The organism is Pseudochelatococcus lubricantis, assembly GCF_011762225.1.
Lineage (GTDB): Bacteria > Pseudomonadota > Alphaproteobacteria > Rhizobiales > Beijerinckiaceae > Pseudochelatococcus > Pseudochelatococcus lubricantis.
This window is the reverse complement of the sequence record NZ_JAASQI010000001.1, coordinates 403,229-518,571: the sequence shown is the minus strand read 5'-3', so window position 1 is coordinate 518,571 and position 115,343 is coordinate 403,229. Positions and strand designations below refer to the sequence as shown.

Annotated in this window: 100 protein-coding genes, 1 tRNA gene and 1 pseudogene (1 of these 102 cut by a window edge); 69 read left to right on the top strand and 33 right to left on the bottom strand. The window is 66.0% G+C overall.

Annotation, left to right across the window (positions count from 1 at the left end):
• Positions 1-297: 297 nt before the first annotated feature.
• From FHS82_RS02255 to FHS82_RS21520, 11 genes and pseudogenes are all read left to right on the top strand, one after another.
• On the top strand, positions 298-1,290 hold the full coding sequence (locus tag FHS82_RS02255; RefSeq protein ID WP_166948248.1) for an oxidoreductase: 993 nt from the start codon (positions 298-300) through the stop codon (positions 1,288-1,290).
• 42 nt (positions 1,291-1,332) lie between these two features.
• On the top strand, positions 1,333-2,148 hold the full coding sequence (gene thiM / locus FHS82_RS02250) for a hydroxyethylthiazole kinase (RefSeq protein ID WP_166948246.1): 816 nt from the start codon (positions 1,333-1,335) through the stop codon (positions 2,146-2,148).
• Positions 2,135-3,025 (top strand): methyltransferase domain-containing protein, encoded by an 891-nt coding sequence (locus FHS82_RS02240; protein WP_208394038.1) that lies wholly within the window; start codon positions 2,135-2,137, stop codon positions 3,023-3,025. The genes thiM and FHS82_RS02240 overlap by 14 nt, the downstream gene beginning before the upstream one ends.
• Positions 3,022-4,872 carry a TRAP transporter large permease gene (locus tag FHS82_RS02235; RefSeq protein WP_343042482.1) on the top strand — a complete coding sequence of 617 codons (1,851 nt, stop codon included), beginning with the start codon at positions 3,022-3,024 and terminating at the stop codon, positions 4,870-4,872. Before FHS82_RS02240 ends, FHS82_RS02235 begins: the two co-directional genes overlap by 4 nt.
• 35 nt (positions 4,873-4,907) lie before the next feature.
• Positions 4,908-5,903 (top strand): TRAP transporter substrate-binding protein, encoded by a 996-nt coding sequence (locus FHS82_RS02230; protein WP_166948244.1) that lies wholly within the window; start codon positions 4,908-4,910, stop codon positions 5,901-5,903.
• Between the two features lie 504 nt (positions 5,904-6,407).
• Positions 6,408-7,217, top strand: coding sequence for an ABC transporter permease (locus tag FHS82_RS02225; RefSeq protein ID WP_166948242.1), 810 nt, complete (start codon positions 6,408-6,410; stop codon positions 7,215-7,217).
• Complete coding sequence (locus tag FHS82_RS02220; RefSeq protein WP_166948240.1) at positions 7,214-7,990, top strand: ABC transporter ATP-binding protein; 777 nt, start codon at positions 7,214-7,216, stop codon at positions 7,988-7,990. The genes FHS82_RS02225 and FHS82_RS02220 overlap by 4 nt, the downstream gene beginning before the upstream one ends.
• Positions 7,991-8,006: 16 nt before the next feature.
• Complete coding sequence (locus tag FHS82_RS02215) at positions 8,007-8,948, top strand: ABC transporter substrate-binding protein (protein ID WP_166948238.1); 942 nt, start codon at positions 8,007-8,009, stop codon at positions 8,946-8,948.
• Between the two features lie 57 nt (positions 8,949-9,005).
• Positions 9,006-9,863 (top strand): rhodanese-like domain-containing protein, encoded by an 858-nt coding sequence (locus tag FHS82_RS02210; protein ID WP_166948236.1) that lies wholly within the window; start codon positions 9,006-9,008, stop codon positions 9,861-9,863.
• A gap of 1 nt (position 9,864) precedes the next feature.
• Positions 9,865-10,869, top strand: a pseudogene (locus tag FHS82_RS21525) (FAD-dependent monooxygenase); the annotation flags it as partial.
• Positions 10,870-10,881: 12 nt separating this feature from the next.
• On the top strand, positions 10,882-11,460 hold the full coding sequence (locus FHS82_RS21520) for a hypothetical protein (protein WP_487379755.1): 579 nt from the start codon (positions 10,882-10,884) through the stop codon (positions 11,458-11,460).
• 168 nt (positions 11,461-11,628) lie between these two features.
• On the opposite strand, the gene FHS82_RS02200 is transcribed toward FHS82_RS21520, so the two are convergent.
• Positions 11,629-12,555: a LysR family transcriptional regulator gene (locus tag FHS82_RS02200; RefSeq protein ID WP_166948232.1), complete on the bottom strand. Its 927-nt coding sequence runs from the start codon at positions 12,553-12,555 to the stop codon at positions 11,629-11,631.
• Positions 12,556-12,699: 144 nt separating this feature from the next.
• Here FHS82_RS02200 and FHS82_RS02195 point away from each other — a divergent pair, with 144 nt between their 5' ends.
• The 5 genes from FHS82_RS02195 (at position 12,700) to FHS82_RS02175 (ending at position 18,997) form a co-directional block, all read left to right on the top strand.
• Entirely contained in the window at positions 12,700-14,298 is a 1,599-nt protein-coding gene (locus FHS82_RS02195; protein WP_166948230.1) for a phytoene desaturase family protein, read from the top strand.
• Positions 14,295-15,059: an SDR family NAD(P)-dependent oxidoreductase gene (locus FHS82_RS02190; RefSeq protein ID WP_166948228.1), complete on the top strand. Its 765-nt coding sequence runs from the start codon at positions 14,295-14,297 to the stop codon at positions 15,057-15,059. The genes FHS82_RS02195 and FHS82_RS02190 overlap by 4 nt, the downstream gene beginning before the upstream one ends.
• A 14-nt stretch (positions 15,060-15,073) precedes the next feature.
• A complete protein-coding gene (locus FHS82_RS02185) occupies positions 15,074-16,054 on the top strand; it encodes a substrate-binding domain-containing protein (RefSeq protein ID WP_166948226.1) in 981 nt (326 codons plus the stop codon).
• Positions 16,055-16,161: 107 nt separating this feature from the next.
• Positions 16,162-17,355, top strand: a complete 1,194-nt coding sequence (locus FHS82_RS02180; RefSeq protein ID WP_208394037.1) for an ABC transporter substrate-binding protein — start codon at positions 16,162-16,164, stop codon at positions 17,353-17,355.
• A gap of 160 nt (positions 17,356-17,515) precedes the next feature.
• Positions 17,516-18,997, top strand: a complete 1,482-nt coding sequence (locus tag FHS82_RS02175; RefSeq protein WP_166948222.1) for an aldehyde dehydrogenase family protein — start codon at positions 17,516-17,518, stop codon at positions 18,995-18,997.
• A 188-nt stretch (positions 18,998-19,185) separates the two neighbouring features.
• Here the strand turns inward: FHS82_RS02175 and FHS82_RS02170 are convergent, their stop codons facing one another.
• Positions 19,186-19,656 (bottom strand): MarR family winged helix-turn-helix transcriptional regulator, encoded by a 471-nt coding sequence (locus tag FHS82_RS02170; RefSeq protein WP_166948220.1) that lies wholly within the window; start codon positions 19,654-19,656, stop codon positions 19,186-19,188.
• Positions 19,657-19,786: 130 nt separating this feature from the next.
• Between FHS82_RS02170 and FHS82_RS02165 the strand changes: the two genes are divergently transcribed.
• The 12 genes from FHS82_RS02165 to FHS82_RS02110 all read left to right on the top strand — a co-directional run bounded on the left by FHS82_RS02165 (position 19,787) and on the right by FHS82_RS02110 (position 30,384).
• Entirely contained in the window at positions 19,787-20,878 is a 1,092-nt protein-coding gene (locus tag FHS82_RS02165; protein ID WP_166948218.1) for a cupin domain-containing protein, read from the top strand.
• A 41-nt stretch (positions 20,879-20,919) separates the two neighbouring features.
• Complete coding sequence (locus FHS82_RS02160; protein WP_246224972.1) at positions 20,920-21,498, top strand: maleylpyruvate isomerase N-terminal domain-containing protein; 579 nt, start codon at positions 20,920-20,922, stop codon at positions 21,496-21,498.
• A gap of 3 nt (positions 21,499-21,501) precedes the next feature.
• Entirely contained in the window at positions 21,502-22,200 is a 699-nt protein-coding gene (locus FHS82_RS02155) for a fumarylacetoacetate hydrolase family protein (RefSeq protein ID WP_166948214.1), read from the top strand.
• Complete coding sequence (gene maiA, locus FHS82_RS02150) at positions 22,200-22,835, top strand: maleylacetoacetate isomerase (protein ID WP_166948915.1); 636 nt, start codon at positions 22,200-22,202, stop codon at positions 22,833-22,835. The genes FHS82_RS02155 and maiA overlap by 1 nt, the downstream gene beginning before the upstream one ends.
• A 49-nt stretch (positions 22,836-22,884) precedes the next feature.
• Positions 22,885-23,574 carry a fumarylacetoacetate hydrolase family protein gene (locus FHS82_RS02145; protein WP_166948212.1) on the top strand — a complete coding sequence of 230 codons (690 nt, stop codon included), beginning with the start codon at positions 22,885-22,887 and terminating at the stop codon, positions 23,572-23,574.
• A gap of 233 nt (positions 23,575-23,807) precedes the next feature.
• On the top strand, positions 23,808-25,034 hold the full coding sequence (locus FHS82_RS02140) for a 3-hydroxybenzoate 6-monooxygenase (RefSeq protein WP_166948210.1): 1,227 nt from the start codon (positions 23,808-23,810) through the stop codon (positions 25,032-25,034).
• Between the two features lie 82 nt (positions 25,035-25,116).
• On the top strand, positions 25,117-26,283 hold the full coding sequence (locus tag FHS82_RS02135; RefSeq protein WP_166948208.1) for an ABC transporter substrate-binding protein: 1,167 nt from the start codon (positions 25,117-25,119) through the stop codon (positions 26,281-26,283).
• Positions 26,284-26,404: 121 nt separating this feature from the next.
• Entirely contained in the window at positions 26,405-27,277 is an 873-nt protein-coding gene (locus tag FHS82_RS02130) for a branched-chain amino acid ABC transporter permease (RefSeq protein ID WP_166948206.1), read from the top strand.
• Positions 27,270-28,325: a branched-chain amino acid ABC transporter permease gene (locus FHS82_RS02125; protein WP_166948204.1), complete on the top strand. Its 1,056-nt coding sequence runs from the start codon at positions 27,270-27,272 to the stop codon at positions 28,323-28,325. Before FHS82_RS02130 ends, FHS82_RS02125 begins: the two co-directional genes overlap by 8 nt.
• Entirely contained in the window at positions 28,322-29,074 is a 753-nt protein-coding gene (locus tag FHS82_RS02120; protein ID WP_166948201.1) for an ABC transporter ATP-binding protein, read from the top strand. Before FHS82_RS02125 ends, FHS82_RS02120 begins: the two co-directional genes overlap by 4 nt.
• A gap of 20 nt (positions 29,075-29,094) precedes the next feature.
• A complete protein-coding gene (locus tag FHS82_RS02115) occupies positions 29,095-29,796 on the top strand; it encodes an ABC transporter ATP-binding protein (protein ID WP_166948199.1) in 702 nt (233 codons plus the stop codon).
• A gap of 429 nt (positions 29,797-30,225) precedes the next feature.
• Positions 30,226-30,384, top strand: coding sequence for a hypothetical protein (locus FHS82_RS02110; RefSeq protein WP_166948197.1), 159 nt, complete (start codon positions 30,226-30,228; stop codon positions 30,382-30,384).
• Positions 30,385-30,463: 79 nt separating this feature from the next.
• Here the strand turns inward: FHS82_RS02110 and FHS82_RS02105 are convergent.
• A tRNA-Ala gene (locus tag FHS82_RS02105) sits at positions 30,464-30,539 on the bottom strand.
• Between the two features lie 220 nt (positions 30,540-30,759).
• Between FHS82_RS02105 and FHS82_RS02100 the strand changes: the two genes are divergently transcribed.
• The 7 genes from FHS82_RS02100 (at position 30,760) to FHS82_RS02070 (ending at position 36,205) form a co-directional block, all read left to right on the top strand.
• Positions 30,760-31,050 (top strand): YggT family protein, encoded by a 291-nt coding sequence (locus FHS82_RS02100; RefSeq protein ID WP_166948195.1) that lies wholly within the window; start codon positions 30,760-30,762, stop codon positions 31,048-31,050.
• A gap of 13 nt (positions 31,051-31,063) precedes the next feature.
• The gene (locus FHS82_RS02095; RefSeq protein WP_166948193.1) at positions 31,064-31,429 is read left to right on the top strand and encodes a DUF167 family protein; all 366 of its coding nucleotides are present in this window, start codon (positions 31,064-31,066) and stop codon (positions 31,427-31,429) included.
• A gap of 242 nt (positions 31,430-31,671) precedes the next feature.
• On the top strand, positions 31,672-32,085 hold the full coding sequence (gene sdhC, locus FHS82_RS02090; protein WP_166948191.1) for a succinate dehydrogenase, cytochrome b556 subunit: 414 nt from the start codon (positions 31,672-31,674) through the stop codon (positions 32,083-32,085).
• A 24-nt stretch (positions 32,086-32,109) separates the two neighbouring features.
• Complete coding sequence (gene sdhD, locus FHS82_RS02085) at positions 32,110-32,505, top strand: succinate dehydrogenase, hydrophobic membrane anchor protein (RefSeq protein ID WP_166948189.1); 396 nt, start codon at positions 32,110-32,112, stop codon at positions 32,503-32,505.
• Positions 32,506-32,507: 2 nt separating this feature from the next.
• On the top strand, positions 32,508-34,328 hold the full coding sequence (sdhA, locus tag FHS82_RS02080; RefSeq protein WP_166948187.1) for a succinate dehydrogenase flavoprotein subunit: 1,821 nt from the start codon (positions 32,508-32,510) through the stop codon (positions 34,326-34,328).
• A gap of 38 nt (positions 34,329-34,366) precedes the next feature.
• Positions 34,367-35,152, top strand: coding sequence for a succinate dehydrogenase iron-sulfur subunit (locus FHS82_RS02075; RefSeq protein ID WP_166948185.1), 786 nt, complete (start codon positions 34,367-34,369; stop codon positions 35,150-35,152).
• 297 nt (positions 35,153-35,449) lie between these two features.
• Positions 35,450-36,205: an AprI/Inh family metalloprotease inhibitor gene (locus tag FHS82_RS02070; RefSeq protein WP_208394035.1), complete on the top strand. Its 756-nt coding sequence runs from the start codon at positions 35,450-35,452 to the stop codon at positions 36,203-36,205.
• 138 nt (positions 36,206-36,343) lie between these two features.
• Here FHS82_RS02070 and folD read toward each other — a convergent pair whose 3' ends face one another.
• Positions 36,344-37,222: a bifunctional methylenetetrahydrofolate dehydrogenase/methenyltetrahydrofolate cyclohydrolase FolD gene (folD, locus tag FHS82_RS02065; protein WP_166948181.1), complete on the bottom strand. Its 879-nt coding sequence runs from the start codon at positions 37,220-37,222 to the stop codon at positions 36,344-36,346.
• Positions 37,223-37,225: 3 nt separating this feature from the next.
• Entirely contained in the window at positions 37,226-38,086 is an 861-nt protein-coding gene (gene purU / locus FHS82_RS02060) for a formyltetrahydrofolate deformylase (protein WP_166948179.1), read from the bottom strand.
• A 321-nt stretch (positions 38,087-38,407) separates the two neighbouring features.
• Between purU and chrA the strand changes: the two genes are divergently transcribed.
• Together chrA and FHS82_RS02050 are read left to right on the top strand one after the other, a co-directional pair.
• Complete coding sequence (chrA, locus tag FHS82_RS02055; RefSeq protein WP_166948177.1) at positions 38,408-39,664, top strand: chromate efflux transporter; 1,257 nt, start codon at positions 38,408-38,410, stop codon at positions 39,662-39,664.
• Positions 39,665-39,800: 136 nt separating this feature from the next.
• Complete coding sequence (locus FHS82_RS02050; protein WP_166948175.1) at positions 39,801-40,607, top strand: MetQ/NlpA family ABC transporter substrate-binding protein; 807 nt, start codon at positions 39,801-39,803, stop codon at positions 40,605-40,607.
• A 221-nt stretch (positions 40,608-40,828) separates the two neighbouring features.
• Here FHS82_RS02050 and rpmE read toward each other — a convergent pair whose 3' ends face one another.
• Positions 40,829-41,062: a 50S ribosomal protein L31 gene (rpmE, locus tag FHS82_RS02045; RefSeq protein ID WP_166948173.1), complete on the bottom strand. Its 234-nt coding sequence runs from the start codon at positions 41,060-41,062 to the stop codon at positions 40,829-40,831.
• A 287-nt stretch (positions 41,063-41,349) separates the two neighbouring features.
• On the opposite strand from rpmE, the gene FHS82_RS02040 reads away from it, so the two are divergent.
• From FHS82_RS02040 to recQ, 9 genes are all read left to right on the top strand, one after another.
• The gene (locus tag FHS82_RS02040; RefSeq protein ID WP_343042481.1) at positions 41,350-43,170 is read left to right on the top strand and encodes an ABC transporter transmembrane domain-containing protein; all 1,821 of its coding nucleotides are present in this window, start codon (positions 41,350-41,352) and stop codon (positions 43,168-43,170) included.
• A 188-nt stretch (positions 43,171-43,358) separates the two neighbouring features.
• Positions 43,359-44,369, top strand: a complete 1,011-nt coding sequence (locus tag FHS82_RS02035) for a polyprenyl synthetase family protein (protein ID WP_166948911.1) — start codon at positions 43,359-43,361, stop codon at positions 44,367-44,369.
• Between the two features lie 95 nt (positions 44,370-44,464).
• Positions 44,465-45,262 (top strand): TSUP family transporter, encoded by a 798-nt coding sequence (locus FHS82_RS02030; protein WP_166948171.1) that lies wholly within the window; start codon positions 44,465-44,467, stop codon positions 45,260-45,262.
• 230 nt (positions 45,263-45,492) lie between these two features.
• Entirely contained in the window at positions 45,493-45,759 is a 267-nt protein-coding gene (rpsT, locus tag FHS82_RS02025) for a 30S ribosomal protein S20 (protein ID WP_166948169.1), read from the top strand.
• Between the two features lie 1,414 nt (positions 45,760-47,173).
• A complete protein-coding gene (gene dnaA / locus FHS82_RS02020) occupies positions 47,174-48,712 on the top strand; it encodes a chromosomal replication initiator protein DnaA (protein WP_166948909.1) in 1,539 nt (512 codons plus the stop codon).
• A gap of 162 nt (positions 48,713-48,874) precedes the next feature.
• On the top strand, positions 48,875-49,993 hold the full coding sequence (dnaN, locus tag FHS82_RS02015; protein ID WP_166948167.1) for a DNA polymerase III subunit beta: 1,119 nt from the start codon (positions 48,875-48,877) through the stop codon (positions 49,991-49,993).
• Positions 49,986-51,131 (top strand): DNA replication/repair protein RecF, encoded by a 1,146-nt coding sequence (gene recF, locus FHS82_RS02010; RefSeq protein ID WP_166948165.1) that lies wholly within the window; start codon positions 49,986-49,988, stop codon positions 51,129-51,131. Before dnaN ends, recF begins: the two co-directional genes overlap by 8 nt.
• A gap of 56 nt (positions 51,132-51,187) precedes the next feature.
• Complete coding sequence (locus FHS82_RS02005; protein WP_343042480.1) at positions 51,188-51,814, top strand: LysE family translocator; 627 nt, start codon at positions 51,188-51,190, stop codon at positions 51,812-51,814.
• On the top strand, positions 51,811-53,673 hold the full coding sequence (gene recQ / locus FHS82_RS02000; RefSeq protein WP_166948163.1) for a DNA helicase RecQ: 1,863 nt from the start codon (positions 51,811-51,813) through the stop codon (positions 53,671-53,673). Before FHS82_RS02005 ends, recQ begins: the two co-directional genes overlap by 4 nt.
• Positions 53,674-53,768: 95 nt before the next feature.
• Here recQ and rdgB read toward each other — a convergent pair whose 3' ends face one another.
• Both rdgB and rph read right to left on the bottom strand, forming a co-directional pair.
• Entirely contained in the window at positions 53,769-54,395 is a 627-nt protein-coding gene (gene rdgB, locus FHS82_RS01995; RefSeq protein WP_166948161.1) for an RdgB/HAM1 family non-canonical purine NTP pyrophosphatase, read from the bottom strand.
• Positions 54,395-55,108: a ribonuclease PH gene (gene rph, locus FHS82_RS01990; RefSeq protein ID WP_166948906.1), complete on the bottom strand. Its 714-nt coding sequence runs from the start codon at positions 55,106-55,108 to the stop codon at positions 54,395-54,397. The genes rdgB and rph overlap by 1 nt, the downstream gene beginning before the upstream one ends.
• Positions 55,109-55,296: 188 nt before the next feature.
• Here rph and hrcA point away from each other — a divergent pair, with 188 nt between their 5' ends.
• Positions 55,297-56,391, top strand: coding sequence for a heat-inducible transcriptional repressor HrcA (hrcA, locus tag FHS82_RS01985; protein ID WP_166948159.1), 1,095 nt, complete (start codon positions 55,297-55,299; stop codon positions 56,389-56,391).
• A gap of 34 nt (positions 56,392-56,425) precedes the next feature.
• Here the strand turns inward: hrcA and olsB are convergent, their stop codons facing one another.
• Complete coding sequence (gene olsB / locus FHS82_RS01980; protein WP_166948157.1) at positions 56,426-57,445, bottom strand: l-ornithine N(alpha)-acyltransferase; 1,020 nt, start codon at positions 57,443-57,445, stop codon at positions 56,426-56,428.
• A gap of 201 nt (positions 57,446-57,646) precedes the next feature.
• On the opposite strand from olsB, the gene hrpB reads away from it, so the two are divergent.
• Positions 57,647-60,145 (top strand): ATP-dependent helicase HrpB, encoded by a 2,499-nt coding sequence (gene hrpB / locus FHS82_RS01975; RefSeq protein ID WP_166948904.1) that lies wholly within the window; start codon positions 57,647-57,649, stop codon positions 60,143-60,145.
• A 118-nt stretch (positions 60,146-60,263) separates the two neighbouring features.
• Here hrpB and rpoC read toward each other — a convergent pair whose 3' ends face one another.
• The 8 genes from rpoC to secE form a co-directional block, all read right to left on the bottom strand.
• Positions 60,264-64,490, bottom strand: coding sequence for a DNA-directed RNA polymerase subunit beta' (rpoC, locus tag FHS82_RS01970; RefSeq protein WP_166948155.1), 4,227 nt, complete (start codon positions 64,488-64,490; stop codon positions 60,264-60,266).
• A gap of 180 nt (positions 64,491-64,670) precedes the next feature.
• Positions 64,671-68,792, bottom strand: a complete 4,122-nt coding sequence (gene rpoB / locus FHS82_RS01965; protein ID WP_166948153.1) for a DNA-directed RNA polymerase subunit beta — start codon at positions 68,790-68,792, stop codon at positions 64,671-64,673.
• A gap of 355 nt (positions 68,793-69,147) precedes the next feature.
• Positions 69,148-69,528 carry a 50S ribosomal protein L7/L12 gene (gene rplL, locus FHS82_RS01960; protein WP_166948151.1) on the bottom strand — a complete coding sequence of 127 codons (381 nt, stop codon included), beginning with the start codon at positions 69,526-69,528 and terminating at the stop codon, positions 69,148-69,150.
• A gap of 45 nt (positions 69,529-69,573) precedes the next feature.
• On the bottom strand, positions 69,574-70,089 hold the full coding sequence (gene rplJ, locus FHS82_RS01955; protein ID WP_166948902.1) for a 50S ribosomal protein L10: 516 nt from the start codon (positions 70,087-70,089) through the stop codon (positions 69,574-69,576).
• A 482-nt stretch (positions 70,090-70,571) separates the two neighbouring features.
• Positions 70,572-71,282, bottom strand: coding sequence for a 50S ribosomal protein L1 (gene rplA, locus FHS82_RS01950; RefSeq protein WP_166948149.1), 711 nt, complete (start codon positions 71,280-71,282; stop codon positions 70,572-70,574).
• Positions 71,283-71,293: 11 nt separating this feature from the next.
• Complete coding sequence (rplK, locus tag FHS82_RS01945) at positions 71,294-71,725, bottom strand: 50S ribosomal protein L11 (protein WP_166948147.1); 432 nt, start codon at positions 71,723-71,725, stop codon at positions 71,294-71,296.
• A 239-nt stretch (positions 71,726-71,964) separates the two neighbouring features.
• Positions 71,965-72,498, bottom strand: coding sequence for a transcription termination/antitermination protein NusG (gene nusG / locus FHS82_RS01940; protein ID WP_166948145.1), 534 nt, complete (start codon positions 72,496-72,498; stop codon positions 71,965-71,967).
• A gap of 97 nt (positions 72,499-72,595) precedes the next feature.
• Complete coding sequence (gene secE / locus FHS82_RS01935; RefSeq protein WP_166948143.1) at positions 72,596-72,790, bottom strand: preprotein translocase subunit SecE; 195 nt, start codon at positions 72,788-72,790, stop codon at positions 72,596-72,598.
• Positions 72,791-73,110: 320 nt separating this feature from the next.
• Here secE and FHS82_RS01930 point away from each other — a divergent pair, with 320 nt between their 5' ends.
• On the top strand, positions 73,111-75,060 hold the full coding sequence (locus FHS82_RS01930) for an AsmA family protein (RefSeq protein ID WP_166948141.1): 1,950 nt from the start codon (positions 73,111-73,113) through the stop codon (positions 75,058-75,060).
• 115 nt (positions 75,061-75,175) lie between these two features.
• Here the strand turns inward: FHS82_RS01930 and FHS82_RS01925 are convergent, their stop codons facing one another.
• Positions 75,176-75,907 carry an invasion associated locus B family protein gene (locus FHS82_RS01925; protein ID WP_166948139.1) on the bottom strand — a complete coding sequence of 244 codons (732 nt, stop codon included), beginning with the start codon at positions 75,905-75,907 and terminating at the stop codon, positions 75,176-75,178.
• Between the two features lie 529 nt (positions 75,908-76,436).
• Between FHS82_RS01925 and FHS82_RS01920 the strand changes: the two genes are divergently transcribed.
• The 3 genes from FHS82_RS01920 to FHS82_RS01910 are packed head-to-tail and all read left to right on the top strand — an operon-like array spanning position 76,437 to position 80,173.
• Positions 76,437-78,299: an extracellular solute-binding protein gene (locus FHS82_RS01920; RefSeq protein ID WP_246224968.1), complete on the top strand. Its 1,863-nt coding sequence runs from the start codon at positions 76,437-76,439 to the stop codon at positions 78,297-78,299.
• Between the two features lie 42 nt (positions 78,300-78,341).
• Positions 78,342-79,064 (top strand): DsbA family oxidoreductase, encoded by a 723-nt coding sequence (locus FHS82_RS01915; protein WP_166948135.1) that lies wholly within the window; start codon positions 78,342-78,344, stop codon positions 79,062-79,064.
• A gap of 5 nt (positions 79,065-79,069) precedes the next feature.
• Positions 79,070-80,173, top strand: coding sequence for a hypothetical protein (locus FHS82_RS01910; protein ID WP_208394033.1), 1,104 nt, complete (start codon positions 79,070-79,072; stop codon positions 80,171-80,173).
• Here the strand turns inward: FHS82_RS01910 and tgt are convergent.
• From tgt to FHS82_RS01880, 6 genes are all read right to left on the bottom strand, one after another.
• Entirely contained in the window at positions 80,130-81,263 is a 1,134-nt protein-coding gene (gene tgt / locus FHS82_RS01905; protein WP_208394032.1) for a tRNA guanosine(34) transglycosylase Tgt, read from the bottom strand. The two genes, FHS82_RS01910 and tgt, sit on opposite strands and share 44 nt — an antisense overlap.
• On the bottom strand, positions 81,263-82,363 hold the full coding sequence (queA, locus tag FHS82_RS01900) for a tRNA preQ1(34) S-adenosylmethionine ribosyltransferase-isomerase QueA (RefSeq protein ID WP_166948131.1): 1,101 nt from the start codon (positions 82,361-82,363) through the stop codon (positions 81,263-81,265). Before queA ends, tgt begins: the two co-directional genes overlap by 1 nt.
• A 12-nt stretch (positions 82,364-82,375) precedes the next feature.
• A complete protein-coding gene (locus tag FHS82_RS01895) occupies positions 82,376-82,855 on the bottom strand; it encodes a peptidylprolyl isomerase (RefSeq protein WP_166948129.1) in 480 nt (159 codons plus the stop codon).
• A gap of 125 nt (positions 82,856-82,980) precedes the next feature.
• Complete coding sequence (locus FHS82_RS01890) at positions 82,981-83,577, bottom strand: peptidylprolyl isomerase (protein WP_246224966.1); 597 nt, start codon at positions 83,575-83,577, stop codon at positions 82,981-82,983.
• 187 nt (positions 83,578-83,764) lie between these two features.
• Complete coding sequence (locus tag FHS82_RS01885) at positions 83,765-84,409, bottom strand: glutathione S-transferase family protein (RefSeq protein WP_166948127.1); 645 nt, start codon at positions 84,407-84,409, stop codon at positions 83,765-83,767.
• A 4-nt stretch (positions 84,410-84,413) separates the two neighbouring features.
• A complete protein-coding gene (locus tag FHS82_RS01880; RefSeq protein ID WP_166948124.1) occupies positions 84,414-85,718 on the bottom strand; it encodes a peptide ABC transporter permease in 1,305 nt (434 codons plus the stop codon).
• A gap of 290 nt (positions 85,719-86,008) precedes the next feature.
• Here FHS82_RS01880 and FHS82_RS01875 point away from each other — a divergent pair, with 290 nt between their 5' ends.
• Positions 86,009-87,076: an ABC transporter ATP-binding protein gene (locus FHS82_RS01875; protein ID WP_166948122.1), complete on the top strand. Its 1,068-nt coding sequence runs from the start codon at positions 86,009-86,011 to the stop codon at positions 87,074-87,076.
• Here the strand turns inward: FHS82_RS01875 and FHS82_RS01870 are convergent.
• Together FHS82_RS01870 and FHS82_RS01865 are read right to left on the bottom strand one after the other, a co-directional pair.
• Positions 87,030-88,766 (bottom strand): ABC transporter permease, encoded by a 1,737-nt coding sequence (locus tag FHS82_RS01870; RefSeq protein WP_166948120.1) that lies wholly within the window; start codon positions 88,764-88,766, stop codon positions 87,030-87,032. The two genes, FHS82_RS01875 and FHS82_RS01870, sit on opposite strands and share 47 nt — an antisense overlap.
• Before the next feature lie 12 nt (positions 88,767-88,778).
• Entirely contained in the window at positions 88,779-89,759 is a 981-nt protein-coding gene (locus FHS82_RS01865; RefSeq protein WP_166948118.1) for an ABC transporter substrate-binding protein, read from the bottom strand.
• Positions 89,760-90,078: 319 nt separating this feature from the next.
• Between FHS82_RS01865 and tal the strand changes: the two genes are divergently transcribed.
• The 4 genes from tal to FHS82_RS01845 are packed head-to-tail and all read left to right on the top strand — an operon-like array spanning position 90,079 to position 94,605.
• A complete protein-coding gene (tal, locus tag FHS82_RS01860) occupies positions 90,079-91,050 on the top strand; it encodes a transaldolase (RefSeq protein ID WP_166948116.1) in 972 nt (323 codons plus the stop codon).
• Positions 91,047-92,339, top strand: a complete 1,293-nt coding sequence (gene pncB, locus FHS82_RS01855; RefSeq protein WP_166948114.1) for a nicotinate phosphoribosyltransferase — start codon at positions 91,047-91,049, stop codon at positions 92,337-92,339. Before tal ends, pncB begins: the two co-directional genes overlap by 4 nt.
• Positions 92,339-93,742, top strand: a complete 1,404-nt coding sequence (gene argH / locus FHS82_RS01850; protein WP_166948112.1) for an argininosuccinate lyase — start codon at positions 92,339-92,341, stop codon at positions 93,740-93,742. Before pncB ends, argH begins: the two co-directional genes overlap by 1 nt.
• On the top strand, positions 93,739-94,605 hold the full coding sequence (locus tag FHS82_RS01845; protein ID WP_166948110.1) for a DMT family transporter: 867 nt from the start codon (positions 93,739-93,741) through the stop codon (positions 94,603-94,605). Before argH ends, FHS82_RS01845 begins: the two co-directional genes overlap by 4 nt.
• Before the next feature lie 118 nt (positions 94,606-94,723).
• Here the strand turns inward: FHS82_RS01845 and FHS82_RS01840 are convergent, their stop codons facing one another.
• On the bottom strand, positions 94,724-95,170 hold the full coding sequence (locus FHS82_RS01840) for an outer membrane protein assembly factor BamE (protein ID WP_166948897.1): 447 nt from the start codon (positions 95,168-95,170) through the stop codon (positions 94,724-94,726).
• A gap of 321 nt (positions 95,171-95,491) precedes the next feature.
• Between FHS82_RS01840 and FHS82_RS01835 the strand changes: the two genes are divergently transcribed.
• The 9 genes from FHS82_RS01835 to FHS82_RS01795 all read left to right on the top strand — a co-directional run bounded on the left by FHS82_RS01835 (position 95,492) and on the right by FHS82_RS01795 (position 102,703).
• Positions 95,492-96,037: a ubiquinol-cytochrome C chaperone family protein gene (locus tag FHS82_RS01835; RefSeq protein WP_246224965.1), complete on the top strand. Its 546-nt coding sequence runs from the start codon at positions 95,492-95,494 to the stop codon at positions 96,035-96,037.
• Between the two features lie 69 nt (positions 96,038-96,106).
• The gene (locus FHS82_RS01830) at positions 96,107-96,646 is read left to right on the top strand and encodes a YceD family protein (protein WP_166948108.1); all 540 of its coding nucleotides are present in this window, start codon (positions 96,107-96,109) and stop codon (positions 96,644-96,646) included.
• A gap of 126 nt (positions 96,647-96,772) precedes the next feature.
• Entirely contained in the window at positions 96,773-97,834 is a 1,062-nt protein-coding gene (plsX, locus tag FHS82_RS01825) for a phosphate acyltransferase PlsX (RefSeq protein WP_166948106.1), read from the top strand.
• Positions 97,835-97,951: 117 nt separating this feature from the next.
• Positions 97,952-98,935, top strand: a complete 984-nt coding sequence (locus FHS82_RS01820; RefSeq protein WP_377700229.1) for a beta-ketoacyl-ACP synthase III — start codon at positions 97,952-97,954, stop codon at positions 98,933-98,935.
• A gap of 351 nt (positions 98,936-99,286) precedes the next feature.
• On the top strand, positions 99,287-99,604 hold the full coding sequence (locus FHS82_RS01815) for an integration host factor subunit alpha (protein WP_166948102.1): 318 nt from the start codon (positions 99,287-99,289) through the stop codon (positions 99,602-99,604).
• Between the two features lie 184 nt (positions 99,605-99,788).
• Positions 99,789-100,589 (top strand): MerR family transcriptional regulator, encoded by an 801-nt coding sequence (locus FHS82_RS21395; protein WP_343042479.1) that lies wholly within the window; start codon positions 99,789-99,791, stop codon positions 100,587-100,589.
• A 211-nt stretch (positions 100,590-100,800) separates the two neighbouring features.
• Positions 100,801-101,247, top strand: a complete 447-nt coding sequence (locus FHS82_RS01805) for an RDD family protein (protein ID WP_166948100.1) — start codon at positions 100,801-100,803, stop codon at positions 101,245-101,247.
• 152 nt (positions 101,248-101,399) lie between these two features.
• The gene (locus tag FHS82_RS01800; protein WP_166948098.1) at positions 101,400-102,122 is read left to right on the top strand and encodes an arginyltransferase; all 723 of its coding nucleotides are present in this window, start codon (positions 101,400-101,402) and stop codon (positions 102,120-102,122) included.
• 140 nt (positions 102,123-102,262) lie between these two features.
• Positions 102,263-102,703 carry a DUF2852 domain-containing protein gene (locus FHS82_RS01795; protein WP_166948096.1) on the top strand — a complete coding sequence of 147 codons (441 nt, stop codon included), beginning with the start codon at positions 102,263-102,265 and terminating at the stop codon, positions 102,701-102,703.
• A gap of 114 nt (positions 102,704-102,817) precedes the next feature.
• On the opposite strand, the gene FHS82_RS01790 is transcribed toward FHS82_RS01795, so the two are convergent.
• Positions 102,818-103,315 (bottom strand): DUF192 domain-containing protein, encoded by a 498-nt coding sequence (locus tag FHS82_RS01790; protein WP_166948094.1) that lies wholly within the window; start codon positions 103,313-103,315, stop codon positions 102,818-102,820.
• 130 nt (positions 103,316-103,445) lie between these two features.
• The gene (locus FHS82_RS01785; RefSeq protein WP_166948092.1) at positions 103,446-104,027 is read right to left on the bottom strand and encodes a cold-shock protein; all 582 of its coding nucleotides are present in this window, start codon (positions 104,025-104,027) and stop codon (positions 103,446-103,448) included.
• Between the two features lie 328 nt (positions 104,028-104,355).
• On the opposite strand from FHS82_RS01785, the gene FHS82_RS01780 reads away from it, so the two are divergent.
• Complete coding sequence (locus FHS82_RS01780; protein WP_166948090.1) at positions 104,356-105,126, top strand: heparan-alpha-glucosaminide N-acetyltransferase; 771 nt, start codon at positions 104,356-104,358, stop codon at positions 105,124-105,126.
• Here FHS82_RS01780 and mfd read toward each other — a convergent pair.
• On the bottom strand, positions 105,113-108,643 hold the full coding sequence (mfd, locus tag FHS82_RS01775; RefSeq protein WP_166948088.1) for a transcription-repair coupling factor: 3,531 nt from the start codon (positions 108,641-108,643) through the stop codon (positions 105,113-105,115). The genes FHS82_RS01780 and mfd overlap by 14 nt on opposite strands.
• Before the next feature lie 19 nt (positions 108,644-108,662).
• A complete protein-coding gene (locus tag FHS82_RS01770) occupies positions 108,663-108,989 on the bottom strand; it encodes an FAD assembly factor SdhE (protein ID WP_166948086.1) in 327 nt (108 codons plus the stop codon).
• 116 nt (positions 108,990-109,105) lie between these two features.
• Between FHS82_RS01770 and recG the strand changes: the two genes are divergently transcribed.
• Both recG and xth read left to right on the top strand, forming a co-directional pair.
• Positions 109,106-111,211, top strand: coding sequence for an ATP-dependent DNA helicase RecG (recG, locus tag FHS82_RS01765; RefSeq protein WP_166948893.1), 2,106 nt, complete (start codon positions 109,106-109,108; stop codon positions 111,209-111,211).
• A 26-nt stretch (positions 111,212-111,237) separates the two neighbouring features.
• Positions 111,238-112,020, top strand: coding sequence for an exodeoxyribonuclease III (gene xth / locus FHS82_RS01760; protein ID WP_166948891.1), 783 nt, complete (start codon positions 111,238-111,240; stop codon positions 112,018-112,020).
• Between the two features lie 81 nt (positions 112,021-112,101).
• On the opposite strand, the gene FHS82_RS01755 is transcribed toward xth, so the two are convergent.
• On the bottom strand, positions 112,102-112,875 hold the full coding sequence (locus tag FHS82_RS01755; RefSeq protein WP_377591155.1) for a tetratricopeptide repeat protein: 774 nt from the start codon (positions 112,873-112,875) through the stop codon (positions 112,102-112,104).
• 385 nt (positions 112,876-113,260) lie between these two features.
• On the bottom strand, positions 113,261-115,343 hold the 3' portion of the coding sequence (locus FHS82_RS01750) for a valine--tRNA ligase (RefSeq protein ID WP_166948889.1). 632 nt of this gene lie beyond the right edge of the window; 2,083 of the gene's 2,715 nt are visible here — the last part of the coding sequence; its start codon lies beyond the right edge, outside the window; its stop codon occupies positions 113,261-113,263.

The following is a 115,343-nucleotide window of genomic DNA, read 5'->3' as shown; positions in this document are numbered from 1 at the left end:
CGGATATAACCCGGCAGAGACGGAGAACCTAGAGAAGACATAAACAGGATAGAATAGCCCCGCCAAGGCCATCCTGACGGAGACTGCCCCCCGCCGGGAGGGCATCACCGCCTCTTCCCTCGTCCAGCAGGACGGCACTCTGATAAATATTTTTATTCAATATGATAGCCGCCTGTGACACGAGCAGCACCGCCGTCGTCGACGGCGCCGGGAGAGGCCTTATTCGTTTGACATCACACAATTCTCTAGTAAGTTCATCGACAAAATCATCAATGACTCAGGTCGAGTATCGTCGGAATGGTCGCCCATCCCAGTTTCGCAGTGCCGTTGTTCAACTCATTCAGGTTTGGCGGACGCATTCTCCGGAATCGTTTTGTCATGCCGGCGATGACTCGGCGCTTCTCCACGAGAGGTGTGCCGGGGAGTGATGTCGGCGCCTACTACAAGCGGCGCGCGGAGGGAGGCACCGGCCTCATCATCACCGAGGGCGGATACATCGACACCGAGGGGCCGCTGTCACAGCCGGATGTTCCCGTCTTCTTCGGCGAGGCGGCGCTGGCCGCGTGGCGTGAAATCGTCCATGCGGTGCATGACGCCGGCGCGGGGATCGCGCCCCAGATCTGGCATGCCCACCTGAAGCCGGATCCGGACACGGGGTCGATCCCGCCGGAAAGCGTTGCGCAACTTCTACACACATATGTAGCGGCCGGCGCGGAAATCGCCCGCGCCGGCTTCGATGGCGTGGAGATTCAGGGCGGAGGCAAGCATACCGCCGACCTGTTCACCACGACGGGTGACGGAGAGCCGTTGGTGACAGCAGTCGTCCGCAGTGTCCGCAGGGAGGTGGGGGATGATTTTCCGATCATCCTGCGCGTGAGCGAGTGGCGCCGTTCCGACGGCAGGACGCCGCTCGCGCAAAGCGACGCGGAACTCTCGGCCCTGCTGCGCCCCTGCGCCGATGCCGGTGTGTCCATCTTCCACCTCGATACGGCGGCGTTCGACGTCTTGCCCTACGGTGGCGCATTCGCCGGCGATCGTCCGCTTGCCTCCCGTGTGCGGGAACTGACGGGCCGGCCCGTCATCGCGGTCGGAGGCATTGCCGTGGCGGATCCCGCCGTGACGCTCGGGAATCTGGAAACGCTGGCGCGCGCCGTGGAACGTGAGGAGATCGACATGCTGGCTCTGGGACGGGCCCACCTGGCCGATCCCGCATGGGTGGAAAAATTCCGGACGGGCCGTCTCGCAGAAGCGCGGCCATACGACGAGAGCCTCCGCGGGACACTGCACTAGAGGCCGTCAGTGACGATGGATCGAGGCCTGGATGAGGTCATCATGAACGCGACAAGCGACACCTCGTGCGCCTGGAAAGCCTGGCCAGACCCGGACATTGTGGCGAATTTGCGCCGCATGCGGGAGGCCGCGCCGCTCGTCCACGGCCTGACGAACTCCATCGCCGCCATGTTCATGGCCAATGCCGCCCTCGCGACGGGCGCATCCCCGGCGATGATCGCCGCCGGACAGGAGGTGACGCAGTTCGCCGCGATCGCGGATGCGATCGTGATCGACCTGGCCTCCATCACGGAGCAGAAGGCCGCGACGATGCTGGATTCGGCGACAGCCGCGCACAGGACCGGCAAACCATGGCTGCTCGATCCCGCCGCCATCGGCCGCCTCACCTTCAGGACGCAATTCGCGCGCCGGCTGCTCGATCTCCAGCCCACTGTCATCAAGGCCAATGCGTCGGAAACACTGACGCTGGCCGGCATCGACGGCGGCGGCAAGGGGGCGGACACGACGGTCGACTCCGCCGCGGCCGTCGATGCCGCACGCGCTCTCGCCCGCCGGACGGGCGGGGTCGTCGCCGTCACGGGGGCGACGGATTTCATCACCGACGGGCACGTCCTCCGCGCGGTCGGCGGCGGACATCCGCTCATGGCCCGAGTCACGGGAACGGGCTGCGCGCTCGGGATCATCATCGGCGCCTTCCTCGGCGCCGGTATCGCACCGCTGGAAGCCGCCACCTCCGCCGTTGCCGTCTTCGCCGCCGCCGGAGAGCGGGCCGGTCGCGAGGCCGGCGGTCCCGGCACCTTCGCTCCCCTGCTGCTCGATCATCTTTTCCGACTGGATACACACGATGGCGCTCGATAACAGACTTCTGTCCCTCTTGGCCGACCCGCAGGATCACGAGCCGCTCGTGCTGTCCGATGCCGCCGACGCGCTCGAGAATCGCGGGGCGCTACGCAGCTATCCGGTCCGGGACGGCATCCCCCTGCTCCTCGCCGCGGAGGCGACGCCCCTTTCCCCAACGGCGCCGCAGCCGACGCAGCTACGCCCGGTTTCCCAGTTCGAGGGCCTGTCCGGGTGGTATGATGACGCCATGAGCGCGCCCGGCGAGCGTGGCGCGCTGGCGACCGCCGGCTACGGCATACTTGCCGACCTGCTCGGAAAGGGTGACGGGATCGCTATCGATATCGGCTGTGGCACCGGGCAATCGGCGGGTGTCGTTCGGGAACTCGGCTACGAGCCGGTCGGCGTCGACCTGTCGATCGACCAGCTTCGCATCGCCGCGCGTCGGCTTGCCGTGGCGCAGGCAACGGCGCACGCCCTCCCCCTGCGCTCGGGCTCGGTCGCAACGGCCTATACGACCTTCACCACCGCGTCCTGGGGCGACCTCGACCGCTCCCTGAGCGAGATATACCGCGTGCTGGCCCCCGGCGGGCGCATCGTCAACATCGGCGTCCATCCCTGCTTCAACGGCGGCTATTCGCTGGCGGAGGAGGACGGCTCGGTGCGCCTGAAGCCGGGATACCGCAAGGGCGGCTGGCTCGAACCCTCGCATTTCCCGCAGACGCGCATCCGCAGCCGCACCGGAGGCTGGCACTGGCCGCTGGCGGACCTGCTCAACGCCTTCGCCCGCGCCGGCCTTTTGATCGCGCAAGTCGTCGAGGGCGGGCCGGGAGACGGCGACGCCGTGCCGATCATTCTGGCCCTCGCCGCAGTCAAGCCCGTCGAACTGCGGCTGTGAGCGCCGACGCGGCGTCTCCCGGCGCCATCTCCCGTTCCTCTATGCGCGCGGCCGCCGTCCTGGGCATCCTGGAGCAGTCTCTGGCGGCCGTCGGCGGTGTCCTGCTGGCCATACTGCTGGCGATGGTGCTGGTCGCGGTCGCCCTGCGCTATTCGGGAACGGGCGGCATCAGCGGCTCGGACGAGCTGGCGACCTGGCTCTACATCGCGCTGATCTTCGTCGGTTATCCGCTGGTGGCGGGCAGCGCGCTCGCCATGCGCTTCGATCTCATCTCATCCCGCCTGCAAGGATATCCGCGCGACGTGTGCGAGATGGTCAGCCACGGCATCGTGATCCATGCCTCGCTGCTGCTTGTCGCGAGCGGTCTCGCGCTCATCGGCGAGACCGGCGGCGTTTCCCCGGTGCTGGGCTGGCCCGAATGGTGGCGCTACGGGCTGGCGCCCGCGGCGGGGCTCCTAGGCGGCGCGGTCGTCCTGCTACGCCTTGTCGCCGAAGGTCGCCACCCGCGGCTCATTGCCGGCAGCCTGGCGGTCGGCATCGCGCTGTTCCTTTTCAGCGAGCAGCGTGAGGTCGCCTCTTTCGCCATGCCGAGCCTCGTCGCGGGGCTTGCGGGCTTCCTGGGGCTGCTGCTCGGCGCTCCCCTGCCCCATGCCCTGCTGTCGGCGTTGTCGCTCGTGGTGCCGCTGGGCAGCCTCCTGCCGCAGACGGGAGTTCTCCAGACTGCGGTATCGGGCGTCAGCTCCTTTCTGCTCCTTGCAATTCCCTTCTTCCTGCTCGCCGGGACGCTCATGCTCGTGGGCGGGCTCGCAGGCAGGCTCGTCGCGCTGGCGGATGCTCTCGTCGGTCACAGGCGCGGCGGATTGGCGCAAACCACGTTGCTCACCAACGTCTTTTTCTCGGGCATCTCGGGCTCCTCCCTGGCGGACGCGGCCTTCGGCGCGAAGGTTCTCGCCCCCGGCCTCGTGGCGCGCGGCTATCGGCCGGAACTCGCCGCGGCGATCGTCGCCACCACGGCGGTCCTCCCGAACATCCTGCCGCCATCGGTCGCGTTCCTGATGCTTGCCGTGGCGACGAATCTTTCCATCGGCTCGCTTTTCGTCGGCGGCCTTGTGGGAGGGCTCTTCATCGCGCTCGTGCTTGCGCTGACACTGCGCCTCGTCGCGCCGGAGACGGCAAGCGGCGTTGCCGCCTCAGGGCAGCAGCGCTGGAGTGCGCTCGCAAGCGCGTCGCCGGTGCTGGGCCTCGGCGTCATCATCCTGCTCGGCATTCGCCTCGGCGTCGTCACGACGACGGAGGCGAGCGCGCTTGCGGCCGGCTACGCCCTGCTTCTGGCTTCGTTCTACATCCACCGCTCCAAGGGTGTCGCGGCGGCGCTGGCGGGCGCCTTCACGCAGGCAGCAAGGGAAGCCGCTGCCGTTGGCCTGCTCATCGCCTCAACGGCGCCCTTCACTTTCCTGCTGGCGGTGGATCAGATACCGGCGGCACTGGATGCCACGCTGCAGAGCGTGAGCGGCGATCCTTTTACCTTCCTGCTCGCCGCCAATATCCTCCTTCTGATCGTGGGATGCCCGCTGGAGATCGGCGTGGCGATCCTGCTGTTCGGGCCACTCCTGCTTCCGGCGGCGGTGTCCGCCGGCATCGATCCCATCCACTTCGGCGTGATCATCGTCGTCAATCTCATGATCGGGAGCCTGACGCCGCCGGTGGGGTCGCTGGTGTTCATCGCCGCGGGTATCGCCGGCCTGCCCGCCGGCAAGGTCTTCCGCGCGGTCCTGCCGCTTGTCGGTGCGCTCATACTTGGCTTGCTGGTCATGTCGATCGCGGCCGGCTTATGGGCAATCGTCTAGTTCCATCAGATATTTGCTCCAGAAAGGACCATTACATGAGTTCCATTACGAGACGTCAGGCAACGGCCTTCATCGGCACCGGCGTGGCGGCGGCGTTCGGACTGCCCCGCGGCGCGCAGGCGGCCGGGCGCACGGTGACGATTGCCTCCCTGCTCGGCAACGACAAGCCTGAGACGCTGGTTTGGCATCGCATTCGCGACATCGTGGAGAACAAGCTTCCCGGTCGCTTCCAGTTCCGTATCGTGCCGAACGGGGCGCTGGGCGGCGGCGAGAAGGAAGTCGCCGAAGGCATCCGGCTGGGCTCGATCCAGGGCAGCGTGTCAACGACCTCGGTTTTCGCCGGCTGGGTGCCGCAGGCGCAGATCCTGGACCTGCCCTTCCTGTTCCGGGATCGCGAACACCTGCAACGCGTCCTCGATGGACAGGTGGGGCAGGACCTCAAGTCCGCCATCGCCGAGCAGGGGTTCGTCGCCCTCGGCTACATCAACTACGGCGCCCGCCACCTGCTGGCGAAGGAAGCCATTCTCACGCCGGAGGGCCTCGCCGGCAAGCGCGTGCGGGCGGTTCCGAACCCCGTCCACACGGAACTCTGGAAGGCGCTCAAGGCGCAGCCGATCGCCCTGCCCATCGCGGAGACCTACAACGCTCTAAAAACGGGTGTCGCCGACGCGATGGACCTGACGAAATCGGCATATGCCGGATTGAAGCTGTATGAGGTCGTGCCCTTCCTCATCGAGACGGCGCACATCTGGGCGAGCGGAACGGTATATCTCTCGGCGAAGTTCTGGAACTCCCTCAACGACGAGGAAAAGCAGGCGTTTTCGGAAGCCGCCGCCGAAGGCGCCACCTATTTCAACGAACTCATCATCAAGGACGAGGACGTCTCCGTCGCGCAGTCGAAGAGTGCGGGCGGCCAGATTCTGGCGGTGACGGACAGGACTGCCTGGGAGAATGCCGCGCAGCAAGTCTGGACGCTCTTCGCGCCGAAGCTCGGTGGCATCGAATTCGTCAACGCGGTCCACGCCTCCTGACGCGATATCCACGCCGGACGTCCCGGTTCAGGCGGGAATTCCGGATCTGCTACGCTTGTCCCAGCGCGACTGCCTGTTCATCCGCCACGATCTTGCCGTTGTGCCAGCTTTCGACTGTCTGTCCCAGTCCTCCGGCCCGGCAAAGCCGTGGAGGCTGGCCGCGCGGTCCAAGAGCTATCAGCGTCCACGCATTGCGTAGCCAATACCTGTCGTATTGGCTACGCAATTCTCCTTGTATCCGATCAGGTTTATCTCGGCCATATCCTATCTATGTCCAATAACAGCCGCTAGAAACAGCATAAACCGCAATCGTAAAAATAACCAATACTACTCCGCTGCAGCAGAGAGCTAAATGGCTGGATAGCGACAGGCGCGCCCTTTTTGTTGACAAAAACTATTGATTATGTGATTATATCGACGATTCGCAGATATCGAATGAACTGAACCTGATAGCTCTACGTTCCTGCGTCTCTGTTGGAAACTCACTTACGGCCCTTATCTGCGATGTCGTTCAAGAACAGGCTTGCCGGCGCGGTATCGGACACAACCGTCATCTGGCGATCGATACCGCTGATCCTCCTTCTCGGCCTTTGGCAATATCTCGTTCAGGTATATCGGTTCGGCGACGGGTTCATCCCCTCTCCGGTCGAGGTCGTGCAAGCGATGACCGAGTGGGTGTTCGGCGGCGGCGGACGCTATTCCGGCACTTGGGCTGCTTCGTTGCGCGACAGTGCCGGAAGGGTCATCTGTGGTTTTCTGGTAGCGTTGGCCATCGGCGCTCCCTTGGGCATCCTGATGGGATCCTACAGGGTCGCGGCCAATCTGGTGGACCCCGTCCTGCAATTGATCCGGCCGATTCCGACCGTAGCGTGGATCCCCTTCTGCCTGATCTTTTTCGGCATCGGCAACTCGGCAGCCATTGCGTTGGTGGCGGTCGGCGCGTTTTTCCCCATCGTCCTGAATGCCATGGCGGGCGCGCGGCAGGTTTCTCCCCTGCACCTGCGCAGCGCGCTCATGCTTGGCGCGACTCGCTTCCAGATACTCAGCCGTGTCGTCGTTCCTTCAGCGTTGCCATCGCTGCTGGTGGGAGCGCGGGTTGCCATCGGGCTGGCGTGGATGCTGGTCGTGATCTCCGAGATGGTGGCCGTGAAATCGGGACTGGGCTACGAATTGTGGGACGCCTATTACTACAACCGGATGGACGTCGTCGTCGCGGCGATGGCGACGGTCGGCCTGTTCGGCTTCCTGTCCGACCTCATCGTGCAGCGCGTGGTCAGGCGCTATCTGTTCTGGCATCAGGGGACGTTCCGATGAACGCTCCTTTCGGGCACGCTCCGTCCGCGGCACGGATTGACGTCCACGGCCTCGCCAAAACCTACCCGGGTCCGGGTGGCGGCGTCCTCGCCATCAAGAACGTGGATCTCTTCGTCGAGGCCGGGGAGTTCGTCACGATTCTCGGCCCGTCCGGCTGTGGGAAAAGCTCACTGCTGAACATTCTGGCCGGTTTTGAACAGGCTACGGGCGGCACCGCACTGATCGGCGGAAGAGAGATCCACGGCCCCCGGCACGGTCAGGGCGTCGTGTTTCAGGATACAGCCGCCCTGTTTCCCTGGCTGTCGGTGCACGATAACGTCGCCTTCGGGCTGATGAACACGCGGCTTACGCGACGCGAGCGCGACGCGAAGGTGCGCGCGGCGCTGGCCACGGTGGGGCTTGAGCAGTTCAGCGGCAGCTGGCCGCACCAGCTTTCCGGCGGCATGCGCCAGCTGGCTTCCATCGCGCGCGTCCTCGTGACCGAAAGCCGCGTGCTGCTGATGGACGAGCCCTTCGCCGCGCTGGATGCCCTGACCCGACAGCAGATGCAGCAGAAGCTGCTCCATATCTGGCAGGCGACAGGCGTTTCCATCGTGCTGATCACCCACAGCGTCGACGAGGCGATCTATCTCGGCAACCGTGTCTACATCCTGACGCGCCGACCGGCCGAGGTCGCCGCCGAACTGTCCGTCGATCTGCCCTATCCGCGCGAAGTCACCGACAGCGCCTTCAACCGGCTCAAATCGATCGCACTGAAAACACTCGGGCTATAGCAAACAGGAGTTCATGATGAAGTTTCATGTCATTGCCGCGCTGGCGCTCGCAATATCGGGTGTCGCGACGGGCCTGCGCCCGGCCGAGGCCGCCGACAAGCCGACAGTCAAGGTGGGTTATTTCTCCCAGCTGCATGACGCGGCCATCCTCGATCTTCCCTTTGGCGATCTCAAGGACAAGGTCAATTTCGAGTACGTCAAGTTTCAGCGCTATGCAGACGCGGCTATCGCGCTGGTCCGCGGCGACATCGACATCTCGTCGCTGGGTTACGCCAATCTGATCACCGAGGCGGCGAAGAATACCGATCCGAACTTCAAATTCATCACCGGTCTGGCGCGCGGTGCAATCAACCTGGTCTGCAGCAACGACGTCAAGATTGCGGATTGGCCGGACCTCAAGGGCAAGACGGTCGGCGTCGTCTCCGGATTTCCCGAGATCTTCATCGACGATGCGTTGAGGACCCACGGCCAGAGCGAAAAAGACATCACGAAGGTCAACTTCGCCGTGGCGGGTCCTCCCGTGTTGCAGGCACTGAAGGATAAGACGGTCGAATGCGTGTCGGTTTTCGAGCCCTTCGGAGCGACCGCCGTCGGCGGCAAGTATGCCTATTATCCGCCCACCAACATCGGCGACAATTCCTTCAAGGGGCTGAACAACGGCATCGCCGCCAGCACGGCCTTCATCGAGAAGCACGGCGACCTGGTGGGAGACATCCGGAACGCCGCCAACAAATCGACGGCCAAGTTCCGTGAGGATGAAGGAAAGTGGGTCGATTTCATCATTTCATCGCAGGGTTTCCCGAAAGATATCGTGGAAATCGGCGTCAAGCGCGTCACGCTCGACTCGACGCTCTACCCCACCGAAGCCGCGACCCTGTCGGCCAACATGGCAGCCTTGGGGCTCCTGAAGGCGAAGCCTTCGGCCGAACAGCTCCAGCGTTTCTTCCTCCAGCAGTAACAGCCTGAACCGGGTGCCGTCATGTCCCAGAACAGTCCCACGCTTCCCGGCCCGGTCGTGACCGTCGACTGGCTTGCGCAAAATCTGCACCGTGATGATGTCGTCGTTTTCGACAGCAGCACGAGCATCATCAGCGAAGCCGGTGTCGAACGCATCGTCCCCGGGATCGCCGCCTACGAGGAAGCGCACATTCCGGGTGCGCGCTTCATTGATCTTCAGCGGGACCTGTCCGATCCCGACGGCAGCTATCCGTTCACCGTGCCTTCCAAAGAGGCCTTCGCGGAAGGGTTGCAAAAACTGGGCGTGAAGCAGCATGACACGCTCGTGGTCTACAGTACCGCCAGTCCGTGGTGGGCGACACGCATATGGTGGCTTTTCCAGCTTCATGGGCTGAAGAACATTGCCGTTCTCGATGGCGGGCTGAAAGAATGGCGCAGGCGCGGGCATCCCGTCGAAACAGGCCCCGCCCCCGTTCCGCCGCCCGGCGACATCGTCGTCGCGACGCGGCTCGACCGCGTCATCGACGCCGACAGACTCCGGGAACGGCTCGGCGCCCCGGACCTGCTGCTGGTCAACGCGCTTTCTCCCGACAGGTTTTCAGGAGAAACCCCCGTCCACGGCGGCCGGCCAGGGCATATCCCCGGCAGCCTGAACCTGCCGGCAGCCTCGCTGATCGACCCGCAAACCAACCTTTTCCTCGACAGGGAGCGCATCATCGGCCTTTTGCGCGACAAGGGCCTGCTGACCCATGAAGGCGATATCGTCGCCTATTGCGGCGGCGGCATCTCCGCGACGTTGGTGCTGTTCGCCCTCGCCCTGGCCGGGCGGGAAGACACGACCCTGTACGACGCGTCGCTGTACGAATGGGGCCATCGCGAAGACCTTCCCATCGAAACCGGACCCGGGACAAGGTAACGTGACACAGACTTATGACGTCGTCGTCGTGGGAACCGGCCCCTCCGGCCTGACCCTGGCGAACATATTGGGCAGGCTTGCTGTCAGGGTCCTGGTACTGGAAAAGGACCCCGCCCTGTCGCCGCTGCCCAAGGCGCTCAACATCGATGACGAGTTCTTCCGCCTGCTCAGCACTCTTGGTCTGGGCAAGGCCGTGGCGGAACACGCGAAATATCCCATTTCCTACGACTACGTTTCGCCGCTCGGACTGACGCTCGCGCATGTCGACGGACGGCTGACGGAACACAACTTCCCCAACCGCGCCGCCATCTTCCAGCCGCGCTTCGAGGAAATCCTGTATGAGGGGGCGCTCGCGACCGGGTATGTGGATGTCCGGTTCGGCAGCGAGGTCACCGGCTTCACACAAGACGGCGACGGCGTGCATGTCACCAGCACGCATGCGGACGGCAGCGTCACGCATGACACCGGACGCTTTCTGGTCGGCGCGGACGGCGCGCACAGCGTTTGCCGGAAGCAGCTCGGCATCCCGCTGGATGAGGTCGATGGCTTCAACATACGCCATGTCGTCATCGACGTTCTCGACGACATCGATGACAGCCCCCTCGCCCTGACCAGGATGGGCTGGCGACGCAACTTCTTCAGCATGCCGGCGCCAAACGGCCGGCGGTTCGAATTTTCGCTGCGTCCCGAGGAAACCGCCGATCAGCTGCTTGATGACACGACCTTACGGAAGCTGTTCAAACCCTATCGCGACTACGACAGCCTGAAGATCATCCGCAAGGTCGTCCACACGTTCCGTTCGCTTCTCGCGGCGCGCCTGGGCAAGGGGCGTGCCTTCCTGATCGGCGATGCCGCCCATCTCATGCCGGTGTTCGGCTCGCAAGGTATGAACAGCGGCGCGCGTGACGCCGGCAACCTGGGCTGGAAACTGGCGCGCGTCATTCGCGGCGGGGCGCCCCCTGCATTGCTCGACACCTATCACGACGAGCGGTGGGAAGCCGTGCGCAGAACCATTCGCATGGCGACGGTGAACGGCAAGCTGCAAGCCGTTCATTCACCGGTCGTCTCTCTGCTGCGGGATCTGTTCTTCGGGCTGCTGAGGCTCGTCCCACCCGCGCGGCGCTACATCGCCAACATGAAATACGTCCCGAAGCCCTTTCTGCGTTCGCGCCTGATCGAGCAGGGCGCGGAAACCGGGGCCGATCATGAAGTCGTCGGACGCCTGCTGCCCAATCCGACCATCCGGACGCAGGACGGGGAACGGAAGCTCGATGACGTGATCGGCCTGCGCTTCGCAATCGTGGGCGTCGATACAAGCCAGGTTCCGCCGGATATCCTTTCATTCGCAAGGACGCTCGACGCCCGCGTCGTCAGCGTTAGCCCGCGGGAGGCGACGCCGTCGGTAAAAAACGCTTCCGAACCGGATGCCGGGGTCGTTACCGTTAATGTCGTCGACGACCGGCTGGACGCGATATTGGCCGGCTATCACGGGCAATGGCTGCTGGTAAGGCCGGACAGAATCGTCAGCACCGCCGGGACGACAGAGCAGTTCACCAGCCGAGCCGGAACTATCGCCGCCGCCGTCGGTACGACATAAACCCAACTGTACTGGTTATGACCTGGACCCCTTAACTTCCTCCAGATTTTGTAGAGTCCGTTGTATTAGAGCGAGGCTCTGGCGCATGCTGCCGAGCGCGAGCGACAGGCCCTCGACGCTTCCCCTGTCGCCGCCCTTGCCCGAACGGTTATGATGGTCGGTTCAATCTTACAGAGTCAGCGTGTACCATGACGGCTCAAGGCTTTTTTGTTTTTCACGAATGAGCTTGCGGCTGATGGAGATCAGTTGCCGCTCTGCTTTGGAGAGTTCGCGGTCTCGCGTATGAACCATGGATAAAGGACGGACGATATCCGGCTCGATAATTGGGCGGACATCGAAGTCGCCCATCACACGCAGTCGCTTGATCAGCGCGGCAGGCAGAATGGTCGCTCCGTAACGTCGAGCGACAAAGTCGATGGCAGTATGAATTGATTGCATCTCGAAAAGAATGTTGAGCGTCAGCCCCAAGCTCGATGCCGCTCGGTCGATGGCCTGACGCACTGTGTCACTGCCACCTGGCAATATCATGTTGCCCGATGCGATCTCCGAAAGTGTAATCGAGCGGTAGTTTGGTGCGTCGCCGCTTGCCGCCACGTAGCAAAGCCGCTCATTCAGAAGTATCTGCGCATCGAATGTTTTATGCCTGACTGTGCCAAATACGAAGGCCAGGTCAATACGGTTGAGGTCAAGCCATTCGAGTGTAACGGCGCTCGAATTCTCCACGAACTTTAGCTTGACATCAGGCATAGCCGCCGATGCGACCGTGATAAGATCCATCGCGAGAAGGAGGCTGGCGCTTGGCGACATCCCGACACGGATAGTGCCATGAGGCCGTTCGGCCATGTCCATGACCTCGATCCGCACACGGTCTGTGAGCGAGAGGATCTCCTTCGCACGTGAGGCAAGATGACGGCCGGCGGTGCTGAGGTGTACGCCGCGTGAGTGGCGTTCAAGCAGCTTGACGCCCAGCGCTTCCTCAAGCGCGCTAAGCTGCATGCCGAGGGCTGGCTGCGAGATGCCAAGCTGCTCTGCGGCGCGGGTAATATTGCTCCACCGCTCCACGGCGATCAGTGCCCGCAGCTGTTTCAGCTCCAACCCACTCTCCAGTCAAAAGGAAAACTTATTGCTAGTCTAATGCCTTTGATTTGGACAGGCAATGCCGGGGGCTTTATGAATGATGTCAATCGGCGGCGTGTTGGCGCGCAGGTCGCTGCAACGAGAGGCGTGAGGGAGGTGTGCATGCAGTTTGACGCGGTCATTATCGGTGCTGGTCACCATGGCCTTATCCTTGGCACTTACATGGCCAAGGCCGGCCTCAGGGTATTATTGACGGAACGGCGCCTCATGTACGGTGGCGGGCTAAACACGAGCGAAGTCACGCTGCCCGGATTTTACCATAACCTCCATTCCATCAATCATTTTCATATCTCGCACACACCATGGTACCAGGACCTGCAACTCAACGAGAGCGTACCCTACATCACGCCGCGCTATGAATTCGGCCAAGCGCATTCGGATGGCAGCGCGCTGGTTTTCGGGCGGGATCTTGAGGAGACGCTCGCCAACATCGCGCGCTTCTCGAAAAAGGATGCCGGGACGTTCCGCGAGTGGAACCGCAAGGCTGAACTGATCACGGAGCGGATTTTCCTGCCCGAACGTTATGCCGAGCCACTCACCCACGCAGAGCGGGAAGAGCTTCTGTCGGCAAGTGCGCTGGGGCGCGATTTCCTTGCGGTATGCTCGCGGCAGCCATTCGAACTCGTCAACGAGCTATTCGAATGCGAACAGGTCAAATTGCTCTTCCTGTTCAAGGTCTCCCTGTTCGGGACCTGGCTAACCGATACGCTCAACAAAACAAGCCCGATGGGTTCAGTGATCCGTGCTTTCGACCTGCAGTCGGGATACCAACTGTGCAAGGGTGGTAGCTTCAACCTGGCGCGTGGCCTGATGGAGCGCTTCATCCAGGCCGGCGGCACTTTCTGGAACCAGTGCGAAACGGACAGGATCATCATCGAGAACGGACGTGCGGTCGGCGTCGACTTTACCGACGGCCGCAGCGCCAGAGCCACGAGCTTCGTTGCCTCGACGCTCGACGTGCATCAGACTTTCGAAAAGTTCATCGGGCGCGATCAACTTCCGCAGCGGATGGCGGAAAAGCTGGACGGATTCAAGTATACGGGATGGACACTGTTCGGCCTCCACCTTGCACTCGAAGAGACGCCCCGCTTCTCGGCAGCCGCATTCGATCCAAACATTCAACTGACACAAAAATGGAGCATCGGTGCCGAGACGCTCTCGGATCTCACCAGTGCGTTCGATGATGTGAAGAACAACCGCGTTCCCGAGATCATCCAGTTCGGATCGGGGCCGCTCTCGGCGCTTGATCCGACGCTGGCGCCTCCGGGCAAACACAATACGTATGCATGGCATGTGATGCCGCTCAATCCAGATATCGGCGGAAAGGACTACTCCGAGTGGAAGGAGGAGTTCGCAGACCGGATCATGGAAACCTGGGAAAAATACTGCCCGAATATGAGAAATTCCAATGTTTTGGGCCGCAGTATCTACACAGCCAAGGAGTATACTAAGGAGCTTGTCAATATGCGCCATGGCGACATCTTTATGGGAGCGCTTAGCGCCGATCAGGTGATGGACCGTCATTTCGGCTACCGCACTGGCATCGAAGGGCTCTACATGGTCGGCTCCCCCGCCCATCCCGGCGGGGCGATCTCTGGCGGCGCCGGCTATATCGGTGCCGGTGTTATTGCCGAAGACATCGGCCTCAAGCCTTGGTGGAACCGCGGCGACCTTCGCGCCAAGCTCAGGTCAGTCGCATGAAAGAGCTGGATCTTGAAGGACGGGTCGTCCTTGTCACCGGGGCAGCGCAGGGAATCGGCCGGACGCTCTCGGCTGCTTTCACCGATGCGGGAGCGGCCGTGGCCGTCGCCGATATCAATCTGGAGAAGGCGCAGAAAGCTGCAGAGGAACTGGTTTCGGCCGGCGGGCGGGCGCACGCGATCAAAGTGGATGTCGGCGATGCCTCATCAGTCGATGCGATGGTGGCGGAGATTGAACACGTGCTCGGCCATGTCGACATTCTGATCAACAACGCCGCGATCTTCTCCACGTTGAAGATGCAGCCCTTCGAGGACATACCGCTCGATGTCTGGGAGCGTGTCCAGCGTGTCAACGTTACTGGCCCGTTCCTGTGCGCGAGGGCAGTCATGCCGGCAATGCGGCGGCGAGGTTTCGGCCGCATCGTCAATATCTCATCGGGCGCGGTAACGCTCGGTCGCCCAAACTACCTGCACTACACCACCTCCAAGGCCGCGCTGATCGGGATGACGCGCTCGATGGCGCGTGAGGTGGGCGCGCACGGGATCACCGTGAACGCGGTGCTGCCTGGGTCCGTCGAGACGGAAATCGACCGCGAGACGGTCACGAGCGCATCCGGGCAGCGGATCGTGGAAATGCAGTGCATCCCCCGCAGGCAGGTCCCCGATGACCTGGTTGGGGTGATGCTCTTCCTCGCCAGCCGAAGGTCGGACTTCATCACCGGCCAGTCGATCACGGTTGATGGTGGGGCAACACATCCTTGAGGAGCCAATTGTCGATGACCCTTCCTCTGACTATTGCATGTGGCGAATACGATCGCACCCGGGCTCTCTTCGAAGGCAGTGTGGCGATTGAGGGTTGCGCGGCGAACTTTATTCCCTTGGCGCCCGAGGAGATCTTCTATCGCGCCTTCACCGGCGGGGAGTTTGACGTCGCCGAACTATCCCTGAGCACATACCTTATCCAGACGGCGCGCGGCGAATGCGAATATATCGGCATCCCGGCCTTTGTGTCCCGCTCGTTCCGCCATTCCGCATTCTACGTCCGCTCCGACCGCGTCGGCTCACCGTCGGATCTCGTGCAGGCCAGGGTCGGCGTGCCGGAATATCAGGTTACAGCGGCGGTATGGGCACGCGGTATTCTGGAGGACGAATATGGCGTAAAGCCGCGCGATATCAACTGGGTGACTGGCGGTGTGGAAGATCTCGGCCGGCATGAAAAGGTACCGATAGAGCTGCCTCCGGAGATACGGGTCGAGACCGCGCCGCGTCCACTGGCGCAAATGCTGGCCGATGGGGAAATCGACGCCATTCTCGCGCCGCGTGCACCCTCGTGCTTCACAAACCGCGTGCCGAACGTAACGCGGTTGTTCGAGGATTATCGTGCCGTCGAGGCGGATTACTTCCGCAAAACCGGCATCTTCCCGATCATGCATCTGATCGGCGTGAGGAAGAGCGCTGTGGGGGTAAATCCCTGGCTGCCGGGCAGTCTTCTCAAGGCATTCGAACACGCGCGCCGCGCGTCGCTGCCGACGCTCAGCGACGCCACCGCGCTTCACGTCTCACTGCCGTGGTTGATCGCGGAGGCCGAGTGGACACGTTCCGTCATGGGACCTGAACCGTGGCCTTACGGCGTCGAGGCAAATCGGCGGACGATCGATGTTCTGTTGCGCTACCACTTCGATCAGGGCCTGTCCTGCCGCCTGCTGACGGTCGATGACATATTCGCGGAAGGCACCCATGACCATTTCCGGATCTGACACCGAGAGGGCCGGGCGGCATCGTCCGGTCGGCGTCGTAGCCAGGGCTGTGTAACCGCGAACAGTAAAAAGGGGTGAACGCTCCGAAAATCGAGTCTGAACTAACGATGGCGGGGAAAAAAATGAAACGGCTAATGTTATCCTTTGCGGTCGCGGCCGCTGTGTCGACCGGGGCCTCGGCTCAGGACCCTATCAAAATCGGCTTTATTTCCACGTTCTCCGGCCCGAGCGGCCAGTTGGGCCACGAATTGCTCGACGGCTTCAATCTTGGCCTCAAGAGCGTCGGCGGCAAGCTTGCCGGGCGTCCGGTCGATGTCATCCAAGGTGACGACCAAGCAAAGCCGGACATCGGCCGGCAACTGGCCGACAGGATGATTGAGCGTGACGGCGCCCAACTGATCACCGGCATCAACTTCTCGAACGTCATGCTCGCGATAGCAAAGCCGGTGCTCGACGCTGGCGCGTTCATCGTCAGCGTGAACGCCGGACCCTCCCAATATGCCGGAAAGCTGTGCCACCCCCGGTTTTTCGTGGCCTCGTTTCAGACTGATACGGCATCCGAGACGATGGGCATCTATCTGCAGAAGCAAGGGGTGCAGCGCGTGTACCTGATGGCTCCGAACTATCCGGCCGGAAGGGACATGCTCACTGGCTTCAAACGCTACTTCAAGGGCGAGATCGCCGGAGAGGTCTACACCACCTTCGGCCAACTCGACTACGCCGCGGAAATTGCCCAGTTGCGGGCGGCTCGACCCGATGCCGTGTTCTTCTTCTACCCCGGCGGCATGGGGATCAACTTCGTGAAGCAGTATGCGCAGGCTGGCCTGGCGCAGCAGATCCCACTCTACGCCCCGTCATTCTCGCTCGATCAGACAGTCCTGCCCGGCATCGGTGATGCGGCGATCGGCGCCTTCGCATCAACCTTCTGGCCCGAGGATTTCGATAATCCCGCCAGCAAGAAATTCAGGGACGATTTCGAGGCAGCCTACGGCCGCATCCCGTCGCCGAATGCGGCCAATGCCTACGACACGGTGAGAATGCTGGATGCCGCGCTGAAGACGATCGACGGCAAGATCGAGGACAAACCCGCATTCCAGAAGGCTCTGGGGGCTGTATCCTTCGAGTCGATCCGCGGCAACTTCAGGTTCGGGGCAAACAACATGCCGATCATCGACTACTATCTGGCAGAGGTAGCGAAGGACGAGAAGGGCCGTACGCTTCTGTCGAAGCGCGACCTGATCGTATCCAGCCACACTGATTCCTATTCGCAGGACTGCGACATGAAGGCCGCGGGCAACTGAAGCTTCGCAGAATCTGCGAAAGGCAAGAGATGCAATGACGTTCGCATGTTCTGCACCCGCAGTCATGTCGACAGGTACTAGTGAACGGCACTTCGGCCAAAGAGAAAGCAGCAGGGAGAGCCCGGCCCCAACCGCCGGGCGTCCCCATCCGGAGCCTACCATGATCAATCGCCTGCAGCCCTCGGTAACCGAGCGTCTTCGTCTTCCGATAAACAGGGGCCTCTACTACGGTGGCTCGTGGCACGAGCCGGAAGACGGTGTTTACGTCGAGACGAGAAGTCCCGCCTCCGGCGAGAGCCTCGGCGAAACGGCCTGGGCTGATTCTGTCGATGTCGACCACGCAGTGGAGGCGGCCCGCGAGGGGTTTCGGGTCTGGAGGGAGACCACGCCTGTCGCCCGCGGCGCACTTCTGCGGGAGGCCGCGCGACTGGTGCGCCAGCACGCGGAAGAACTCGCGCTGCTCGATGCGGCCGATTGCGGCAATCCGATCAGGGAGATGATCAAGGATGCCGAAATCGGAGCGACCGCCCTTGAGTATTTCGCCGGCCTCGCCACCGAGGTGAAGGGTTACACCGTCCCCTTGGGGCCGGACCACCTCAATTTCACGATCCGCGAGCCGCTTGGTGTCATCGCCCGCATCAACGCCTACAATCATCCTTTCATGTTCGCCGTAAGCCGCGCCGGCGCCCCGCTCGCAGCCGGAAACGCGCTGATCATCAAGTCGCCGGAGCAGGCTCCACTCTCCAGCCTGCGGCTGGCGGAGCTTATCGGCCCGCTGTTCCCTCCGGGGGTCTTCAACGTCGTTTCCGGAGGGCGGACTTGTGGCGAGGCACTGGTGGCCCATCCCCACATCGCCAAGGTCGGCCTGATAGGATCGGTTCCGACCGGTAAGGCGATCCTGCGCGGGGCAGTAGACAGCATGAAGAAGGTGACGCTCGAACTCGGCGGCAAAAATGCCCTGATCGCCTATCCCGACGCAGATCCCGACAAGGTGGCGGTCGGGGCAGTCCGCGGTATGAACTTCAGCTGGTGCGGCCAGTCCTGCGGATCGACCTCGCGCGTGTTCCTGCACGACAGCATTCACGACGCCGTGCTCGACGCGATCGTCAAGCAGGTGAAGGCATTCGTGCCGGGCATTCCGACCGATCCAGCCACCACGATGGGATCGCTGGTGAGCGAGGCCCAGTTCAACAAGGTAATGAGGTTCATCACGCTGGGCCAGAGTGAGGGCGCCCGGCTCGTCACTGGCGGAAATTCGGCGGACGATCCGCATCTCGGCAATGGCTATTTCATTAAGCCAACCGTTTTCGCCGACGTGACACCGGCCATGCGTCTTGCACGCGAGGAAATATTTGGCCCGGTTCTGTCAGTGTTCAAATGGAGTGACGAGGTGGAGATGTTGCGGGCCGTCAATGATGTCGACTACGGGCTTACTGCCTCAATCTGGACCCACGATATCAATAAGGCGCTTCGGACCGCCACACAGGTCGAGGCTGGTTATATATGGATTAATGGCTCGGGTAAGCATTTTGTTGGCACACCCTTCGGCGGCTGCAAACAATCGGGCCTCGGTCGCGAGGAATCGATCGAGGAACTGCTCGACTGCACCCAGCTCAAGAACGTGAACATTTCGCTAGAATAGGTCCGGGAACTGCCTTCGGCGATGACGGTGAAGATAACCGGAAAGGTGCGCGCGAGATTGCCTAACTCCTTTTGACGCCCAATGCCTAAAGAGGTGGCACGCCAGCCGAACTGCGTGTCGCTATAGCCGCCCCATATGCCGCTTCGCTCACAATTATGAGCCGACAGATGCCGCCCTTGGTGTGATGATCAATCGTCCGCCACTGCCGTGCCCTCGCGCTGCGGCAGACGCAGCGGTGCCCGTGCCCGCTTGTTGCCGGCGGCGGTGGCCTTGTCCATCAGCGCGAGGAACGTCGCGCGCTCGGCCGGTGTCAGAGGGGCGAGGATGTCCTCCTGCGCCCGGCGGACGGCGGGCAATACCGTGGTCACCAGCGCACGTCCCTTCTCGGTCAGGCTCAGGGCGCGCGCGCGCCGGTCCACCCGGCTGACCTCGCGCCGCAGATAGCCCCGCCGCTCAAGCCTTTCCACCACCCCGCCGAGAGTCGCCCTGTCGTGCGCGATAAGGCCGGCGAGCGTGTTCTGGTCGACATCGGGATGGCCGGCGAGCGCGCTGAGAGCCGCATACTGCACCGGCGTCAGGTCGAAACCCGAATGCGCCATCTCCTCCGCGAAGATCGAGGTCGAAATCTGGTGCAGCCGTCGGATCAGGTGTCCGGGCATGTCGAGGAAATCCATCATAAGGCCGCGATACCCGCAGACACGTGGGATTGCAAGATGGGTATTGATATGCATACTTATCTTCATTATACTGCGCAAAAGCTTCGATCACAGAAGCACCCAGGAGGACGCCATGGATACCTTGTCGCACAACGCGATGCAGCCCGCAGACACGCCCGCGCTTCGCCAGCTCTATGCGGATTTCAAGACCAATCATCTCAACCCGCTGTGGACCCAGATCGGTGATCTGATGCCGCGCCACCCGAAGCCCCGGGCGGTTCCGCACGTGTGGCAGTGGGCGACGTTGGGAAAGCTTGCTGCGGCGTCCGGTGAGCTGGTGCCGGTCGGACGGGGCGGTGAGCGCCGGGCCATCGGCCTTGCCAACCCCGGCCTCGGCGGCGAGGCTTATATTTCGCCGACGCTGTGGTGCGCCATTCAGTATCTTGGCCCGCGCGAGACCGCGCCGGAGCATCGCCATTCGCAGAACGCCTTCCGCTTCGTGGTCGAGGGCGAGGGCGTCTGGACGGTCGTCAACGGCGATCCCGTGCGCATGAGCCGTGGCGATTTTCTGCTGACCCCGGGCTGGTGTTTCCACGGTCATCACAACCAGACCGATGCGCCAATGATGTGGATCGACGGCCTCGACATTCCCTTCAGTTTCATGAACGACGTCGGCTTCTTCGAATTCGGCGCGGATCGGGTGACCGACTATTCCACGCCGAACTTCTCGCGGGGCGAGCGCCTGTGGAGCCATCCGGGCTTGCGTCCGCTCTCGGGACTGCAGAACACGGTCTCCTCGCCCATCGGCGCATACCGCTGGGAGCACACGGATCGCGCTCTCACCGAGCAGCTGCTGCTGGAGGAAGAGGGCGTTCCCGCGACGGTCGGCCAGGGTCACGCGGCAGTGCGCTATATCAATCCGACGACGGGCGGCGACGTCATGCCGACCATCCGGGCGGAGTTTCACCGCCTGCGTGCAGGAGTGCAGACGCCCGTCCGGCGTGAGGTCGGGTCGACCGTTTTCCAGGTCTTCTCCGGTCGCGGCGCGGTCGTGCTCGGCGGCATTACCCACAAGCTCGATAAGGGCGACATCTTCGTTGCCCCAAGCTGGGTGTCGTGGTCGCTGCAGGCTGAGACGCCGTTCGACCTGTTCCGCTTTTCCGATGCGCCGATCATGGAGCGTCTGCACTTCGATCGTACGATGATCGACGGGGTCGAGTCATGAACGGGGAACGCGATGCTGCACCCCGCCCCGGTCCGGCCGGCATGGCTATGGGTACGGCTCCGGGCGCGGACGAGCTGGCGGGAGCGCGCGTCGCCCTGCGCGCACGTCAAGGGAGCGGCGCGCGCTACGATGCGTCGGCCGCGCCGGCCCGGGAGCTTTATTGGGCGCGGCTTGGAACAGCCTATTTTGCCCGCCAGCTCAACGAGCTGAGCGATGCCGCGCTGTGGGCCGCGTCATCGCGCTCTGGCTGGACGCGGCGGCGCGTGATCGCGGCGGTCGGGCTTGAGGGGCGCGCCATCGCACAGGCGATCGCCCTGGCGACGAGCGGTCCGAGCGAGGAATTCGCCGACGTCGGTGCTGGCGCTCTCGACCTCGCCGAAACGCTGCCAGCTACCGCGCTGCGCCATCTCGTCACGCATGCCGCCATCCATCTCGACGTGACTTGGCGCGACCTGACCGATGCGCAGTGGGATCTGCCGATCGAGGGCGTATCCTGCACGATCGCCCGGGAGAGCGTGTTCGCGCGTGCCCGCTCACTGTGGGCCAGCGCGCTTGATCTGCGCGCGAGCGGGCGCCTTGCCGACGCACCGCCCGACTTCGTTGCGGCGCTGGAAGTCTGAGCCATGCAGGAACTGGTGTTTCCCCCGCCTGTCGCCCCGACCCTGCCCGTGCGCGGGCTGAGCGCGCGGCTGCCCGTCCGCCGCATTTTCTGCGCCGGGCGCAACTACGCCGCCCATGCACTCGAACTCGGCGCGGAGGCCGGGCGTTCGGCTCCCTTTTTCTTCACCAAATCGCCGAGCGCGCTCGCGCAATCGGGCGAGACCATCCCCTATCCGCCCGGGACGCGGAACTACCAGTACGAACTCGAACTCGTGCTGTGTCTGGGCTCCCATGCGTTCCGGGTTTCGGAGAGCGAAGCGGTCGCGGCCGTCTACGGCTATGCCTGCGGGCTCGACATGACGCGGCGCGACCTCCAGCGCGCTTTGCGCGCGGCGGGACAGCCATGGGATCTCGGCAAGGACGTCGAGGCATCAGCTGTCGTCGCCGAAATCACGCCCGCAGCTGATTTCGGTGTGCCGGATGGTCAACGCATCTGGCTCAGCGTCGACGACGAGCTGCGCCAGGATGCGCACCTGTCGGACATGCTCTGCTCGCCGATGGCGCTCATCGCCGAGCTGTCGAAATTCTATCATCTGGCGCCTGGCGACCTGATCTTCACCGGCACGCCGGCGGGCGTGGCGCCGCTCGCCCCCGGCGCGCGGATCCGCGGTCAGATCGAGGGGCTCACGCCTGTGGAAGTCACTATCGGGGAGCCGGAATGATGCGCTTTCATGGATTTTTTCGTTCAAGTTCTTCTTACCGTTGTCGTATTGCCTTCAATCTGAAGAGGCTGAGCTACGCATTCGTCTCGACCCCTCTGCGCGAGGGGGCGCACAGGACGGCAGCTTTCCGCGCCCTGAACCCGCAGGCGTTGGTTCCGGCGCTAGAGGATGGCGGAGAGGTTTTCACCCAGTCGCTCGCTATCATCGAATGGCTGGACGAGACCCATCCGACGCCGCCGCTGCTGCCGGCCGATCCGGCGACAAGGGCCCACGTGCGTGCCTTCGCCCAGGTGATCGCCTGCGAGGTTCATCCGCTGCAGAATCTGCGCGTGCTCGACTATCTGCGCCAGGAGCTTGGTCAGGACGACGCCGGCGTGAACCGCTGGCTGACGCGCTGGATCGGCGAGGGGCTGGCGGCCTGCGAGGCCCTGCTGTCCCGCCGCCCGGAGAGCCCCTTCTGCTTCGGCGAGGCACCGGGTCTCGCGGACATCTGCCTCGTGCCGCAGATGTTCTCGGCCGACCGCTTCGGTATCGATACCGCGGCTTTCCCGCGCTTGCGGGCCGTCAGGATTGCCTGCGAGGCGCTGCCTGCCTTCGCGGAGGCAGCGCCCGGCCGCCAGCCAGACGCTGCCTGACACCTTTTCCGGCAACCCGCCTGCAAGCAGGCCACATGGACAACCGCTCATGACCGCTTACGTTTTCCCTCCGCCGCCCCAGCCCTCGCTTGCCGTCGCCGGTGACAGCGCACGCTTTCCCATCCGCCGCATTTTCTGCGTCGGCCGCAACTACGCGGCGCACGCGCGCGAGATGGGCAGGGACCCGGATCGCGAGCCGCCGTTCTTCTTCATGAAGCCGGCCGATGTCGCCCTCGATACTCCGACGCAGATTCCCTATCCTCCGGATACCGGCAACCTCCATTACGAGATCGAGCTGATCGTCGCGATCGGCAAGGGCGGCACCGACATCCCGCTCGACGAGGCGCGCGATCACGTCTGGGGCTATGGCGTTGGTATCGACCTGACCCGGCGCGACCTTCAGCTGGCGGCGCGCGACGCCGGCCGTCCCTGGTCCTGGGGCAAGTCGTTCGACCGGTCGGCGCCGATCGCGCCCCTGCGTCCCGCGGCCGATGTCGGCCACCCGGCGAGCGGGCGCATCTGGCTCGCGGTCAATGGCACGGTGAAGCAGGATCAGGATATTGCCGATCTGATCTGGAGCGTGCCGGAAATCATCTCGATCATCTCGCGATCCATCGAGTTGCGGCCGGGGGATCTCATCATGACCGGCACACCCGCCGGTGTTGGCCCTATCGTTGCCGGCGACAACGTGACCGGCGGCGTCGAGGGTGTGGGCGAAATCGAAGTGACGATCACCTAGAGCGCTTTCCGATCAGAATTCGCTCAATGAAAGAATCGCAGAGCATTTGGCGATCATGAGTGATCGAAAAATGCTCCAGCGCGACGCTCCGGGATGACGGACGTCCTGGATCGGGCACGCGCGGCAAAGAACGCATAGGAGCAGGGACGCGCTTCAGACACGCGGTTCCTTGTTCCCTGACAAGTGCTTCAGGGACAACGCTTCCGCGCAGAAGACCGCGAGGAGGAAACATAATGGCTCAGGACAGTTTATCCGCTCCGTTTTTGATCGTGGGCGGCGGCATCGGGGGGCTGGCGGCGGCGCTGGCGCTGGTGCAGCGCGGCTTTCGCGTCACGATCTTCGAGCAGGCCCCGCAGATCGGCGAGATCGGCGCGGGCATTCAGCTCGGCCCCAACGCCTTCAATGCGTGCGATGCGCTGGGCGTTGGTGAGAAGATGCGCCGGCGCGCGGTCTACACCGAAGCACTGGTGATGCACGACGCCATCGACGCCGCGCTCGTCGGCCGCATCGAGACGGGCGAAGCCTTCCGCCAGCGCTTCGGCAATCCTTATGCGGTCATTCATCGCGTCGATCTGCACTTGTCGCTGCTGGAGGGCGTACGCGATAGCGGCAATGCCCGTTTCGTCACCGCAACGCGGATCGTGCGCGTGGAGCAGGACGAGACCGGCGTCACCGTCTACGATCAGCACGGCGAGGCGCATCGCGGCATCGGCCTGATCGCCGCGGATGGCGGCAAGTCCGTGGTGCGGGAGCAGTATGTCGGCGATCCGCCGATGGTGACCGGGCACGTCGTCTATCGGGCAGTCGTCGACAAGCAGGACTTTCCCGTCGACCTGCAATGGAACGCCGCCTCTATCTGGGTCGGCCCCCATTGTCACCTCGTCCACTATCCGCTGCGCGGAGGCGAGCAATACAACGTCGTCGTCACCTTCCACAGCCGCGACAAGGAGGAGTGGAGCGTGCGGGACGGCTCGAAAGAGGAAGTGGAAAGCTATTTCACGGAGGTCTGCCACAAGGCGCGGCGCCTCATCGAGCTGCCCAAGAGCTGGAAGCGCTGGGCAACCGCCGATCGAGAGCCCATCGGCCAATGGACGTTCGGCCGTGTGACGCTGCTGGGCGACGCCGCGCATCCGACCACGCAATACATGGCGCAGGGCGCCTGCATGGCGATGGAGGATGCGGTCACGCTCGGCCAGTCGCTGCGTGTCTGCGACAACGACATTCCGCGCGCCTTCGATCTCTATCAGCGCTCGCGCGTGACGCGCACGGCACGCATCGTGCTGTCGGCCCGCGAGATGGGGCGCATCTACCACGCCAAGGACGTGGAGCGCCTGGTGCGCAACTCGCTCTGGAAGGGGCAGAGCCAGCAGCGCTTCTACGATGCGATCGAGTGGCTCTACGGCTGGAACGTCGGCAACTGTCTGGCCGAGGACGCTGTCGTTCCCGGCGTTGCATCGTGAGGCCACCGGGGCCGCGATGCCGGTCGGGATCAGTGAACAATGAGAAAGCGCAGGTAGCAGCGCAATGATGGGAGGAATAGTGATGAAGAAAGTCGCATTGATGTTCGCCGCGAGCCTGCTGGCCGCAAGCGCGCATGCCGAGGAGCCGATCAAGATCGGCTTCATCTCCACCTTCTCCGGTCCGCAGGGCGTGCTGGGCAGGGAGTTGCTAGAAGGTTTCAAGCTCGGCCTAGAGAGTTCCGGCGGCAAGCTGGGCGGGCGAGCGGTTGAACTGATCCAGGCGGATGATCAGGGCAAGCCGGATGCCGGGCGCCAGGCCGCCGACAAGCTGGTCGAGCGCGACGGCGTCCAGATCGTCACCGGCATCAACTTTTCCAACGTCATGCTGGCTGTCGCGAAACCCGTGCTCGATGCCGGCGTCTTCGTCTACAGCATCAATGCCGGGCCGTCGCAGTATGCCGGGCAGTTGTGCAATCCGAACTACTTCAACGTCTCGTTCCAGAACGACACGCCGTCCGAGGCGATGGGCATCTACCTGACCCAGAAAGGCGTGAAGCGTGTTTATCTGATGGCGCCGAACTATCCGGCGGGCAAGGACTTCCTGGCGGGCTTCAAGCGCACGTTCAAGGGCGACGTCATCGGCGAGGTCTACACGGCGTTCGGTCAGCTCGACTATGCCGCCGAAATCGCCCAGCTGCGCGCGGCCAAACCCGATGCGGTGTTCTTCTTCTATCCGGGCGGCATGGGCATCAACTTCGTCAAGCAGTATTCCCAGGCCGGCCTCAAGGCGGAAATCCCGCTCTACGGGCCGCCCTTCTCGCTCGACCAGACAGTTCTGCCGGCCATGGGCGACGCAGCCGTTGGTGCCTTCGCCTCCACGTTCTGGAGCGAGAGCTTCGACAATCCGGCGAGCAAGAAGTTCGTGACCGACTTCGAGGCGGCGTATAACCGCATCCCGTCGCCTTCCGCCGCGCAGGCTTATGATGGCGCCCGGCTGCTCGATGCGGCACTGACCAGCATCGGCGGCAAGATCGAGGACAAGGATGCCTTCCGCAAGGCCCTGCAGACCGTCAGCTTCGATTCTGTGCGCCCCGGTTTCCGGCTCAACACCAACCACCATCCGATCCAGGACTTCTACCTGACGCAGATCGAGAACGACGACAGGGGCCGCCCGATCATGGCGCTGCGCGAGGTAATCGTGAAGCAGCATCCCGACTCCTTCGTCGAGAAGTGCAAGCTGCCCCTCTGACGGGCATGGGGGCGGCCGCGCGACCCGTGCCGCCGCCTTTCATCGTCTATCAATATAGGACATGCCGACGGCGGGCCCTCATCCCGGTCCGCATCGGCCGCTTTCAGGATGCGAGGCGACGATGGGCCTTCCTCTTCTGCTCGAACAAGCGATCAACGGTGTACAGTTCGGCGTGATGCTGTTCCTCATGTCCGCGGGACTGACGCTTGTCTTCGGTATCATGAACCTGATCAACCTCGCTCATGGCTCGCTCTACATGATCGGGGCCTATCTGGCGGCGACCCTTTACCAGATGACGGGGCAGTTCGTGCTGTCGTTTCTTGCCGCGATGCTGCTGACGGCGCTCGTCGGCGCGGTGCTGGAGCGGCTCCTGTTGCGGCGCTTCTACGACCGGTCGCATCTCGACCAGGTGCTCGTGACCTTCGGCCTCATCCTCGTCTTCAACGACCTCGTGCGCATGCTGTGGGGGCCCGTCTCGGTGCCGCTGCCGCTGCCGTCCCTGCTCGCGGGCTCCGTCCAGCTGATGCCCGGCCTGCAGTATCCCACGTTCCGCCTGGCGATCCTGGCGGTCGGCGTTCTCGTCGCCGGCGGGCTCTACGTGCTGATCTCCCATACCCGGGTCGGCATGTGGGTGCGGGCGGGCGCGAGCGACAGGCCGATGGCGTCCGCCATGGGCGTGAATGTCGAGACGATCTTCGTCCTGGTGTTCGCGCTGGGGGCGGCACTCGCGGGCCTCGCCGGCATGATGGCCGGGCCGATCACCGCCGTGCAGATCGGCATGGGCGAGCCGGTGCTCATCCTTGCCCTGGTCGTCACGGTGATCGGCGGCATCGGCTCGGTGCGCGGCGCCTTCGTGGCGGCGCTGCTGATCGGCGTCGTCGACACGCTCGGCCGCATCCTGCTCCCGCCGGCGCTGGGCAGCATGGTCATCTTCATTCTCATGGCGACCATCCTGGCGTGGCGCCCCAAAGGATTGTTTTCCGTCCATGGCTGACCTCTCGCTCATCAATCCGGATCGGCAGTCGCGGCTGCTTGCCTCCGCGCAGCGGTTCGTGCCCGCCCTCGTCCTGGTCGTGGCGCTCGTGGGGATCCTCGCCTATGCCCAAAGCGCCGGCGACACCTTTCTGATCCGCGTCTTCACACGCATCATGATCTTCGGCATCGTCGCGGTGGCGCTGAATTTCGTGCTTGGTTTCGGCGGCATGGTCAGCCTGATGCATGCCTCGTTCATCGGCGTGGGCGGCTATGTCGTCGCAATCCTCGCCTATCACGACGCCAATCTCGAACCGCTGATGATAGGCCCGTTCGCCTTCACGGGCACGTCGGATCTCGCGATCCTGCTGCCGCTGGCCATCGTTGTGACCGTACCGTTCGCGGCGCTGACCGGCCTCATCTCGCTTCGCACCAGCGGTACCTACTTCATCATGATCACCCTGGCCTTCAACCAGATGGCCTATTACTTCTTCGTCGCCCTTCAGGCCTACGGGGGCGAGGACGGCCTCCAGATCATCAATCCGATCACCTTCGGCGGACTGGATCTGTCGCAGCGCTCGACCTTCTACCTCTTCACCCTCTCCGTCCTTGCGCTGACGCTCGTGCTCGTAACGCTGCTCGTCGACAGCAAGTTCGGCATCGTGCTGCGGGCGGCCGCGCAGAACGAGCGGCGACTTTCGGCGATCGGCATAGCGCCGCTTCGCTACAAGCTTCTCGCCTTCGTCATCTCGGGCACGCTGACAGGCATGGCCGGCGCGCTGCTGGCGACCGGCCAGCAGTTCATCAGCCCGGCCGACATGTCCTGGTCGCGCTCCGGCGAACTGGTGGTGATGGTGGTGATGGGCGGACTTGGCAGCGTCAGCGGTCCCCTTGTCGGCGCCGCCGTCTATCTCGGCCTCGAACTCATTCTCGAATCGTGGACGGAATACTGGCACCTCGCCTTCGGATTGCTGATCGTAGCCATGGTGACGCTTCTGCGTGGCGGTATCGCCGATCTCGGGACGCTGGTTCCCTGGCTTGGCCGCAACGTGTCGGGAGGGAAGAATTGAGCAAGCCGTTCCTCGAGGTGCGCAACCTCGTCAAGCGCTTCGGCGGCCTGGCGGCCACCAACAACTGCAGCCTGGAGGTCATGCGCGGCGAGACGCATGCCCTGATCGGCCCCAACGGCGCCGGCAAGACTACGTTGATCTCGCAGCTTCAGGGACAGATCAGGCCCGACGAAGGCCACATCTTTCTTGATGGACAGGACATCACCGAGACCTCCATGGAGCGTCGCGCGCTCTCCGGAATGGCGCGCTCGTTCCAGATCTCGTCGGTGTTCCCGAAGTTCACGGCCATCGCCAATGCGGCGCTGGCCGTGCAGGCGCGCAAGGGGGATTCCTTTCGCTTCCTGGGGGCTGCGTGGCTCGACCGGGCGATGATGGACGAGGCGCGGGAGGCTATCGAACTCGTCGGCCTGGGCGATCGCGCCGAGGTGCTCGCGCAGGATCTGTCCCACGGCGAACGGCGCCAGCTCGAACTGGCGATGGTGCTCGCCATGCGCCCGTCGCTGCTGCTCCTCGACGAGCCGATGGCGGGAATGGGCAAGCAGGATTCGGCGCGCATGACCCGGCTGCTCGCCGATCTGAAGAAGAACTACACCATCCTGCTTGTCGAGCACGACATGAACGCCGTCTTCGCGCTTGCCGACCGGGTCAGCGTCCTCGTGGCCGGGCGCACCATCGCCACCGGCTCGCCGGCGGACATCCGCGCCAACGACGACGTCAAGGCCGCGTATCTGGGCCACAGACAACACTAAAGCTGAGAGGAGCGGCCATCATGCTGGAAGTCGAGAATGTGGAGGCCTCCTACGGAAGCAGTCAGGTTCTTTTCGGAATGAGCTTTCACGTCAACCCCGGCGAGGTCGTGACCCTGATGGGCCGCAACGGCATGGGCAAGACGACGACCATCAGTTCCGTCATGGGCCTGCTGAAGCTGAAAGCAGGAACCGTCAGGCTGAACGGCGAGGTCGTCTCCGGCCTGCCGCCGCACCGCATCGCCCGTCTCGGTGTCGGCATCGTACCGGAAGGGCGGCGCATCTTCCCGAACCTCACGGTCCGGGAGAACCTGCTCATGGCGGCAGCCAATCATCGGAAGGTAAGGGAGCCGTGGACGCTCAACCGCGTCATCGACTTTTTCCCGCGCCTGGGCGAGCGCCTCCACAATGGCGGCAACCAGCTCTCGGGTGGCGAGCAGCAGATGCTGGCGATCGGCCGTGCGCTGATGACCAATCCGCAGTTGCTCGTCCTGGACGAGGCCATGGAAGGGCTCGCCCCGATCGTTCGCGACGAGATCTGGGCGCGGCTGCACGAGTTGAAGAAGACCGGGCTCACGCTCATTCTGGTCGACAAGGAAGTGGAGAGCCTCGCGGGCTTCGCGGATCGCCACTACATCGTCGAGAAGGGCGAAGTGGTATGGGAAGGCGACACCCCGCGGTTGCTGTCAGACGAAGAATCGCGCATGCGCTATCTCAGTGTGTAGCAGATATAGAATATATTATATTCAATATCTTACCGGCTACCTGCGGTAGCACCGTTTGGGCATCCCGCAAATGATTGACGTGCAGCTAGTCGCGCTTGAAGGTCTTCACGAGCGCCTCGGACATGCCGTCCGAACTCGGGACTTTTCACCGGCGTGACGCGGGGAACGAGGTTGGGCGACCGGCGACCGGCACAGGGGGAAGTGCTTCAGGTTCATTTTTGGTCTGGGTGATGATGGTTTGGAGATAGGCGAGGTTGAGATTTGCCTATTCTCGCCTGACCTTGAGCCTAGAATCTGTCCTGTTTACGTTGAAACAGGACAGATTTCAGATTCTTTATTTTGAGCGAATTCTGATCAATCAGATGATTCCATCTCATCGGAACGCGCTCTAAGGAAGTCTTTTGCACCTCTGATGAGGTTCATTGCCAGGTGTTTGACGACGACCATGTATTTTGGACCAAAAACGATTCGCAAGCGTGCGAGATCGTCGTGGAATACGAAATCGGGCACGCGGTGGGAGCGATTCTCGATTCCCCAGTAGGCGCGGACGGCAGCAGCGAAGATTTTGGCGTCGAGCTTTGCGGATGATAGATAGTCGCGCCGCTCGCACTCGATTCTGCCGTTGCGCTCGGTCCGGCTATCGAAGACCCAGCAAGAGCGGGGTGCTTGGTGGAGCTGATGAGATTCGAACTCACGACCTCTGCAGTGCGATTGCAGCGCTCTCCCAACTGAGCTACAGCCCCAAGGTGCTGGCCCTTGTATGTCCCGGCCGGCGCGCTGTCAATCGGTTCCTTGCCCGGATCGGTCGATTTGTGCACAGGCATCGCCGCGCGGCCGCCGGTCGCCGTTGTGCGCCGCGCCCGAACACATCTGGCTCTTGGCCGAAGTGAAGGCTATAAGGTGTGGCGACATTTGCTTCGGCGGCCTTGAAGCCTGCCCCGGAAGACTGCCCCAGGAGACGACATGCAATCGGTGCTCGACGTCGTTCAGCTCGTGCTGAACCTCTATACATACGTCATTATCGCCAGCGCCATTCTGAGCTGGCTGATCGCCTTCGACGTCGTGAACACCCGCAACGGCTTCGTCCATTCGGCGGTGAACTTCCTCTACCAGTTGACAGAACCGCTGCTGCGCCCCATCCGCAGCGTGCTGCCCAATCTCGGCGGCATCGATATCTCGCCGGTGATTCTGCTGCTCGGCGTGTTCTTCCTGCAAAGCTTCATCGACCGTTACCTGCGGCCGTTGCTGCCCTGACGGCGCGGCTTCGATGGACGCCGGAAAAACGGAACCGTGGCGGGCGGAGCGCGGGGGCCTCATCCTCACCGTGCGGCTCACGCCCAGGGGCGGACGTGATTCGATCGACGGACGGGGCATCCTGTCGGACGGGCGGCCCGTGATATTGGCGCGCGTGCGCCAGGTGCCGGAGGACGGCGCGGCCAATGCCGCGCTGCTGAAGCTGGTGGCGAAGAGCGCGGGCCTGCCGGCGTCCGCTGCGGAAGTGATCGCCGGCCATACCTCGCGCTTGAAATCCGTCCGCCTGTCGGGAGACGCGGACAGAATCGCCGCGGCCCTTGCCGACTGCCTCGACGCGACCGACAGTGGCGCTGCCGGAAAATCCGCCCGCCGCAAATGACGGGTGCAAGGGCTGGGCCGAGGCGCAGCCAGCCCCCGCGCAGGCGAGCCCTCCCCGCCCGGAACGGCGCAGTGACAGACGGAAAATTTTGTCACCGGGGATTCGGCGCAATACGTTGCTAACGTGCGACATATTGGATACGAAGCATTGCAACTTCGAGTAGCTCTAGACTGTAAGAGCGTGCTCCGGTTTACCGTCCGTGCCCGCCAGGGGCACCGCGGTCATGGAGGAGACCTGAGATCATGGCCGAGGCGAAAGCCCCCACCACCCCGCGCGCAGTGGCTCGTCCGCTGTCCCCCCACCTGCAGATCTACAAGCTGACATGGACAATGGCCATGTCGGTCATCCACCGCGCCACCGGCGTCGCCCTTTATGCCGGCACGCTGCTGCTGGTGTACTGGCTGGTCTCGCTGGCGGCGGGGCCGGACGCCTTCGCCACGGCCCAGGCCGTGTTCGGTTCGGCCATCGGCCGTTTCGTGCTGTTCGGCTACACCTGGGCGCTGCTGCACCACCTCGCGGGCGGGCTGCGGCACTTCGTCTGGGATCTCGGCTACGGCTACGACCTCAAGACGCGCATGGGAATGGCGCGCGCCACGCTGATCGTTTCCGGCATCCTGACGGTGGTTCTGTGGGCCATCGGCCTGAGCGTCGGCTAACCGGGCATCGGACAGGAGGCTGCAATGGGACAGTTTGATTTCTCCATCCGCACGCCGGTCAAGGGCGTTCGCGGTCTTGGCTCGGCGAAGTCGGGCACCGGGCATTTCTGGCAGCAGCGGCTGACCGCCGTGGCGCTGGTGCCGCTGGTTCTCGCGTTCATCGCCATCGTCATCTGCGCCTCGGGGCGCGACTACGAGGCAGCGCGGGCGCTGGTCGGCCACCCGCTCACCTCCATCATCCTGCTGCTGTTCGTCGTCACCGGTGCGATCCACGGCCGCCTCGGCCTGCAGGTCGTGATCGAGGACTATGTCCATCACGAGGGATGTAAGGTCGCGGCGGTGATCGCCAACACGCTGTTCACCGCGGCCGTCGCCATTGCGGCGATCTTCGCCGTTCTCAAGATTTCGTTCGGGGTTTAACGATGGCCACGCTTTCCTCTCCCGCCGTCATCGGCAACGCCTATCCGATCACCGATCACACGTTCGATGTGGTGGTGGTGGGCGCGGGCGGCGCGGGTCTTCGCGCCACCGTCGGCTGTTCGCAGGCCGGTCTGCGCACGGCGTGCGTCACGAAGGTGTTCCCCACCCGCTCGCACACCGTCGCGGCGCAGGGCGGCATCTCGGCCTCGCTCGGCAACATGGGCGAGGATAACTGGCAGTGGCATATGTACGACACCGTCAAGGGGTCGGACTGGCTCGGCGATCAGGACGCCATCGAATATCTGGTGCGCAACGCGCCCGCGGCCGTCTACGAGCTGGAGCACTGGGGCGTGCCGTTCTCGCGCACCGAAGAGGGCAAGATCTATCAGCGCCCCTTTGGCGGCATGACGACGCATTTCGGCAAGGGCACCGCGCAGCGCACCTGCGCGGCCGCCGACCGCACCGGCCATGCCATGCTGCATACGCTTTACGGGCAGGCAGTCCGGAACAACACGGAATTCTTCATCGAGTATTTCGCCATCGACCTGATCATGGACGATGAGGGCCGCTGCCGGGGCGTCGTGGCGCTGAAGCTCGACGATGGCACCCTGCATCGCTTCCGGGCGCAGCTCGTCATTCTGGCCACCGGCGGCTACGGCCGCACCTACTTCTCGGCCACCTCCGCCCACACCTGCACGGGCGACGGCAACGCCATGGTGCTGCGTGCCGGCCTGCCGCTGCAGGACATGGAGTTCGTGCAGTTCCACCCCACCGGCATCTACGGGGCGGGTTGCCTGATCACCGAGGGCGCGCGCGGCGAAGGCGGCTACCTCACCAATTCCGAGGGCGAGCGCTTCATGGAGCGATACGCGCCGTCCGCCAAGGACCTCGCCTCGCGCGACGTGGTGTCGCGTTCGATGACGATCGAGATTCGCGAAGGCCGCGGTGTAGGCAAGAACAAGGACCACATCTACCTGCACCTCGATCACCTCGATCCGGCCATCCTGGCAGAGCGCCTGCCGGGCATTTCCGAATCGGCTCACATCTTCGCCGGCGTCGACGTGACGAAGGAGCCTATTCCGGTGTTGCCGACCGTCCATTACAACATGGGCGGCATCCCGACGAACTACCACGGCGAGGTGGTGACGAAGCGCGGCGGCGATCCCGACTCGATCGTCCCCGGCCTGATGGCGCTCGGTGAGGCGGCTTGCGTGTCGGTGCACGGCGCGAATCGCCTGGGATCTAACTCGCTGATCGACCTTGTCGTGTTCGGCCGCGCGGCTGGCCTGCGTGCCGCCGAAATCGTCAACCCGGGCGAGAAGCAGCCGGAGCTGCCGAAGAACTCGGCCGAACTGGCGCTGTCGCGTCTCGACCACTTCCGCCATGCGTCGGGCTCCACGCCGACGGCGCAACTGCGCCTCAACATGCAGCGCACGATGCAGTCCAACTGCGCCGTGTTCCGCACCGGCGAGGTGCTGGAAGAGGGCGTGAAGCTGATCCACGAGGTGTGGTCGTCCGCTGCGGATGTCCACGTCACCGACCGCTCGCTGATCTGGAATTCGGACCTCGTCGAGACGCTGGAGTTCGACAATCTCATCACGCAGGCCGTGGTGACGATGGAGGGCGCGCTCAACCGGCTGGAGAGCCGCGGCGCCCACGCCCGCGAGGACTATCCGAACCGCGACGACGCCAACTGGATGAAGCACACGCTGGCGTGGCTCGACACCAGTTCGCAAAAGGTGACGCTCGATTACCGTCCGGTGCACACCTACACGATGTCCAACGAAATCCAGTACATCGAGCCGAAGGCGCGCGTCTACTGATACGGCCCCCGCAAGGATGAGCGAAGAGAGCAAAGACAATGGCTGAGTTCAGGCTTCCGAAGAATTCGCGGGTGACGTCCGGCAAGGTCTGGCCGGCTCCGGCTGGGGCCACGCGGACCACGCTGTTCAACATCTACCGCTACGATCCCGATACGGGTAACAACCCGCGCATGGACAGCTATCACGTCGACCGCGACGATTGCGGCCCGATGGTGCTCGACGCGCTGATCTGGATCAAGAACAACGTCGACGCGACGCTGACCTTCCGCCGCTCCTGCCGCGAGGGCATCTGCGGCTCGTGCGCGATGAACATCTCGGGTTCGAACACCCTCGCCTGCACGCGCGGCATCGACGAGGTGGCGCAGAACGGCATCGTCAACATCTATCCGCTGCCGCACATGCCTGTGGTGAAGGATCTGGTGCCCGACCTCACCCGCTTCTACGCTCAGCATGCCTCGGTGGAGCCGTGGCTGCACACGGTGACGCCCGCGCCTGAGAAGGAATGGCGCCAGAGCCATGAGGATCGCCAGAAGCTCGACGGGCTTTACGAGTGCATCCTCTGCGCCTGCTGCTCGACGTCGTGCCCGAGCTACTGGTGGAATGGCGACCGTTATCTCGGCCCCGCCGCCCTTCTGCAGGCCTATCGCTGGCTGATCGACAGCCGGGACGAGGCGACGGGCGAGCGGCTCGACGGCCTTGAGGATCCGTTCCGGCTCTACCGCTGCCACACCATCATGAACTGTGCCAACGCCTGCCCGAAGGGGCTCAATCCGGCCAAGGCGATCGCCGAAATCAAGCAGATGATGGTGGTGCGGCAGGTATGACGCCGGCCGGGTAGCGTGGCCATTTATCACAACTTCTTGCAAAATATGGCGCATTCTGTTGCAGGAATGCGCCATATTTCATTGAGATGATCCCTTGCTGCGAAAATCTTCTCCCGATTTGTCCGTATTCATGGCACAAGGACAAAAGGGCGGATTGACGCTGTTGCTCGTCAACAGGTCATGATTGAGCTGCGGACACAAGACATGGATAACATCACAGCTTTATCCATTTGTTAGCGCATCGAACCGGTCGTTGCAGTGCGTTTGCTATCGCGAGGGAATGAGATGAACTCCGGCATGATCAGGGTCGCGGAAGGGACGATTGGCGTTGTCGCCGCGCGTCCTCAGGCTTCGACGCCCCGGGCCGCGAACCGGCGCTGGCGACGCGCCATGCGCTTCGCGCCGGCGCTGGGTGGCGCGCTGCTTCTCGGCGCGTGCGCCGATTCCGCCCGCTTCTCGACGTCCGGTCCCTATGGCGGTCCCGTCGGCGGAGGTCCCCGCGTCATCGCCGCGCCGGTTGACGATATCGAGCCCGCACCACGCCGCGCGCCCGCAGCCCCGGTGGTTTCCACGCCGCTGCCGCCGCCGCCCGGCTCGCAAGCCGCGCCGGAGCCAACCCTCACACCCATGCCGTCGGCCACCACGCCGCCGCCGGGAGCCGACCTGTCGCAGGGGGCGGACCCGAATGCCGCGCTGGACAACAATCCGCCGCCCGGCCCCGTCGCCTCCCTGCCCGCCTCTCCGCCGCCGGCAGCGCCGCCGCCGGCTGTCGCTCCCTCGCGCACGTCGGTAACAGGAAGCTGGCGGGCGAGCGAGGCTGCCGGCAGTTCCTGCCGGGTCACGCTGTCGAGCGCGCCTTCGCTCGATCTCTACCGGGCCTCGTCCAGCGGCTGCGCCTCGCAGGACCTGAAGAGCGTCAACGCCTGGGACCTGCGCGGCAACGAGGTTTATCTCTACGCGCGCGGCAATGTGGTCGCGCGGCTGCGCGGCGGCGGCGGCAACTTCAACGGCGTGCTGGCCAAGTCCGGCGCACCGGTATCGCTGTCACGCTGAAGCTGTTCGGCGCCAGAATTCACGCAAGAGAGAGAATTGCAGCGCATTTTCCGGTCTGGTGTGATCGGAAAATGCGCTGAATCAGGCCGACCGTTCTGCGAGAGGGCATCCGGATGCGCGACCGAATGCGCCTTGCGGTCAGGAAACTCCGTGCCGCGCCTTAAAGGCCTGCAACGTATTGCGCAGCAGGCAGGCGATGGTCATGGGCCCCACGCCGCCCGGCACGGGCGTGATCGCGCCCGCGACCGTCCTCGCCTCTTCGAACGCGACATCGCCGACGAGGCGCCCTTTCGCCGCGCCAGGCGCGGGCGGCAGGCGGTTGATGCCCACATCGATCACCGTCGCACCGGGCCTGATCCAGTCGCCGCGCACCATTTCCGGACGGCCGACCGCCGCCACCAGGATATCCGCGCCACGGCAGACGGCCGGCAGATCGCGGGTGCGGGAATGGGCTATCGTGACGGTGGCATTCTGCTGCAGCAGGAGTTGCGCCAGCGGCTTGCCGACGATGTTCGAGCGCCCGACAACCACCGCAGACAGACCGGAAAGGTCGTGATGCACGCTCTGCAGCAACAGCAGCGAGCCAAGCGGCGTGCAGGGAACGAGGCCGGGCAGGCCGATCAGCAGCCGCCCGGCGTTGACCGGGTGAAACCCATCAACGTCCTTGTCCGGGTCGATCGCCTCGATCACGCGGTTGGCGTCGATGTGGCCCGGCAGCGGCAGCTGCACCAGGATGCCGTCGACGGCGTCATCGCGGTTCAGCCGGTCGACCAGCGCCAGCAGGTCCGCTTCCGGCACGTCGGCGGGCAGGCGATACTCGAACGAGCGCATGCCGACGGCGACTGTCTGGCGCGCCTTCGAGCCGACGTAGACCTCGCTCGCGGGGTCATTGCCGACAAGCACGACGGCGAGCCCGGGCTGCCCGCCGCCACGCGCCGCGATGCCCGCCACTTCCGCCGCTATGGCGTCGCGCAACTCCTGCGCGATGGCCTTGCCGTCGATAATCCTTGCACTCATCGCTCAATCCCTGAATACGACGGTCTTGCGGCCGTTCAGAATGACGCGCCCGTCGAGATGCCACGCAAGGGCGCGCGACAGCACGCGCCGCTCGATGTCGCGGCCCTTGCGCACCAGCGCATCCGGCGTGTCCTGATGCGTCACGCGCTCCACGTCCTGCTCGATGATCGGGCCCTCGTCGAGGTCGCCGGTGACGTAGTGGGCCGTGGCGCCGATGAGCTTCACCCCACGCTCGTGGGCCTGATGATAGGGCCGCGCGCCCTTGAAGCCGGGCAGGAACGAGTGGTGGATGTTGATGCAGCGCCCGGCGAGCCGCGACGCCAGTTCCGGCGACAGGATCTGCATATAGCGCGCGAGGATGACGAGGTCGACCTGTCGTTCCTCGACAATGCGCCACAGTTGCGCTTCCTGCTCTGCCCTGGTTTCCCGCGTCACGGGCAGATAGTCGAAGGGGATGCCGTCGAAGTCGTGGTGCTGGTAGGTCTCGCGCGGGTAGTTGGCGACGATGCCGGCGATGGTCATGTTGAGTTCGCCGATGCGCCAGCGATACAGGATGTCGGCGAGGCAATGGTCGAAGCGCGAAACCAGCACGAGTACCCGTTGCGGGAGGGAGACGGGACGCATGTACCACGTCATGCCGAACTCCTCGCCAACGGCGGCGAAGGCACGGCGCATGTCGTCGAGATCGCCGCCTCTGACGAAATTGAAGCCGATGCGCGAGAAGAAGGTCCCGGTCTCGACGTCGTCATGCTGGTGCGCCTCGCGGATGTTGGCGCCTCCCTCGAACAGACAGCGCGCCACCGCGGCGACAATTCCGGGGCGGTTACGGCACGACAGGCTTAGAAAGTACTTCTCTTCCGGCATCACTTGCTCCCCGCCGCGTGGCGGGTCCTCGTCGGGAGGCCCGCATTCCGCGGGCCCCGTGTCTCGTGGCTCGAAGCGGCCCTCGCGCGGGCGGCGCCGTGGCGGCGCATCACGCCGAAGCAGCCGCGCCCGAAAGACGGCGCGACATGCGCGTAGCACTTTTCACGGGGAATCCAAAGCCGGTTTCACCACATATGACGCCGGCTCCGCTTTCATGACAGGGGCAAAGGTCCGCGTCACATGATATTCATCCGGAACCGCCTAGATTGAAAAAACTATAAACTGAAACGCGACAGGCCGCGTTACCATGAGCGACGAACCATGAGCAAAGCAGAAGATCGCCGCCCCACCGCCGCCGATTCGGAGCGGGACCGTGCGGGGGCGCCGGACAGTCTCGCGAATCTTGCCGACATCCTGCTGGAGTTTTCCCGCCTGGGCGTCACCTCCTTCGGCGGCCCCATCGCCCACTTCGGCTATTTTCGCGAGCGCTTCGTGGCGCGCCGCGGCTGGCTGTCGGAGCGTGAGTTCACCGATCTCGTCGCACTCTGCCAGTTCCTGCCGGGGCCGGCTTCGAGCCAGACGGGCTTTGCCGTGGGCGTGATGCGGGGCGGGCTCGCCGGCGGCCTGGTGGCGTGGGCGGGCTTCACGCTGCCCTCCGTGCTGCTGCTGCTCGCCTTCGCGCAGGGCGCCGCATTCCTGACGGGCATCGTGGCAACCGGCATCCTGCACGGCCTCAAGGTCGTTGCGGTCGCGGTAGTCGCGCAGGCCGTGTGGGGCATGGCGCGCAGCTTCTGCACGGATCGCCTCCACGCAACGCTCGCGATCGCCGCCGTCATCGTCACCATCGTGCCGGGAGGGCCGGCGGGCCAACTGCTCGCCATCGTCCTCGGCGCCGTTGTCGGGCTGCTCGCCGGCGCCGACAGCACCGGGCGCGCGGAGAGCGATGCGCCGCCCGCCCCCGTGCGCGTATCGCCGCAGGCCGGGCGCGTCGCGCTGGCGCTGGCGGCCCTGCTGCTGGCGGCGGCCTTCGTGCCGTGGGCGTCGGCGACCGCCTCCCTGTTCTCCGCGTTCTACAAGGCCGGCGCGCTGGTGTTCGGCGGCGGCCACGTGATCCTGCCGCTGCTTGAGGAATCAATGGTCGAAAGCGGCCGCGTGAGCGCCGATGCCTTCCTCGCCGGCTACGGCGCGGCGCAGGCCGTGCCGGGCCCGCTCTTCACCTTCGCCGCCTATCTGGGCGCGGTGGACACCTTGCCGCCATCCGGCCTTGCGGGCGCGGTTATCGCGCTTGCCGGCATCTTCCTGCCTGGCCTGCTTCTCGTCTACGGGGTGCTGCCGTTCTGGTCGCAACTGAAGGAGCGCCCCACGGCGCGCGCCGCGCTGTCGGGCATCAACGCGGCGGTGGTCGGCATCCTGCTGTCGGCGCTCTACCACCCCGTATGGACGAGCGCCGTCAAGGACGAGCGCGACTTCACCCTCGTCTGTGTCTCGATCCTGCTGCTCATGGTATGGCGGGCGCCGGCGTGGCTCGTCGTGCTGCTCACGGCGCTCGGCGGCGCGGGCATCGCCTTGCTACGCTGATTGCCGCCGGGAAACAAAAACACGTCCGCCGCTGTGGAAAAATAAAATCCATAGACATTCTGTGTGGAATATGGCCACATTCGAGGCACAGGTCCGGCGCGCCGCGCCGGATCGCAGCTTTTCTCAGGAGACGGCAATGTCAAGGATTACCCGCAGGATCGCGACGCTGACCATCGGCGCGGTGCTCGCCGGCGTAGCGGCCCTTTCGTCCGCGCAGGCGGCGGACAAGATCAAGCTCGGCGTCATCGGCGGCGAGGAAGAGGAGATCGCGGAGGTCGTGAAGAAGGTCGCGGCGACCAAGGGCCTCGACGTCGAACTCGTGACCTTCGCCGACTACTCGCTGCCGAACGAGGCGCTGGCGCGCGGCGATCTCGACGCCAACGCCTTCCAGCACAAGCCCTATCTCGATGCGCAGATCGCCGCGCGCGGCTACAAGATCGTCCCCATCGGCTACACCATCGTCCAGCCCATCGGCTTCTATTCGAAGAAGCACAAGACGTTCGCGGACCTGCCCGAAGGCGCATCCATCGGCATCCCCAACGATCCCAGCAACGGCGCGCGCGCCCTCAAGCTGCTGGCCGCCAACGGCCTGATCAAGCTGAAGGATCCGGCGAAAGCCGACGCCTCGCCGCTCGACGTTTCGGAGAACCCGAAGAAGGTGTCCTTCAAGGAACTCGACGCCGCACTGATCACCAAGCAGCTCGACGATCTCGACGGCGCCGTGATCAACACCACCTACGCCCTCGGCGCCGGGCTGAACCCCGTCTCCGACGCCCTCGTGCAGGAAAGCCGCACCAACAACCCCTACGGCAACTTCATCGCCGTGCGCACGGAAGACAAGGACAAGCCCGCGCTGAAGACGCTCGTCGAGGCCTACCAGTCGAAGGAAGTCTCGGACTTCCTCGAAACCCGCTTCAAGGGCTCGATCCTGCCGGCGTGGTGAGCCGATCCCTATGCCATGAAACAACAAAGCCGGTTCCCGCGGGAGCCGGCTTTCGTCTGACTGCAGGACGATGCGACAAGACGATTTCTACGTTTCGTGGAAACGCTGCAATGGTCTATCTTTTTCTTCTTGCGCAACTCCGGTCGCAAAAGCGGCGCCGCTCTTGCTGAAGTTGCCGGAGGCGCCATCCATGCGTGGCGCCGCAGCGGCGTGCCGTGATCTTAATTCTTCTTGCCGAAGGTGATGCCGGCGAACTTGTTGTTGAAGCGCGACACACGGCCGCCGCGGTCGAGGAGCTGCTGCGAACCGCCGGTCCACGCCGGATGGCTCGACGGATCGATGTCGAGGTTCAGCGTGCCGTTCGCCTGCCCATACGTGGACCGGGTGAGGTATTCCGTGCCGTTGGTCAACACGACCTTGATGAAGTGGTAGTCGGGATGGATATCGGCCTTCATGGCGCAGCCCTCGAAAAAAGTCTCCGTCGAGGCCAACCATATGCCGGCGACCTTTGACGACTGTCAGTGAAAAAGGTGAAGTCGTGACCCTATAGCGCAAGATGGCGCACAACACAAGCCGGCAATTCATGCGTTGCCGCGCCCGCACCGTCCGGCAGCGACAAGCCGCCACCCGGCGGGCGACACCTCGTCGCAGTTTATAACGGTTGCAACGGACGCCTTGCGGAACCGTTCCCGTCTATCTATAGCGATGTTCCATCGTGATCCGGCAACAATGGAGCGGACGGGTGCTGACCAGAGCGCAGAAGGGAGACAACGCGGCCGGCGAGTCGGCCGGCGACGGCGGCTCCCGCGACGCGGATTCCGGCCGTCCGCCGCTCGGCGCGCTCGCAACCCTGATGCCCTATGCATGGCGCTATCGCGGCCATGTCCTCGTCGCCCTCGTCGCGCTGATTGTTGCCGCCGGCGCCACCCTCGCGCTGCCGCTCGCGGTGCGGCGCGTCATCGACTACGGGTTTTCCGGCGTCGACAGCCGGCTGATCAACGCCTATTTCCTGATGCTCACCATCGTGGTGCTGGTGCTCGCGCTCGCGAGCGCCACCCGCTATTATTTCGTGACGACGCTTGGCGAACGGGTGGTCGCGGACCTGCGCGCCGACACCTTCCGCCATCTGACGACGCTCGACCAGTCCTTTTATGATACGGCGCGCACGGGTGAGCTGACCTCGCGCCTCGCCGCCGACACCACGCAGATCAAGTCGGCGTTCGGCTCCAGCATCTCGCAGGCACTGCGCAACTTCGTGATCTTCGTCGGCGCGAGCGCAATGATGGTCTATTCGAGCCCGCGTCTGTCGGGGCTGGTGCTGGCTGCGATCCCGCTCATCGTGCTGCCGCTGGTCTTCTCCGGGCGGGGGGTGCGCAAGCGCTCGCGCGCGGCACAGGACAGGCTCGCGATGGCCAACGCCTATGCCACGGAGGCCATCGGCGCCGTGCGGACCATGCAATCCTTCAACGCGGAGGCGCATGCGGCGGAGCATTTCCGCGCCGCAGCGGAGGAAGCCTATACGGCGGCGCGTCTTTCCGCCCGCGCCCGCGCCTTCCTCACCGCGATCGCGCTGTTCCTCGTCAGCGCCAGCGTGGTGGCCGTGCTGTGGTACGGCGCGCAGGATGTGCTGGCCGGACGGATGACGGGCGGCCGGCTGTCTCAGTTCGTGCTCTATGCGGTGTTCGCCGCCTCGTCGCTCGGCGAGCTGAGCCAGGTCTGGGGCGAGGTATCGCAGACGGCCGGTGCAGCCGGACGGCTCAGCGAGATCCTGTCGACGCGGCCGGGCATCGTGTCGCCGCCCGCGCCCGTGCCGCTGCCGGAACCGCCGCTGGCGACGGTCGCGTTCGAGAACGTCTCCTTCTCCTATCCGACGCGCGCCGGCACCCGGACGCTGGACGGGCTCGACCTGCATGTGGCGCGAGGAGAGCGGGTGGCACTCGTCGGTCCGTCGGGCGCCGGCAAGAGCACCGTCCTGCAACTGCTGCAGCGGTTCTACGATCCCGCGCAAGGGCGGGTGCTGATCGACGGCGTCGATGCGCGGGAAGTCGACCTCGCGCGGCTGCGGCAACGATTCGCCATCGTGCCGCAGGATCCGGTGATCTTCGGCGCCACCGTCACCGAGAATATCCGTTACGGCACGCCCGATGCCGACTTCGTGAAGGTGGAGGAGGCGGCGCGGCTCGCCGCCGCGCACGACTTCGTCGCCGGGCTGCCGCAGGGCTACGACACGCTCATCGGCGAGCGCGGCGTCACGCTGTCCGGCGGCCAGCGCCAGCGCCTCGCCATCGCTCGCGCCATCCTGCGCGATGCGCCGATCCTGCTGCTTGACGAGGCGACCTCGGCGCTCGATGCCGAGAACGAACGGCTGGTGCAGGAGGCGCTCGACCGCCTGATGCTGGGCCGCACGACGCTCGTCATCGCTCACCGCCTCGCCACCGTGCTGTCGGCGGACCGCATCCTCGTCATGGATCAGGGGCGGATCGTGGAGGAAGGAACCCATGAAGGCCTGGTGGCGCGCGGCGGGCTTTACGCCCGTCTGGCGCAGCTCCAGTTCGGCACCTGAAGCGCGGGTGTGTCTTCGCGCTGCCGCACCGGCAAGTAAAAGTGGCCGCGCCCTTTTGCAATCGGGCGGAAAACGATATACCCGCTCTTGCGGTCGCGGGATGGTTGCGGCATGCCTTGAGCGGCCGGTTGGCCGCTCACGCGAATTCTGTCCCGATGGGGCGAGCAACGGAGGTCGATATCGTGGTCATGGCGGCGCCTCTCGCAGACAGGCCGGCGGAACGGGGCGGGATCGAGGCTCTGGTCTCGCTCGTCGCCGACGACATGGAGCGGGTCAACAGCTTCATCCTGTCGCGCACGGGCTCTGACGTCACGCTGATTCCGGAGGTGGCGAGCCATCTCATTTCCTCGGGTGGCAAGCGGCTGCGGCCGATGCTGACGCTGGCCTTCTCCCGGCTGTCGGACTACGAGGGCGACGGTGGCGTGCGGCTCGCCGCGAGCGTCGAGTTCATGCACACGGCCACCCTGCTGCACGACGACGTCGTCGACGAGAGCGACATGCGCCGAGGGAAGCTCGCGGCGCGCATGGTGTGGGGGAACGAGGCGAGCGTGCTCGTCGGCGACTTCCTGCTGGGGCAGGCCTTCAAGATGATGGTGGAGGTCGGCTCGCTGCCGGCGCTCGACGTGCTCGCCAGCGCCGCCGCTATCATCGCCGAGGGCGAGGTGTGGCAATTATCCGCCGCCAAGGACCTTTCCACTGACGAGCAGGCCTATCTCGGCGTCATCACGGCGAAAACCGCCGCGCTGTTCGCCGCCGCCGCCGAAGTCGGCCCCATCCTGGGCGGGCTGGGCGAGCGGGAGCGGCAGGCGGCGCGCGCCTACGGCAACGCGCTCGGCATCGCCTTCCAGCTCGTCGACGACGCGCTGGACTACGGCGGCGTGTCGGAACTGCTCGGCAAGAATGTCGGCGACGACTTCCGCGAGGGCAAGATCACGCTGCCCGTGGTTCTCGCGCTGCAGCGGGCGGACGAGGCCGAGCGCGCCTTCTGGTCGCGGACGCTGGAGAACGGCGACATCGCCGAAAGCGATCTGGAGATAGCCGTCGGCATCCTGCGCCGCCACGGCACGCTGGAGGCTACAGTGGCGCGCGCGCGCCACTACGGCGACATCGCCGTCGAGGCGCTCGATGCCTTTCCGGACAGCCCCCTGCGGCGGGCGCTCATCGAAACCGTGGCTTTCTGCATCGGCCGGGCCTACTGACGGCGCCGGCCGTCTACCTTGTCGCCCTGTTCCGGCACGATCCGGCAACAGTGTAACGGACGGACAAAACTCAATTGCCGGATGCGGATTTCTGGATGGTGGCCGTGCTCGCGGCCGTCGGGGTCGTCGCAGGCTTCATCGACGCCATCGCCGGCGGCGGTGGGCTGCTGACGGTGCCGGCGCTGCTCTCGGCGGGGCTGGACCCCGTCGCCGCGCTCGCCACCAACAAGTTGCAGAGCAGCTTCGGCTCCTTCTCCGCGGCCCTCACCTTCGCCCGCGCGGGCAAGATGAACTGGCGGGAGGCGGCGCCGATGGCGGGCGCCTCCTTCGCCGGCGCGGTCGCCGGCGCCTCGCTCATCAAGGCGATGCCCGCCAATCTGCTCGCCGGCATCATGCCCCTGCTGCTGATCGCGGTAGCCATCTATTTCATGGCCTCTCCGCGCGTATCGGCCGAAGAGGGCCGGGCGCGCGTATCGCCGCGCACCTTCACCTTCACGGTCGCGCTGGGCGTGGGTTTCTACGACGGCTGCTTCGGCCCGGGCACAGGCTCGTTTTTCATGATCGGGTTCGTCTCGCTGCTCGGCCTGTCGATCATGCGCGCGGTCGCGCACACCAAGCTGCTGAACTTCGCCAGCAACATCGGCGCCCTGCTTTTCTTCGCTTTTACCGGCGGCATCCACCTCATCATCGGCGTGGCGATGGGGCTCGGGCAGTATGCGGGCGCGCGGCTCGGGGCGCGGATGGCGCTGCGCAACGGCGCGCGCATCATCCGCCCGCTGCTCGTCACCGTGAGCTGCGCGATGGCGGCGCGGCTGCTGCTCGATCCCGCTAACCCCCTGCGCAATGCCGTCATGTCGGCGATCGGCACGCTGTTCGCCGCGCCGAGCCCGTGACGCAGGCGGGATGACCAACGCAAGTCGATCCGGACATGCGTTGGGCATTGACGACCGGCGCGGGAAGCACTATAAGCGCGCCTTCATAAAGGTTTTGCATTTCAGGGCGTCCGCCTTCGCGCAGATGTCCGACTCGACCGAACATCTGAAGCTGAGTTCAACACCCAAGCCGATCCCGGTTGCGCGGCCAGTCGTTCGCGTGGCGTCGATAGGGACGATAAGAGGATAACATGGCCAATACTGCGTCCGCGAAGAAGGCGGTGCGTAAAATCGCTCAAAGGACTGCTGTCAACAAGTCCCGCAAGAGCCGTATGCGGACGTTCGTGCGCAAGGTGGAAGACGCCATCCGCGCCGGTGACCACACGGTCGCGCTGGCTGCCCTGCGTCAGGCGGAGCCGGAGATCGTCCGCGCCGCCCAGAAGGGCGTCCTGCACAAGAACACTGCCTCGCGGAAGGTCTCCCGCCTCGCAAGCCGCGTGAAGACGCTGCAGGCCTGATAGCGCCCGATATCCGGCAGACAGATATGGCGAGCAAGCCCGGCCGAGAGCCGGGCTTTTTCGTTGTTTCCGTGCCTCCTCCCGGCTGTCGTCATCCATCGCCTGCGGCGACGCAGCTGAACGGGCAGGATTTCATCCCGCTGTGGGTAGATGACGGAAGTCGGCAAAATGGACTTGACGCGGCTGCGGGAGCGCGACGGATGTGGCACCTGCCGGAGCCGGCGGAAGGGTGCCGCGAGCGCCGCCCGAACCGCTATTTCGGCCATCGGCGTTGCGAGAAACACCTTGACAAGCCCTTCATTGCAACGAGAACAGAACCTGACGGTGGCCTGCGGGACCGCGCAAATAATCCATCGGCAAAACAAACTGTTAGGGGGCAAAGGTCTCGACCGCCCGCGAATCTGCTTCGGAACCCGCGGGAAAACGAGCGTCACGGAGAGCCTGAATGCGCAAATGTGAGTACGCCGGCAAAAAACATCCAACGGAAAATCCCGCCGCTCCGACAAGGCGTTGTGACCCCGGTCAAGGCCGCGGCTCCCCTTGCGAATCGCCCGTTCGGGCTCTTCGGGCTGGCGCAAGCCTTTTGAGCAGTTGCGCGCCCCCTGCCGGATGAAGTAAGGTCTGGATGTCTTCGGGAAATCTTCTGCCCGTTCCAAACTGAAGGGCAGCGGCCGGGAAGTCCCCTCGTTCGGGGGGCTTTTTGCAGTCAAGACGCGCTCGACCGAAGGCACCGGCAATACTCCTGCCGGACAGCTTACGAGCAGCGTTTTGTATGCCGAGTGTGCGTAGTTGTGTTTGCGAGGTAGTTATTATTTTTTGAGAATATATCTATACTTGCACTTACTAATATCTGATACGCCACCGGTTCTGCATTTCATCTGATCTCACCATGGACTGCAGGTTTTCGACAGAAGGTTCTTCTGAGCCGGCTGGTGGAACATATTTTCCAGACGGATGACGCCTGGATGTAAGATGATTGACATAGTCGCATGACCGTCCCCGTTCTCGGATGGTCAGGCGGGCAGATGGCGGCGCAGGCGTCGGCATGAACGTCCGGTGGGCGGGTAACCGCAATGCCGGCTGTTGACCCGGTGTGCCGGCAGGAGCGTATTCAGGGGCGTCGGTTGCCGCAAGGCGGCGGCGTCCCGTTCGGGAATATATGGAGGGGCATCGGCCCGGCGCTTGGCGTCGGCTGGTGCGGCGACAATAAACTGTGCCTCCGGTCAGGGCAGGCCGCCGTTCAGGGCGGCGGTTCCGGCTGGCGAGGGCATGCGGGATGAGGCAACCGGAGCGTGACGCGATGCGTCAGGCTCCGTTTTCAAGGCGGAGCGGCCAGACAATGTACAAAACGGATGACAATGCGAAATACGCCCGTGGCCTTCAGGACGGCGAGAGCGCGTCGTCCTTTCGCGCCATGGATGCATTGTCACGTTCCGGGAACGGCGGTTCCGACGACGACAACGCGGACGACACCCCTCCCCGCGACACCGACACGCCGGAGGCCGCGTGGCCCCGCGTCAAGCGCCGCCTGCGCGCGGAGCTTGGCGAGGATGTCTTCGCGAGCTGGTTCGGGCGCCTTGAACTCGAATCCGTCAGCCGGCAGACCGCTCATCTGACCGTCCCCACCCGCTTCCTGAAGAGCTGGATCGAGTCTCACTACGCCGACCGCGTGCTCACGCTGTTCAAGGCGGAGTATCCGGGCGTTGCCCGCGTTTCCTTCGCCGTGCGCGATTCCGTCGGCCGCGAGGGCAGCGTCCATACGGCGGCCCAGCCGCGTGCCGTCGAGGCGCTGCGCCCGGCCGCCACCGCGTTGACCGCCTCGCAGGGTGCTGCCGCGCAGCCGGTGGCAAGCCGGGCAGCAGCGGCGCCCGCCGCGACATTCACGGCGCAGGAGGCGGCCACGGTGAGCGACTTCGGTGGCAACCCGCTCGACAGCCGCCTGACCTTCACGAGCTTCATCATCGGCAACTCGAATGCGCTCGCCCATGCGGCGGCCGAGCGCGTCGCCCGCCACGCCACGGGCCCCGCACTCTATAATCCGCTCTACCTCCACGCCGGGGTGGGGCTCGGCAAGACGCACCTGCTGCAGGCGGTGGCGCACGAGGCGCGCATCCAGGGCAAGAAGATCATCTATCTCACGGCCGACCGCTTCATGTATGGCTTCGTCGCCGCGCTGAAGTCGCAGACCGCGCTCGCCTTCAAGGAGAAGCTCCGCGGCATCGACCTGCTCATCATCGATGACGTGCAGTTCCTGCAGGGCAAGTCGATCCAGCAGGAATTCGGCCACACCATCAATTCGCTGATCGACGCCGGCCGCCAGATCGTCGTGGCCGCCGACCGCCCGCCGTCCGACCTCGACGCGCTCGACGAGCGGGTATGCTCGCGGCTCGCCGGCGGGCTCGTCGTGGAGGTCAACGCGCTCGACGAGGACCTGCGCGGGCGCATCCTCGCCGCCCGCATCGAGGCGGTGCGCGCCGTCAACCCCACCTTCCAGGTGCCGGACACCGTCGTCGCCTACGTGGCGCGCGTCATCGCCACCAACGGGCGCGATCTCGACGGCGCGGTCAACCGGCTGCTGGCGCACACCACGCTGACCGGCACCCCGCTGACGCTGGAGACAGCGGAGGCCGCGATCCGCGATCTCATCCGCACGCGCGAACCGCGCCGGGTCAAGATCGAGGACATCCAGAAGCTGGTCGCCAGCCGTTACAACGTCTCGCGCGCCGATATCCTCTCCGAGCGGCGCACGGCGGCGGTGGTGAAGCCGCGCCAGATCGCGATGTATCTGTCGAAGATCCTCACCCTGCGCTCGCTGCCGGAGATCGGCCGGCGTTTCGGCGGGCGCGACCATACCACGGTGCTGCACGCGGTGCGCAAGATCGAGAAGATGGTCGGCGACGACGCGGCGCTGCGCGAGGAAATCGAGCTGCTCAAGCGCATGCTGCAGGAATGACCCCTGCCCGCTGTCCCGCCTTTCCCCAGGGTGGCGGGGAAAGTGCGTGTCAGGGCGGCTCCCCTCTTGCGCTTCAGCGCGTTAAACGCCATTGTGCCGTCCCTGCCTGTCGGATCATGCCGGGCGGGGCGTGTGTGGCGTTGCAGTTGAATGGAAGTGTCGATGAAGGTTACCGTCGAGCGGGCCGCGCTCCTGAAATCGCTCGGCCATGTCCACCGGGTCGTGGAACGGCGCAATACGATCCCGATCCTGTCCAACGTGCTCCTGCGGGCCGAGGGCGGGACGCTGCGGCTGCGCGCCACCGACCTCGATCTGGAGGTGACGGAGACGCTTCCCGCCGACGTCGCGCTCGAAGGCGCGACCACCGTGCCGGCCTACGTCATCTATGACATCATCCGCAAACTGCCGGACGGCGCGCAGATATCGCTCGAATCGGCGCAGGACGGCGCGCAGGTCGTCATCCGGGCCGGGCGTTCGCGCTTCACGCTGCAGGCGCTGCCCGAAAGCGATTTCCCGGACCTCGCCGCCGGCGAGCTGCCGCACACGTTCACCGTGCAGGCGGCCGAATTCAAGAAGCTGATCGACAAGACCCAGTTCGCGATCTCCACCGAGGAGACGCGCTATTACCTGAACGGCATCTACTTCCACGCCTTCGAGAACGACGGCGCCGTCAAGCTGCGCGCCGTGGCGACCGATGGCCACCGCCTCGCGCGCGTCGAAATGGATTCGCCCTCCGGCGCGCAGGACATCCCCGGCGTGATCGTGCCGCGCAAGGCGGTGACCGAAATCCACAAACTGCTCGACGGCATCGATGGCGAGGCGCAGGTCGAACTGTCCGCGAACAAAATCCGCCTCACCGCCGGCACCGTGGTGCTGACGTCGAAGCTGATCGACGGCACCTTCCCGGACTACCAGCGCGTCATCCCGCAGGGCAACGACAAGCGCCTCGTGGTCGACCGCGCCGAGTTCGCCACCGCCGTCGACCGCGTGTCCACCATCTCGTCAGAACGCGGGCGCGCCGTCAAGCTCTCGCTGACCGAAGGCCGCATGACGCTTTCCGTCACCAATCCGGATTCCGGCAGCGCGACGGAAGAGCTTGAGGTGGAGTACGATTCGGCGCCGCTCGATATCGGTTTCAACGCCCGCTATCTGCTCGACATCGCTGCCCAGCTCGATGGCGACACCGCCGTGCTGCTGCTCGCCGACCCGGGATCGCCGACCCTCATCCAGGACCGCGAGGGCGCGGCCGCGCTCTATGTCCTGATGCCGATGCGTGTCTGACGCACTGCCCGCGCCGCGCCGGGTGACGCGGCTTTCGTTTGCGGATTTTCGCAGCTACGCGGCGCTCGACCTCGATACCGATGCGCGGATCGTGGCGCTCGTGGGCGAAAACGGCGCCGGCAAGACCAACCTGCTCGAAGCGCTGTCGCTGTTCACGCCGGGGCGCGGCCTGCGCCGTGCGCCGTTCGCGGACATGGCGCGCAAGGGCGGCAGCGGTGGCTTTGCCGTATCCGTTACGCTCGATCGGGCAACCGGCGGCGCGCGGCTCGGCACGGGGCTGGAGCCGTCCGCGACGGGCCGCAAATGCCGGATCGACGGCGCGCCCGTCCCCTCTCCCGCGGCGTTCGCCGAATATCTGCGCATCGTCTGGCTGACGCCGGCGCTCGACGGGTTGTTCCTCGGCCCGGCCGGCGACCGACGCCGGTTTCTCGACCGTCTGGTGCTCGCCATCGATGCCGCTCACGGCACACGCACCAGCGCCTACGAACGGGCGCTGTCATCGCGCAACCGCATCCTCGACGAGGCGCCCACGAATGCCCGCTGGCTCGATTCCATCGAGCACGAGGTCGCGGAACTCGGCGTCGCCGTGGCTGCCGCGCGCCTTGAAACGGTGGCGCGGCTGCAGGCGTTGATCGACGCCGGCCACGACAGCGCCTCGCCGTTTCCCTCCGCGCGGATCGCCCTCGCCGGCACGCTGGAGGACGAACTCGGCGCGTTGCCCGCCGTGGAGGTGGAGGACCGTTTCCGCCGCGGGCTGCGCGAGGGCCGCGCGCGCGATCGCGCCGCCGGCCGCGCGCTCGCCGGCCCGCAGACCAGCGACCTCGCCATCCGCCATGCGGCGAAGGACATGGCCGCCGCCCTGTGCTCCACGGGCGAACAGAAGGCGCTGCTGATCGGCCTCGTGCTTGCGCATGCGCGCCTCGTCGCGGACATGAGCGGCATCGCGCCGCTCGTCCTGCTCGACGAGGTCGCCGCCCATCTCGATCCGCGCCGACGTGCGGCGCTGTTCGCGGCGCTGGAGCGGCTCGGGAGCCAGATCTTCATGACCGGCGCCGACCCTGCGCTGTTCGCGGACCTGCCCGCCTCGGCCGTCACTTGCCTCGTCACGCCCGGACAGGCTATCCATTTCAACGCATGATTTCCCGGCGCGGGCGGATTCGCGCCGCGTATTCTTTTCGCTGTCAGGAGCCTCCCGTGCATGGCATCGACATCACCGCGCTCGCGATATTCGCCAGCGCGCTCGCCATTGCCGCCGCCGTGCCGGGGCCGGCCGTCGCCGCCATCGTGGCGCGGGTGCTGGCACGCGGCACGCGGGGGCTCGCGCCCTTCCTGCTCGGCATCATCATCAGCGATGTCCTCTGGCTGACGGTCGCCGTTTCCGGCCTCGCCGTTCTGGCGCAGACCTTCCAGGGCGTGTTCATCGTCATCAAATACCTCGGCGCCGCCTATCTGCTCTGGCTGGCGTGGCATTTCTGGACGGCGCCGGCGACGTCTATCGCCTCCGCACCGCTGGAGGTGGGCGAGGGCGGGCCCGCTGCCTTCCTCGGCGGCCTGATGGTCGGCCTGTCGAACCCGAAGGCGATGATGTTCTATCTGGCGCTGCTGCCGGGCTTCATCCCGCTCGACGCCGTCACACCCGTGACCTTCGCGGAGCTTGCGGCAGTCACCTTCGCCGTGCTGGCGGTGATCTTCTCGGCCTACGTCCTCGCCGCCGCCCGCGCGCGCCGCCTTTTCTCCAGCCCGCGGGCGCTCGCCTTCATCAACCGCGCCACCGGGACGGTGATGGTGGGCACGGCGGTCGCGGTCGCCACCCGCTCATGACACAGGCCGGCGCAGCACAGGTTCAGCCCGTCAGCCCCGCACTCGCGCAGCGTGCGCGGGCTGTGCTGAAGTCGGTGTTCGGCTACGACGATTTCCGCCCGGGGCAGGACGAGGTGATCGCCGCCGTGCTCAACGGCGAGAACGTCTTCGCGGTGATGCCAACCGGCAGCGGCAAGTCGATGTGCTACCAGTTGCCCGCCATGACGGACGATGGCGGCATGACCTTGGTCGTCTCGCCGCTGGTCGCGCTGATGCGCGACCAGGTCGGGCAGCTCACGGCCCTCGGCGTGCCGGCGGCCACCATCAATTCCGCCAACACCGACGACGGGAATCGCGAGGCGTGGCGGATGATGCGCCGCGGCGAGCTGAAGCTTCTGTTCGTCTCACCCGAGAAACTCGCGGGCGACAACATGCTGTCAGCCCTGCGCGACATCGGCATTCGCCGCCTCGCCATCGATGAGGCGCATTGCGTATCGCAATGGGGCCACGATTTCCGCCCCGATTACCGCAATCTGCGGCAGGTGCGCGAGCAACTGGGCTCACCGCAGACCATCGCGCTCACCGCCACCGCCGACCGCACCACCCGCGCCGACATCGTTCAGCAGCTTTTTCCGGAGGAGCCGCGCGTCGTCGTGCACAGCTTCGACCGGCCCAACCTTGATCTGCGTTTCGCGGCGAAGGAGCGTCCCGCGAGCCAGCTTGCGGAATTCGTCCTCTCGCACAAGGGGGCGAGCGGCATCATCTACACCTCGGCCCGCAAGCGCACGGAAGAAATCGCGGAAAGCCTGTCGCAGAAGGGCGTGCGCGCGCTCGCCTACCATGCCGGGCTCGATCAGGCGCTGCGCGGCGAGCGGCAGGACCGCTTCCTGCAGGAAAACGACATCGTCATGGTGGCCACGGTCGCCTTCGGCATGGGCATCAACAAGCCGGACGTGCGCTTCGTCGCCCACGCCGACATGCCCGGCAGCATCGAGGGCTACTATCAGGAGATCGGCCGCGCCGGGCGCGACGGCCTGCCGGCGTGGACGCTCACGCTCTACGGCGCCTCCGACATGGCGCTGCGCAGGCGGCAGATCGACGAGAAGGACATCGACGACGAGCGCCGCCGCATCGAGCACCGCAGGCTCAATGCCATGATCGAGCTGTGCGAAACCGCGACCTGCCGGCGGCAGGCGCTGCTCGCCTATTTCGGTGAGGCGAGCGAGCCCTGCGGCGGCTGCGACCTTTGCCGGGGCGGCGTCAGCCTCTACGACGCCACCATCGATGCGCAGAAGGTGCTGTCCGCCATCGCCCGCACCGGCCAGCGCTTCGGCGCGGCGCATATCGCCGACATCCTCACCGGCACGGAGAACGAGGCGGTGTCCCGCCTTGGCCACGACAAGCTCAAGACATTCGGCGTTGGCGCGGACAAGGGCAAGCGGACGTGGCTCACCATCATCCGGCAATTGTTCGCCACCGGCGCCGTCGGCGAGACGGGCGAAGCCTATTCGGGCTACCGTCTGACGCAGAAGGGCGAGGACATCCTGTTCGGCCGCGAGAAGCTGACGCTGCGCGCCGTCGCGGAGGAACCGCGTCGCAGGCGCGACAGCCCGCGCACAGGGGAGGCGGCGTCCCTGCTCACGGAGGCGGAAAACGCCCTGTTCCAGCATCTGCGCAGCCTGCGCCTCGAACTCGCGAAGGCCGAGAACGCCGCCGCCTACATGGTTTTCCCCGACCGCACCCTGGTCGACATGGCCCGCCTCAAACCAACCGACCTGTATGCCATGCGCATGGTGCAGGGCGTGGGCGAGCACAAGCTGGAACGCTACGGCCAGACCTTCGCGGACGCCATCGCCGCCTTCCTGCGCGAGAACCGCTGACTGACACCGGCGCTCCCGTTCTGCGGCCACTCACGTGCGTGCCTTGCCAGGCCCCGCATGGGCTTCATCATCTCCCGATGAGTGGGGCTCAGGTATCAGCCCAGCAGCGCCGCCGCGAGACGGCGGAACGCCCGGGCGCGGTGAGACAATCCTTGCGGATGCGACCAGCCGTGCTTCTGCTCCGACGACATCTCGCCGAAAGTGATGTCGTACCCTTCCGGCTGGAAGATCGGATCGTAGCCGAAACCCCTGTCGCCACGCGCGGGAAACACCAGCTTGCCGAATACGCGGCCTTCGAACAGTTCCTCGTGCCCGTCCGGCCATGCCACCACGAGCGCGGAAACGAAATGCGCCCGGCGCCCGGCGTCGTCCAGCGCGCCGCGCCGTTCGAGTTCCCGCTCGATGCGAGCGATAGCGGCGGGGAAGTCCTTGTCGGGGCCGGCCCAGCGGGCGGAAAAGATGCCCGGCGCACCGTCGAGCGCCTCGACGCACAGGCCGGAATCGTCGGCAAAGGCGGGCAGGCCGGTGGCCGTCGCCGCAGCATGCGCCTTCAGCGCCGCGTTCTCGGCGAAGGTGGTTCCGGTCTCGTCCGGCTCCGGCAGGTGGAGTTCGCCCGCCGACACGGCCTCGATGTGATAGGGCGCGAGCAGCTCACGCATCTCGCGCAACTTGCCCGGGTTGTGCGAGGCGACGACGAGCCGCCCTTCCAGCTTGCGCACCATCAGGATACCGCCAGTTTCTGCAGGGTGACGAGCTTTTCCGTCCCGGCCCTTGCCAGTGCCAGCAGGCGCAGCAGCTCCTCCTCGCTGAAGGGAGCGCCCTCCGCCGTGCCCTGCACCTCGACGATGCCGCCCGTGCCGGTCAGCACGAAATTGGCATCGGTCTCGGCCGCCGAGTCCTCGGCGTAATCGAGGTCGAGCACCGGCGTGCCTCTGTAGATGCCGCAGGAGACAGCGGCGACGTGGTCCTTCAGCGCCTTGGCAGACAGCATGGAGCGCGCCTGCATCCATTGCAGGCAATCGTGCAGCGCGACCCACGCGCCGGTGATGGCGGCGGTGCGCGTGCCGCCGTCCGCCTGCAGCACGTCGCAGTCGACCACGATCTGCCGTTCGCCGATCGCATGCAGGTCCACGACCGCGCGCAGGCTGCGCCCGATGAGGCGCTGGATTTCCTGCGTGCGGCCGGAGGGTTTGCCGGATGTCACCTCGCGGCGCGTGCGCTCCAGCGTGGCGCGCGGCAGCATGGCGTATTCCGCCGTTACCCAGCCGCGGCCCTGTCCGCGCAGCCACGGCGGCGGCCTGTCTTCCAGCGAGGCCGTGCACAGCACGTGCGTCTCGCCGAATTTCACCAGACAGGAGCCTTCCGCATAACGCGCCACGGCGCGTTCGAGGGTTACCTTGCGCAGCTCTTCCGGAGCGCGCCCTGAGGGGCGGATGGAGGTATTCACCGAACTTATCCCTGGAATAATGATCGTCCTGCGCGGCTTGTAGCATCTCGCGCGCCGCCGACAAGCCGATTCCGCAAGGCCTGCCTGCTCCCCCTCTTGAAGCAGCCCCCCCTGTTGCCCTAATCAGGGAGAGGCAAGTCAGGAGCCAAAAACCATACCGTGATGACTGTTTTCTGATGACCATGCCGTATCGAACCGTCCCGACTGCGGACAGCGCGCGCCTCTTTGCGGACCTTGACGAGCGGTCGCGCGAGGTTTTCCGCCATGTGGTAGAGGGTTATCTCGCCACGGGCGAGCCCGTCGGCTCGCGCAATCTCGCGCGCCTTCTCTCCATGCCGCTCTCGCCCGCCTCCGTACGCAACGTGATGGCGGACCTTGAGCTGGCGGGCCTGCTTTACGCACCCCACATCAGCGCCGGGCGCATGCCAACCGAGCGCGGCCTGCGCTTCTTCGTCGATGCAATGCTGGAAATCGGCGACCTCGATTCGGAAGAGACCAGCCGCATCGAATCGCAGGTGGCCGCGGCGGCGACGGGCACCTCGCTCGACAGCCTGCTGTCGGAGGCCACCGTGATGCTGTCGGGCCTCACGCGCGGCGCGGGCGTCGTCGTCACCGGCAAGCAGAACCCGCCGCTGAAGCACATCGAATTCGTTCGCCTAGATGCCGCGAAGGCGCTCGTGGTGCTGGTGGGCGAGGACGGCGCAGTCGAGAACCGCCTGCTTGACCTGCCGCCCGGCCTGCCGTCGAGCGCCCTGATCGAGGCCGGCAACTATCTCAACGCGCATTTGCGCGGCCTCACCCTGGCGGAGCTGCGCGCGCAGGTTGAGCAGCGCCGCGCCAGTATGGAACAGGAACTCGACGCGCTCGTCACTGGCCTCATCGACGCGGGCCTCGCCGTCAGCGTCGGCCCCTCCGACGGGCGCCAGCTCATCGTGCGCGGACAGGCGAACCTTCTCGACGATCTCAAGGCGGCGGAGGACGTCGAGCGCATCCGCCTGCTGTTCGCCGATCTGGAGACGCAGAAGGACGTCATCGACCTGCTGTCGCGCGCCGAGGGCGGCGAGGGCGTGCGCATCTTCATCGGCTCGGAAAACAAGCTGTTCTCGCTGTCCGGCTCGTCGATGATCGCCGCGCCCTTCCGCGACTCGCGCCAGACGATCCTCGGGGTCGTCGGCGTCATCGGCCCGACGCGGCTCAACTATTCGCGCATCGTGCCCATGGTGGACTACACCGCCCGCGTCGTCTCGCGCATTCTGGAACGCAAGCGCTGAAGCACGGGCGGAGCAGGATCGAATAGCCCGGGGATCAGGCGGCGTGCCGGTCGGCGGTGGCGCCGAAGTGACCGATGTACCGCGGGTTGATCGCCTTCACCGGCAGCATCACCAGCACGTCCGTGGTGCCGAACTGCCGATCGATCACCGCGCCCTCGCCCACGGTGCCGCCAAGGCGCAGATAGCCTTTGATCAGCGGCGGCAGGCTGTGCAGCGCGGCGCGGGCATCGATGCCCTCCTTGCTCATCAGGTCCATGCGCACGAAACGGTCCGGCAGGGCCTTCACGTTCCATTCCTCGGGCGCGCGGGCATAGTGATGCAGGAAGCTCAGCGGCAGCGCCATCTTCGCGGGGTCGGTGCCCTCAAGGCTCGCGCAGCCGAACATCACGTCGATGCGGTGATGCAGCACATAGGTCCAGATGCCATGCCAGAGCAGTTCGACGGTGCGCTTGTTGCGGTAGGGCTTGAGCACGCAGGAGCGGCCGAGTTCCAGAAAGCGCAGTTGCGGGTTGGCGTCGATCACCGGCTGCACGTCGAATTCGCCGGCCGTGTAGAAGCCGAAGGAGCGATCCGCCACCTCCTGCCGCAGCAGCCGGTAGGTGCCCACCACCTTCGGCTTGTTGGGGCGGAACGGCTTGCGCGGCGCGTCGTGATCGAGCACCAGCAGATGGTCGCAGATGGCGTCGTATTCGTCCATGTCGCGCTGCGCGAGCATGCAGGCGGCGTTGGGCACCGCCGACATCTCGTTGTAGAACACGCGGTAGCGCAGGCGCTGCGCCCGGCGAATATCGCGCTTGGTGGTTGCGAGCCGCACTTCGAGGGAGCCGATGCGGCCGAGAACGGGGTCGAGGCCGCCGGTGTCGAGCGGCAGGCCGAACTTGAAGCCGCCGCCGAACTTGCCGTTCTGCACCCAGTTCCACGCCTTGGGGTTGCCCCAGACCTTGGGCTGCAGGAATGCAGGCATCCGCCCGCCCCGCGCCCCGATGAACGCATCCTCCCTGAAAATTCTGGCGCCGGCCGCACTCTTGGCACCCGTATGATTCCTGGCACCCATATAAATTCCCACCCCCGCCCCTCGCGTGACGAACCCGGGCGCACCGCGCGCACCTTGCTCTTTGGCTTCAGGGCCTTACGGATTCGCCCACGTTATCATCCCGCAAGCAGAGCATAGGCTTTCAACAGTTCGATGACAATGGTGACGTACGGGCGGGAGATGCGCAAGATGTCACCGGAACGAATCATGCAAGCCAGCCTCATGACCGACACCCCGCCTGCCCTGCCCATCGACGAAGTGCTCGCGCCCCTGCGCGGGACGTTGGCGCGCGGCCGCAACGCTGTGCTCGTCGCACCGCCCGGCGCAGGCAAGACGACGCGCGTGCCGCTCGCCCTGCTCGGCGAGTCCTGGGTCGGCGGGCGCAGGATCGTCATGCTGGAACCCCGCCGCCTCGCCGCCCAGGGCGCCGCCGCGCGCATGGCGGAAACCCTGTCGGAGCCGGTCGGCGAGACCGTGGGCCTGCGCGTGCGTCTCGGTTCGAAAGTGAGCGCGCGCACGCGCATCGAGGTCGTGACGGAAGGCGTTTTCGCCCGCATGATCCTCGACGATCCGGAACTCGCCGGCATAGCCGTCGTCATCTTCGACGAGTTTCACGAGCGCTCGCTCGACGCCGATTTCGGCCTCGCCCTCGCACTCGACGCGCAGGCGGGCCTGCGCGAGGACTTGCGCATCCTCGTCATGTCCGCCACCCTTGACGGCGCGCGCGTCGCCGGCCTGCTCGGCGCGCCGGGCGCTCCAGCTCCCGTCATCGAATCCGAAGGCCGCGCCTTCCCGGTCGAGACGCGCTATCGCGGCCGCGATCCAGCCCGCCGGCTGGAGGAGGAGGTGGCCGCCGCCGTGCGCACGGCGCTCGCGTCGGAGCCCGGCTCCATCCTCGTTTTCCTGCCCGGGCAGGGCGAGATCCGCCGCACGGAGGCGCTGCTGGAGGAGCGGTTTAGCCAGGCGTCCGCCGGTGGACAGGCTGTGGATATCGCCCCCCTCTACGGCCAGCTCGACCGCGCCGCGCAGAACCTCGCCATCCGGCCGAGCCCCGCCGGGCGGCGCAAGGTGGTGCTCGCCACCTCCATCGCCGAAACCTCGCTCACCATCGATGGCGTGCGCGTGGTGATCGATTCGGGTCTTGCTCGCGTACCACGTTTCGAGCCCGACATCGGTATCACGCGCCTTGAAACGGTGCGCGCCTCGCGCGCCGCCGCGGACCAGCGCCGGGGCCGCGCCGGGCGCACGGAGCCGGGCGTGTGCATCCGCCTGTGGGAGGAAGCCGCCACCGGCGCGCTGGCGCCCTTTTCTACGCCCGAAATCCTCTCCGCTGACCTCGCGCCCCTGCTGCTCGACTGCGCCGCCTGGGGTATCGACGATCCGGCCCGCCTCCCCTTTCTCGATCCGCCGCCGGCCGCCGCCGTGACCGAGGCGCGCAAGCTCCTGCAAGGCATCGGCGCACTCGATGCCCGCCATCGCCTCACCGATACCGGCCGGGCGCTGCAGGCACTGCCGCTGCCGCCACGCCTCGCCCGCATGGTCGTCGAGGCGCGTCGCGGCGGTCGTGGCGCCGAAGCCGCCGAGATCGCCGCCGTGCTGGTGGAGCGGGGGTTGGGCGGCAACGCCGTCGACATCACGGAGCGCGTCGGCCAGTTCCGCCGCGACCGCTCGCCGCGCGCCGGCGACATGCGCAGGCTGGCGCGCAACTGGGCAGGCCCCGCCGCGGACGCGACGCGCGCCCCGGACCCCGGCCCCCTGCTCGCGCTCGCCTTTCCGGACCGCATCGCCCGTGCCCGCGCGGGCGACGGCGCGGGCGACGGCATCTATGTCCTTGCCAACGGCCGCGGCGCGACGCTCGATCCCGCCGATCCTCTTGCGCGCGAAACCTGGCTTGCGGTCGCTGAAATCACCGGCTCGGCCGCATCGGCGCGCATCGTCTCCGCCGCCCCCCTCACGCCCGAGGATGTGGAGACGCTTGCCGGCGATATGATCGTCGAGGCGGCGGAGACGACTTTCGACACCAGCGCGAAGGCGCTGCGCAGCCGTCGCACACGCCGGCTCGGCGCCATCGTGCTCGACCGGCAGCCGCTGCCGGTGAAGCCCGATGAATCGGCCGCCGCCATCCTCGCGCGGGGCATCGCGGGGCTCGGCGTCGCCGCCCTGCCGTGGACGAAGGCGCTCACGCAATGGCGCACGCGCGTCGCCTTTCTGCGCAAGGCGGAAGGCGCGGACCTCTGGCCCGACCTTTCGGACGAGGCGCTCGCGGCCACGGTCGAGACATGGCTCACGCCCCATCTCGTCGGCCTCACCGGCCTCGCGCAGATCGATACCGGCACGCTCGACGCGGCGCTCAAGGCCCTGCTGCCGTGGGATCGGCAGCAGCAGCTCGAACGCGACGCGCCGACCCACTTCACCGCCCCGACGGGATCACGCATTCCTGTGGATTATAGCGGGGATAACCCTTCCGTCGCCGTGCGGGTGCAGGAACTGTTCGGCCTCGCCGGACACCCGGCCATCGCGAACGGCCGATTGCCGCTCACGCTCGAACTGCTGTCCCCGGCGCACCGCCCGATCCAGATCACGCGCGATCTCCCCGGCTTCTGGCGCGGCTCATGGACCGCGGTGCGCGCCGAGATGCGCGGGCGCTATCCCAGGCACGTCTGGCCCGAGGACCCTGCCAGTGCCACCGCCACCACGCGCGCCAAACCGCGCGGGATATGAGGTCAAAATAGCCCTGTGTCAGCCACCTGATTGCTCTTCCCGGTCATGAACCCGGAAAGCCAAGAAAAAACCCGCAGCCGTGAAGCTGCGGGTTTTGCTTTTCGCTCGTTTCAGCGGATCATACATCCGGCTGGGATGTTTCCGAAAACGACGGCGTGGACGCCAGCGGTTCCGGCAACCCCTGCCCCACGGCCTTCGCCGCCTGCGCGCTTTCGCGCGCACGCTGGCCGAGGATGAGTTCGTCGCGCCGCACCGCGATCTCGCGCAGCTTGGCGGCGACCGCGCCCGTGCCGGCCGGGATCAGGCTGCCGACGATGACATTCTCCTTCAGCCCTTCCAGGGTGTCCGACTTGCCGTTGACGGCTGCTTCCGTCAGCACGCGCGTCGTCTCCTGGAAGGATGCCGCCGAAATGAACGACTTCGTCTGCAGGCTCGCCTTGGTGATGCCGAGCAGCACCGGCGTGCCCTGCGCGGGACGCTTGTTCTCCGCGATGAGCCGGTCGTTGGCGTCGCGGAAGTCCGTGCGGTCGACCTGCTCGCCATGCAGGAACTCGGAGTCGCCCGGGTCCGTGATATCGACCTTCTGCAGCATCTGGCGAACGATCACCTCGATGTGCTTGTCGTTGATATGCACGCCCTGCAGACGGTAGACCTCCTGAATCTCGTTGACGAGATAGGCGGCCAGTTCCTCCACGCCCTTGATGGCGAGGATGTCGTGCGGCGCGGGGTTGCCGTCGACGATGAAGTCACCGACCTCGATGACGTCGCCATCCTGCAGATGGATGTGCTTGCCCTTCGGGATCAGGTACTCCACCGGCTCCGAGCCGTCGTGCGGCGCCAGCGTCAGCCGGCGCTTGTTCTTGTAGTCGCGCCCGAACTGGATCGTGCCAGACTTCTCGGCGATGATCGCGGCGTCCTTCGGACGGCGGGCCTCGAAAAGCTCCGCCACGCGCGGCAGACCGCCGGTGATGTCGCGCGTCTTGGCGCTTTCCAGCGGGATACGCGCCAGCGCGTCGCCGGCCTTCACCTTCGCGCCCGGATCGACGGCGATGATGCCCTCCACCGGCAGCAGGTAGCGCGCGTCGCCGCCGCGCGGCAGCTTGGCGACCTTGCCGTCCGGACCGAGAATGACGATCGCCGGGCGCAGATCGGCCGTGCGGGCGGAGCCGCGCCAGTCGATCACCACGCGCTTGGCGATGCCGGTCGCCTCGTCGATGGTTTCCGACATCGACATGTTCTCGATCAGGTCCTCGAAGCCGATGGTGCCATCGATCTCGGTCAGCACCGGACGGGTATAGGGGTCCCATTCCGCCACACGCTGGCCGCGCTTGATCTGGTCGCCGTCGTCCACCTTCAGCCGCGCACCGTACTGCACGCGGTGCACCGCGCGCTCCTTGCCATCCGGCCCCAGGATGATGACGCCGACGTTGCGGCCCATGACCACGAGATCGCCGTCGGAGTTGCGCGCCACGTTGCGGTTGCGCAGCTTCACCTCGCCCTCGAAGTTGGTTTCGAGGAACGACTGGTCGGCGATGGTCGCCGCGCCGCCGATGTGGAACGTGCGCATCGTGAGCTGGGTGCCCGGCTCGCCGATCGACTGCGCCGCGATGACGCCCACCGCCTCGCCATGGTTGACGGGCGTGCCGCGCGCCAGATCGCGGCCGTAGCAGGTGGCGCATACGCCGTTACGCGACTCGCAGGTCAGCACCGAGCGGATCTTCACCTGCTGGACGCCCGCCGCGTTGATCGCCGGGATGTCCTTTTCCTCGATCATAATGCCGGTCGGCACGATCACATTGCCTTCCGCATCGACGACATCCTCGGCCGCCGTACGGCCCAGGATGCGCGAGGCGAGCGTCGCCACGACCTGCCCGGCGTCGATGATCGCCCGCATCGAGATACCGCGATCCGTGCCGCAATCCGTCTCGCGGATGACCGCGTCCTGCGCCACGTCGACGAGACGGCGCGTCAGGTAACCCGAGTTCGCGGTCTTCAGCGCGGTGTCCGCGAGGCCCTTGCGGGCGCCGTGGGTCGAGTTGAAGTATTCGAGAACGTCGAGGCCTTCCTTGAAGTTCGAGATGATCGGGCTTTCGATGATCTCGCCCGAGGGCTTGGCCATCAGGCCGCGCATGGCGGCGAGCTGCTTCATCTGCGCAGGCGAGCCGCGCGCGCCGGAGTGCGCCATCATGTAGATGGAGTTCACCGGCTTGTCGCGACCGTTGTCGTCCTTCCGGACGGCGGAGATGCGCGCCATCATCTCGCCGGCGAGCTTGTCGGAGCACTTCGCCCAGGCGTCGACGACCTTGTTGTACTTCTCGCCCTGCGTGATCAGGCCGTCGTTGTACTGCTGCTCGTAGTCCTTCACCAGCAGGCGCGTCTGGTCGACGATCTCCCACTTGTTCTCCGGAACGACCATGTCGTCCTTGCCGAACGAGATGCCGGCCTTGAAGGCGTGGTAGAAGCCCAGCGACATGATGCGGTCGCAGAAGATAACCGATTCCTTCTGACCGCAGTTGCGGTAGACGGCATCGATCATGTTGGAGATTTCCTTCTTCGTCATCAGCTTGTTGACGACGTCGAAGGTGATCTTCGGGTGCTTCGGCAGCAGGCGCGACAGGAACACGCGCCCGGGCGTGGTGTCGTGGATCTTCGAGACCGGCGCGCCGTCCTCGTCCACACCCACCCAGCGGTAGCGAATCTTGCTGTGATACGTGATCACGCCCGCGTTCAGCGCATGCTCGATCTCGTTCTGGTCCGCATAGGCCTTGCCCTGGCCGGGCTCGCCATCTGCCATGATCGACAGGTAATAGAGCCCCAGAACCATGTCCTGCGACGGAACGATGATCGGCTGGCCGTTGGCGGGGTGCAGGATGTTGTTCGTCGACATCATCAGCACGCGCGCCTCAAGCTGCGCTTCAAGCGACAGCGGCACGTGCACGGCCATCTGGTCACCGTCGAAGTCGGCGTTGAACGCCGAGCAGACGAGCGGGTGGAGCTGGATCGCCTTGCCCTCGATCAGCACCGGCTCGAAGGCCTGGATGCCGAGGCGGTGCAGCGTCGGCGCGCGGTTCAACATCACCGGATGCTCGCGGATAACCTCGTCGAGGATATCCCACACTTCCGGCTTTTCCTTCTCCACGAGCTTCTTGGCCTGCTTGACGGTGGCCGACAGGCCCTTGGCGTCGAGCCGCGCGTAGATGAACGGCTTGAACAGCTCCAGCGCCATCTTCTTCGGCAGGCCGCACTGGTGCAGCTTCATCTCCGGGCCGACGACGATCACCGAGCGGCCGGAATAGTCCACGCGCTTGCCGAGCAGGTTCTGGCGGAAGCGGCCCTGCTTGCCCTTCAGCATGTCGGCAAGCGACTTCAGCGGCCGCTTGTTGGCGCCCGTGATCACGCGGCCGCGCCGACCGTTGTCGAACAGCGCGTCGACCGCCTCCTGAAGCATGCGCTTCTCGTTGCGGATAATGATGTCGGGTGCGCGCAGCTCGATCAGCCGCTTCAGGCGGTTGTTGCGGTTGATGACGCGCCGGTACAGATCATTGAGGTCGGACGTGGCGAAACGGCCACCATCAAGCGGCACCAGCGGGCGCAAATCCGGGGGAATGACGGGGACGACCGTCATGATCATCCATTCCGGCTTGTTGCCCGACTGCTGGAACGCCTCGATGATCTTGAGGCGCTTCATCAGCTTCTTGGGCTTCAGCTCGGACGTGGTGGTCGCGATCTCTTCCTTGATTTCCTGCGCGGTCTTCTCAAGGTCGAGGTTGCGCAGGATCTCGCGGATGGCCTCCGCGCCGATCAGCGCGGTGAAGCTGTCGTCGCCATATTCCTCCTGCGCGCGCAGATGCTCTTCCTCCGTGAGGAGCTGAAGCATCTTCAGCGGCGTGAGGCCGGGCTCCAGCACCACGTAGGACTCGAAATACAGGATGCGCTCAAGATCCTTGAGCGTCATGTCGAGCAGCAGGCCGATGCGCGAGGGCAGCGACTTGAGGAACCAGATGTGCGCGACCGGCGCCGCCAGTTCGATGTGGCCCATGCGCTCGCGCCGTACGCGCGCAAGCGTCACCTCGACGCCGCACTTCTCGCAGATGACGCCCTTGTACTTCATGCGCTTGTACTTGCCGCACAAGCATTCATAGTCCTTGATCGGGCCGAAGATACGCGCGCAGAACAGGCCGTCGCGTTCCGGCTTGAACGTACGATAGTTGATGGTCTCCGGCTTCTTGATTTCACCGTAGGACCATGACAGAATTTTCTCAGGGCTCGCGATCGAAATCTTGATCTGATCGAACGTCTGTGCGGGAGCCTGAGTATTGAAGAGATTCATCACCTCTTGATTCATCGCCGTCTCCTCAAGTCTGCGTGAGTCCCGCGCCTCCGGGTGAACTCCCGCCGGCACCTGCCCTGCCGCCCGCAGCGCGATGCCTTGAAACTGGAAATATATCGGCGACACCCGGCTGTTTTATGGCCGGATGCCGCCTTGATCTTCAATGCCGCGTATGGATGCGCGCACCCCGCCCGCTCATTCGGCCGCCTCCGCGGGGAAGTCATCCTCAGGTACCTGCTTGGACGAGAGCAACTCCACGTTGAGGCCGAGCGACCGCATTTCCTTGACCAGCACGTTGAAGCTCTCCGGCACGCCGGATTCGAACGTGTCGTCGCCGCGCACGATGGCCTCGTAGACCTTGGTGCGGCCGGCGACGTCGTCCGACTTCACCGTCAGCATCTCCTGCAGGGTATAGGCCGCGCCATAGGCTTCGAGCGCCCACACCTCCATCTCGCCGAAGCGCTGGCCGCCGAACTGCGCCTTGCCGCCCAGCGGCTGCTGGGTGACGAGCGAGTACGGGCCGATGGAACGTGCATGGATCTTGTCGTCGACCAGGTGGTGCAACTTGAGCATGTAGATGATGCCCACGGTCACCTTGCGGTCAAACGGCTCGCCCGTGCGTCCGTCATAGAGCGTGGACTGGCCGGACGGGTGAAGCCCCGCCTCCTCCAGCATGTCCTCGATATCGCTCTCCTTGGCGCCGTCGAACACCGGCGTCGCGATCGGCACACCGCGCCGCAGGCTCTCGCCCAGATCGATGAGATCCTCCGGCGTCAGTTCGTCCGAGACCGCATCCTCGCCATAGACCTGGTTCAGAGCCTGCTTCAGCTGCGCCGTGTCGTGCGCACGGCGGTAGACATCCACCGCCTGCCCGATCTGCCGGCCGAGGTTGGCGCAGGCCCATCCCAGATGCGTTTCGAGAATCTGCCCGACGTTCATGCGGCTCGGCACGCCGAGCGGGTTGAGCACGATGTCGGCGTGCGTACCGTCCTCCAGGAACGGCATGTCCTCGATCGGCACGATGCGCGACACGACACCCTTGTTGCCGTGGCGGCCGGCCATCTTGTCGCCCGGCTGAATCTTGCGCTTCACCGCGACGAAGACCTTGACCATCTTCATCACGCCGGGCGGCAGCTCGTCGCCGCGCTGCAGCTTCTCGACCTTGTCGAGGAAGCGCTGTTCGAGCCGCTTCTTCGATTCGTCGTACTGCTTGCGCATCGCCTCCAGCTCCGCCGTCACGGCATCGTCGGCGACGGCAAACTGCCACCACTGCGAACGCGGGATGTCCGCCAGCACCTGGCGTGTCAGCTCCGTGTCCTTGCGGAAGCCCTTGGGGCCGGCGATCGCCGTCTGGCCGATCAGCACGTCCGCGAGGCGCGCGTAGGCGTTGCGGTCGAGGATCGCCTGCTCGTCGTCGCGGTCCTTGGCGAGGCGCTCGATCTCCTCGCGCTCGATGGCCTGGGCGCGCTCGTCCTTGTCGATGCCGTGGCGGTTGAACACGCGCACCTCGACGATGGTGCCCGTCACTCCCGGCGGCACGCGCAGCGACGTGTCGCGCACGTCGGAGGCCTTCTCACCGAAGATGGCGCGCAGCAGCTTCTCTTCCGGAGTCATCGGGCTTTCGCCCTTGGGCGTGATCTTGCCCACCAGAATGTCGCCCGCCTGCACCTCGGCGCCGATGTAGACGATGCCCGCCTCGTCGAGGTTCTTCAGCGCTTCTTCCGAGACGTTCGGAATATCGCGCGTGATTTCCTCCGGCCCGAGCTTGGTGTCGCGGGCGGAGACCTCGAACTCCTCGATGTGGATCGAGGTGAACACGTCTTCCTTCACGATCCGCTCGGAGAGCAGGATGGAGTCCTCATAGTTGTAGCCGTTCCACGGCATGAACGCGACGAGCACGTTGCGTCCGAGCGCGAGTTCGCCCAGCTCCGTCGAGGGACCGTCGGCGACGATGTCGCCCTTCTTCACGAAGTCGCCCACCTTTACCAGCGGCCGCTGGTTGATGCAGGTCGACTGGTTGGAGCGCTGGAACTTCATCAGCCGGTAGATATCGACGCCCGACTTGGTCGGGTCGAGATCTTCCGTCGCGCGGATAACGATACGTGTGGCGTCCACCTGGTCGACGATGCCCGTGCGCCGCGCCGCGATAGCGGCGCCCGAGTCGCGCGCGACCACCGCCTCCATGCCCGTGCCGACGAAGGGCGCATCCGCCTTCACCAGCGGCACGGCCTGGCGCTGCATGTTCGAGCCCATCAGCGCGCGGTTGGCGTCGTCGTTCTCAAGGAACGGAATGAGCGCCGCCGCCACCGACACGAGCTGCTTCGGCGACACGTCCATATAGTCCACGCGCTCCGGCGGCACCACGACCACGTCGCCGGCCTGGCGGCAGACGACGAGGTCCTCGGTCAGCCGGCCTTCCGTGTCGATCGCCGCATTGGCCTGCGCCACGGCATACTTCATTTCCTCGGTCGCCGAGAGGTAGTTCACCTCGTTCGTTACCTTGCCGTCGCGCACCCGCCGGTACGGCGCCTCGATGAAGCCATACTTGTTGACGCGCGCGAAGGTGGCGAGCGAGTTGATCAGGCCGATGTTCGGCCCTTCCGGTGTCTCGATGGGGCAGATGCGGCCGTAGTGCGTGGGGTGCACGTCGCGCACCTCGAAGCCGGCGCGCTCGCGCGTCAGGCCGCCCGGGCCAAGCGCGGAGAGGCGCCGCTTGTGCGTCACTTCCGACAGCGGGTTCGTCTGGTCCATGAACTGCGAGAGCTGCGACGAGCCGAAGAACTCGCGCACGGCCGCCGCCGCCGGCTTGGCGTTGATCAGATCCTGCGGCATCACGGTGTCGATGTCCACGGAGGACATGCGCTCCTTGATTGCGCGCTCCATGCGCAGCAGGCCAAGCCGGTACTGGTTCTCCATCAGCTCGCCGACGGAACGCACGCGGCGGTTGCCGAGATGGTCGATGTCGTCGATCTCGCCACGGCCGTCGCGCAAGCCGACCAGCGCCTTGACGACCGCGAGCATGTCCTCGCGGCGCAGGATACGCACGGTATCCGCCGCGTCGAGGTCGAGGCGCATGTTCATCTTCACGCGGCCGACAGCCGAAAGGTCGTAACGCTCGGGATCGAAGAACAGCGAGTGGAACATCGCCTCCGCCGTATCCAGCGTCGGCGGCTCGCCCGGGCGCATCACACGATAGATGTCGAACAGCGCCGATTCGCGCGCGCTGTTCTTGTCGATCGCCAGCGTGTTGCGGATGTAGGGACCGATGTTGACGTGGTTGATGTCGAGAACGGGGATCTCGAAGACGCCGGCCTCATCGAGTTCCTTCAGCACCTTCTCGGTGATTTCCTCGCCAGCCTCGGCATAGATCTCGCCCGTCTGCGGGTTGACGACGTCCTCACCGATATACTGGCCGAACAGGTCCTCGTCCGCCGCCCGCAGCGCCTTGACGCCGGCTTCCACGAGCTGGCGCGCGCCGCGCACCGTCAGCTTCTTGCCGGCCTCCAGCACGACCTCGCCCGAATCGGCGTCGATCACGTCGGCGCTTGCCTTGAAGCCCTTGTAGCGCTCGGGGTCGAAGGGCACGCGCCAGCCGTGGTCGTCGCGCGTGTAGGGCACCTTGTTATAGAACGTGTCGAGGATTTCCTCGGAGTCGAGGCCCAGGGCATAGAGCAGTGTCGTCACCGGCAGCTTGCGGCGGCGGTCGATACGCGCGTAGACGATGTCCTTCGCGTCGAACTCGATATCGAGCCACGAACCGCGATAGGGGATGATGCGCGCGGCGAACAGGATCTTGCCGGAGGAGTGCGTCTTGCCGCGGTCGTGGTCGAAGAACACGCCCGGCGAGCGGTGCATCTGAGACACGATCACGCGCTCGGTGCCATTGACGATGAAGGTGCCGTTGTCGGTCATGAGCGGCATGTCGCCCATGTACACGTCCTGCTCCTTGATGTCCTTGACGGAGCGCGCGCCGGTGTCCTCGTCCACATCAAACACGATGAGACGCAGCGTCACCTTCAGCGGCGCGGAAAAGGTCATGCCGCGCTGCCGGCACTCGTCGACATCATACTTCGGCGGCTCGAACGTGTACTTCACGAATTCCAGAAGCGAAGTACCGGAGAAGTCCGAAATCGGGAATACCGACTTGAACACGGACTGCAGCCCCTCGTCAGGCCGTCCGCCTTCCGGCTCATCGATCAGCAGGAACTGGTCATAGGACGCCTTCTGAACCTCGATCAGGTTCGGCATCTCCGCAACTTCCCGGATCTTGCCGAAGAACTTGCGAACACGCTTGCGGCTGGTGATCGTCTGGGCCATGTGGACTCTTGCTCCTCAACGCACGCCTGACCGGGCGGTCCTCGGGCGCCACTCCGGCAAGGGTTGCTCGGAGGGCCGCCGGGTCAGGCGGGCCGCTATCCCGCGGCAAGGTCAGCGAACGGTTCCGCCGCTCAACGGCCGAAAAGGCGACCGCCACGAACGGCGATGGCGTTTTCGGACGACGATGCGGTCCCGGGAGAAATCTCCCGGAACCGCAATTTCTTCAGATTAGGTTAACGGTGCGCGCGCTCAAAGACCTGCTCAGAGTTTCGATCCGTCCAGCAGCATGCGATCAGCCTGTCCGAAAAAACACCGCCAGGGCCGGGCGACTCCGGCCCCGCCGATCCATCCGAACTTACTTGAGTTCGACCTTGGCGCCGGCCTTCTCAAGCTGCTCCTTGAGCTTGTTGGCCTCGTCCTTCGGAATGCCTTCCTTGACAGGCTTGGGAGCGCCCTCGACGAGGTCCTTCGCTTCCTTGAGGCCAAGGCCGGTGATGGCGCGGACTTCCTTGATGACTTCGATCTTCTTGTCGCCGATGGCGGCCAGAACAACCGTGAATTCGGTCTGCTCCTCGGCAGCCGGGGCAGCGGCGCCACCACCTGCCGGAGCGGCGGCAACGGCGACAGCGGCAGCAGCGGAAACACCCCACTTCTCTTCGAGAAGCTTGGCGAGTTCGGCAGCCTCGAGAACGGTAAGGCTCGACAGTTCGTCGACGAGCTTGGTCAAATCAGCCATGATAATAATCCCTGTATCGGTTCGTCAGTTTGTTGGTAATCGGCCTTACGCCGCATCTCTGTTGGCATAGGCTCCGAACACGCGGGCCACCTTGGCGGCGGGCGCGGTGACAACCTGGGCGATCTTCGTCGCGGGAGCCTGGACAAGGCCCACGAGCTTGGCGCGCAGTTCGTCGAGCGACGGCAGCGAGGCGAGCGCCTTCACACCGTCGACGTTCAGAGTGGACTTGCCCGACGCGCCACCGAGAATGACGAGCTTGTCATTCGTCTTGGCGAAATCGGTCACGACCTTGGCCGCTGCGATGGGGTCGCTGGAATAGGCCAGCAACGTCGGCCCCTTCAGAAGGGGCGCGATTCCGGCAACGTCCGTGCCTTCGAGAGCGATCTTGGCGATGCGGTTCTTTGCGACCTGCACCTTGGCGCCTGCCTGCTTCGCTTCCTGACGGAGCTTCTGCATTTCAGCGACCCTCAGGCCGGCATAATGAGCAACAACGACGACGCCTGAAGTGCCGAACACTTCGCCAAGCGACGCCGCAAGCTCAGCTTTCGCCGTTCTATCCACGGGGCTCTCTCCAATAGACGGATAGACAGATGCCCATCCGCCAGCTACACATACCGCCCTCGCGATACCGACTACCATCAGGCCCGGCACCGAAAGGCGGCGCTTGTGAGCCCTGTCCCCGCTCCACGGCAGAAGCCGCGACGCGGATGCGAAGGTACGAACCAATCCCGTTTCACCGGCGATACCGACGGCTACCGACATCAGCCTTACCCGTCTATGCAGGCCCCAGGACGGGATTAGACCCGGCGCATATCGCCGGGCACCTGCAGTCTCGGACAGGACACCGACGGCCCCGAGGCGTCGCCCGGCGGAGATTTTCCCCGCTGGGCACACCCTGGAACCGCCATCTTCACGATCGTCAGATCGGAATTCCAGAAAAGTCTTGACCCGGCTTCCCGGATCAACCAACCTACATAATCTCCCTGCGCCCAAAACGCAAGGGCTGAGCCGCATGGCAGTCCGCCACGCGGCTACATCCGGGATTACGCTGCGCTGGCCACCGCGAACACCGACGAGGGATCGACCTTCACGCCCGGGCCCATCGTCGAGGAAATGGCGATGCGCTGGATGTAGGTGCCCTTGGCGCCCGACGGCTTGGCCCTCGCCACCGCATCGGCGAAGGCACGGATGTTCTCGATCAGCTTCTGCTCATCGAACGAAGCCTTGCCGATGCCGGCGTGGACGATGCCGGCCTTCTCGACGCGAAACTCCACAGCGCCGCCCTTGGCCGCCGAAACGGCGCCAGTGACGTCCATCGTCACCGTGCCGACCTTCGGGTTCGGCATCAGGCCGCGCGGGCCAAGGATCTTGCCGAGACGACCGACGAGCGGCATCAGGTCCGGCGTCGCGATGCAGCGGTCGAAGTTGATGTTGCCGCTCTGGATCTGCTCCATCAGGTCCTCGGCGCCCACCACCTCGGCACCGGCTTTCTTCGCCTCATCGGCCTTCGGGCCACGGGCGAACACGGCCACGCGCACCGAACGGCCGGAGCCGTTGGGGAGCTGGCAGACGCCGCGCACCATCTGGTCCGCGTGACGCGGATCGACGCCGAGATTGATGGAGACCTCGACCGTCTCGTCGAACTTCGCCGTGGCGCGTTCCTTGATGGTCTTCACGGCCTCGTCGATGCCGTAGAGCTTCTTGCGATCGATGCCTTCGCGAGAGGCGATGACGCGCTTTCCAACATGTGCCATGCGTGCCTCCCTCAGCCCACGACCTCAATGCCCATCGAACGGGCAGAACCTTCGATCATCGTCGCAGCCGCCTCGATCGTGTCCGTGTTGAGATCGGACATCTTCGCCTGGGCGATTTCGACAACCTGCGCGCGCGTGACCTTGCCGACGGAGCCACCCTTGCCGGGCGTCTTCGAGGCGCTCTTGAGGCCAGCGGCCTTCTTCAGATAGTACGAAACCGGCGGCTGACGGGTCTCGAACGTGAAGGAGCGGTCCTGATAGGCGGTGATGATCACCGGAATCGGGGTGCCCTTCTCCATCTGTGCCGTCTTGGCGTTGAACGCCTTGCAGAATTCCATGATATTCAGGCCGCGCTGACCGAGCGCGGGACCGATCGGCGGCGACGGATTGGCCGCGCCCGCCGGAACCTGAAGCTTCACGTAGCCCGTGATCTTCTTTGCCATGATGGCTGCTCCCAAACAGAACGGCAACCGGGAGCGCCGGCTGCCATAGTTGCAGTCCGCGGTTCGAGCCGTTCTCCCGGCAGGCTGGCCGGGCGGATCTCCCGCGTTCGTGAATCGTCATATAAAATAAACGAAGGCGCTTCATTACAGCATGCCGATGTCACATGCAAGAGGTGCCTGATGCAAATGGCGCGCCAGCCCGCCGCTGCAGACAGGCGGGCAGGACCCTTCCCACAGCCTCAGATCTTGGCGACCTGCCCGTACTCCAGCTCCACCGGCGTGGCGCGGCCGAAGATCGACACCGCGACCTTGACCCGGGCGCGGGCGTCGTCGACCTCTTCCACGATGCCGTTGAAGGAAGCGAACGGCCCGTCGGACACGCGCACCTGCTCGCCCACCTCGAAGCTGACCGACGGCTTGGGATGCTCGACGCCTTCCGCCACCTGGCCCTTGATCCGCTCCGCCTCGTAGTCCGGGATCGGCAGCGGCTTCGACTTGTCGGCGCCCAGGAAGCCCGTCACCTTCGGCGTGTTCTTGATCAGATGATAGACATCGTCCGTCAGGTCGCATTTCACGAGGACATAGCCGGGAAAGAACTTGCGCTCCGTATCGACCTTGCGTCCGCGGCGCACCTCGACCACCTTCTCGGTCGGCACCAGAATTTCGTCGAACTTGTCCTCAAGCCCGCGCTGCGCCGCCTGGTCCCGCAGCGACTGGGCCACCTTGTTCTCGAAGTTCGAATAGGCGTGGACAATGTACCAACGCTTGGCCATCAACGACTCTCCCCATGGCCCGCGGCGCCGCATGAGCCAGCCGGACCGGATAACCTTCACATGAAATCAGCCCCCGCGCCCGCGCGGCGGCGGCGCCTCAGCCGAGGCCCAGCAGGGCGCCGATGCCGAGCTGGATGAGCTGGTCGACGACGAAGAAGAAAATACTCGCCACAAGCACCATCACGAAGACCATGGCCGTGGTGACCAGCGTCTCCTTGCGGGTGGGCCATGTCACCTTCTTCGTCTCGGCACGGACCTGCTGAAGAAACTCGACCGGATTCGTCTTCGCCATCGTTGCTCCAAGGCCCGGTTCAGCGGGCCGCCCTTGCTGGATATCGCCGGGAACTCAGCCGCGCCCGTCGCGAATCGCGCGCCCGAGGCTTTCTGAATTCAACCAGCACAAAGCATGCCCGCGCCTTCGGAAGCACGGACACTGAACTTCCTCATTACTTGTCCACAACGGGAAACGCAAGTCCCCCCGCGCCGCGCGTTCTCCCGCATACGGCATTTCCTGGATGCATTCACAGCCCGGCTTAAGATATACCGGCGCCGGAATTCATTATAGGGTATGATCCCGCAGGGTGGCGGGGTGCATCGTAACATGCGGGTTATATGGCCATACGTCGACGCTATATCATCTTCGCGCTTGTCGCTCTGGTCCTGATCGCCGCCGGTTCCTTCCACTGGCCCGTGACGCATTTGCCGCTCACGCAGCAACTGGTCGGGCGCATCGGCGAGGCGACGGGTCTCGCGATCCGCGTCGAGCGAGCCTCGCTGCGTCTGCTGCCGACACCGCGCATCAAGATGTCGCGGGTGTCGCTGGACGCGCGCCCCGATGCCGCGCCGGAGACAGCCCTGCTGAGCGCACGCGAGGTCCGGGTCGGCCTCGGCCTGCTGCCGCTTCTGCTGGGCCGCGCCGAGCCGGTGAGCATCACGCTCGTCAATCCCAACATCCGCTGGTTCGGGCCGGAACAGCCCCGCCAGCTCTGGACGCTGGCGCGCCGGCATCTCACCGCGTTGATAGAGGCCAGAAACATGGAAGGGGAACCGGCGCCTGGCGACACGACCATCCCCCACCACGTGCAGGTGCTGGCGCAGTCGCTGCCCGGCCGCCTCGTCATCAGCGAAGGCGCGGTCCTCTACCGCAACGGCAACCGCCGCCTGCTGCACCGGCTGAACGCGACTGTCGACTGGCCGTCCACGGGCCGGCCGCTCGATCTCGCCGCGTCGGCGCTGTGGCGTGGCGAGCCCGTCGACCTGCGCATCGAGAAGCTGCGGCCGGCATCCCTCGCCGCCGGTTTCGACTCCCCGCTCGCGCTGCGCCTGTCGGCCCGCCCCGCAACCTTTTCATTCATCGGGCGGATTTCGGCGGACGAGGTGCCGGAACTCAGCGGTGACATGAGCTTCCGAACGAGTTCGCTGCGGCAGACGGCCGCATGGCTGCGCACGCCGCTCGCCTTCGCCGACGCCGTGGGGCCAGTGACGCTCAAGGGCGGCGTCAGCCTTTCCGGCCAGGGCCTTTCGGTTCCCGATGCCCGCATCGATGCCGGCGGCGGCGTGCTCGAAGGGGCGCTCTCCGCGCGGATCGCCGACAACGGGCGCATGCGCGTCTCCGCCACGCTCGATGCCGCAACGCTCGACTTCAATCGTTTTCTCGCCGCCGACCGTCGCATCGGGCCGGCCAGGCCGCCCGGTGGCGTATCGGAATGGTCGCGCGCGCCGCTCGTGCGCCGGCCGGGCGAAGCCGACTTCCCCCGCAACGATCTCGATATCCGCCTGTCCGTCGCCAGGGCCGCCATCGGCCCGCTGTTACTTTCCGACGTCGCGGCGGGCATTCTGACCTCGGGCGGCAGGCTGGAAATCGCCCTCAACCAGGCGAAGCTGGACGATGGTCTCGTCAGGGGGCGCCTGCAGCTCCTTCCGGAGCAGGACGACCTTTCCGCCCAGCTCACGGGAACGATCGACGGAGTCGACGCGCGCAAGACGCTGCGCAGCCTCACTAGCGCGCCCCTCATCTCCGGACGCGCCGGCGGGCAGGTCACGCTCAGGGGCAACGGCAACTCCCTCAACGCCATCATGCGAAACCTCGCGGGCGTCGTATCGGCGCGAATCACGGACGGGGAGCTGTCGGCGGTGGACCTGAACAACGTCGTGGAGCGTATGGAGCAGCGTCCGCTCGCCACCGCGCTCGACTGGCGGGGCGGGCGCACACCCTTCGACACGATCGACGCGACGTTGAAGATCGAGCGCGGCTCCGGCGAGCTGGAAGGGGAACTGCGCGCCGGAAACGGGCTTTACGGCGTCATGTCCGGTGTCATCGACATCGCCCACAGGACGCTCGCCCTGCGCGCGCTCGCCATGACGTCCGAGCCGAACGCGGACGCGGCCGGCTCGCAGGGCTCCGACGGCGAATCGCCAGCCGCCTTCCCGATCGAGATCGAGGGTTCGTGGGACTATCCGGTGGTGACGCCGGACATCCGCTCGCTGATCGAACGATCGAGCGCCGCCGTGCCGCTTGCTCCCGCCCACACGCCCGCCTCCTCCCGGCCGGACGCGCCGTAATGGCGCGCATGAAAAACCCCGGCACAGCGGCCGGGGTTCTGTTTCCGTATAAAAAGCCCGAGCGAGACTTGCGCGCCCGGCCAAGTAGTCGGGCGCGCAGGCATTGCCGCTGCCTTTACTGCTGCGCGGGAGCAGCGGGTGCCGCCGGAGCGCCGCCCTGCCCCGGCTGTCCGGAGCGCTGGCGCAGCTCTTCCGAGCGCTTCTGGAGCGCTTCCTGAAGCTGCCGCTGCTGCGCCTCCAGCGCCTGCGGGTCGATCGGCTTGCCGTCGAAGCCCTTGGTGAAGCCGGCGAGCGGCACGGCGAACGTCACTTCGCGGCCCATCTGGTTCTGCGCGCTGACGTTGAGGATGTTGCCGCGCTTGAGCGAGTTGATGAAGGCGTCCGGCACCGGCGCCTCGGCGAAGCAGCCGTTCGGGAAGCAGATAGCGTACTGCCCGGCGACAGGGTCGTTCTTGTCCACGAAGAAGCGCAGGCCCGGCCGCAGCAGCAGGCCGAGCGGCATCAGGAAGCGGACGATTTTCGTCGCGTCGCCCTTCACGTCGTAGATGGCGACCGCCAGCACGGGCTGGCCCTGCTCGCTGACGAAGTCGCGCGTGGTGTAGCAGATTTCCTTGTTGGCGCCTTCGTCGCGGCCACAGACCTTGGTCCAGTCCGCCTGCGACGGCTCGGCCTTCAACTGCACGAGGGAGGGGCCGGCCGGCGGCTGCTGGCCCTGCGCGGGGGCCGTCTGGGCCGGGGCATTCTGGGCATATGCGGCGACCGGCGCCAGCGCGCTTATCCCGGCCACCAACGCCATCGCTATTCCGCTGGCAGCCCGCAGCGGCGCCGATTGTTTCACGCGGCTCATCGACTGATCCTCTTTCCTGATTGGCAGATACACGACTATTCTACCCCGACCTTCTGGCAACAGACGCCCGTAAACCCGCTGGTCCCCCGACGCAAGCATGCCGTCCGCAAAAACTGCGGTCATCCCGCAATCCGCAATTTTTCCGCCCTGCCGCCCGCTTCATCCACGCGGCCGGCCAGAGTTTGCGGCGCCCCCGGAAACGGGGGCGATGCGGATGCGGGCTGCGCGCACCAGCGGCCTCCCCGGCAGGAAAAGCTTACCGTGCTGGCGCGAAAGGGAAAACGTCCGGCGGCATCGAACCCGACCAATTCCCTCTCCCTGATTCGCGTCACGCAAGACGTCGGGGTGACGCCACCCGGCCCGGTGTTTACCTTGTCTCGCGGCTGCTTTCCAGCATCGTTCACGAATTGGTGCGGTTCTCGGGCGATAAGTGTCCTGCGCGCCCGACCGGGGATCGCATAAACTTCACCGCGAATCGCCAGAACCCGCGCCATGACAGGCGCCAATGGCAAGCGCCATGATAGACACCATGTCAGGATCGTCCGTGCCCATGATGTCCCTTGCATCGTTCGCCGTCCCGGCGGCCCGCGCATGCCGCGGCGCTCTCGCCGCGCTGCTCGTCGTGGGCCTCTGCGCGCTGCCAGCCCCCGCCGGGCAGGAAGACTGGCAGAGCCTGCCGCGCCGCGAGGCGCTCGCCATGCACGGCGAGCCGCGGCTGCCCGCGGGCTTCGCATCGCTGCCCTATGTCAATCCGGATGCGCCGAAGGGCGGCCGCCTCATCCAGAGCATCATCGGCACGTTCGACAACCTCAACCCCTTCGTGCCGAAGGGCATCGCCGCACAGGGCATCACCACGCTCGTGTTCCAGCCGCTGATGGCGCGCTCTGCCGACGAGCCCTTCTCGGTCTATGGTCTCATCGCCAACGCCGTGCGCATGCCGGAGGACCGCAGTTTCGTCGTGTTCCACCTCGATCCCCGCGCGCGTTTCTCGGACGGGCATCCCGTCACCGCCGCGGATGTGCTGTTCAGCTTCGAGCTGCTGCGCGAGAAGGGGCAGCTCTACTATCGCAGCTACCTCGGCCAGGTGGAGCGGGCGCAGGCGCTCGATCCGCTCACGGTGCGTTTCGACCTGAAGCCCGGCAACCGGGAGACGCCGCTGACTCTCGCCCAGTTGCCGGTGCTGCCCGCCCACCTGATCGACCGCGACACGTTCGAGCAGACGACCTTCCAGACGCCCGTCGGCTCCGGTCCCTATGTCGTGGCGGCCGTGGATGCCGGACGCAGCATCACCTTCCGCCGCAATCCCGATTTCTGGGCGAAGGATCTGCCGGCGACGCGCGGCCTCTACAATTTCGACGAAATCCGCTTCGACTATTACCGCGACGTCAACACGCAGTTCGAGGCGTTCAAGGCCGGCCTCTATGACGTGCGCGTCGAGACGAGCGCCTCGCGCTGGGCCATCGGCTACGACTTCCCCGCCGTCCACAGCGGCGCCGTCCTGCGCGAAACGCTGCCCGTGGGCACGCCGCGCCCCATGTACGGCTTTGCTCTCAACAGCCGCCGGCCGCCGCTCGCCGACGTGCGGGTGCGCGAGGCGCTGGGCTACTTCCTCGACTTTCCGTGGGTCAACCGCAACCTGTTCTACGATCTCTACAGGCGTACGGGCAGCTATTTCGCCGGTTCGTCGCTATCGTCGGCAGGCCGGCCGGCCTCGGCTGGCGAGCGGGCGCTGCTCGCGCCCTTCCCCGGCGCGGTGCGCGCCGACATTCTGGAAGGCACCTGGCGCCCGCCCGAGGCCGATGGCTCCGGGCGCGACAGGGCGATGGCCCGCAAGGGACTCGACCTGCTGGAATCAGCCGGCTTCGCCCTGCGCGACGGTGTGTTGCGCCACGATGGCGGCGCGCCGCTCGTCTTCGAGATCATGGTGGTGTCGCGCGATCAGGAGAGGCTGGCACTCAATTTCGCCCAGTCCCTCAAGCCCGCCGGCATCGTGGCGGACGTGCGCCTCGTCGACGAGGCGCAATACTGGAAGCGGTTGCTGGCGGCGGATTTCGACGTCATACTCTACACTTGGAACGTATCCGCGTCGCCCGGCTCGGAACAGTCGAACCGCTGGTCCTCGGCCGCCGCCGACCGGCCCGGATCGCTGAACATCACCGGCGCGAAGTCGCCCGCCGTCGACGCCACCATCGACGCGCTGCTTGCCGCCCGTACCATGGAGCAGTTCACCGATGCCACGCGCGCCTTCGACCGCGCGCTGCTGTCCGGCTTCTACGTCGTACCGCTGTTCCATGCCGACGGGCAGTGGGTGGCGCGGCGGGCGGAGATCGACCGGCCGGAAAAGGTGCCACTGTTCGGCCCGGTCATCGACAGTTGGTGGCGAAAGCCGTAAACGTCGATGCAGGACAACCGCACGTAAGCCGGAACCTTGCCCATGACCACAGCGCCTATGACGACAGCGCCCACGAACGCCACTGACAGTACCGCCCGCAGGCCCATCACCGTCGATATCGTCTCCGATGTCGTGTGTCCGTGGTGCTACCTCGGCTCGGCCCGCTTGGCGCACGCCATCGCCGCGCGGCCGGCGCTCGATGTCGCCGTCCATTGGCGACCGTTTCAGCTCGACCCGACCGTCCCGGCCGGCGGGCTCGACCGCGCCGCCTACATGCTGCAAAAATTCGGCGGCGATCAGGCGCGTCTCGACGCCATCCACGCGCACCTCGTCGACCTCGGCCGCGAAGAAGGCATCGACTTCCGCTTCGACCGCATCACCCGCGCCCCCAACACGCTCGATGCGCATCGCCTGATTCGCTGGGCGCAGCCGTCCGGTGCGCAGGGGGACGTCGCGCGGCGCCTGTTCGCGCTCTACTTCACCGAAGGGGCCGACATCGGCGACGCCGCCGTGCTGCGGCAGGTGGCGGAGGATGCTGGGCTCGACGGCGAGGTCGTCGCCAACCGTCTCGCGGGCGACTGGGACAAGCAGGACGTCATCGACGAGATCGCGGTCGCCGCCCGTCTCGGCGTCACCGGCGTGCCGTTCTTCATCCTCGGCGGACGCTACGGCATTGCCGGCGCGCAGTCGGCCGAGGTGCTGGCCGACGCTCTCGACAAAGCCGTGAACGATCCGGTTGTGAATAACCCGGCCGCGCGTGCCTGACCGGGATGCGGCATTCTCTCCCCTGGCGGCGTTTCCTGAAGACCTTCCTGCTGGCCCTCGTGCTGGTGGGAGCGGCGCTCGCCGGCTTCGTCGCCACGGTCGATCCCTATGGCATCCGCGTCAGGGCGGGCGATGCGCCGCGTCCCGTCGTGGATATCAACCAGCGGTACATGTATCCGCAAATTGCCCGCTCGCGCCGCTACGACGCCGCCATCTTCGGCACCTCCTCATTGCGCCTGCTCGATCCGGAGGAACTCGATCGCCTTTTTGGCACGCCGGAGAAGCCCGTGCATTTCGCCAATCTGGCGATGAACGCCGCCACGCCCTGGGAGCAGATGCAGCTTGCGCGCCTGTTTGTGAAGGTGGAGCCCGCGCCGCGCGTGCTCGTCTTCGGGCTCGACCGGGGCTGGTGCGACGCCGATGCCGACGCACCGGAAAGGCGACTCACCTTCCGCGCCTTCCCAGTCCGCTTCTACGACGACGACCCCTGGAACGACTGGCGTGACGCCTTCAGCCTGAACACGCTGGAGATCGCGGGCCGCCTCGTCTCCCACCGGCTTGGCCTGCGGGGCGTGAACCTGCGCGACGACGGCTACGGCGTCTTCGTGCCACCTGACGCCGCCTACGACCTTGAGCGCGCCCGCACGCACATCTGGCACGAGAACCTTGCCGCCGGGCTGCCCGCCGCCGTCGTGCCCGTGGAGCCGCCCGCGGTTCCCACCGCCGCGGACAGGGCCGCATGGCGCTTTCCCGCCGGCCAATGGCTCGACGGCCTGCTCGCCGCGCTGCCCGCAGACACGCAGACCTTCCTCGTGTTCCCGCCCGCGCACGTCGCCGCCCAGCCCCGCCCCGGCTCGCTGGCCGAGGCGATGGAGCAGGCCTGCAAGCGGCATTTCGCGGAACTTGGCGCACGCCACAACGCGACCGTGCTCGACTTTCGCCGCCCCTCCGCCGTCACGCGCGAGGACGCCAATTTCTGGGACCCGCTGCACTACCGCCTGCCGTTCGCAAGCCGCATCGGGGAGGCGCTGGCGAACCCGCAGCCCTCAGACGACTTCTACGTCGTCATGCATCGCCGCGCGCCCAGCCTTCCTTCGTCCGGGCAATGAAGTCGTCGAGCCTGCCCGCGGCTATCGCCGCCCGCAGTCCCGCCATCAGTTCCTGATAATAGGCCAGGTTGATGCCGGTCAGCAGCATCATGCCCAGAATCTCGCCCGACTTGACGAGATGGTGCAGGTAGGCGCGCGAATAGGTGCGCGTCGGTTCCCACGGCGACGCCTCGTCGATGGGGCGCGGATCGTCCGCGTGGCGGGCGTTGCGCATGTTGATCTTGCCGAAGCGGGAAAACACCTGTCCGTGCCGCCCCGCCCGCGTCGGCATGACGCAGTCGAACATGTCGACGCCACGCCGCACCGATTCCACGATGTCATCCGGCGTGCCCACGCCCATCAGGTAATGCGGCTTGCCGTCCGGAAGATGCGGCATCACGGTATCGATCATGGCGAGCATCACGTCCTGCGGCTCGCCCACCGCGAGCCCGCCGATGGAATAGCCCTCGAAATCCATGCCGGCGAGCGTGCGCGCGCTCTCCACCCGCAGGTCCCGGTTCGCGCCGCCTTGCACGATGCCGAACAGCGCCCGGCCGTGCTCCACGCGCCCCGGCTGGTCGCCGAACGCCGTCCGGCAGCGCTCCGCCCAGCGCAAACTGAGCCGCATGGCGCGCGCGGCTTCGGCGTCGGTGCATGGCAACTTCACGCATTCATCGAGCTGCATCTGGATGTCCGAACCCAGCAGCCCCTGAATCTCGATGGCGCGTTCGGGCGTCAATTCATGGCGCGCACCGTCGATGTGCGACTGGAAGGTCACGCCCCTCTCGTCGATCTGCCGCAGCTTGGCGAGCGACATCACCTGAAAGCCGCCTGAATCGGTGAGGATGGGGTGCGGCCAGTTCATCAGCCTGTGCAGGCCGCCGAGCCGCGCCACCCGCTCCGCGCCCGGGCGCAGCATCAGGTGGTAGGTATTCCCGAGCAGCACGTCGGCGCCGAGCGCCTTCACCTCGTGCGTGTGCATGGCCTTGACGGTCGCCGCCGTGCCCACCGGCATGAAGGCCGGCGTGCGGATCGTGCCGCGCGGCAGCCTGATCTCGCCGGTGCGCGCCGCGCCGTCGCGGGCCGCGATGTGAAAGGAGAACGCCGCCATCACGCCGCCCCGTCATTGCGGAACAACAGGCTTGAGTCGCCATAGGAATAGAAGCGGTAACCGGCCGCCACCGCATGGGCATAGGCCGCCTGCATGGTGTCGAGCCCCGCGAATGCGCTCACCAGCATGAACAGCGTGGAGCGCGGCAGGTGAAAATTGGTCATCAGCACATCAACCGCCCTGAAGCGATAGCCGGGGGTAATGAAGATCGACGTGTCGCCGGAAAACGGCGCGATGGTGCCATCCTCGCGCGCCGCGCTTTCCAGCAGCCTCAGCGCCGTGGTGCCGGTGGCGACGATGCGCCCGCCCGCCGCCCGCGCCGCGTTGAGCGCCTGCGCCGTCTGGGCGTCTATCTCGCCCCATTCCGCATGCATCGCATGGTCGCGCGTGTCTTCCGTCTTCACGGGCAGAAAGGTTCCCGCGCCCACATGCAGCGTCACGAAATGGCGCTCGATGCCCGCAGCCCGCAGCCGGGCGACGAGATCGTCTGTGAAGTGCAGCCCTGCCGTGGGCGCGGCGACGGCGCCGTCCCGCTTCGCGTAGATCGTCTGGTAATCGGTAAGGTCGGCCGCATCCTCCGCCCGTTTCGAGGCGATATAGGGCGGCAGCGGCATGTGGCCGAGCCGCGCGACGGCCTCATCCAGCGCCGGGCCGGAAAAGGCGAAGCGCAGCAGCACCTCCCCGCCATCGCCCTTCTCGACGATCTCGGCGTCGAGCGAGGCGAGTTCGCAGGCATGGCTTTCGTTCCCGTCGCCGAAGCGAATGCGCTCGCCCGCACGCAGCCGCTTGCCGGGCCGGGCGAACGCGCGCCACGAATCAGCCGATTCGCGCTTGTGCAGCATCACCTCGACGTGCGTCACCGCTTCCCCGCGCACGCGGATGCCGTAAAGGCGCGCCGGGATGACGCGGGTATCGTTTTGCACCAGTACGTCGCCGGGCCGCAGCAACGACGGCAGATCGCGCACCGTGCGGTCCGCGAGGCTCTCGCCGGCCGCGGCCTGCGGCCGCACCACCAGCAGGCGTGCGCTGTCGCGCGGGGAGGCCGGACGCAGGGCGATGGAAGCTTCCGGCAAGGCGAAATCGAACAGGGAAACGTCCATCGCGGAAAGAGCTTACGCCTCGATATCGGCGGCGATGCGCGCCGTGACGATGGAATCGGGATCGCGCACAGGTTCGCCGCGCTTGATCTTGTCGACGTTCTCCATGCCCTCGATCACCTTGCCCCACACCGTATACTGCTTGTCGAGGAAGCGGGCGTCGGCGAAGCAGATGAAGAACTGCGAGTTGGCGGAATTGGGGTTCTGCGCCCGCGCCATGGAGACGGTGCCGCGCACATGCGGCTCGGCGTTGAATTCCGCCTTGAGGTCGGGCAGGTCGGAGCCGCCGGTGCCGGTGCCGCGCGGGCAGCCGGTCTGCGCCATGAAGCCCTCGATGACGCGGTGGAACACGATGCCATCATAGAACTTCGCCCGCACCAGCTCCTTGATGCGCGCCACGTGCAGGGGCGCGAGGTCCGGGCGCAGCGCGATGACCACGCGGCCCTTGGTCGTTTCGAGAACGAGTGTGTTTTCCGCGTCGACGGTGGCCGTCATGATGATTCCTTTCTCTATGGCATGTTCCCGGAAGGCGGATGCCCGATCGGATGGATGGACGGGGACAGTCGCCCCGATCCGGGAAGCGCGTGCAGGACAATACGAAACAGGCGTGGGATATGGGCTCACTTGCCGTCGGAAGCAAGGCGCATCCGGGTGATCTTGTCGGGATTCGTGACCGCGCCGTTGTTGGCGCTGGTGCCGGCCTTGATCTTGTCGACCGCATTCATGCCCGAGATCACCTCGCCGATGACCGTATACTGACCGTTGAGAAACGAGGCGTCATCGAAGCAGATGAAGAACTGCGAATTGGCGGAATCGGGATCCTGCGCCCGCGCCATGCCGACAGTGCCGCGTTTGAACGGCGCGTCGGAGAATTCGGCCGGCAGGTCCGGCAGGTCGGAGCCGCCGCGCCCGGTGCCCGTCGGGTCGCCGGTCTGTGCCATGAAACCGGGAATGACGCGGTGGAACACCACGCCATCATAAAAGCCCTTGCTCGCCAGCGCGCGGATGCGCTCGGCATGCCGGGGCGCGAGGTCGGGACGCAGCCGGATGGTGACGCGGCCATGAGCCGTATCGAGCAGCACGACATTCTGCGGATCAGCCTGCTGTGCCTGCGCGACCAGCACCGGCCGGTCGGCGGAAGCCACCGCGGCGGGCTGCGCGAGGGCCGGCAGCGCGCAGGAGGCGAGGATACAGGATGCAAGCATCAGGGAGCGCATGAACAATCTCCGCGAGCGCCGGGGCAGGACAACTTGCGCGGCCTTGCCCGCCAGCCCGCCCGGCCTGTGTTGGATGCAAGGCCTTGAGGGACGCTGGATAGCATCTTGTACGCGAATGCTCCAGAGCGCGCCGCCCGAAATGCGGATGCCGGCCTGTGGACGACGCGGCGTCTCGCCGCAGCCCGGCTCAATCCGTCACGCGCAGCTCTTCGTAGGAGACCATGACATGCTCGCGGAATGCGGGTCGCGTCGTGAGCGTGTCGTAATAGCGGCGCAGCACCGGGCGGTCCTGCCGCTCGATCGGGATATCGAAATAGCGGTACAGGACATGGCCGAGCTGGATATCCGCCAGCGTGAAGTGGTCTCCGGCAAGGAAGGCGCCGCGGGAGAGTTGCGCCTCGGCGATGTCGAGCAGTCTGTCGAGCGCGACGATGGCCTGGGCGATGGCGGCGGGATCCTGCTTCGACGGAGCCGTCCGCACCACCCGCGAGAAAATGGGCCCTGAAAACGCCAGCGTGACATTGATCTTCGCCCATTCGGCCCATTTGTCGACCCGCGCCCGCGCCAACCCCTCGGCAGGCCAGAACGGCGCGCTGCCGTAGCGGCCGGCCAGATAGCGCAGGATGGCGCCGGTTTCCCACAACGGCTCGCTGTCGCCGTCGCGCAGGACGGGCACGGTGCCGTTGGGGTTCATGGCGAGAAATTCCGCCGTGTCGTTGCCGCCGTAGCGATGGCCGACATCGTGCCGCTCGTAAGGCAGGCCGAGTTCCCCGACGCACCACATCAGGGCCTGCACGTTGGATGAGTTTTTCCGTCCCCAGATGGTCAGCATGCGATCACGATCCCTTGTATCCTGCCGTTCCGGTGGCCCGCGCCTGGGCCTGGGCGGAGGCGGGCGACGGGCTTTCCCCCGCCGGCTTCGCGCCCGCCTTGGGGCGGCGGGTGCGGAACTGGCCCCGGGTGATGGCGGCGAAGGAAATGACGACGACGGCAAGCGTCGTCATCCACCACGGAAACGCCATGCCCACGCCAAGCACCGACAGCGTGAAAGCCGACGCGACGGCGGCCGTCAGACCCGGCACGAGCTGCCCGGAACCAGCCGGCCCTGCCGACGTCTCGTCGAGCCGCCGCACCACGAAATAGAGCACCAGCGCCGCCAGCGCGGCGCCCACCGCGCCGAGTTCGTACCAGATCTCGAACGGAAAGCCGTAAGGGGTCGCGGCCGGAATCGTGCCGGCCACGCGCGCCGCCAACGCCGTGTCGAGCCCATGACCGATGAGGAAACTGCCGGGCGCGGCCAACACGAGCGCATGCCACGCCGCGATTGCCTCGCGCACCACACTGCCCTCGACGAACAGCAGCGCGACCGCCGGCGACAGCAACACCGCGAACAGCGGCGCGCCGAGCAGGATGCCCGCCGTTCCCCAGGCCGTGACCCGGTTGCCTGCAACCGGACGCCAGGCCGTCAAGCCGTAGATCGCCGCCGCGACCGCGAAACCGATCAGCGGCGTCCAGACGCGGGCCGCCACGAGCGCGGCCGCCGTCGCCGCGCCGAGTGCCGCCGCAAGCCCCCTGCGGCTGCGCGATTCGAGCCAGGCGATGGCCGGCCACACGACAAGGGCGAGCGCCGTGAGGCCGCGTTCGAAGATCGCCGTATCGTTCAGCAGTGCATCGCGCGAGCGCGTGGCCAGCAGCGCCAGCGCCAACAGCGCGGCCAGCGCGGCGCCGATGCCGGTCAGATAAAGGTTCGAGGCCCGGACGCGCTCGGGCAGGGTGGTGACGCCGAGCAGCGCGAGCAGGACAGCCTGCACGATGTTGAACAGCTTGTCGCCCGCCTCCCCGCGATCCGGCGACCAGAAGACCGACAGCGCCGACCACACCAGCAACAGGATGCCGGCAATGCCCGCGGGGCTCCTTGCCAGGGCGGCGAACACCCGCGCGAGGCCGCGCGGAGGCGCCTCGATGACGCTCGACAGAATCAGCAGCGCCACGCCGATGGGTGCCAGCACGATGGTCGCCCTGCGGGACAGGAACGTTGCAACGGGCAGCACGACGACCAGCAGCGCGAAGCCGAGACGGCGCAGCAGCGCCGCCGCATCGGCGGCGGGGTCGAGCGGGGATGTTTGAGGGCGCGTGACCATTCCCGTGGCGCTTCTTCCGGTACAAGCGCGCCCGATGCACGCCCAGCGCACGTACCCTAGCCTGTGCCGGGCGCGGATACTGTAGAAGGAATGCAACACTTACCAAGATGTAACATTTCCAGAATTGCGGGTTGCCGCACGACGCTTTCACGAAAACGTCACGCGGAAGGCGCAGAGAGGGGCGATGCGGACGACGTTCGCCTGTCGTCCGACCAACGGATGATCGCCGCCGTATCCGATGACGCCTGAACTCCCCGCATATCCCGATTTTCTCATGCCTGAACCCGCCCATGCTTGAACTGTCGCACGTCAGTCGTCGCTACGACGCCGTCGTCGCGCTCGACGACGTGAGCCTCACGGTGGCGGACGGCGCCTTTCTGGCGTTGCTCGGACCGTCGGGCTGCGGCAAAACGACGCTGCTGCGGCTGATCGCCGGCTTCGAGAAAGTATCGTCCGGCGCCATCGCCTTCAACGGCCGCACCGTCGCTGGCCCCGGCCTGCACGTGCCGCCGGAGGACCGGCAGGTGGCGATGGTATTTCAGTCCTATGCCCTGTGGCCGCATATGAGCGTGGCGGAGAACATCGCCTTTCCGTTGTCGGTCGCCGGCGTGCGGCAGGGCGAAATGGCCCGGCGCGTCGGCGAAGCGCTCGAAGCGGTCGGCCTCGCCGGGCTCGCCGCGCGCCGGCCGGAGGCGCTTTCGGGCGGCCAGCGCCAGCGCGTGGCACTCGCCCGGGCGCTGGTGCAGGATGCACCGGTCATCCTGTGCGATGAGCCGCTCGCCAATCTCGACATCCACCTGCGCGCCGCCATGCTGGAGGAGTTCCGCCGCCTGCACCGCGACACCGGCCGCACCTTCATCTACGTCACCCACGACCAGGCGGAGGCACTGGCGCTCGCCACGGACGTCGCGGTGCTGGATCGCGGCCGCCTGTCGCAGCGGGCGGCGCCCGAGGTTGTGTATAGCGAGCCGGCGAACATCTCGGTGGCGAAGTTCGTCGGCGAGGGCGCGATCGTCGACGCCGTTGCCGAGGCGCCCCCTGCCGGCGGCAAGGTCCGGGTGCGGCTTGCCGGCCGCACGCCGGTTTTCCGCGCCCACGCCGGCGTCAGCGCCGGCCCCGTGCATGTGCTGGTGCGGCCGGAGGCGGTCGGCATCGGAAACGCTTTCGAAGCGCGCGTCCTGTCGACGATCTACAAGGGCGCGTTCCACACGGTGACGGCGGAGCTGGCGGACGGCCAGCGGCTGCAACTCCATCTCCCGTCCGCCCCCGCGCCCGGCACCGCCCTCGGGCTGACCATCCACGACGGCTGGGTCATTCCCGCCACGGCAGAATCCCCGGCGGCAGGCGGCGGGCGCTGACGTCGAGCAGCCCCATGATCACCGCGACAGCCACCACCGCCGTCAGCGCCACGGCGGCGGCGGGCGAGGCGAAACCGGCTTCCTCAAGGCTGAACAGCGCCACGCCGATCGTCTCCGTGCCGGATGACCACAGCAGCGCCGACACCGTCAATTCATTGAAGGCAATGAGGAAAACCATCAGGCCGCCGGCCATCGCCGCCGGCAGCACGATGGGCAGAACAATGCTGCGCAACCGGCGCGAGAACCCGGCGCCGCAAGCGCGCGCTGCTTCCTCCAGCTCGACGGGCAATTGCGCCACCGCCGCGCCCGGCGCCTTCAGCGCCACCGGCAGGAAGCGCGCCATATAGGCGAACAGGATGATGAACGGCGTGCCGTAGATGCTGACGCCGACGAGCGGCAAAGGCTTCAGGAACAGCAGGATGCAGGCAATCGCCAGCACGACGCCGGGCAGCGCATAGGGAATTTCCAGCACCAGCTCCAGCGCGCCGCGAAACCGGCCGGACCGCCGGTCAAGCGCATAGGCCAGCGGCACCGCGCCCAACGCCAGCAGCACGGAGGCCGCGAGCGCAAACAGGAGGGAATTGCGGAAGGCGCGGACCGTAACATCCTGACGGACAAGGACTTCCACGAAATTATCGAGCGTCGCCGTCGCCCACGACAGCGGCACCCCATAGGAAGGCACGAGCGCGGAGGCGAGCAGGGCGGTGAGCGGCAGGGCCAACACCACGGCGACCACGAGCCAGAGCATAGCTTCCACAAGCGCACGGCGCTTCAGAGACCACACCACACCGATGGCCCTGCCACGGCTGAAGCGCGCCGACCGGCCGCCCAGCATCCAGGCGCCCAGAAGAACGCCCGAGCCGGCGATAAACGCCACCAGCACGGACAGCGCCGCCGCGTCCGCAATGACGGAAGGGCCGAAGCTCACCATGCGGCGATAGATCAGCGTCGGCAAGGTCAAGTAATTCACCGGCACGCCGAGCAGCGCGGGAATGCCGAAGTTGCCCACCGCCGCCACGAAGGCGAGCGCGGCGGAGGCCACGAAATAGGGCCGCAGCAGCGGCAGGATCACGGTGCGCAACACCCGCAGCGGACGTGCGCCCGCCACCAGCGCCGCCTCGGCAAGATCGGCCGGGACGGTACGCAGCCCCGCGCGCATGGTGACGAACACCAGCGGCGCGTGGTGCAGCGCAAGCACGGCGATGATGCCTTCCCGGCTCATCAGCGGATTGTCGCTGCCGGGCGGCGGCGCGAGGCCGAAGGCGTTCAGCAGCGGCGACGACGGGCCGGCCAGCGTGAAATAGGCGAGTGCCACCACCTGCGGCGCGATCATCATCGACAGCAGGAAACAGAACGCGATGGCGCGCTTGCCCCGCACGTCCGTCAAGGTCAGCGCCAAGGCCATGCCCGTGCCGAGCGCCAGCGCGAGAAACGCGGAAACCACGCCGGTTTCGAGACTGTGCCACGTCGCCCTAAGCGCCGTCCGCCCGCCGATCTCGGCCAGCGCCGGCGCGAGATCGAACGCCCCGCCGGGAGCGACCGCCGCAAGGACCAGCCGCCCGAACGGCAGCGCGGCGAACAGCAGAACGGCCGCCGCCAGCAGCACCAGCACCCACCATCCATCCGGCAGGCGGCGCGGCCGTGCCGCGTCGCCCTTGTCGGCTATCCGTTCACGGATGACGTCCGTCATTCAGACCGTCGGTCACTGGCCGAAAATGTCGGCGAACGCCTTCTTGTTCTTCGCCTCGTCCTCAAGCGCCTTCGCGGCGTCGAAGCTCAGCACCTTGATCTTGCTGCGGTCGGGGAAGCCTTCCGGCGGGGCGACCTCCGGATGCGCCGGCAGGTAGCCCTGCTTGCTGGCGAGTTCCTGGCCGTCCTTCGAGAGGATGAAGTCGACGAAAGCCTTCGCGGCCTCGGGGTTCTTCGTCGTCTTCAGGATAGCGACCGGCTCGGTGACGGCGGAGACGCCTTCCGTCGGGAACACGAACTCGACCGGCGCGCCCTTGGCCTTCTCGCGGATCGGCATGTAGTCGACGATCACGCCGTAGAGCTTCTCGCCGCCGGCGACCGACTTGAGCACGGCGCCGTTGCCGCCGCCGGCAATCGCGTCGTTCTTCTTCAGCGCCTCATAGTAGCCCCAGCCTTCCGGCAGGTTCCCGGTGAGGGTGGCGGCGTGGATCAGGGCGGCGCCCGACGACAGCGGGCTCGGCATGGTGAGCTGGCCCTTGACCTCCGGCTTCGTCAGATCTTCCCACGACTGCGGCTTGAAGCCGGCCTTGGTATTGTAGGTGATGCCGGTGGTGATCAGCTTCGTCGAGAACCAGTACTTCTGCGGGTCGTGCGTGCCGGCCGGGTAGGCGGAAACGTCCGCGCCCTCGTGGGCGGCCAGACGGCCTTCCTTCTTGAGCCCTTCCATGGTGACGCTGTCGGCGATCAGCAGCACGTCGGGCTGCGGCTGGCCGGCCTCGAACTCGGCGCGCAGCTTCGCGAGCAGCGGCGGCGTACCGTCGCGCACAAAGCTGATGTCCACGGCAGGATGCTTCGCCTTGAACGCATCGATGGTCTGCTGCGCGTCGGTGTTGGGCTGGCTGGTATAGAGCACGAGCTTGCCGGACACATCGGCGGCGAGAGCGGCTGCCGGCGCAAGGGTCGTGGCGAGAATGGCGGCGAGGATACGTTTCATGGAACAGCGCTCCTGAACGGGACGGAGACGGACCGGACGACGGATCCGCCGTCGCGCGGACCGTCGAAAATGATGAACCTGTTGCCTAGACTTCCGCCGTGACGCTGATATGACGCACGGGGCGCGGGACCATCCCGCCGGGGCGGGTTCGGCCCGTTTTACGGGTACTTGCGCCTTTTGCGGACACTTGCGACTTTTGTGGACACTTGCGCCTTGCACTGACGCAACGTCCGTGGTCCAAACGACTGACGCGGGCAAGCGCCGCGCACGGATCGGGAAACGGGCCGATGCGCCCGAGAGGAAAGCCTGGGGAAAGACGATGCCGACGAAACTCGATCAGTTGAAAGCCGTCACCGTTGTCGTCGCCGACACCGGCGATATCGAGACCGTGCGCCGCCTTCAGCCGCAGGACTGCACCACCAACCCCACGTTGCTGCTGCGCGCGGTGCAGTCGGGCAGCCATGCCGCCGTCGTCGACGAGGCGCTCGCCTTCGGCCGCACGCTCGGCGGCTCGCGTGACACGATCGTCTCCCGCGTGGCGGACCGGCTCGCGGTAAACTTCGGCACCGAACTCGCGCGCATCGTGCCGGGCCGCGTCTCGACGGAGGTGGACGCCGACCTGTCCTTCGACAAGGAGGCGACGGTCGCCAAGGCCCGCGCGTTCATCCGCGACTACGAGGAGCGCGGCATCGGCCGCGAGCGCATCCTCATCAAGATCGCCGCGACGTGGGAAGGCATTCGTGCCGCCGAGATCCTGCAGAACGAGGGTATCGACACGAACCTGACGCTGCTCTTTTCGCTGGCGCAGGCGGCCGCCTGCGCGGACGCGGGCGTGTTCCTGATCTCGCCCTTCGTCGGTCGCATTCTCGACTGGCACGTCAGGAACGGCGGCGGCCCCTACACGGGCGAGACCGATCCCGGCGTGTTCTCCGTGCGCACCATCTATGCCTATTACAAGCGCCACGGCATCGGCACCGTCGTGATGGGCGCCTCCTTCCGCAACCTCGGAGAGATCGAGGCCCTTGCGGGCTGCGACCGGCTCACCATCTCCCCCGCGTTCATCGATGAACTCGCCGCGAGCGAGGGCGGGCTGCCGCGCGCCCTGTCGCCGGACGACACCGGCCATGCGCCCGAGCGCCTGCATCTCGACGAGAAGGCGTTCCGCTTCGCCCTCAATGAGGATGCAATGGCGACTGAAAAGCTCGCCGAGGGCATCCGCGCGTTCGTGAAGGATCTGCGCACACTGCGCGCGCTGGTCGACGACCGCCTGGCCGCGGGAGGCAACGCATGACGGACATCGCCACCCGGGTCTACAACCATAGCTGGAAGATAGACCCGATCGTGCGCTCGCTGCTCGATACGGATTTCTACAAGCTGCTGATGGCGCAGATGATTTTCCGCCGCCAGCGGGACGCGCGTGTCACGTTCTCCATCATCAACCGCTCGAAGCACGTGCGGCTCGCCGACCTCATCGACGTCGTGGAGCTGCGCGAGCAGCTCGATCATGTGCGCACGCTGTCGCTGACGCGCGGGGAATCGACCTGGCTGCGCGGCAACATGTTCTACGGCCGCCGGCAGATGTTCGAGCCGGACTTCATCGCCTGGCTTGAGAGCTTCCGCCTGCCGCCCTACGAGCTGGAGGAGAAGGACGGCCAGTACGAGCTGACCTTCGAGGGGCCATGGGTCGAAACCACGTTCTGGGAAATCCCGGCGCTCGCCATCATCACCGAACTGCGCTCGCGCGCCTCCCTTAAGCATATGGGACGTTTCGAGCTGCAGGTGCTTTATGCGCGCGCCATGGCGCGGCTGTGGGAGAAGGTGGAGGAACTCAAGACCCTCCCCGATCTCCAGATCGCCGATTTCGGCACGCGCCGCCGGCACGGCTTCCTGTGGCAGGACTGGTGCGTGCAGGCCCTGCAGGAGGGCCTCGGCGGCGCCTTCACCGGCACCTCGAACTGCCTCATCGCCCTGCGGCGCGAGGTGGAAGCCGTCGGCACCAACGCGCACGAGCTGCCGATGGTCTACGCCGCCCTCGCGTCCGACGACGAGAAGCTGCGGCAGGCGCCCTATCAGGTGCTGAACGACTGGCAGGAGGACTACGACGGCAACCTGCTCGTCATCCTGCCCGACACCTACGGCACGACGGGCTTCCTGCGGAACGCGCCGCCGTGGCTGTCGACATGGACGGGCATCCGCATCGATTCCAAGGACCCCATCAAGGGCGGCGAAGAGGCCATCGCCTGGTGGCAGGCACGCGGCGCCGACCCACGGGACAAGCTGATCGTCTTTTCCGACGCGCTCGACGTGCCGGTGATCCAGCAGATCCATGCCCACTTCCGCGGGCGCGTGCGCTTCGCCTTCGGCTGGGGCACACTGCTGACCAACGATTTCCGCGGCTTCGCGCCCGATGCCCTGCTCGATCCCTTCTCCATCGTCTGCAAGGTGGTGTCGGCCAACGGCCGGCCGACCGTCAAGCTGTCGGACAACCCCGCCAAGGCGCTCGGACCGCCGGAGGAAATCGAGCGCTACAAGCGGATTTTCGAGGTGGGCGAGCAGACCGTGCGTGAGGTGATTGTGTGATGTCGGAAGGTAGCGGGAAGAAAGACCAGTCGAACGCGATGTGGGGCGGGCGTTTCGCCGCCTCCCCCGCCGCCCTGATGGAAGCGATCAACGCCTCCATCGGATTCGACAAGCGGCTGGCGGACCAGGACATCCGCGGCTCGCTCGCACACAGCGACATGCTCGCGGCGCAAGGCATCATCGGGCACGACGACCGCGACGCGATACACGCCGGGCTCCGGAAGGTGCAAGCCGAGATCGAGGCAGGCACCTTCGATTTCAGGACGGCGCTGGAAGACATTCACATGAATGTCGAATCGCGGCTGAAGGAGATCGCCGGGGAACCGGCCGGGCGCCTGCATACCGCGCGCAGCCGCAACGACCAGGTGGCGACCGACGTGCGCCTGTGGGTGCGCGAGGCACACGACCGCGCCGTCGCCCAGATCACCGGCCTGATGCGCGCGCTCGTCACGCAGGCGGAGCGAAACACGGATACCGTGATGCCGGGCTTCACGCATCTGCAGAGCGCCCAGCCCGTCACCTTCGGCCATCATCTTCTCGCCTATGTCGAGATGCTGGGACGCGACCGCAGCCGTTTCCGCGATTCCCGCAGCCGGCTGAACGAATGCCCGCTCGGCGCGGCCGCTCTTGCGGGCACCTCGTTTCCCATCGACCGCCACGCGACAGCGCTGGCGCTTGGCTTCGACGGGCCGACGCGCAACTCGCTCGATTCGGTGTCGGATCGCGACTTCATTCTGGAATATCTGTCCGCCGCCTCGATCTGCGCGATGCACCTGTCGCGCTTCGCCGAGGAAATCGTGCTGTGGATGACGGCCCAGTTCGGTTTCGTGCGCCTGTCCGACCGTTGGACCACCGGCTCCAGCATCATGCCGCAGAAGAAGAACCCGGATGCGGCCGAGCTGGTGCGCGGCAAGACCGGGCGCGTCTTCGGCTCGCTCGTCGCGCTGCTCACCGTGATGAAGGGCCTGCCGCTGACCTATTCCAAGGACATGCAGGAGGACAAGGAGCAACTGTTCGACGCCGCCGATACGCTCGAACTGGTGCTCGCCGCCACGACCGGCATGGTGGAGGATCTGCAGCCGGTGCCCGCGCGCATGGCCGCCGCCGCCGGCGCCGGCTTCTCCACAGCCACCGACCTCGCCGACTGGCTGGTGCGCAGCCTTGACATGCCGTTCCGGGAGGCGCACCATGTCACCGGGCGGCTCGTCGCGGAAGCGGAGCGGCGCGGCGTCGGCCTGGAGGAACTGCCGCTCGACGCATTCCAGGCGGTGGAAGCCGGCATCACGGCGGATGTCCGTGAGGTACTGGGCGTGCAGAACTCGGTGCGCTCGCGCAGGAGCTTTGGCGGCACCGCTCCGGAGCAGGTGGCGGCACAGGTCGCGTGGTGGAAAGACCGTTTATGAGCCCCGCCCTCGCGCGCGCCGTTCCGGCGTTCTTCGTCGTCATCTGGGCGACGGGCTTTATCGTTGCCCGGCTCGTGGCGCCGCATGCCGATCCGATGACGTTCCTCGCGTTGCGCTGCGCGCTGGCGGCGGCGGTATTCATACTGATCGCGCTCGCGGTTGGCGCCAGATGGCCGACGACGCCACGCCACTGGTTCAACGCCTTCGTCGCCGGCGTGCTGATGCAGGGCTGCTATCTGGGTGCGACGTTCTGGGCCACCAAGCGCGGCCTGCCCGCAGGCATCGTGGCGCTGATCATGGGGCTGCAGCCGCTGCTCACGGGTATCCTGTCCGTGCCGCTGTTGGGGGAGCGGGTTTCCGGCCAGCGCTGGTTCGGCATCGTACTGGGCTTCGCCGGCGCGCTGCTGGTGCTGTTTCCCCGCATCGGGGAGGCCTCCGCCCTGCCGCCTGCGGCAATGCTGGTGGCCCTCGCCGGCATGGTCTCGATGACGCTCGGCACCGTCTGGCAGAAGCGCACCGCCGCGTCGTCGGACCTGCGCACCAACGCCGCGGTCCAGTTCATCGGCGGTGTCGCGTTTCTGCTGCCGCTGGCGCTGCTGACCGAGGATTTGCGCCTAGACGGCACGACGGAGATGTGGATCGGCCTTGTGTGGGCAGTGCTGGGCCTTTCCGTGGGCGCCATCACGCTGCTGCTCTTCCTGATCAGGCAGGGCGCGGTCGCGGGCGTCGCCGCCCTGCTCTATCTGGTGCCGCCAGTGTCGGCACTGATGGCGTTCTTCCTGTTCGGGGAAACGCTGGAGACCGTCCAGATCGCCGGCATGGCGATATCCGCCGTGGGCGTCGCCATCGCCAACCGGCCCTGAACCCAGCAGCGCGGGGCTAGAATCTGTCCTGTTTACGTTGAAACAGGACAGATTCTCGATTCCTTATTTTGAGCGAGTTCTGATCGATCAGATGAGTCCATCTGATCGGAGCGCGCTCTCAGAGGCCGAGGCCGGGCGTGAAGGAGGTGCCGCCGCCGCGGAACAATTGGCCGAGGAAGCTCTGCTCGGAGCCGCTGGTCGGCGTGGTGCGGCTGATGAAATCGAAGACGACGCCATCCTTCAGGCCGTAGTGGGCGACGCGCTCCACCTTGAACGCCTGGTTGAAGTAGATCGCCACCACACGCTGGTCGACGATGCGCGGCTCGATGAACTGCACCGTGCGCTGCAGCTTCTGGCTGATGTAGTAGAATGTCTTGTTGCCGACGGTCGAGACGGTCGAGGGGGTGCCGAGAATGGTGAGCACCTGCTCGACGCTGGTGCCGGGCGTGATGCGGGCCAGCGCGCTTTCGTCGATGACATAGCCGCGCGAGATCGTCTCGCTGCTGCCGCAGGCGGCAAGCCCGCCTGCCAGGGAAAGGGCCAGCACCGCCGCCGACAGGTGCATCAGCCGCAGGCGACGCTTCGCCGGGACACCGCCTGCGGCCGCAGCACGCGCGGTCGTCGAACCGTTGGACTCGGAATCTCGGGACACGGAATCTTGGGACGCGAAATCTTGGGCCGAAGAGTTGCTCACCCGATGGTCTCCTGACTGTTACGCGGCTGACGCCGGATGCCCCCGCTCGACCGCACCGTCCCTGTGGACCGCGCGCGGGTGCGGCGCAAACCGCGCGGGAGGCGCGTTGCCCCGGCGCGAGGCATGCGGCATTGTGCTTGCATAATACCTCGCACATGCCGTAACCCGCGTGTTGAGGATTTGCAAGGCAGGATGAAACTGCGGGGGGAGATGTTTTTCGGATTGTTCGGCCGCAAGCGCGACGCCGGCGCCGTTGAGGCGCTTTACCGGCGCATCTCGGACGCTTCCCGCGCGCCCTTCCTCTACACGCATTTCGGGGTGCCGGATACGCTGGAAGGGCGATTCGATTCGCTGACCCTGCACACGGTGCTGACCATGCGCCGGCTGCGTGGCCTGCCTCCGCCGGCCGCCGACGTGGCGCAGGATCTTGTTGATATCCTGTTCCGGGAAATCGATCGCAGCCTGCGCGAAATCGGCATCGGCGACCTGTCCGTTCCAAAGAAAATGAAAGTCTTTGCCGAGACTTTCTACGGCCGCGCACGGGTTTTCGAGAAGGCGCTGGCGGCGGCGGACGACGAGGCGCTGCACGCGGCGCTCTCGCGTCCGGCAGGGGAAAAGGCGGGAAATCTCGCTGACTTCGCCCGCCATATCCGCCATGCTGATGCAACAATGACCACCTACGATCTGGCGTATATTATGTCCGGTGCGCCCCTTTTCCCAGACGCACCCCGAAGCTGATCAGCCGGCGCCCGCGACTGCCGGCGCCACCGGGCCGCCACGGCGGCCGTTTCCCGATGGAGGTCCACGATGACGGACACCGAATCATTCCCCCTGCAGCGCGTGTTCAACGTGGCCGACCTCAAGCCGGAGGGTGTGGACTTTACCGTGGAGACGACCCCGGAAGAGCGCGCGGCGCTTGCAGCGTTCCTTGATCTTCCCGCCATCCATGCGCTGACGGGCGCCTTCCACCTCTCCGGCAACGACCGGCGCGTGACGGTGCGGGGCGACGTGCGCGCGGCGATCGTGCAGACCTGCACGGTCTCGCTGGAGCCCTTCGATGCCTCCGTGCATGAAGAGGTGGAGGTCATGTTCGCCGATCCGGAATTGCCCCAGGCCGAACCGCGCGAGCCGCGCGATCCCGAATCGGAACTCGACGCTCCCGACGACCTGATCGACGGACAGATCGATCTCGGCGCCCTGACGGCGGAGTTTCTGGCTCTGGGGCTCGATCCCTACCCCCGCAAACCTGGCGTGGAATTCTTGTATGACGACGGCGTTGCGGGGAACGAATCGCCCTTTGCCGCCCTCTCGGGCTTGAAGCAGGCCGTTTCCGGCAATAAGGAATAGAGCTGCGGCGCATGATGGGTTCTGGCGCGCCAGCGCGCATCCCTTCGCCGCCGCCGGCCGTGCTTCCCGGTCGGCTGCGGCAACTCGGCTTTTGTGGTCGCCATTCTGGAGTTTGACACGTTCATTATGCCTGCATCGATCACGATTGCGCTTGACGCCATGGGCGGTGACTTCGGCGCTGCCGTCGTCGTTCCCGGCGCGGCCATCGCGCTGGAGCGGCGGCCGGACGTCCGCTTCCTGCTCTATGGCGACGAGAACGTCATCGCGCCGCTGCTGGCCAAGCATCCCGCGCTGCGGGCGGCGTCCGAAATCCGCCACACCGACGTCTTCGTCCGCATGGACGACAAGCCTAGCCAGGCGCTGCGGGCCGGGCGGTACAAATCTTCGATGTGGCAAGCCATCGAGGCGGTGAAGAACGGCGAGGCGCGCGCGGCGGTCTCGGCCGGCAACACCGGCGCGCTGATGGCGATGGCGATGTTCTGCCTGAAAACCATGGCGCCGGTGGACCGCCCGGCGATCGCCGGCATCTGGCCTACACTGCGCGGCGAGAGCATCGTGCTCGACATCGGCGCGACCATCGGCGCGGATGCCCGCCAGCTCGTCAACCTCGCCGTGATGGGCGCGGCCCTTGCGCGCGCCGTTTTCGACATCGAGCAGCCGACAGTCGGCCTCCTCAATGTCGGCGTGGAGGAAATCAAGGGCAACGAGGCGGTGAAAGAGGCCGGCCGCATCCTGCGCGAGAGCGCATCGGAGCAGTTCGCATATCACGGTTTCGTCGAGGGCGACGACCTGGGCAAGGGCACGGTCGACGTCGTGGTAACGGAAGGTTTTGCCGGCAACATCGCGCTCAAGGCCGCGGAAGGAACGGCGCGGCAGGTGTCGGCTTATCTGCGCAGCGCCATCGAGCGCTCGCTGATGGCGCGCATCGGCTATCTGTTCGCGCGTGGCGCGTTCCGCGCGCTGCGGGAAAAGCTCGATCCACGCCGCTCCAACGGCGGAATTTTCCTCGGCCTGAACGGCATTGTCATCAAGAGCCACGGCGGCACCGATGCGTTCGGATTTGCGGCTGCGGTGGAACTTGCTTACGACATGTCGCGTTTCGGCCTGATCGATCGTATTCGTGACAGCGTGACACAGACACGGCCAATCGCGGCGCCAGCGCTTTCCGAGTCGGACGGAATCGTCTGACCGGCCTGAATCCGTTCCAGGCATGAATGGCGGAACATTCGACGATTCGGCCCCGGCCGGTGAATGGTCCAATACATAATCCGGCGCCCCGAAGCGCCCAGTGAGGGAGTTTTTTCGTTGCATCTCGCCAATCTGAGATCTGTCGTGCGCGGTTGCGGCGCCTACCTGCCGGAGCGTGTCCTGAGCAACGACGAATTGTCTCGCATGGTTGATACGTCCGATGACTGGATCGTCAAGCGCACCGGAATCCACCAGCGTCACATCGCGGCGGAGGGCGAGACGACGTCGCAGCTCGGCACGAAGGCGGCGCAGGCCGCGCTCAATGCGGCGGGACTGACCGGTAGCGACATCGACCTCATTATCTGTGCCACGTCGACGCCCGATTACACCTTCCCCGCCACCGCGACCCAGATCCAGCACGCTCTCGGCATCGATCACGGAGTCGCCTTCGACCTGCAGGCGGTCTGCTCCGGCTTCGTTTTCGCGGTGGCGACAGCGGACAAGTTCCTGAACTCCGGCTCGCACAAGCGCGCGCTGGTCATCGGCGCGGAAACCTTCTCGCGCATCCTTGACTGGGAGGACCGCGGCACCTGCGTGCTGTTCGGCGACGGCGCCGGCGCGATCGTGCTGGAGGCGCAGAACGGCACCCAATCCATCATGGACCGCGGCGTGCTGACATCGCATCTGCGTTCCGACGGACAGCACCGCTCAAAGCTGTTCGTGGACGGCGGGCCGGGGTCCACGCGCACCGTCGGGCACCTGCGCATGGAAGGGCGCGAGGTCTTCCGTTTCGCTGTCGGCATGATTACCGACGTCATCGAGGATGCGCTGAACGCGCTCGGCATCAGCGCGAGCGACATCGACTGGTTCGTGCCGCATCAGGCCAACCGGCGCATCATCGACGCCAGCGCGCAAAAGCTCGGCATCGCGCCCGAGAAAGTTGTGGTTACCGTCGACCGGCACGGCAACACTTCGGCCGCGTCCATCCCGCTTGCCTTGTCTGTCGCCGTGGCGGACGGGCGCATCCGGGAGGGCGACCTCGTGCTGATCGAATCGCTCGGCGGCGGCTTCACCTGGGGCAGCGCCGTCATCCGCTGGTAGATGCCGCCGGCAGGCGGGCCGCGATACGCGGCGCAAGATCGTGATCCTTGATCGTTACTGTCGTCATATGGCCGTAACATTGTCCGATTGCATCCATAAACTGCTATAGGCAACAGGCGATTGAGTTGATTTGCGCCATTGACCGGCGCTGGCGATATGAATAGCGTGAAAAATCATGGTTGAAGCGACGCGCCCGGTTTTGCCGGGCGGAGTGTCGCTTTCGCCGTGCAGTGGGCCGGTTCGATAAAGGCGTGCCTGTGGCAGGCGGCGTGCGAAGCGGTGTGTATCGATGGATTGCGGGCGGGCGGCCTGCTGCACAGGGGGCGTGCGGTTGACGCGCGAAGGAAGACGATGGCAGGACGGACAGTAACACGAGCGGATCTTTGCGAGGTCGTCTATCAGAAGATAGGCCTGTCGCGGACGGAATCGGCGGCACTGGTGGAATCCGTGCTGACCGAAATCTCGGACACCCTCGCCCGGGGCGAGACGGTGAAGCTGTCCTCTTTCGGGTCGTTCATCGTCCGCGACAAGGGCCAGCGCATCGGCCGCAACCCGAAGACCGGCGTCGAGGTACCGATCGAGCCGCGCCGCGTGATGATCTTCCGCCCGTCCAACGTCCTGCGCGCCCGCATCAACGGCGAGGAGCCGGGAGTGAAGGATAAAGACTGATCGCAGCCGGCCCGCCGCGACGACGCGCCGTGGCGGATGCCGCCGGGACGGGCTTAGGACAGCCTGGCGACAGTTTCGCGTGTCATATCGGATTTACGCAACTCCCGAGCAGCGCAATACTGATGCGCGGGGCGATCCCGGGCAGGCGGCCCTGGATTCGGATTGTTGCGTGAAGGAGTGACAGGTGACCAAGGGACCGGACGCCTTCCGCACCATCAGCGAAGTCGCGGAAGAGTTGAATATTCCCCAACATGTGCTGCGTTTCTGGGAAACGCGGTTTGCGCAGATTCGGCCTGTGAAGCGCGGCGGCGGCCGGCGCTTCTATCGGCCGGAAGATGTCGCGTTGCTGCGCGGCATCCGCCATCTCCTGTATGGGGCGGGATACACCATTCGCGGCGTGCAGCGCATCCTCAGGGAACAGGGCGTCGCCCACGTTCAGGGGCTGGTCGCGCAGGCGCAGGGCTCGTCACGGCTGGTTTCGGATGCCCTCGCCGCAACGCCGGCCGGGCATGCGGCGGGGTCTCACCTTACCGGCGAGGGGTTCACGGCGGACGGGCACGATCCCGGCGCGCCCTCCTTCACCGGCGGCGAGGACGATGCGGATGCGCAGGCATGGCGGCCCGCCGACGACCCGGATGACCAGGTCGATGCCGCCGGCGATATCGTTGACGACGATCCCCCGGCACCGACCGATGACGCTGATTTCGCCGGCCACGCCGCCCGGATACCGGAGGCGGATGAGGCGGAGTTCAATGCGGGCGCATCGGCGCAAATCGATGCCGTCATCGACCGTTACGCCCCCGGCCCGCTGTCGCTGCGTGCGCGCAGGAACAATCCACAAGGAAGCCCGGCGGTGATCAACCGGATGATCGAGCCGAGCTATCAGCTAGCGGGCAGCACGCGCGAGCAGCTTCAGGCCGTTGTCGACGAGCTGCGCGAGTGCCGCCGCCTGCTCGCCAGCGCGCTGAACCGCCAGTCCGAGTAACGGCGGCGCGTTGCCACGCCACAGGGAGCGTGACGGGGCGGGGATGACAGCGCCGCGAGCCGCACCTATATCGCATACGACCGGGCGCCGGAACGGTTCATGTCTTCGCGGAATCGCCCGGCGGCACGCTGCCCGTTCCGCGCCATTCCGGATGGAAGCGGGCTTCACGCTTTTCCGGGAGCGGTTTGATACGATGGTGGGGGAGGCATTCATGACTCAGGTTCCGGCACCGTTGCGGCCGAGATTCGACACGCGGGGCGTGCTGACGGGGCGGTTTTTCGCCTACCTCGTCGATGCCGTGATCATCTTCATGCTGACGATCGCGCTCGGCTGGGTCATCGCGCTTCTCGGCATCGTGACCTTCGGCGTCGCCTGGCTGCTGTTCCCGTTGCTGGCGGGCACCGGCGTCATTTATAGCGCGATCACCGTAGGGGGCGAGGCACAGGCGACCATCGGCATGCGCTGGCTGGGGCTGCGTGTCGTCGGGCCGGACGGCGCGCGCGTCGACTTCCTCATCGCCGCCGTCCACGCCATCTTTTTCTATATCGCGATCGGGACGTGCATCCTTTTCGTGCTCGACGTGCTGACCGCCCTCGTGCGCGACGACCGGCGCATGCTGCACGACGTCCTTACCGGCGTCACGGTCACCCGGTCCTGACGCGACGTGTGGGATGCGCCCGCGCGCCCCTTGAGTTGCGCGGGCGGCATGCTATCCTTATCCGAAGGGTCATATGACCGCATCGACCGGGTATGATGCACTTTCCGGACAAACCTGTCGCCCCCGAAACCCGATATCGGTGATCTCCCGCCGTGACGACGCAACCGCGCAATGCTCCGCAATTCTATCTGACGGCGCCGGCGCCATGCCCCTACCTGCCGGCGCAGCAGGAGCGGAAGGTGTTCACCCACCTCATTGGCCGGCGCGCGGGGGAAATCAACGATGTGCTGACCCAGGGCGGCTTTCGCCGCTCGCAGACCATCGCCTATCGTCCCGCCTGCGAGGGCTGCCGCAGTTGCGTCTCCGTCCGGGTGGTCGCGGACGATTTCCGTACCACGCGCAGCTTCCGGCGCGTCATCAACCAGAACCGCGATCTCGCCGGGACGATGGTGCTGCCGCATGCATCGTCGGAGCAGTACGGGCTCTTCCGCGCCTATCTCGATGCCCGCCACGCGGACGGCGGCATGGCGGATATGAGCGTTCTCGACTATTCCGTGATGGTGGAAGATACGCACGTTACCACGCGCCTTATCGAGTACCGGCGCGAGAATGACGAACTCGTCGCCGTGGCGCTGACCGACATCCTGAGCGACGGACTGTCGATGGTCTATTCGTTCTACGAGCCCGATGCTCCGCATCGCAGCCTCGGCACCTATCTCATCCTCGACCATATCGCCCGGGCGCAGATCCTCGGCCTGCCTTACGTCTATCTGGGATATTGGGTCGATGGCTCGCGGCGCATGGGCTACAAGAGCCGCTTCCATCCGCAGGAGCGCCTGCTGCCGGAGGGGTGGGTGCGCTACGACGGCGAATAGCGCCGCCGGACCGGCGGTCCGGTTCCGCCAGGCGCCTCCTCTTGTTTACACGCCGACGTTTACTATTTCTCCGACAGGAGACCTTGTGCCGCGCGGCACGGCGCTGATCGCCGGGCGTGTCACGGCTCCCGGAGACGACTATGACGCAACATGATCATCGTTCAGTGCTGCGTGACTGGCGCCCCGCCGAGCTGGCGGCGCTCGTCATCGGCTTCATCATCTACTGGCCGCTGGGTCTCGTGGTGCTGGCGTGGAAATACTGGAACGACCGCTCGCGTTCTCCCCGCAGCCTTGATGACGTGGTGACGGAAGGCTTCTGCCGGGTGCGCGCCGGGCTGCGCGACGTGTTCGGCGGCGGGACGCCCGCCAGCAGTGCGGACGAGGACTTTTTCGCGCCTACCGGCAACGATCGGTTCGACACGCACGTGAGCACGGAATTGCAGCGCATCAATAACGACCGCGGCAAGCTGGCGGACGAGGTACGGGCCTTCCGCGCCTTCCTCGATCAGGAACGGGCCGGCGGCGCGGACGTTTATGAGCGTTTCCGCCGGCAGCGCGGCGACGCCGATCCGACGCCATAACATCATTCCTCGATGAGCCTGCTCATCGAGGAATGCTCAAGCCAACGCGGCGCTTACGCGAAACCCGCACGGGAGCGGCCGAAGACCGGGAGCGTTGGCATGATGCCCCGCCGTTCACCGGCCCGGCGCGATGAACGAAAGCTCGACCGAATCCCCGACGGCGGCGCCAATGCGTGCCGCCGTTCCCGCGTTCAGCTCGATTACCGCGCGCACCGGCCCTCCCGAGGGAATGATGCGGCGCGACAGCGGCTCCGTCCGCTCGGCGATGCGCACGATCCGGCCCTGTGCGTCGACGAACAGCATGTCGAGCGAAATGAACGTGTTTTCCATCCACATCGCCACGGGTTGCGCGTCAGTATAATCGAAGATCATGCCGCGATCGGCGGGCAGGTAGCGCCGACCCATCAGGCCAAGGGCCTGTTCCTCCTGCGAGCGTGCCACTTCCACCACGAAGCTGTGCCGCCCGGAGGCGGTCACGATGGTCAGCGGCTCCGTGGGGAGAATCGATGGCGCCCGCGCGATTGCGGCGGGCGACAGCGCAAGACCAACCGTCATCAACAGGCCGGCCAGAAAAGCCCCCGCATCCCGTCTGCTCAGTTTCGTGGTGCTCATTCCTGGCCGGACCATGTTCTGCAAGTTGCGGTAAAATATGAAAATTGGAGCGCACGATCTGATTCCATCAGAACGCGCTCAAAATAAGGAATCGAGAATCTGTCCTGTTTCAACGTAAACAGGACAGATTCTAGTGCGAAACCGGCGCGTGGCTGATGTCCGGCAGGCGCACCTCCGCCACCATCCGGCCCTTGGGGCCATCGCCATAGCGCACGAGCAGCGCCTGCCCCGGCACGAGTTCCATCAGGCCGTAGCGGCGCATGGTCTCCATGTGGATGAAGATGTCCGGCGTGCCCTCGCCGCAGGTCACGAAGCCGAAGCCGCGCTGGCGGTTGAACCACTTGACGACCACCATCTGGAAGCCGCCCGTCGGCACCACGGAAACGTGGGTGCGCACCGGCAGCTCGGACGGGTGAGGCGCGGTGGAGACATCAATGGAGCGGATGCGGAAGACCTGCAACCCGCGGTCGCGGCGCATGGCGTCGCAGACGATCGTCGCCCCTTCCACCGCCGTCTCGTAACCGTCGCGCTTGAGGCAGGTGATGTGCAACAGCACATCCGACATGCCGTTATCGGGGACAACGAAGCCGAAGCCACGCGACGTATCGAACCATTTGATCCGGCCTCTGATCTCTATCAAATCACAGGAAACGCCGTCCGCCTCGCCGCGCTCGGCCGCCACGCGCGCACCAGAATGCGTCTCATCCGTCATGGTTCACTGCACCCGAAAAATACGAATCCGATATGGTTAACGATAACACCAACAAAAGTCGAAAACAGGCGCGAATCTGCCATCTTTGTGATTCACGCACAGCCTTTGTGGCCGCAACTGCATCGACGCCGACAGCAACGCCTCCCCCGCGCTTGCGGCCGCGACCGCCGGCACACGCCCTGATCCGGTCAAGGTGCGATTGCCGCATCGTGCACCTCGCCGTCCGTACCTTTGTTTCACGCCACGCTTGCGAGTCTAGTCCGAATGCCGTTACTTCGGAATCGAAAACGTCTTCTCCCATACCATGCGAAGATGAAGGTCACGCTGCATGACAGGCCGACGCCCCGCTCCGTCCGGTGAACGCGCGCCCGGGCGCATCCCCGCGCTCGACGTTGCACGCGGGCTCGCGATTGCGGCGATGATCTCCTACCATCTCGCGTGGGACCTGTACTTCACCGGCTTTTCCGATATCAACGCCGCCACCGATCCATGGCTGCGCCTTTACGCGAAGACGATCGCCGGCTCCTTTCTCGCGATTTCCGGGATCGGGCTGGTACTGGCGCATGGCCGCGGCATCCGCTGGTCAACGTTCCTGCGTCGCCTCGCGGTGATCGCCGGCGCGGCGCTCGCCGTCACCGTGGGGTCGTGGTTCGCCTTTCCGCAAAGCTTCATCTTCTTCGGCATTCTGCATTGCATCGCGCTTTGCAGCGTGCTCGCCTTGCCGTTCCTGCGCGCACCGCTGTGGCTGGTGGCCGCCGCCGCGCTGGCGGCGCTAGCCCTGCCGTGGGCCGTCGCCTCACCCGCCTTCGAGGCGTGGTGGCTGTCGTGGCTCGGCCTCGGCGTCATTCCGCCCCTCAGCAACGACTATGTGCCGGTGTTTCCCTGGTTCGCCTTCGTGCTCGCCGGCATCGCGGTCTGGCGATGGCTGGCGCCCTATATCCCCGAGGAGGCGCGCGCGTGGCGTGCGGAAGGTGCCATCGGGCGCCTTCTCGTGTTCGCCGGCCGCAACAGCCTCGTCATTTACCTGACGCACCAGATCGTGCTGCTCGGCGCCCTCACCGGCCTTGCCTATCTGCTGAACAGCCTCACGCCGCCTTGATCGGGCGCTCCGCGATGCGCACCAGATTCTTCAGGATCGTGGAAGCGCCCTTCAGCCGCTGTTCGGCGTTGTCGAACGAATCGATGAACACGACGCGCATGTCCGGCCGCACCTTGGCGAGCGACCCGTGCCCGGCCACGTAGGACACGAGTCCGGCCGGGTTGGCGAAAGCGTTGTTGCGGAACGACACGATCACGCCCTTGGGGCCTGCCTCGATCTTCTCGACATTCGCGCGACGGCACAGTGCCTTGATGGCGACGATGCGCAACAGTTGTTCCACCTCCTCCGGCAGCGGGCCGAACCGGTCGACGAGTTCCGCGCCGAACGCCTCGATCTCGCGGTCCTCGTCGATGGTGGAGAGGCGGCGATAGATGTCGAGGCGCAATTGCAGGTCGGCGACGTAATTTTCCGGGATCATCACCGGCGTGCCGATGGTGATCGTCGGCGACCACTGGTCCTCCGCCTCCTCGTCCGCGGCGCCAGACTTCAACTGCGCCACGGCCTCCTCCAGCATCTGCTGGTAAAGCTCGTAACCGACCTCGCGGATATGGCCGGACTGCTCGTCGCCCAGCAGGTTGCCGGCGCCGCGAATGTCGAGATCGTGGCTTGCCAGCATAAAGCCCGCGCCCAGCGTGTCGAGCGACTGCAGCACTTCGAGGCGCTTCTCGGCGGTCGCCGTGATGCGCCGCTTGGCGGGAACGGTGAACAGCGCGTAGGCGCGCGTCTTGGAGCGTCCGACACGCCCCCGCAACTGGTAGAGCTGCGCCAGACCGAACATATCGGCGCGATGCACCACCAGCGTGTTGGCGCGCGGGATGTCGAGGCCCGATTCGACGATGGTCGTCGACAGCAGAATGTCGAACCTGCCCTCGTAGAAGGCGGTCATGATGTCCTCAAGCTGGCCCGCCGGCATCTGCCCGTGCGCCACCGCGACCTTGGCCTCCGGCACCTCCCTGTCGAGGAACGTCTTGACCTCGGCAAGATCGTCGATGCGCGGGCAGACGTAGAAGGACTGCCCGCCGCGATAGCGCTCGCGCAGCAGCGCCTCGCGGATCGATAGCCCGTCGAACGGCATCACGAAGGTGCGCACGGCGAGGCGGTCCACCGGCGGCGTGGCGATGATCGACAGCTCGCGCACGCCGGTGAGCGCCAGCTGCAGCGTGCGCGGGATCGGCGTCGCCGAGAGCGTGAGCACATGCACCTCCGCCCGCCACTGTTTCAGCCGCTCCTTGTGGGCAACGCCGAAATGCTGCTCCTCATCGATGATGATGAGGCCCAGGTCATTGAAGCGGATGGTTTTCGACAGCACGGCGTGGGTGCCGACCACGATGTCGACGGTTCCGTCCGCGAGCCCGGCCTTCACCTTCTTCAGCTCCGGAGCGGAAACGAAGCGCGACATCTGCGCGATGCGCACCGGGAGCCCCTGGAAGCGCTCCGCGAAACCGTTGTAATGCTGGCGCGCGAGCAGCGTCGTCGGCACAACGACCGCCACCTGGTGGCCGGATAGCGCGACGGCAAAGGCGGCGCGCAGCGCGACCTCCGTCTTGCCGAAGCCGACGTCGCCGCACACCAGCCGGTCCATCGGACGGCCGGCGGCCAGATCGTCGAGCACCGCGTCGATGGCGCTCTGCTGGTCGTCCGTCTCCTCATACGGGAAGCGGGCGGCGAATTCGTCGTAGAGGCCGGCCGGCACCTCGATCCGCGGCGCCTCGCGCATGGCGCGGTCGGCAGCGACCTTGATCAGCTCGCCCGCCATCATGCGGATACGCTGCTTGAGCTTGGCCTTGCGGGCCTGCCAGGCGCCGCCGCCGAGCTTGTCGAGCGGCACCTCGGTATCCTCGGAGCCGTAGCGCGACAGCAGTTCGATGTTGACCACCGGCAGGAACAGCTTGTCGCCGCCCGCATAGTGGATTTCGAGGCAGTCCAGCGGCGCGCCGGCGGCCGTAATCGTCTTCAGGTCCACGAAACGGCCAATGCCGTGGTCGACATGCACGACGAGATCGCCCGCCGAAAGGCCGGCCGCCTCGGTGATGACATCCTGCGCACGGCGCGCCTTGCGCTTCTGGCGTACGAGGCGGTCGCCCAGAATGTCCTGCTCGCCGATGACGGCGAGATTCGCCGTCTCGAAACCGGCCTCCAGCCCCCAGACGGCGAGCGCCACCTCGTTACGCGGCAGCGCCAGCGCGACATCGAGACGCCCGACGTTCGTCAACGGCTTCAGGCCGTGGTCGGCCAGCACGTGCGACAGGCGCTCACGCGAGCCGTCCGACCACGCTGCGATCACCACGCGCTTCTTCGCCTGCGTGAGGTCGCGCACATGATCGACGGCGGCCTTGAACACGTTGGCCGTGTCGTCCACCCGCTCGGGCGCGAAGTTGCGGCCAGGCTTCGCCCCCGCGTCGATGACCATGCGCGCCGCGTCGTCCGGCTCGTGAAAGGGCGTGAGCCGCGCCAGCGGAAGCGTCGCCTGCCGCTCGGCCCATTCGCTCTCCGTGAGGTAGAGCTGCCCGGGCGGCAGCGGATTGTAGGGCGTGCCGGCGCCGGAACGCGCCGGATCACCGGCCGCCGCCCTGCGCGCCTCGTAGTAGTCGCGCACCTGCGCGAAGCGCTCGACCGCCGCTTCGCCCGACAGCGAATCGAGCACCAGCGGCACGCCGGGCAGGTAGTCGAACAGGGTGTCGAGACGGTCGTGCAGCAGCGGCAGCCAGTGTTCGAGACCGGGATGGCGGCGCCCCTCCGACACGGCTTCATATAATGTGTCGTCGCGGGTCGCCGCCCCGAAGGCCTTGACGTAACCCTGCCTGAAACGCCGGATCGTCTCGGTGGTGATCTTCGCCTCGCTCATCGGCACGAGATCGAGCGAACGCAACTGATGGGTGGTGCGCTGGGTCTCGGGATCGAAGGCGCGGATCGATTCGAGCGTATCACCGAAGAAGTCGAGGCGAATCGGTTCGGCCAGGCCCGGCGCGAAAAGATCGACGATGCCGCCGCGCACGGCATATTCGCCCGTGTCGCGCACGGTCGGCGTGCGCGCGAAGCCGTTCACCTCCAGCCACTCGACCAGCCTGTCCATATCGATGGCGTTGCCGGGCGCGGCCGAGAACGTCTCCGTCGCCACCTGCCGCAGAGGCGGCACCCTTTGCAGGAGCGCATTGACGGTGGTGAGCACGACGCGCGGTTTCTGCTCCGACGAGCGCGTGCGCGCGAGCCGCGCCAACGTCATCATGCGCCGCGCCGTCACCGCCGAGGTGGGCGACACGCGGTCGTAGGGCTGGCAGTCCCAGCCGGGGAACGACAGCACCTCGATCTCGGGCGCGGCGAAAGCGAGCCCGGCTTCGAGCGCCGCCATGCGGCGGTCGTCGCGCGCCACGTGCACGAGGACGGCGGGCAGTTCCTTCTCGCGCAGGCCGCGCGCCAGCTCCGCCACGACGATGACATCGTAGCCGTCCGGAACGCTGGCGATGGTTGGACTGTCGCCCCGCGCAAGGGCATCGACGGCGCGTTTCAACTGGGACATGCGTCAGGCCGGCAGCAACTCAGACGTTGATCGGGGATTGGTGCGTGTGGAACGCCTTGATTCGCCGGAAGATCGGCGTGTCGTTCGCGGGCGGCACCTCGCCCGTGCTGAACCACGTGAAGAGGTCGCGGTCGGGAAGCGCCATCAGGCGCTCCAGCTCCGCCACCGTCTCCTCGTCGAGCGCGTCGAGTTCCGCGTCGACGAAGGGGCCGAGCACCATGTCCATCTCGCGCGTGCCACGATGCCAGGCGCGAAAACGGATGCGCCTGCGCCGCGCGTCGAGCGCAAGCCCGCCCGAGAGATCGGCCCCCTGGGCATCGCCATCTGCCTCTGAAAAACTGTTCATGATTTGTCCCTTGAAAGACATATGGTCGCCACGGGCGTTCGGCTGGACTATATAGCGTGTACGTTCGCTTCTGTCACCAGCGTCTCGCCGACCTCAACGCCCGGATCGCCGCCCGCATGCGCCCTGCCCTGCTCGACCCGCTGTTTGCGCCCGTCACGGTGTTGCCGGGGGTGGGGCCGCGTCTGGGCGCGCTGTTCGACCGGCTGCTGGGGACGGCGGAAAGACCCGCGCGGGTCGTCGACCTGCTGTTTCACCTGCCCCATTCCGTCATCGACCGCAGCAGCCGCCCCCCGATCCGCGACACGCAAGAGGGCGATATCGTGACGCTCACGGTGCGCGTGGCGGAGCATCGCCCGCCGCCGACCGGCCGGGCGCGTGCGCCGTTCCGCGTGCTGGTGGAGGATGGCACCGGCGACGTCACGCTGGTATTCTTCTCCACCACGCAAGCACGCATCGACAAGATGCTGCCGCTCGGCGCGACCCGCGTGGTTTCCGGCCGGATCGAGTTCTGGGAAGGGTTCCGCCAGATGGTGCACCCCGACCGGATCATGACGGAGGAGGAGGCGCGCGACCAGCCGCTGATAGAGCCCGTCTACGGCCAGACGGAAGGGCTCGCCTCACGCACCATCGCCCGAATCGCGCAGGCGGCGCTGGCCGACCGCCTGCCGCACCTGCCGGAATGGCAGGACGCGGCCTGGCTCGCCCGACAGCAGTATCCCGATTTCGCCACGGCGCTCACGGCGCTGCACAGGCCCGAATCGGCCGCGGCTCTCGCGCCCGAAAGCCGGACGCGCAAGCGCCTCGCCTATGACGAACTGCTCGCCTCGCAACTGGCGCTGGCGCTGATGCGCGCCACGCACCGGAAGGCGGCCGGGCGGGTGACTGTCGGCGACGGCCGTCTCGTCGATGCGCTCACGAAGGCGCTGCCCTTCCGGCTCACCGGCGGGCAGCAGCAGGCGGTCGCGGATATCCGCCGCGATCTGGCGGAGCCACAGCGCATGCTGCGCCTGCTGCAGGGCGATGTCGGATCGGGCAAGACGGTGGTCGCCCTGCTGGCCATGGCGGGCGTGGTCGAAGCCAGGCGGCAGGCGGCGCTGATGGCCCCAACGGATATTCTGGCCCGCCAGCATTTCGCCCGCCTGGAACCGCTGGCGCGCGCCGCCGGCATCAACGTCGCGCTGCTGACGGGCCGCGAGAAGGGCGCGGCACGCGCGGCGACGCTTGCCGCGCTCGAATCGGGCGAGGCGCAGATCGTCATCGGCACCCATGCGTTGTTTCAGGAGGCCGTCGCCTTCCACGATCTCGCGCTTGCCGTCATCGACGAACAGCACCGTTTCGGCGTCCATCAGCGCTTTGCACTGAGCCGCAAGGGCGACGGCGTCGACATGCTGGTGATGACCGCGACCCCGATTCCGCGCACGCTGACGCTCACCTGCTTCGGCGACATGGACGTATCGCTGCTGAAGGAGAAGCCCGCAGGCCGCCAGCCCATCGACACGCGCGCCCTGCCGCTGGAGCGTCTGCACGAGGTGATCGACGGCCTGCACCGGGCGCTGGCGCGCGGCGCGCGGGTCTACTGGGTCTGCCCGCTCGTGGCCGAATCGGAAACCATCGATGTCGCCGCCGCGCAGGAGCGCTTCGAGGATCTGCAGCGCATCTTCGGCCCGGTCGTGGGCCTGCTGCATGGCAAGATGAACGGGCGCGACAAGGATGCCGCCATGAGCGCCTTCCAGCGCGGCGAAACGCGGATTCTCGTCGCCACAACGGTGATCGAGGTCGGCGTCGACGTGCCGGAGGCCACCATCATGGTGATCGAGCACGCAGAGCGCTTCGGGCTCGCGCAGCTTCACCAACTCCGCGGGCGCATCGGGCGCGGCAGCGGCGCCTCCACCTGCCTGCTGGTCTACAAGGCGCCGCTCGGCGAGGTGGCGAAGGCGCGCATCGCCATCATGCGCGAGACGGAGGACGGCTTCCGCATCGCCGAGGAAGATCTGAAACTGCGGGGCGAGGGCGAAATTCTCGGCACCCGGCAGTCCGGCGCGCCCGTCTTCCATCTGGCGCGCCTTGACGACGACGCGGACCTGCTGCGCATCGCCCGCGACGACGCGCGCCTCGTGCTGGAGCGCGACCCCGGCCTCGCGTCCGAACGCGGGCAGGCGTTGCGCGTCCTGCTCTATCTCTTCGAACGCGACGAGGCCATCCGCCTGCTACGGGCCGGCTGACTCACCACAACGGAAAAAACACCATGCTGCGCATCGCTACCTGGAACATCAATTCCGTCCGCCTGCGGATCGACCACCTGACCGCGTTCCTCGACGAGGCGAAGCCGGACATTCTCTGCCTGCAGGAAATCAAATGCGTCGATGACGCCTTCCCGCGCGCGCAGATCGAGGACAAGGGCTACAACGTGGCGGTGAACGGGCAGAAGACCTTCAACGGTGTCGCCATCGTCTCCCGCCTGCCGCTGGAGGACGTGACGCGCGGCCTGCCCGGCGACGACGGCGACGAACAGGCCCGCTATATCGAGGCCGTGGTTTCCGTGAAAACCGGCGCGGTGCGCGTAGCCTCGCTCTACCTGCCCAACGGCAACCCGCCCGACAGCGAAAAGTATCCCTACAAGCTGAAGTGGCTCGACCGCCTCGCCGACCACGCACGCACGCTGCTGGCTCTGGAGGAGCCCTTCGCGCTAGCCGGCGACTACAACGTCATCCCCCAGGCACGCGACGCCGCCCATCCCGAGCAATGGACGGGCGATGCGCTGTACCTGCCGCAGAGCCGCGCGAAGTTCCAGTCGCTTCTCAATCTCGGCCTCACGGAAGCCGTGCGCGCCTGCGACGACCGGGACGGGCTCTATACCTTCTGGGACTATCAGGCTGGCGCGTGGCAGAAGAACAACGGCATCCGCATCGACCACCTGCTGCTGTCGCCGCAGGCGGCCGACCACCTCAAGGCCGCACACATCCACAAGCAGATGCGCGCGCACGAGAAACCGTCCGACCACGTGCCGGTTTCGATCGACCTCGACCTCTGAACACGGGCTGCGGGCGATCACGGAAGGGAAAAGCGATATCCACCTGTATCCACTTTTCCCGCCGAGGCCTTAGGGAAATGTTTACTGCTTTTTACGAATGTATTGCTCAAGGTAGGAAAGGGCCTGCTTCCGATCCGCCTCGCTTGCCGCGGCAAAGTTCTTGTCGTGGAGTTCGGCGATCCACGCATCCTTGTCGGCGTCGGAGCCGTCGCGCGCCAGCGTCAGCCACATGAGGCCCAGTCCCGGCTGGCGCGGCACGCCCTGGCCCGACACCAGCAGATTGCCGAGCAGCGCCTGCGCCTGCCTGTGCCCTTTTTCAGCGGCCAGCTTCAGCCAGCGCGCCGCCTGGCGCGGGTCCTTCGGCACGCCCTGCCCGTCCAGATAGAGGCGCGCAAGCGCGTATTGCCCGTCCGGGTCGCCGTAGTAGGACGCCGCGTACTGGAACATGTCCACGGCGCGGCTGACATCGGCCTTGACGTAGCTGCCTGCAATACCGTCCAGAAAGTAGCCGCCGAGTGCCACGAACGCGCTCGACACGAACGGCGCTTGCCGTGTGCCGGGGCTTTCGTCGGCATAGCGGTCCGCGATCTGGGAGAAATACTCGAAGGCCTTCAAATCGTCGTGGTCGACGCCGTCGCCTTCCGCGAACATGCGTCCGAGCTTCCACAGCGACACCGTATGCCCCTGCATGGCGGCATATTGCAGCGCGCGCACCGCGCCGGTCTTGTCGCCCGCATTGTAGTCACGAATGCCGCTGCGGAACGCATCGCCCACGGATTTGAAGCCGCCCTGCGGCTGGGACTGGAGAGGATTGGCCGCCTCGATCGGATTGGCAGCGCCCTCGTTCGTTTTCACGGGTGCGAGAGCCGCCTGGGCGAGATTGTCCGCGCGCGCCGGGAACGAAAACACACCTGCGGCAAGACAAGACGCCACGCAATACAGTACGACCGAGCCATTCCGAGCGTATTTCATTTATTTCAGCGCTCGCATCGAAAAGCACGCCAACATCACTGCACCCGCTCTACCCGTCCCCACCTGCCGCGACACCGTTCATGCCAGCCAACTGGCACGCGAACGAAACCGGTATACTGCGAAGCCGGCTTCCGTTTCATCGCAGCCTATGAAGCGCGCCCTTTATGGCGGCATCGCGGCAATACAGGTATTTGGCACATGCCGATACACCCCCGATGCAACAAAGCCGCAGGCGTGGCAGAAAAGCCACGCCTGCCGGCGGGCACCCTCATCCCAGCGCCGCAAGCTGCTCCAGCGCCGCCGCGATCTGCCTGTGGCGCGCTTCGGCCTCGGCGCGGCGCTCGTGCTGCTCGTCGACTATTTCCTCCGGCGCGCGGGCGATGAAGTCCGCATTGCCGAGCTTGGCGTCGATACGGGCAATGTCCGCCACCAGCTTCTCGGCCTCCTTCTTCAGACGCGCGCGCTCGGCGTCGAGGTCGATGATGCCGGCGAGCGGTAGCGCGGCCACCTCGCCATAGACGATGAGCTGGACCGCGCCCGCGGGGGCGGCGTCCACGAAGTCGATGCCCGACAGGCGTGCAAGCCGCGCCACGATCTCGCGCCAGCGCTGCGCGCGCTCCAGCGTCTGCGGCGAGGCGGCGACGAGCGCCAGCGGAATCTGCGCGCCGGCCGGCACGTTCATCTCCGAGCGCACGGACCGGATCGCGGAAACGAGTTCGATCACCCAGCCGATCTCGGCCTCCGCCGCCTCCCCGCCGATCGCGACGGGAACGGGCCAGGAGCTGAGCGTGAGCAGACCGTCGCGCGCCGGGCCTTCCGCGCCCTTGATCGCCCACAGCTCCTCGGTGAGGAACGGCATGAAGGGATGCAGCAGCTTGGCGATCTCGTCGATCACCCAGGCGACGGTAGCGCGCGTTTCGTCCTTCGCAAGTCCGTCCTCTCCTTGCAGGACGGGCTTCGCCAGTTCGAGATACCAGTCGCAGAACAGGTTCCAGACGAAGCGATACGCCCCGCCCGCGGCCTCGTTGAAGCGGAATTCCTCCAGCGCCGTCGTGATTTCCGCGGTCGCCCGCCCCGCCGCCGAGACGATCCAGCGATTGAGCGTTTCCTTCACGTCGGCCGGATCGAAGCCCGCCACGCGCACGCAGCCGTTCATCTCGGCGAAGCGGGCGGCGTTCCACAGCTTGGTGGCGAAGTTCCGGTAGCCCTCGACGCGCTGTGTGGACAGTTTGATGTCCCGCCCCTGTGCAGCCATGGCCGCGAGGGTGAAGCGCAGCGCATCCGCGCCGTAGCGATCGACGAGATCGAGCGGATCGATGACGTTGCCCTTCGACTTCGACATCTTCGCGCCGCGCTCGTCACGCACCAGCGCATGGATGTAGACGTTGCGGAACGGCACCTCATCCAGAATGTGCAGCCCCATCATCATCATGCGGGCCACCCAGAAGAAGATGATGTCGAAGCCCGTCACCAGCGTGCTGGTGGGGTAGAAGCGCTTCAGCTCGGGCGTCTCGTCCGGCCAGCCGAGCGTCGAGAACGGCCACAGCGCCGACGAGAACCACGTATCGAGCACGTCCTCGTCGCGGGTGAGCGTGACGTCGCTGTTGCCGTAGTGGCGGATGGCCGCGTCGCGCGCCTCCTCCTCCGTCCCGGCGACGAAGGCGTGGCCGTCCGGCCCATACCACGCCGGGATCTGGTGGCCCCACCACAATTGCCGCGAGATGCACCACGGCTCGATGTTCTCCAGCCAGTCGAAAAAGGTCTTTTCCCAGTTGCGCGGAATGAAGACGGTGCGCTCGTCGCGCACGGCCTTCAACGCCTTTTCCGCCAGCGGCTTGACGTTGACGTACCACTGATCCGTCAGCCACGGCTCGATGACGACGCCCGAACGGTCGCCGTGTGGCACCATGTGCGTGTGCGGCTCGATCGTCTCGACGAGTTCCCGCTCCTCCAGCAGGGCGACGACGGCCTTGCGGGCCTTGGCGCGGTCCACGCCCTCCAGCGCCAGCACCGCGTCGAGATCCGGGCCGGGCGTGGCGCCGCGCAGGAAATCCTCGTTGCCGACGATGCGCACCTCCGCCTCCGGCCCGAGCACGTTGATGAGCCGCAGGCCGTGGCGCTTGCCGACCTCGAAGTCGTTGAAATCGTGCGCGGGCGTGATCTTGACCGCGCCGGTGCCCTTCTCGGGATCGGAATAGCTGTCGGCGACGACCGGAATGCGCCGGCCGACGAGTGGCAGCAGCACATCCTTGCCGACGAGATCGCGGTAGCGCTCGTCGTCCGGATGCACGGCCACGGCCACGTCGCCCAACATGGTCTCGGGGCGCGTGGTGGCCACGACGATGAAGCGG

Coding starts and splice junctions, on each gene's coding strand:
- pncB (WP_166948114.1), top strand. CDS start 91,047: ATGACGGACATCGCCACCCGGGTCTACAACCATAGCTGGAAGATAGAC.
- FHS82_RS01925 (WP_166948139.1), bottom strand. CDS start 75,907: ATGAGCCGCGTGAAACAATCGGCGCCGCTGCGGGCTGCCAGCGGAATA.
- olsB (WP_166948157.1), bottom strand. CDS start 57,445: ATGGGTGCCAGGAATCATACGGGTGCCAAGAGTGCGGCCGGCGCCAGA.
- recQ (WP_166948163.1), top strand. CDS start 51,811: ATGACACAGGCCGGCGCAGCACAGGTTCAGCCCGTCAGCCCCGCACTC.
- FHS82_RS01845 (WP_166948110.1), top strand. CDS start 93,739: ATGAGCCCCGCCCTCGCGCGCGCCGTTCCGGCGTTCTTCGTCGTCATC.
- FHS82_RS02135 (WP_166948208.1), top strand. CDS start 25,117: ATGAAGAAAGTCGCATTGATGTTCGCCGCGAGCCTGCTGGCCGCAAGC.
- FHS82_RS02170 (WP_166948220.1), bottom strand. CDS start 19,656: ATGCCCGGACACCTGATCCGACGGCTGCACCAGATTTCGACCTCGATC.
- FHS82_RS02075 (WP_166948185.1), top strand. CDS start 34,367: ATGGCTGAGTTCAGGCTTCCGAAGAATTCGCGGGTGACGTCCGGCAAG.
- FHS82_RS01875 (WP_166948122.1), top strand. CDS start 86,009: ATGCTTGAACTGTCGCACGTCAGTCGTCGCTACGACGCCGTCGTCGCG.
- rdgB (WP_166948161.1), bottom strand. CDS start 54,395: ATGGTGCGCAAGCTGGAAGGGCGGCTCGTCGTCGCCTCGCACAACCCG.
- rplK (WP_166948147.1), bottom strand. CDS start 71,725: ATGGCAAAGAAGATCACGGGCTACGTGAAGCTTCAGGTTCCGGCGGGC.
- FHS82_RS02030 (WP_166948171.1), top strand. CDS start 44,465: ATGGTGGCCGTGCTCGCGGCCGTCGGGGTCGTCGCAGGCTTCATCGAC.
- FHS82_RS02115 (WP_166948199.1), top strand. CDS start 29,095: ATGCTGGAAGTCGAGAATGTGGAGGCCTCCTACGGAAGCAGTCAGGTT.
- recG (WP_166948893.1), top strand. CDS start 109,106: ATGCGCCCTGCCCTGCTCGACCCGCTGTTTGCGCCCGTCACGGTGTTG.
- FHS82_RS01880 (WP_166948124.1), bottom strand. CDS start 85,718: ATGGTCACGCGCCCTCAAACATCCCCGCTCGACCCCGCCGCCGATGCG.
- FHS82_RS02070 (WP_208394035.1), top strand. CDS start 35,450: ATGATCAGGGTCGCGGAAGGGACGATTGGCGTTGTCGCCGCGCGTCCT.
- purU (WP_166948179.1), bottom strand. CDS start 38,086: ATGCCGGAAGAGAAGTACTTTCTAAGCCTGTCGTGCCGTAACCGCCCC.
- FHS82_RS01865 (WP_166948118.1), bottom strand. CDS start 89,759: ATGAAACGTATCCTCGCCGCCATTCTCGCCACGACCCTTGCGCCGGCA.
- rpmE (WP_166948173.1), bottom strand. CDS start 41,062: ATGAAGGCCGATATCCATCCCGACTACCACTTCATCAAGGTCGTGTTG.
- plsX (WP_166948106.1), top strand. CDS start 96,773: ATGCCTGCATCGATCACGATTGCGCTTGACGCCATGGGCGGTGACTTC.
- FHS82_RS02240 (WP_208394038.1), top strand. CDS start 2,135: ATGGCGCTCGATAACAGACTTCTGTCCCTCTTGGCCGACCCGCAGGAT.
- maiA (WP_166948915.1), top strand. CDS start 22,200: ATGCGCTTTCATGGATTTTTTCGTTCAAGTTCTTCTTACCGTTGTCGT.
- FHS82_RS02175 (WP_166948222.1), top strand. CDS start 17,516: ATGATCAATCGCCTGCAGCCCTCGGTAACCGAGCGTCTTCGTCTTCCG.
- FHS82_RS02195 (WP_166948230.1), top strand. CDS start 12,700: ATGCAGTTTGACGCGGTCATTATCGGTGCTGGTCACCATGGCCTTATC.
- FHS82_RS02050 (WP_166948175.1), top strand. CDS start 39,801: ATGTCAAGGATTACCCGCAGGATCGCGACGCTGACCATCGGCGCGGTG.
- sdhA (WP_166948187.1), top strand. CDS start 32,508: ATGGCCACGCTTTCCTCTCCCGCCGTCATCGGCAACGCCTATCCGATC.
- FHS82_RS01770 (WP_166948086.1), bottom strand. CDS start 108,989: ATGAACAGTTTTTCAGAGGCAGATGGCGATGCCCAGGGGGCCGATCTC.
- rplA (WP_166948149.1), bottom strand. CDS start 71,282: ATGGCACATGTTGGAAAGCGCGTCATCGCCTCTCGCGAAGGCATCGAT.
- FHS82_RS01835 (WP_246224965.1), top strand. CDS start 95,492: ATGAAACTGCGGGGGGAGATGTTTTTCGGATTGTTCGGCCGCAAGCGC.
- FHS82_RS01890 (WP_246224966.1), bottom strand. CDS start 83,577: ATGCGCTCCCTGATGCTTGCATCCTGTATCCTCGCCTCCTGCGCGCTG.
- FHS82_RS01870 (WP_166948120.1), bottom strand. CDS start 88,766: ATGACGGACGTCATCCGTGAACGGATAGCCGACAAGGGCGACGCGGCA.
- FHS82_RS02230 (WP_166948244.1), top strand. CDS start 4,908: ATGAGTTCCATTACGAGACGTCAGGCAACGGCCTTCATCGGCACCGGC.
- FHS82_RS01790 (WP_166948094.1), bottom strand. CDS start 103,315: ATGAGCACCACGAAACTGAGCAGACGGGATGCGGGGGCTTTTCTGGCC.
- FHS82_RS02125 (WP_166948204.1), top strand. CDS start 27,270: ATGGCTGACCTCTCGCTCATCAATCCGGATCGGCAGTCGCGGCTGCTT.
- rpoB (WP_166948153.1), bottom strand. CDS start 68,792: ATGGCCCAGACGATCACCAGCCGCAAGCGTGTTCGCAAGTTCTTCGGC.
- argH (WP_166948112.1), top strand. CDS start 92,339: ATGTCGGAAGGTAGCGGGAAGAAAGACCAGTCGAACGCGATGTGGGGC.
- FHS82_RS02255 (WP_166948248.1), top strand. CDS start 298: ATGGTCGCCCATCCCAGTTTCGCAGTGCCGTTGTTCAACTCATTCAGG.
- queA (WP_166948131.1), bottom strand. CDS start 82,363: ATGGACGTTTCCCTGTTCGATTTCGCCTTGCCGGAAGCTTCCATCGCC.
- secE (WP_166948143.1), bottom strand. CDS start 72,790: ATGGCGAAGACGAATCCGGTCGAGTTTCTTCAGCAGGTCCGTGCCGAG.
- FHS82_RS01885 (WP_166948127.1), bottom strand. CDS start 84,409: ATGCTGACCATCTGGGGACGGAAAAACTCATCCAACGTGCAGGCCCTG.
- tgt (WP_208394032.1), bottom strand. CDS start 81,263: ATGGCGGCGTTCTCCTTTCACATCGCGGCCCGCGACGGCGCGGCGCGC.
- FHS82_RS01915 (WP_166948135.1), top strand. CDS start 78,342: ATGACCACAGCGCCTATGACGACAGCGCCCACGAACGCCACTGACAGT.
- FHS82_RS02220 (WP_166948240.1), top strand. CDS start 7,214: ATGAACGCTCCTTTCGGGCACGCTCCGTCCGCGGCACGGATTGACGTC.
- FHS82_RS01930 (WP_166948141.1), top strand. CDS start 73,111: ATGGCCATACGTCGACGCTATATCATCTTCGCGCTTGTCGCTCTGGTC.
- FHS82_RS02225 (WP_166948242.1), top strand. CDS start 6,408: ATGTCGTTCAAGAACAGGCTTGCCGGCGCGGTATCGGACACAACCGTC.
- hrpB (WP_166948904.1), top strand. CDS start 57,647: ATGACCGACACCCCGCCTGCCCTGCCCATCGACGAAGTGCTCGCGCCC.
- FHS82_RS02215 (WP_166948238.1), top strand. CDS start 8,007: ATGAAGTTTCATGTCATTGCCGCGCTGGCGCTCGCAATATCGGGTGTC.
- FHS82_RS02145 (WP_166948212.1), top strand. CDS start 22,885: ATGACCGCTTACGTTTTCCCTCCGCCGCCCCAGCCCTCGCTTGCCGTC.
- FHS82_RS01895 (WP_166948129.1), bottom strand. CDS start 82,855: ATGACGGCCACCGTCGACGCGGAAAACACACTCGTTCTCGAAACGACC.
- folD (WP_166948181.1), bottom strand. CDS start 37,222: ATGAGTGCAAGGATTATCGACGGCAAGGCCATCGCGCAGGAGTTGCGC.
- FHS82_RS01780 (WP_166948090.1), top strand. CDS start 104,356: ATGACAGGCCGACGCCCCGCTCCGTCCGGTGAACGCGCGCCCGGGCGC.
- thiM (WP_166948246.1), top strand. CDS start 1,333: ATGAACGCGACAAGCGACACCTCGTGCGCCTGGAAAGCCTGGCCAGAC.
- rplL (WP_166948151.1), bottom strand. CDS start 69,528: ATGGCTGATTTGACCAAGCTCGTCGACGAACTGTCGAGCCTTACCGTT.
- hrcA (WP_166948159.1), top strand. CDS start 55,297: ATGACCATGCCGTATCGAACCGTCCCGACTGCGGACAGCGCGCGCCTC.
- FHS82_RS02095 (WP_166948193.1), top strand. CDS start 31,064: ATGGACGCCGGAAAAACGGAACCGTGGCGGGCGGAGCGCGGGGGCCTC.
- FHS82_RS02190 (WP_166948228.1), top strand. CDS start 14,295: ATGAAAGAGCTGGATCTTGAAGGACGGGTCGTCCTTGTCACCGGGGCA.
- dnaN (WP_166948167.1), top strand. CDS start 48,875: ATGAAGGTTACCGTCGAGCGGGCCGCGCTCCTGAAATCGCTCGGCCAT.
- tal (WP_166948116.1), top strand. CDS start 90,079: ATGCCGACGAAACTCGATCAGTTGAAAGCCGTCACCGTTGTCGTCGCC.
- sdhC (WP_166948191.1), top strand. CDS start 31,672: ATGGCCGAGGCGAAAGCCCCCACCACCCCGCGCGCAGTGGCTCGTCCG.
- dnaA (WP_166948909.1), top strand. CDS start 47,174: ATGGATGCATTGTCACGTTCCGGGAACGGCGGTTCCGACGACGACAAC.
- FHS82_RS02185 (WP_166948226.1), top strand. CDS start 15,074: ATGACCCTTCCTCTGACTATTGCATGTGGCGAATACGATCGCACCCGG.
- FHS82_RS02155 (WP_166948214.1), top strand. CDS start 21,502: ATGCAGGAACTGGTGTTTCCCCCGCCTGTCGCCCCGACCCTGCCCGTG.
- FHS82_RS02160 (WP_246224972.1), top strand. CDS start 20,920: ATGGCTATGGGTACGGCTCCGGGCGCGGACGAGCTGGCGGGAGCGCGC.
- FHS82_RS01815 (WP_166948102.1), top strand. CDS start 99,287: ATGGCAGGACGGACAGTAACACGAGCGGATCTTTGCGAGGTCGTCTAT.
- FHS82_RS01830 (WP_166948108.1), top strand. CDS start 96,107: ATGACGGACACCGAATCATTCCCCCTGCAGCGCGTGTTCAACGTGGCC.
- FHS82_RS02130 (WP_166948206.1), top strand. CDS start 26,405: ATGGGCCTTCCTCTTCTGCTCGAACAAGCGATCAACGGTGTACAGTTC.
- FHS82_RS02180 (WP_208394037.1), top strand. CDS start 16,162: ATGGCGGGGAAAAAAATGAAACGGCTAATGTTATCCTTTGCGGTCGCG.
- FHS82_RS01910 (WP_208394033.1), top strand. CDS start 79,070: ATGCGGCATTCTCTCCCCTGGCGGCGTTTCCTGAAGACCTTCCTGCTG.
- sdhD (WP_166948189.1), top strand. CDS start 32,110: ATGGGACAGTTTGATTTCTCCATCCGCACGCCGGTCAAGGGCGTTCGC.
- FHS82_RS01785 (WP_166948092.1), bottom strand. CDS start 104,027: ATGACGGATGAGACGCATTCTGGTGCGCGCGTGGCGGCCGAGCGCGGC.
- FHS82_RS01920 (WP_246224968.1), top strand. CDS start 76,437: ATGTCAGGATCGTCCGTGCCCATGATGTCCCTTGCATCGTTCGCCGTC.
- rpsT (WP_166948169.1), top strand. CDS start 45,493: ATGGCCAATACTGCGTCCGCGAAGAAGGCGGTGCGTAAAATCGCTCAA.
- chrA (WP_166948177.1), top strand. CDS start 38,408: ATGAGCAAAGCAGAAGATCGCCGCCCCACCGCCGCCGATTCGGAGCGG.
- rpoC (WP_166948155.1), bottom strand. CDS start 64,490: ATGAATCAAGAGGTGATGAATCTCTTCAATACTCAGGCTCCCGCACAG.
- FHS82_RS01795 (WP_166948096.1), top strand. CDS start 102,263: ATGACGCAACATGATCATCGTTCAGTGCTGCGTGACTGGCGCCCCGCC.
- FHS82_RS02165 (WP_166948218.1), top strand. CDS start 19,787: ATGGATACCTTGTCGCACAACGCGATGCAGCCCGCAGACACGCCCGCG.
- FHS82_RS02035 (WP_166948911.1), top strand. CDS start 43,359: ATGGCGGCGCCTCTCGCAGACAGGCCGGCGGAACGGGGCGGGATCGAG.
- FHS82_RS02100 (WP_166948195.1), top strand. CDS start 30,760: ATGCAATCGGTGCTCGACGTCGTTCAGCTCGTGCTGAACCTCTATACA.
- mfd (WP_166948088.1), bottom strand. CDS start 108,643: ATGTCCCAGTTGAAACGCGCCGTCGATGCCCTTGCGCGGGGCGACAGT.
- FHS82_RS02140 (WP_166948210.1), top strand. CDS start 23,808: ATGGCTCAGGACAGTTTATCCGCTCCGTTTTTGATCGTGGGCGGCGGC.
- FHS82_RS01805 (WP_166948100.1), top strand. CDS start 100,801: ATGACTCAGGTTCCGGCACCGTTGCGGCCGAGATTCGACACGCGGGGC.
- FHS82_RS21520 (WP_487379755.1), top strand. CDS start 10,882: ATGGCGACGGTGAACGGCAAGCTGCAAGCCGTTCATTCACCGGTCGTC.
- FHS82_RS01840 (WP_166948897.1), bottom strand. CDS start 95,170: ATGCACCTGTCGGCGGCGGTGCTGGCCCTTTCCCTGGCAGGCGGGCTT.
- nusG (WP_166948145.1), bottom strand. CDS start 72,498: ATGGCCAAGCGTTGGTACATTGTCCACGCCTATTCGAACTTCGAGAAC.